The organism is Lutibacter sp., assembly GCF_030692605.1.
In the GTDB taxonomy this organism is placed as follows: Bacteria; Bacteroidota; Bacteroidia; order Flavobacteriales; family Flavobacteriaceae; genus Lutibacter.
In genome coordinates, this window is record NZ_JAUYUD010000095.1 from 1 (window position 1) to 84460 (window position 84460).

The 84460-nt window shown below is 30.7% G+C and carries 85 protein-coding genes and 3 tRNA genes; 47 read left to right on the forward strand and 41 right to left on the reverse strand.

What is annotated here, in order from left to right; all coding sequences use genetic code 11:
• The first annotated feature begins 386 nt into the window (after window positions 1-386).
• The 4 genes from rplM to tsf all read left to right on the forward strand — a co-directional run bounded on the left by rplM (window position 387) and on the right by tsf (window position 3151).
• Window positions 387-842, forward strand: a complete 456-nt coding sequence (rplM, locus tag Q8S45_RS09570) for a 50S ribosomal protein L13 (RefSeq protein ID WP_305604138.1) — start codon at window positions 387-389, stop codon at window positions 840-842.
• Complete coding sequence (gene rpsI / locus Q8S45_RS09575) at window positions 842-1228, forward strand: 30S ribosomal protein S9 (RefSeq protein WP_305604140.1); 387 nt, start codon at window positions 842-844, stop codon at window positions 1226-1228. The genes rplM and rpsI overlap by 1 nt, the downstream gene beginning before the upstream one ends.
• A 171-nt stretch (window positions 1229-1399) precedes the next feature.
• The gene (gene rpsB, locus Q8S45_RS09580; protein WP_305604141.1) at window positions 1400-2131 is read left to right on the forward strand and encodes a 30S ribosomal protein S2; all 732 of its coding nucleotides are present in this window, start codon (window positions 1400-1402) and stop codon (window positions 2129-2131) included.
• Between the two features lie 54 nt (window positions 2132-2185).
• The gene (gene tsf / locus Q8S45_RS09585) at window positions 2186-3151 is read left to right on the forward strand and encodes a translation elongation factor Ts (protein ID WP_305604143.1); all 966 of its coding nucleotides are present in this window, start codon (window positions 2186-2188) and stop codon (window positions 3149-3151) included.
• 58 nt (window positions 3152-3209) lie between these two features.
• On the opposite strand, the gene Q8S45_RS09590 is transcribed toward tsf, so the two are convergent.
• A complete protein-coding gene (locus Q8S45_RS09590; RefSeq protein WP_305604145.1) occupies window positions 3210-4313 on the reverse strand; it encodes an acyltransferase family protein in 1104 nt (367 codons plus the stop codon).
• Window positions 4314-4569: 256 nt separating this feature from the next.
• On the opposite strand from Q8S45_RS09590, the gene nagB reads away from it, so the two are divergent.
• From nagB to Q8S45_RS09635, 9 genes are all read left to right on the forward strand, one after another.
• Window positions 4570-6483, forward strand: coding sequence for a glucosamine-6-phosphate deaminase (gene nagB / locus Q8S45_RS09595; protein WP_305604147.1), 1914 nt, complete (start codon window positions 4570-4572; stop codon window positions 6481-6483).
• An 84-nt stretch (window positions 6484-6567) separates the two neighbouring features.
• Window positions 6568-8568, forward strand: a complete 2001-nt coding sequence (locus Q8S45_RS09600) for a beta-N-acetylhexosaminidase (RefSeq protein WP_305604148.1) — start codon at window positions 6568-6570, stop codon at window positions 8566-8568.
• A gap of 56 nt (window positions 8569-8624) precedes the next feature.
• A complete protein-coding gene (gene pyrH / locus Q8S45_RS09605) occupies window positions 8625-9332 on the forward strand; it encodes a UMP kinase (protein ID WP_305604150.1) in 708 nt (235 codons plus the stop codon).
• A gap of 20 nt (window positions 9333-9352) precedes the next feature.
• Window positions 9353-9907 (forward strand): ribosome recycling factor, encoded by a 555-nt coding sequence (gene frr / locus Q8S45_RS09610; protein WP_305604151.1) that lies wholly within the window; start codon window positions 9353-9355, stop codon window positions 9905-9907.
• A gap of 96 nt (window positions 9908-10003) precedes the next feature.
• Entirely contained in the window at window positions 10004-12520 is a 2517-nt protein-coding gene (locus Q8S45_RS09615) for a DUF5686 and carboxypeptidase-like regulatory domain-containing protein (protein WP_305604153.1), read from the forward strand.
• A gap of 54 nt (window positions 12521-12574) precedes the next feature.
• Window positions 12575-14950: an RND family transporter gene (locus Q8S45_RS09620; RefSeq protein ID WP_305604154.1), complete on the forward strand. Its 2376-nt coding sequence runs from the start codon at window positions 12575-12577 to the stop codon at window positions 14948-14950.
• A gap of 152 nt (window positions 14951-15102) precedes the next feature.
• Window positions 15103-16536: an asparagine--tRNA ligase gene (asnS, locus tag Q8S45_RS09625; protein ID WP_305604155.1), complete on the forward strand. Its 1434-nt coding sequence runs from the start codon at window positions 15103-15105 to the stop codon at window positions 16534-16536.
• 76 nt (window positions 16537-16612) lie between these two features.
• Window positions 16613-18076: an RNA polymerase factor sigma-54 gene (rpoN, locus tag Q8S45_RS09630; protein WP_305604157.1), complete on the forward strand. Its 1464-nt coding sequence runs from the start codon at window positions 16613-16615 to the stop codon at window positions 18074-18076.
• Window positions 18077-18275: 199 nt separating this feature from the next.
• Window positions 18276-18692 carry a hypothetical protein gene (locus Q8S45_RS09635; RefSeq protein WP_305604159.1) on the forward strand — a complete coding sequence of 139 codons (417 nt, stop codon included), beginning with the start codon at window positions 18276-18278 and terminating at the stop codon, window positions 18690-18692.
• Here the strand turns inward: Q8S45_RS09635 and Q8S45_RS09640 are convergent.
• The 6 genes from Q8S45_RS09640 to Q8S45_RS09665 all read right to left on the reverse strand — a co-directional run bounded on the left by Q8S45_RS09640 (window position 18680) and on the right by Q8S45_RS09665 (window position 23085).
• A complete protein-coding gene (locus tag Q8S45_RS09640) occupies window positions 18680-19354 on the reverse strand; it encodes a porin family protein (RefSeq protein ID WP_305604161.1) in 675 nt (224 codons plus the stop codon). The two genes, Q8S45_RS09635 and Q8S45_RS09640, sit on opposite strands and share 13 nt — an antisense overlap.
• A gap of 73 nt (window positions 19355-19427) precedes the next feature.
• The gene (locus tag Q8S45_RS09645; RefSeq protein ID WP_305604162.1) at window positions 19428-19898 is read right to left on the reverse strand and encodes a biopolymer transporter ExbD; all 471 of its coding nucleotides are present in this window, start codon (window positions 19896-19898) and stop codon (window positions 19428-19430) included.
• 9 nt (window positions 19899-19907) lie between these two features.
• Window positions 19908-20522, reverse strand: a complete 615-nt coding sequence (locus Q8S45_RS09650; protein WP_305604163.1) for a biopolymer transporter ExbD — start codon at window positions 20520-20522, stop codon at window positions 19908-19910.
• 7 nt (window positions 20523-20529) lie between these two features.
• Complete coding sequence (locus tag Q8S45_RS09655; protein ID WP_305604165.1) at window positions 20530-20997, reverse strand: hypothetical protein; 468 nt, start codon at window positions 20995-20997, stop codon at window positions 20530-20532.
• An 8-nt stretch (window positions 20998-21005) separates the two neighbouring features.
• The gene (locus Q8S45_RS09660; RefSeq protein WP_305604282.1) at window positions 21006-21758 is read right to left on the reverse strand and encodes a MotA/TolQ/ExbB proton channel family protein; all 753 of its coding nucleotides are present in this window, start codon (window positions 21756-21758) and stop codon (window positions 21006-21008) included.
• Between the two features lie 295 nt (window positions 21759-22053).
• Window positions 22054-23085, reverse strand: a complete 1032-nt coding sequence (locus Q8S45_RS09665) for an asparaginase (protein ID WP_305604167.1) — start codon at window positions 23083-23085, stop codon at window positions 22054-22056.
• A 75-nt stretch (window positions 23086-23160) separates the two neighbouring features.
• Between Q8S45_RS09665 and Q8S45_RS09670 the strand changes: the two genes are divergently transcribed.
• On the forward strand, window positions 23161-23862 hold the full coding sequence (locus Q8S45_RS09670; protein WP_305604284.1) for a zinc metallopeptidase: 702 nt from the start codon (window positions 23161-23163) through the stop codon (window positions 23860-23862).
• Window positions 23863-23929: 67 nt separating this feature from the next.
• Here Q8S45_RS09670 and Q8S45_RS09675 read toward each other — a convergent pair whose 3' ends face one another.
• The 7 genes from Q8S45_RS09675 to pdxA form a co-directional block, all read right to left on the reverse strand.
• On the reverse strand, window positions 23930-24394 hold the full coding sequence (locus tag Q8S45_RS09675) for an Lrp/AsnC ligand binding domain-containing protein (protein WP_305604169.1): 465 nt from the start codon (window positions 24392-24394) through the stop codon (window positions 23930-23932).
• 88 nt (window positions 24395-24482) lie between these two features.
• Window positions 24483-25826 (reverse strand): acetyl-CoA carboxylase biotin carboxylase subunit, encoded by a 1344-nt coding sequence (gene accC, locus Q8S45_RS09680; RefSeq protein WP_305604171.1) that lies wholly within the window; start codon window positions 25824-25826, stop codon window positions 24483-24485.
• 81 nt (window positions 25827-25907) lie between these two features.
• Window positions 25908-26390: an acetyl-CoA carboxylase biotin carboxyl carrier protein gene (accB, locus tag Q8S45_RS09685; RefSeq protein ID WP_305604173.1), complete on the reverse strand. Its 483-nt coding sequence runs from the start codon at window positions 26388-26390 to the stop codon at window positions 25908-25910.
• Window positions 26391-26418: 28 nt separating this feature from the next.
• Entirely contained in the window at window positions 26419-27414 is a 996-nt protein-coding gene (locus Q8S45_RS09690; RefSeq protein ID WP_305604174.1) for a beta-ketoacyl-ACP synthase III, read from the reverse strand.
• A 152-nt stretch (window positions 27415-27566) separates the two neighbouring features.
• Entirely contained in the window at window positions 27567-27764 is a 198-nt protein-coding gene (gene rpmF, locus Q8S45_RS09695; RefSeq protein ID WP_305604175.1) for a 50S ribosomal protein L32, read from the reverse strand.
• Complete coding sequence (locus Q8S45_RS09700; RefSeq protein WP_305604176.1) at window positions 27751-28335, reverse strand: DUF177 domain-containing protein; 585 nt, start codon at window positions 28333-28335, stop codon at window positions 27751-27753. Before Q8S45_RS09700 ends, rpmF begins: the two co-directional genes overlap by 14 nt.
• A gap of 69 nt (window positions 28336-28404) precedes the next feature.
• Window positions 28405-29457 carry a 4-hydroxythreonine-4-phosphate dehydrogenase PdxA gene (gene pdxA / locus Q8S45_RS09705; RefSeq protein ID WP_305604178.1) on the reverse strand — a complete coding sequence of 351 codons (1053 nt, stop codon included), beginning with the start codon at window positions 29455-29457 and terminating at the stop codon, window positions 28405-28407.
• 64 nt (window positions 29458-29521) lie between these two features.
• On the opposite strand from pdxA, the gene Q8S45_RS09710 reads away from it, so the two are divergent.
• Window positions 29522-30106 (forward strand): riboflavin synthase, encoded by a 585-nt coding sequence (locus Q8S45_RS09710; protein WP_305604180.1) that lies wholly within the window; start codon window positions 29522-29524, stop codon window positions 30104-30106.
• 2 nt (window positions 30107-30108) lie between these two features.
• Here Q8S45_RS09710 and Q8S45_RS09715 read toward each other — a convergent pair whose 3' ends face one another.
• The gene (locus tag Q8S45_RS09715) at window positions 30109-30282 is read right to left on the reverse strand and encodes a PID-CTERM protein-sorting domain-containing protein (protein ID WP_305604182.1); all 174 of its coding nucleotides are present in this window, start codon (window positions 30280-30282) and stop codon (window positions 30109-30111) included.
• Window positions 30283-30640: 358 nt separating this feature from the next.
• On the opposite strand from Q8S45_RS09715, the gene Q8S45_RS09720 reads away from it, so the two are divergent.
• Window positions 30641-31900 (forward strand): dicarboxylate/amino acid:cation symporter, encoded by a 1260-nt coding sequence (locus Q8S45_RS09720; RefSeq protein ID WP_305604184.1) that lies wholly within the window; start codon window positions 30641-30643, stop codon window positions 31898-31900.
• Window positions 31901-32034: 134 nt separating this feature from the next.
• Here Q8S45_RS09720 and Q8S45_RS09725 read toward each other — a convergent pair.
• Window positions 32035-32108 (reverse strand) — tRNA-Ile (locus Q8S45_RS09725).
• 101 nt (window positions 32109-32209) lie between these two features.
• On the opposite strand from Q8S45_RS09725, the gene Q8S45_RS09730 reads away from it, so the two are divergent.
• Window positions 32210-32728 (forward strand): alpha-ketoglutarate decarboxylase, encoded by a 519-nt coding sequence (locus tag Q8S45_RS09730; RefSeq protein ID WP_305604186.1) that lies wholly within the window; start codon window positions 32210-32212, stop codon window positions 32726-32728.
• On the opposite strand, the gene Q8S45_RS09735 is transcribed toward Q8S45_RS09730, so the two are convergent.
• Together Q8S45_RS09735 and Q8S45_RS09740 are read right to left on the reverse strand one after the other, a co-directional pair.
• Entirely contained in the window at window positions 32712-33056 is a 345-nt protein-coding gene (locus Q8S45_RS09735; RefSeq protein WP_305604187.1) for a hypothetical protein, read from the reverse strand. The two genes, Q8S45_RS09730 and Q8S45_RS09735, sit on opposite strands and share 17 nt — an antisense overlap.
• Complete coding sequence (locus Q8S45_RS09740; RefSeq protein WP_371133011.1) at window positions 33056-34057, reverse strand: polyprenyl synthetase family protein; 1002 nt, start codon at window positions 34055-34057, stop codon at window positions 33056-33058. Before Q8S45_RS09740 ends, Q8S45_RS09735 begins: the two co-directional genes overlap by 1 nt.
• A 129-nt stretch (window positions 34058-34186) precedes the next feature.
• Here Q8S45_RS09740 and Q8S45_RS09745 point away from each other — a divergent pair, with 129 nt between their 5' ends.
• Genes Q8S45_RS09745 through Q8S45_RS09765 form a run of 5 tightly spaced genes read left to right on the forward strand, consistent with a single transcriptional unit; the run spans window position 34187 to window position 41226 of the window.
• Window positions 34187-34792, forward strand: coding sequence for a TetR/AcrR family transcriptional regulator (locus tag Q8S45_RS09745; protein WP_305604188.1), 606 nt, complete (start codon window positions 34187-34189; stop codon window positions 34790-34792).
• Window positions 34793-34794: 2 nt separating this feature from the next.
• Window positions 34795-36138: a TolC family protein gene (locus Q8S45_RS09750; protein ID WP_305604190.1), complete on the forward strand. Its 1344-nt coding sequence runs from the start codon at window positions 34795-34797 to the stop codon at window positions 36136-36138.
• Window positions 36139-36151: 13 nt separating this feature from the next.
• Window positions 36152-37285 (forward strand): efflux RND transporter periplasmic adaptor subunit, encoded by a 1134-nt coding sequence (locus Q8S45_RS09755; RefSeq protein WP_305604192.1) that lies wholly within the window; start codon window positions 36152-36154, stop codon window positions 37283-37285.
• A gap of 30 nt (window positions 37286-37315) precedes the next feature.
• Entirely contained in the window at window positions 37316-40741 is a 3426-nt protein-coding gene (locus tag Q8S45_RS09760; protein ID WP_305604194.1) for an efflux RND transporter permease subunit, read from the forward strand.
• 5 nt (window positions 40742-40746) lie between these two features.
• A complete protein-coding gene (locus tag Q8S45_RS09765) occupies window positions 40747-41226 on the forward strand; it encodes a regulatory protein RecX (protein ID WP_305604195.1) in 480 nt (159 codons plus the stop codon).
• 2 nt (window positions 41227-41228) lie between these two features.
• Here the strand turns inward: Q8S45_RS09765 and Q8S45_RS09770 are convergent, their stop codons facing one another.
• Together Q8S45_RS09770 and Q8S45_RS09775 are read right to left on the reverse strand one after the other, a co-directional pair.
• The gene (locus tag Q8S45_RS09770; protein ID WP_305604196.1) at window positions 41229-41747 is read right to left on the reverse strand and encodes a nuclear transport factor 2 family protein; all 519 of its coding nucleotides are present in this window, start codon (window positions 41745-41747) and stop codon (window positions 41229-41231) included.
• A 2-nt stretch (window positions 41748-41749) separates the two neighbouring features.
• The gene (locus Q8S45_RS09775) at window positions 41750-42355 is read right to left on the reverse strand and encodes a hypothetical protein (protein ID WP_305604197.1); all 606 of its coding nucleotides are present in this window, start codon (window positions 42353-42355) and stop codon (window positions 41750-41752) included.
• 141 nt (window positions 42356-42496) lie between these two features.
• On the opposite strand from Q8S45_RS09775, the gene Q8S45_RS09780 reads away from it, so the two are divergent.
• The 9 genes from Q8S45_RS09780 to Q8S45_RS09820 all read left to right on the forward strand — a co-directional run bounded on the left by Q8S45_RS09780 (window position 42497) and on the right by Q8S45_RS09820 (window position 53171).
• Window positions 42497-43459 (forward strand): NAD-dependent epimerase/dehydratase family protein, encoded by a 963-nt coding sequence (locus tag Q8S45_RS09780; RefSeq protein WP_305604198.1) that lies wholly within the window; start codon window positions 42497-42499, stop codon window positions 43457-43459.
• 309 nt (window positions 43460-43768) lie between these two features.
• Complete coding sequence (gene mce, locus Q8S45_RS09785; RefSeq protein ID WP_305604201.1) at window positions 43769-44170, forward strand: methylmalonyl-CoA epimerase; 402 nt, start codon at window positions 43769-43771, stop codon at window positions 44168-44170.
• A gap of 27 nt (window positions 44171-44197) precedes the next feature.
• On the forward strand, window positions 44198-45757 hold the full coding sequence (locus tag Q8S45_RS09790) for an acyl-CoA carboxylase subunit beta (protein WP_305604205.1): 1560 nt from the start codon (window positions 44198-44200) through the stop codon (window positions 45755-45757).
• Window position 45758: 1 nt separating this feature from the next.
• Entirely contained in the window at window positions 45759-46121 is a 363-nt protein-coding gene (locus Q8S45_RS09795; protein WP_305604207.1) for an OadG family transporter subunit, read from the forward strand.
• A 64-nt stretch (window positions 46122-46185) separates the two neighbouring features.
• Complete coding sequence (locus tag Q8S45_RS09800; protein ID WP_305604209.1) at window positions 46186-46602, forward strand: acetyl-CoA carboxylase biotin carboxyl carrier protein subunit; 417 nt, start codon at window positions 46186-46188, stop codon at window positions 46600-46602.
• A gap of 55 nt (window positions 46603-46657) precedes the next feature.
• Complete coding sequence (locus Q8S45_RS09805) at window positions 46658-47980, forward strand: sodium ion-translocating decarboxylase subunit beta (RefSeq protein WP_305604211.1); 1323 nt, start codon at window positions 46658-46660, stop codon at window positions 47978-47980.
• A 188-nt stretch (window positions 47981-48168) separates the two neighbouring features.
• Window positions 48169-49974: a methylmalonyl-CoA mutase family protein gene (locus Q8S45_RS09810; protein ID WP_305604213.1), complete on the forward strand. Its 1806-nt coding sequence runs from the start codon at window positions 48169-48171 to the stop codon at window positions 49972-49974.
• A 95-nt stretch (window positions 49975-50069) separates the two neighbouring features.
• Complete coding sequence (scpA, locus tag Q8S45_RS09815) at window positions 50070-52202, forward strand: methylmalonyl-CoA mutase (RefSeq protein WP_305604215.1); 2133 nt, start codon at window positions 50070-50072, stop codon at window positions 52200-52202.
• Between the two features lie 156 nt (window positions 52203-52358).
• Window positions 52359-53171 carry a Cof-type HAD-IIB family hydrolase gene (locus tag Q8S45_RS09820; protein ID WP_305604217.1) on the forward strand — a complete coding sequence of 271 codons (813 nt, stop codon included), beginning with the start codon at window positions 52359-52361 and terminating at the stop codon, window positions 53169-53171.
• Here the strand turns inward: Q8S45_RS09820 and meaB are convergent.
• The 9 genes from meaB to Q8S45_RS09865 form a co-directional block, all read right to left on the reverse strand.
• Window positions 53163-54170: a methylmalonyl Co-A mutase-associated GTPase MeaB gene (meaB, locus tag Q8S45_RS09825; protein WP_305604219.1), complete on the reverse strand. Its 1008-nt coding sequence runs from the start codon at window positions 54168-54170 to the stop codon at window positions 53163-53165. The two genes, Q8S45_RS09820 and meaB, sit on opposite strands and share 9 nt — an antisense overlap.
• Window positions 54171-54306: 136 nt before the next feature.
• Complete coding sequence (locus Q8S45_RS09830; protein ID WP_305604221.1) at window positions 54307-55089, reverse strand: ABC transporter permease; 783 nt, start codon at window positions 55087-55089, stop codon at window positions 54307-54309.
• Entirely contained in the window at window positions 55082-55789 is a 708-nt protein-coding gene (locus tag Q8S45_RS09835) for an ABC transporter ATP-binding protein (protein WP_305604222.1), read from the reverse strand. The genes Q8S45_RS09830 and Q8S45_RS09835 overlap by 8 nt, the downstream gene beginning before the upstream one ends.
• Window positions 55782-57017, reverse strand: coding sequence for a nitrous oxide reductase family maturation protein NosD (gene nosD, locus Q8S45_RS09840; protein ID WP_305604223.1), 1236 nt, complete (start codon window positions 57015-57017; stop codon window positions 55782-55784). Before nosD ends, Q8S45_RS09835 begins: the two co-directional genes overlap by 8 nt.
• Window positions 57017-57463 carry a nitrous oxide reductase accessory protein NosL gene (locus tag Q8S45_RS09845; RefSeq protein ID WP_305604225.1) on the reverse strand — a complete coding sequence of 149 codons (447 nt, stop codon included), beginning with the start codon at window positions 57461-57463 and terminating at the stop codon, window positions 57017-57019. The genes nosD and Q8S45_RS09845 overlap by 1 nt, the downstream gene beginning before the upstream one ends.
• Before the next feature lie 97 nt (window positions 57464-57560).
• Window positions 57561-58148, reverse strand: coding sequence for a hypothetical protein (locus Q8S45_RS09850; RefSeq protein ID WP_305604227.1), 588 nt, complete (start codon window positions 58146-58148; stop codon window positions 57561-57563).
• 194 nt (window positions 58149-58342) lie between these two features.
• Window positions 58343-60316 (reverse strand): Sec-dependent nitrous-oxide reductase, encoded by a 1974-nt coding sequence (gene nosZ / locus Q8S45_RS09855; RefSeq protein ID WP_305604229.1) that lies wholly within the window; start codon window positions 60314-60316, stop codon window positions 58343-58345.
• Between the two features lie 39 nt (window positions 60317-60355).
• Window positions 60356-60814, reverse strand: a complete 459-nt coding sequence (locus tag Q8S45_RS09860; RefSeq protein WP_305604231.1) for a cytochrome c family protein — start codon at window positions 60812-60814, stop codon at window positions 60356-60358.
• Window positions 60815-60842: 28 nt separating this feature from the next.
• Window positions 60843-61418, reverse strand: coding sequence for a fasciclin domain-containing protein (locus Q8S45_RS09865; RefSeq protein WP_305604233.1), 576 nt, complete (start codon window positions 61416-61418; stop codon window positions 60843-60845).
• 230 nt (window positions 61419-61648) lie between these two features.
• On the opposite strand from Q8S45_RS09865, the gene Q8S45_RS09870 reads away from it, so the two are divergent.
• Both Q8S45_RS09870 and Q8S45_RS09875 read left to right on the forward strand, forming a co-directional pair.
• On the forward strand, window positions 61649-62248 hold the full coding sequence (locus tag Q8S45_RS09870) for a thioredoxin family protein (protein ID WP_305604235.1): 600 nt from the start codon (window positions 61649-61651) through the stop codon (window positions 62246-62248).
• 38 nt (window positions 62249-62286) lie between these two features.
• Window positions 62287-62769 (forward strand): ABC transporter ATPase, encoded by a 483-nt coding sequence (locus Q8S45_RS09875; protein ID WP_305604236.1) that lies wholly within the window; start codon window positions 62287-62289, stop codon window positions 62767-62769.
• Here the strand turns inward: Q8S45_RS09875 and Q8S45_RS09880 are convergent.
• From Q8S45_RS09880 to mce (Q8S45_RS09905), 6 genes are all read right to left on the reverse strand, one after another.
• Window positions 62764-63300 (reverse strand): hypothetical protein, encoded by a 537-nt coding sequence (locus tag Q8S45_RS09880; protein WP_305604237.1) that lies wholly within the window; start codon window positions 63298-63300, stop codon window positions 62764-62766. The genes Q8S45_RS09875 and Q8S45_RS09880 overlap by 6 nt on opposite strands.
• 9 nt (window positions 63301-63309) lie before the next feature.
• Complete coding sequence (gene truB, locus Q8S45_RS09885; protein WP_305604239.1) at window positions 63310-63996, reverse strand: tRNA pseudouridine(55) synthase TruB; 687 nt, start codon at window positions 63994-63996, stop codon at window positions 63310-63312.
• Window positions 63996-64796 carry an undecaprenyl-diphosphate phosphatase gene (locus Q8S45_RS09890; RefSeq protein ID WP_305604241.1) on the reverse strand — a complete coding sequence of 267 codons (801 nt, stop codon included), beginning with the start codon at window positions 64794-64796 and terminating at the stop codon, window positions 63996-63998. The genes truB and Q8S45_RS09890 overlap by 1 nt, the downstream gene beginning before the upstream one ends.
• 2 nt (window positions 64797-64798) lie before the next feature.
• The gene (locus Q8S45_RS09895) at window positions 64799-65047 is read right to left on the reverse strand and encodes a DUF3098 domain-containing protein (RefSeq protein WP_305604243.1); all 249 of its coding nucleotides are present in this window, start codon (window positions 65045-65047) and stop codon (window positions 64799-64801) included.
• Window positions 65048-65050: 3 nt separating this feature from the next.
• Entirely contained in the window at window positions 65051-65929 is an 879-nt protein-coding gene (locus tag Q8S45_RS09900) for an ABC transporter permease (protein WP_305604245.1), read from the reverse strand.
• 132 nt (window positions 65930-66061) lie between these two features.
• Window positions 66062-66463: a methylmalonyl-CoA epimerase gene (gene mce / locus Q8S45_RS09905; protein ID WP_305604247.1), complete on the reverse strand. Its 402-nt coding sequence runs from the start codon at window positions 66461-66463 to the stop codon at window positions 66062-66064.
• 154 nt (window positions 66464-66617) lie between these two features.
• Here mce (Q8S45_RS09905) and rbfA point away from each other — a divergent pair, with 154 nt between their 5' ends.
• From rbfA to Q8S45_RS09925, 4 genes are all read left to right on the forward strand, one after another.
• Window positions 66618-67010 (forward strand): 30S ribosome-binding factor RbfA, encoded by a 393-nt coding sequence (rbfA, locus tag Q8S45_RS09910; protein ID WP_305604250.1) that lies wholly within the window; start codon window positions 66618-66620, stop codon window positions 67008-67010.
• 13 nt (window positions 67011-67023) lie between these two features.
• Window positions 67024-68214, forward strand: a complete 1191-nt coding sequence (locus Q8S45_RS09915; protein WP_305604252.1) for an ABC transporter permease — start codon at window positions 67024-67026, stop codon at window positions 68212-68214.
• A gap of 178 nt (window positions 68215-68392) precedes the next feature.
• Window positions 68393-69910, forward strand: a complete 1518-nt coding sequence (gene gpmI / locus Q8S45_RS09920) for a 2,3-bisphosphoglycerate-independent phosphoglycerate mutase (protein WP_305604253.1) — start codon at window positions 68393-68395, stop codon at window positions 69908-69910.
• A gap of 33 nt (window positions 69911-69943) precedes the next feature.
• On the forward strand, window positions 69944-70471 hold the full coding sequence (locus tag Q8S45_RS09925; RefSeq protein WP_305604254.1) for a thioredoxin family protein: 528 nt from the start codon (window positions 69944-69946) through the stop codon (window positions 70469-70471).
• A gap of 80 nt (window positions 70472-70551) precedes the next feature.
• Here the strand turns inward: Q8S45_RS09925 and Q8S45_RS09930 are convergent, their stop codons facing one another.
• Genes Q8S45_RS09930 through Q8S45_RS09940 form a run of 3 tightly spaced genes read right to left on the reverse strand, consistent with a single transcriptional unit; the run spans window position 70552 to window position 72062 of the window.
• Window positions 70552-70812, reverse strand: a complete 261-nt coding sequence (locus tag Q8S45_RS09930) for a HypC/HybG/HupF family hydrogenase formation chaperone (RefSeq protein WP_305604256.1) — start codon at window positions 70810-70812, stop codon at window positions 70552-70554.
• A gap of 43 nt (window positions 70813-70855) precedes the next feature.
• On the reverse strand, window positions 70856-71710 hold the full coding sequence (gene hypB, locus Q8S45_RS09935; protein ID WP_305604258.1) for a hydrogenase nickel incorporation protein HypB: 855 nt from the start codon (window positions 71708-71710) through the stop codon (window positions 70856-70858).
• Between the two features lie 10 nt (window positions 71711-71720).
• Complete coding sequence (locus Q8S45_RS09940; protein ID WP_305604259.1) at window positions 71721-72062, reverse strand: hydrogenase maturation nickel metallochaperone HypA; 342 nt, start codon at window positions 72060-72062, stop codon at window positions 71721-71723.
• 247 nt (window positions 72063-72309) lie between these two features.
• Between Q8S45_RS09940 and Q8S45_RS09945 the strand changes: the two genes are divergently transcribed.
• The 7 genes from Q8S45_RS09945 (at window position 72310) to hypE (ending at window position 80983) form a co-directional block, all read left to right on the forward strand.
• The gene (locus Q8S45_RS09945) at window positions 72310-73434 is read left to right on the forward strand and encodes a hydrogenase small subunit (protein ID WP_305604261.1); all 1125 of its coding nucleotides are present in this window, start codon (window positions 72310-72312) and stop codon (window positions 73432-73434) included.
• 11 nt (window positions 73435-73445) lie between these two features.
• Window positions 73446-75182: a nickel-dependent hydrogenase large subunit gene (locus Q8S45_RS09950; protein ID WP_305604263.1), complete on the forward strand. Its 1737-nt coding sequence runs from the start codon at window positions 73446-73448 to the stop codon at window positions 75180-75182.
• Window positions 75183-75192: 10 nt separating this feature from the next.
• Window positions 75193-75921 (forward strand): Ni/Fe-hydrogenase, b-type cytochrome subunit, encoded by a 729-nt coding sequence (cybH, locus tag Q8S45_RS09955; RefSeq protein ID WP_305604265.1) that lies wholly within the window; start codon window positions 75193-75195, stop codon window positions 75919-75921.
• A 79-nt stretch (window positions 75922-76000) separates the two neighbouring features.
• Complete coding sequence (locus Q8S45_RS09960; protein WP_305604267.1) at window positions 76001-76534, forward strand: hydrogenase maturation protease; 534 nt, start codon at window positions 76001-76003, stop codon at window positions 76532-76534.
• 31 nt (window positions 76535-76565) lie between these two features.
• Window positions 76566-78857 (forward strand): carbamoyltransferase HypF, encoded by a 2292-nt coding sequence (gene hypF / locus Q8S45_RS09965; RefSeq protein ID WP_305604269.1) that lies wholly within the window; start codon window positions 76566-76568, stop codon window positions 78855-78857.
• 5 nt (window positions 78858-78862) lie between these two features.
• Window positions 78863-79954, forward strand: coding sequence for a hydrogenase formation protein HypD (hypD, locus tag Q8S45_RS09970; protein ID WP_305604270.1), 1092 nt, complete (start codon window positions 78863-78865; stop codon window positions 79952-79954).
• 3 nt (window positions 79955-79957) lie between these two features.
• Window positions 79958-80983: a hydrogenase expression/formation protein HypE gene (hypE, locus tag Q8S45_RS09975; protein WP_305604272.1), complete on the forward strand. Its 1026-nt coding sequence runs from the start codon at window positions 79958-79960 to the stop codon at window positions 80981-80983.
• Here hypE and Q8S45_RS09980 read toward each other — a convergent pair.
• Entirely contained in the window at window positions 80980-81681 is a 702-nt protein-coding gene (locus Q8S45_RS09980; RefSeq protein ID WP_305604274.1) for a sulfite exporter TauE/SafE family protein, read from the reverse strand. The genes hypE and Q8S45_RS09980 overlap by 4 nt on opposite strands.
• A 177-nt stretch (window positions 81682-81858) precedes the next feature.
• On the opposite strand from Q8S45_RS09980, the gene Q8S45_RS09985 reads away from it, so the two are divergent.
• The gene (locus Q8S45_RS09985) at window positions 81859-82236 is read left to right on the forward strand and encodes a DUF2784 domain-containing protein (RefSeq protein WP_305604276.1); all 378 of its coding nucleotides are present in this window, start codon (window positions 81859-81861) and stop codon (window positions 82234-82236) included.
• 233 nt (window positions 82237-82469) lie between these two features.
• Here Q8S45_RS09985 and Q8S45_RS09990 read toward each other — a convergent pair.
• Both Q8S45_RS09990 and Q8S45_RS09995 read right to left on the reverse strand, forming a co-directional pair.
• Window positions 82470-82555: transfer RNA gene (locus Q8S45_RS09990), tRNA-Leu, on the reverse strand.
• Window positions 82556-82576: 21 nt separating this feature from the next.
• Window positions 82577-82648: transfer RNA gene (locus Q8S45_RS09995), tRNA-Gly, on the reverse strand.
• Window positions 82649-82828: 180 nt separating this feature from the next.
• On the opposite strand from Q8S45_RS09995, the gene cyoE reads away from it, so the two are divergent.
• Complete coding sequence (gene cyoE / locus Q8S45_RS10000; RefSeq protein WP_305604278.1) at window positions 82829-83734, forward strand: heme o synthase; 906 nt, start codon at window positions 82829-82831, stop codon at window positions 83732-83734.
• Between the two features lie 4 nt (window positions 83735-83738).
• Window positions 83739-84320 carry a cytochrome c oxidase subunit 3 gene (locus Q8S45_RS10005; RefSeq protein ID WP_305604280.1) on the forward strand — a complete coding sequence of 194 codons (582 nt, stop codon included), beginning with the start codon at window positions 83739-83741 and terminating at the stop codon, window positions 84318-84320.
• Window positions 84321-84460: the final 140 nt, after the last annotated feature.

Below are 84460 nucleotides of genomic sequence, written 5' to 3' on the forward strand. Positions count from 1 at the left end.
CATGAAAAACTTAAAGAAAATTTAGAAAACCATATGCAAATGTTAGTTCAAAATCCAGATAGAGTTCAAAAATATTTCAATCATAAAGATATTCAATATGCAGCTTGATAATTATAGATATAATGCCGTCGGGTTAATATATAAAATTTAACCATTGCTTCAAAATTTAATAGTACATATAAAAAGACTGAAAAATGGCTGATTTGTTACATTTTTTTGTCATTTATTTAAAGTTTGTTATAATTGAACGAACGCTTTCAATTTTAAATCAAAAATCTTAAAGTTATTCAGTAACTGTCTGTTTGTTATATAAATATTATTTTGTACATTTGCACTCCCTTTTTAGGGACAAAAATAAATGTTTAACTATAACAAAGAATTTAATTGTGAATACATTAAGTTACAAAACAGTGTCAACTAACAAAGAAACCGCATTAAAAGAGTGGGTTTTAGTTGATGCAGACGGCCAAACGTTGGGTCGTCTAGCTTCTAAAATAGCGATGCTAATTAGAGGCAAATACAAACCAAGTTACACTCCTCACGTAGATTGTGGAGACAATGTAGTGGTTATCAACGCCGAGAAAATTAATTTAACTGGTAAAAAGTGGGATGCAAAAACATACATTCGTCACACAGGATATCCAGGAGGACAAAGATCGCTTACTGCAACTGAAATGTTTGAAAAAGACCCTACGCGTCTAATCGAAAAAGCAGTAAAAGGAATGTTACCTAAAAACAAATTAGGTAGCGCTTTATTTAGAAATTTATATGTTTATGCAGGTACTGAACATAATCAAGCTGCTCAAACACCTAAAGCTATTAACCTAAACGATCTTAAATAATGGAAACAATACACAAAATAGGTAGAAGAAAAACAGCAGTTGCTCGTGTTTACGTTTCTGAAGGAAAAGGTAACATTACTGTAAATAAAAAAGATTTTAAAGATTATTTTACTACATCTCACTTGCAATATAAAGTAATGCAAGCTTTAAATTTAACAGATCATGCAACATCGTTTGACATTAAAGTTAATGTTTTTGGAGGTGGAGTAACTGGACAAGCTGAGGCTATCCGCTTAGCTATTTCAAGAGTATTAGTTGAACTTAATGCTGAAAATAGATTAATTCTTAAGCCAGAAGGTTTACTTACTAGAGATCCAAGAATGGTTGAACGTAAAAAATTCGGTCAAAAGAAAGCACGTAAAAAATTCCAATTCTCAAAACGTTAATCGTTTATTGGGATTATTGCACCAATTTATTTGGTGGTTCATTGAAAACAAATTAAAAACAAGTTGTCGTTGATGAGTCAATGACTTATAAAGTTTAGCATCCAAATAGGTAAGATCGAAAATCCGCTACTTACCTATTGCTAACTCAACGGAACGTAAACTATTATACAGATGACAAATATTGATGTTAAAGAATTATTAGATTCAGGTGTTCATTTTGGACACTTAACTAGAAAATGGGATCCAAACATGGCTCCATACATTTATGGAGACCGTAATGGAGTTCACATAATTGACCTTTACAAAACTGCTGCAAAAATCGATGAGGCTGGTGAAGCTCTTAAAAAAATTGCGGGTTCTGGTAGAAAAATTCTTTTTGTAGCTACCAAAAAACAAGCCAAAGAAATAATTGCAGAAAAAGCAAAAAGCGTAAACATGCCTTACATCACAGAAAGATGGCCAGGTGGTATGTTAACCAACTTTGTTACCATTAGAAAAGCTGTTAAAAAAATGTCATCTATTGACAGAATGAAACAAGACGGATCTTTTGATGCACTTTCTAAAAGAGAAAAATTACAAATTAATCGTTTAAGAGAAAAACTGGAGAAAAACTTAGGTTCTATTAATGATATGACTCGTTTACCAGCAGCAATTTTTATTGTTGATGTTAGAAAAGAACATATTGCTGTAGCTGAAGCGAAAAACTTAAATATTCCAATTTTCGCAATGGTTGATACAAATTCTGATCCAAGAGGTATAGATTATGTAATTCCTTCAAATGATGATGCTTCAAAATCTATTTCAAAAGTAATGGGATATTTAATAGACCAAATTACAGAAGGATTAACTGAAAGAAAATCTACTAGTAAGGATAAATCTGATGATTCTCAATCTGAAGATTAAGTAAATAAAATGTTTAATAGTTGATTATTTTAATCAACAAAAAAATAAAATAAAATGGCAAATATTACAGCCGCAGAAGTAAATAAATTAAGACAATCTACCGGTGCTGGTATGATGGACTGCAAAAATGCATTGGTTGAAGCAGAAGGAGATTTTGATAAAGCTATAAGTATTTTACGTAAAAAAGGACAAAAAGTTGCTGCAAACAGAGCCGACAGAGATTCATCTGAAGGAGCAGCAATTGCTTATGTTACTGAAGATCAAAAATCTGGAGCAATTATATCTTTAAATTGTGAAACAGACTTTGTTGCTAAAAACGACAGTTTTGTTGCCTTAGCAACTGAATTCGCCAAAGTTGCAGTGAACTTTAATTCAAAAGAAGATTTTTTAAATGCTGATTTTGGAGGAATGACTGTTGCAGAAAAATTAATTGAGCAAACTGGTGTTATTGGTGAAAAATTAGAAATTGGTGGTTTTGAGAAAGTTACTGGTGAATTTGTTGGATCTTACATTCATGTAGGAAACAAAATCGCAACTTTAACTGTTTTATCAGCTAATGTAAAAGGAGCTGATGTTGTTGCTAAAGATGTTGCTATGCAAGTTGCAGCAATGGGCGCTTCAATTTTATCTTATAAAGATTTTACTCCAGAATTTGTTGCTTCTGAAATTGAAGCTAGAATTGCAGTAATCGAAAAAGAAAATGAAGAAGCAAAAAGATTAGGAAAAACACTTAAAAACATTCCTACTTTTATCTCAAGATCTCAGTTAACTCCTGAAATTATTGCTCAAGCTGAAGAACAAGTAAAAGAAGAACTAAGAGCTGAAGGGAAACCAGAAGCAATTTGGGACAGAATTTTACCAGGAAAATTAGAGCGTTTTATTTCTGATAATACAACATTAGATCAAGAGCAATGTCTACTAGATCAAAACTTTATTAAAGATGAAAAAATTACTGTTGCTCAATATGTTAAATCTATTGGAGTAGCTGTAACAAGTTTTAAAAGAGTTTCATTAGTATAAAATTCTTTCACTTAAAGTGACAAAAAAAACCTCGCAAATAGCGAAGTTTTTTTTGTGTTTATATTTTAATGAATATTTTCTTTCTATATAAAAAATACGTAATCGCCCAAAAAATTATGATGTGAAAAACTGCAAATAACAAAGAGCCATTCATATTCCCCGCAATTGGAACAAAAACATCTGTAAATAAATAATCATAACCCGATACTAAAACTCCTTTAGAATTTAAAATATTTATAAAATAAATAATGAACGAAACATAAATTCCTGAAAACATATAAATAGCTAAAGGATTTGTCCCAAAATGAATAAAAGGAGTTGCCCATTTTTTAAAACCCTTCAAATCAATAATCCATAATAAAAATCCCAAAAACACCATTGCTAATCCGCCGGAATATAAAACATACGAACTTGTCCATAATGCTTTATTAATTGGAAATAAAAAGCCCCAAGTAAAACCAATAAATACAATAATAGCACCAATTTGAACTAGACTTTTAATTGTCACCTTGGTGTCTCCAGATAGTTCTATCAATCTTCCTGAAAAATATCCTAATAACAATGTTGCAACTGACGGAATTGAAGAAAGTAAACCTTCTGGGTCAAATGGAATTCCAAACCCGTTGTATAAATGCTTTTCACCAAAAAATAATACATCTACTTTCAATACTAAATTTGAAGTCAATTCATAAGGACTGTCAGTTGATCCAAAAAATAATAAGCCCCAATAACCTATTAAAATTCCTGCAAAAATAAAAAGTAGTTGTTTGTAATTGAATTGTAAACATAAAAGTGCACCTAATAAATAGGCAATTGCAATACGTTGTAAAACGCCCAGATAACGTAAATTTTCAAAATCAAAATTTGGAAAAGCATTTAGAAAAACACCTAACAAAAACATGATAAAAAACCGTTTTAATACTTTGTAAAGCGAGTTTTTGGTAATTCCCTGTTCGAATTTTTTAAATGAAAACCACATAGAAACACCAACAATAAAAAGAAAAAATGGAAAAACTAAATCAGTTGGAGTGCATCCATGCCACTTAGCATGTAAAAGTGGTGGATATACATAAGTCCAACTTCCGGGAGTGTTAACCATAATCATTAATGCTATAGTTAGCCCACGCATTACATCAAGTGCGATTAATCTTTTAACTTTCATATAAAAACATTATAAAATATTTATATAAAATTTCGTTCAGTAATGGCAAAAGAAGTTAACATAACCGATTTTATATTAAGCTTTAAAATTAATTCTAAAATAACATTAAAAAAAATATTAAGACCATTTTTCTTAAAGGAAATGCATTTTTAGAAGAATTTAATATCGAAGAAAAGAATAATAATTCTTCAATATAACTTTCAATAGCGTTAAATATCAAATTCTTTATTTAATTTTGAATAACATAACATTGAACATGATTATAACATCTATAAAATATCAACCAGTCGGTCAATTTGAAGACACTAGATTTGAAAAAATTCATAATATTGTTTTTGCAAATTCAATAGAAGCCTCCATTTGCGTTGCAGAAGAAATTGCAGCATTAATAAAAACAAAACAAACCAAAAATAAATATTGCATTCTTGGACTGGCAACCGGTTCGTCACCAATAAAGGTGTATGAAGAATTGGTTAGAATGCATAAAGAAGAGGAGTTAAGTTTTTCAAATGTGGTAACGTTTAATTTGGACGAGTACTATCCTATGGACAAAAATAGTGTACATAGTTATTACTATTTTATGCATCAACATTTATTCAATCATATAGATATTAAACCCGAAAACATTAATATTCCAAATGGTAACGTATCATTATCAGATCTTCATCAATATTGCATAGATTATGATTTGAAAATTGAAACATATGGTGGTCTCGATTTTCAGCTTTTGGGGATTGGTAGAACTGGACATATTGGTTTTAATGAGCCAGGCTCTCATTATAACTCAGGAACAAGAAATATTACTTTAGATCATATTACAAGAGTTGATGCTGCTCCTTCTTTTTTAGGGATTGAAAATGTCCCAAAAAAAGCTATCACAATGGGTATTGGCAGTGTTAAAAAAGCTAAGAGAATTGTATTATTGGCTTGGGGACACAATAAAGCATCAGTAATTAAAGATACCATTGAAGGAGAAATTACTTCGGAAGTTCCTGCAACTTACCTCCAAGAACATGATAACACAACGTTCATATTAAATGGTGAGGCTGCTCAAGACCTAACTAGATTAAATACACCATGGCTTGTTGGCCCTTGTATTTGGACAGAAGAACTAACAAGCAAAGCTATTATTTGGCTATGTAGTTTAACAAAAAAATCAATATTAAAATTAACAGATAAGGATTATAATAATTATGGTATGTCTAGCCTTTTAGCTCAAGAAGGTTCGGCCTATGATATTAATATTAAAATGTTCAACAAAATACAACATACTATTACAGGTTGGCCTGGTGGAAAACCAAACGCCGATGATTCCTCTAGACCAGAAAGAGCCAATCCTAATAAAAAAAGAATTATCATTTTTAGTCCACACCCCGATGATGATGTAATTTCTATGGGTGGTACTTTTGACCGATTAGTTGAACAAGGTCACGAAGTTCACATAGCATATCAAACTTCAGGTAACATTGCAGTTTCTGATTATGAAGCCTTAAAATATGCTGAAGTTATTAAAGATGTTACTCCAGAAGATTTGAACATTGATAATTTAATAAAAAAAATAAATTCTAAAAAAGAAGATACAGAAGATGATGTTGAAGTTCGAAATTTGAAAGGCATTATTAGAAAAAGGGAATCATTAGCAGCAACCCGTTTTATTGGTGTACCTGATGAAAATATTCATTTTTTAAACCTTCCTTTTTATGAAACTGGCACAATTCGAAAAAAACCAATTGGGAAAATTGACATCAATATTATTGCTAATTTAATAGCAGAAATTAAACCACACCAGATATATGCTGCTGGCGATTTAGCCGATCCACACGGTACACATAAAGTTTGTTTAGACGCTATTTTTGCTGCATTACAAATTTTAAAACCTCAAAAATATATGAATGATTGTTGGGTTTGGTTATATAGAGGAGCTTGGCATGAATGGGATGTACACCAAATTGATATGGCAGTTCCAATGAGTCCAGATCAAGTACTGAGAAAAAGAAAAGCAATTTTCTTTCATCAATCTCAAAAAGATGGTGTGATGTTTCAAGGAAATGACATAAGAGAATTTTGGGTGCGTGCAGAAGAAAGAAATAACGAAACAGCTCAAAAATATCATCAATTAGGTCTTGCCGATTATGCGGCTTTAGAAGCTTTCAAAAGATATTATTATTAAATTTTTATTATGAAAAATTTTCTCACATTTTTATTTACATTTTATTCGATTTTTTGCGTAAGTCAAACAAATAAATTGAATTTGATGCCATGGCCACAAGAAATTATTGTTGGAATTGATAGAAATCCAATAGATATCGATTTTACAATTGTTGTTAACAGTGAAAGATCCAAAAGAATTGATATTGCAACTACTAAATTTTTACAAAGACTTAGCGGTAGAACTGGTGTTTTTTTAAAAAACGGCTTTTCATTTAATAAAAATGAAATTGAAAACGCTTCATTAGAAATAAATTATAAGCGTTTAGGAAAATTAGAAATTAACGAAAATGAGTCTTATAAATTAAACGTTTCTGCCACTAAAATTATTATTGATGCCACCACAGATATTGGAGTTGTTTATGCTTTAGAAACACTATTGCAATTAATTTCAAATTCTGATTCTTATTATTATTTTCCAGAAGTGCAAATTAATGATTATCCACGATTTACATGGAGAGGATTAATGATTGATGTTGCACGTCATTTTGAACCTGTGGACGTTTTAAAACGAAACTTAGATGCAATGACCTCTGTTAAAATGAATGTTTTTCATTGGCATTTAACTGACGATCAAGGGTTTAGAATTGAATCTAAAACTCACCCAAAACTGCATCAACTTGGATCAGATGGATTGTATTATACACACGAACAAATTAAAGAAGTTGTTCAGTATGCATCTGATAGAGGAATTCGTGTTGTACCTGAGGTAGACGTTCCCGGACATGCAACTGCTATTTTAACCGCTTATCCCGAAATTGGAAGTAAAAATATACCTTATTCTATTGAAAGAAATTCAGGAATTTTTAATCCAACTTTAGATCCTACCAATGAAAAAACATACGAAATATTAGGAGATTTATTTGGTGAAATGGCAACCATATTTCCAGATAAATATTTTCATATTGGCGGGGATGAAAATGAAGGAAAACATTGGGATGAAAATGAACATATTCAAGAATTTAAGAAGAAACATAATCTTCCTACAAATCATGATTTGCAAACCTATTTCAATATAAGATTAGAAAAGATTTTAGCAAAATATGGAAAATCTTTGATGGGGTGGGAAGAAATTATGACCGATCATATGCCAACTTCTGCCTTAATCCATTCTTGGAAAGGCGTCAATGAAAGTGTATTAACAGATCACTCTTTAATAATTGCTGCTAAAAAAGGATATAATACTATCCTTTCAAATGGCTATTATATTGATTTGTTGCAATCTGTAACTGAGCATTATTTGGTAGATCCTTTACCAAAAAATAATACATTAAGCGATGTGGAAAAAGCACGAATTCTAGGCGGTGAAGCAACTATGTGGAGTGAATTAGTAACCCCTTTAACTATTGATTCTAGAATTTGGCCAAGAACGGCTGCAATTGCGGAAAGATTATGGTCATCAGAAGATATTAAAAATATTTCAAACATACTTGAACGCTTAGAACAAATAAGTTTTAGATTGGAAGAAGTTGGTATTACACATTTAAGAAATCGAGATGTGATTTTACGAAATATTACCAATAACCAACCTATTGAAGCATTATTACAACTTACTAAAGTGTATGAGCCTGTAAAAATATATACTCGTAATGAAAATGGTACTGAATATAAAACCTACTCCCCTTTCACACTTTTCGCCGATGCTTGTACTGCCGATGCTTCAGAGGCCATCATTTTTAATAATTTAACAAAGGAATTTCTAAACCAACAAAATCCTAATTCAAAAAAAGAATTAATTCAAATGCTAACAAAATGGGTAAAAAATCATGATGAATTTGCTCAAATTACATATAATCCCATTATTAAAAATATAGCCCCTTTGTCTGAAAATTTAGCTGAAATTTCTAAAACAATCCTCAAAATTTTACAAGCGGAAAAAGTAAATACATCCGATTATAAAAATATTACAAATCAATTTTTAAAAATCAAAAAACCTGTTGTTGATGTTGAATTTGCCTCTCTAAATTCTTTCAAATTAATTATTGAGTTTTTTTCTCAAAAAAACAAAACTAGAATTCAATTAAATAATACTTCAACACAACATTAACATTCCGTTTATCCTTTTAAAGTATTTCTTATATTTGCATAACTTTTAAATAAATTATGGCTTATAAAAGAATTTTATTAAAATTAAGCGGCGAAGCGCTTATGGGAACTAGACAACACGGTATAGACCCAGTTCGTTTAGCTGAATACGCCAATGAAATTAAAATCATTGTTGAAAAAGGTGTTGAAGTAGCTATTGTTATTGGTGGTGGCAATATTTTTAGAGGTGTTGCTGGCGCAAGTAATGGAATAGACAGAGTTCAAGGTGATTATATGGGAATGCTTGCCACTATAATTAATGGTTTAGCATTACAAAGCGCATTGGAAGATGCTGGAATGAAAACTAGGCTACTAACCGCCATTAAAATGGAGCAAGTTGCCGAACCATTTATTAAGAGACGAGCTGTACGACACCTAGAAAAAGGACGTGTAGTAATTTTTGGAGGGGGAACCGGAAACCCTTACTTTACAACAGATACAGCTGCTGTGTTAAGAGCAATTGAAGTTGGTGCTGAAGTAATTTTAAAAGGAACTCGTGTGGATGGAATTTATTCAGAAGATCCTGAAAAAAATGAAAATGCTATTAAATTTGACTCTATAACATATAAAGATGTAATTAATAAGGGTCTAAAAATAATGGATATGACTGCTTTTGCATTAAGTCAAGAAAATAATTTACCTATAATTGTTTTTGATATGAATACCAAAGGCAATTTAGAAAAAATAGCAGCCGGAGAAAATATTGGAACAAAAGTTGATAAATAGATAATTTAATTTTTTTAATTATGGATGAAGATCTTAAATTTATAATAGACAGTACTAGTGAGCTAATGGAAAATACCATTAAACATTTGGAAAAAGAATTTAGAAATATTCGTGCAAGCAAGGCTAGTCCAGCAATGTTGGGAGGTATAACTGTTGATTATTATGGCTCTCAAACGCCTTTAACTCAAATTGCAAATGTGAGTACTATGGATGCCCATACCATAACCATACAACCTTGGGAAAAAAATATGTTACAAGGAATTGAAAAAGCAATTATGATTGCTAATTTAGGATTTAACCCTATGAATAATGGTGAAATAATCATTATCAACGTTCCTGTTTTAACAGAAGAAAGACGTAAAGAATTATCAAAACAAGCAAAATCTGCCGCCGAAGATTCAAAAGTTGGTATTAGAAACGACCGAAGAGAAGCAATGAGTGAAATTAAAAAGTCAGATGCCTCAGAAGATGTGAAAGCGAATGCCGAAATAGATATTCAGGACTTAACAGACAGTTTTATTGTAAAAATTGACGAATTATACAAAATTAAAGATCAGGAAATTATGAAAGTTTAAGAAGCACTTTCGTTAAACTTATCAAAAAAAATAGAGCACTCATAAGAGTGCTTTTTTATTAACCTATATTTGTACTTCTAAAATAATTCATTTCAAATGAAGTACTTTTTATTTAGTTTTTTTACTCTTTTTATCATCTTTAGTGCTATTTCTCAAAACTATATTCAAGGAATAATTTTAGATGAAAAAACGTTAAAACCATTGCCATTTGCTTCTATTATTACCAATACTAATTTCGGAACTTTAACAGATATTGATGGAAAATTTAATATAAAAACTATAAATCCGTTTCATACTATTACAATTTCATACGTTGGGTATACAAAAGTAAAAAAGGAATTAAACCCAAAAATAAGATATCTCAAAATTTATTTAAGTCCGTCCATTGAAACTTTAAATGAGGTAGTTATTTCATCCAAAAAAAATCCAGCTATCGATATTATACAAAAGGTGATTTTAAATAAATCAAAAAATAATATTGAAGAAGCACTAAACTCATTTAAATTTAATACTTACAATAAAATTTTAGTTACCGCTAATCCCGATTCAATTAGTGGAATAATAGATACCTTGTTTTCTATCAAAAATGGAGAAAAGAAGTTTGATAAATTAGATTCTACCAACTTTAAATTTAAGAAGGAAATAGAGCATTACCATTTATACATTTCAGAAAAAATATCTGAATTTCAATTTCAAAAAGGAAAAAAAACAAAAGAGCTTATTTTAGCTTCTAGAATGGCTGGTTTAAAACAACCTATTTATGAATTTTTGGCTATTACTTTTCAAGATTTCTCATTTTATAATGAACTTTATACCATTGCAGGAACCCAATATACAAACCCTATTGCAACCAACGCTTTAAAAAATTACAACTATAAAATACTTGATACAGTTGATATTAACAATCGCCCAACCTATTTAATTTATTATAAACCTAAAGAAAAAAAAGAATTTATTGGTATTGAAGGGGTGCTATACATAGACACATCAACTTTTGGAATTGCTCATGCTATTGCAGAACTTAAAGGAATTGTAAATGTAAAAGCAACTCAAAATTATAAATTTTTGCCTGAACAACCTATCTGGTTCCCAGCGGAAATGGACATTGTTTTAAAAAAAGGTAACACTAAAGAAAATATCAAATTATTTGGAGGTACCATAAAATTTTCTCAAAGTGAAAAAAAAGATAGCCTTATGGTCTTGAGTAAAAATAAACCTGAGGATATTACTTATTTTATTTCGAAATCGGTAAATAGTAATGTCGTTATAAATCCAATTATAGAAATTAAAAAGTCTGCAACAACCATTTTATTTACTGATGACGCAGCAACTAAGTCTGAAGAATTTTGGGATAAATACCGAACCGAACCAATAACAGAGCGAGGATTAAACACTTATATTAAAATTGATAGCATTGCCTATTCCGAAGGGATTGAGAGAAAAATTAATATTGGACGAAATTTACTAAAAGGTTATTTTCCAACAAAGTATATTAATTTAAATTTAGGAAAAATTATTAACCTAAATAATTACGAAGGATTACGTGTCGGTATTGGAGGAATAACAAATCATAATTTTTCTCCAATTGTTAAAGTCGAATCTTACATTGCTTTTGGAACAAAAGATAAAGATTTTAAATACAGCTTTGGGACTTCATTTAGGATTGAAAAAAAGAATAACATGTGGATTGGTGCCAATGCAACTAACGATATTAAAGAAGCTGCTTCCATAGATTTTATAGCTTCAAATTCTACTTTTTCGCCAATTAATCCTCGAAATTTAAATATTAGTAAATTTTATAATTACAAAACCATCAGCAGTTTTATTGAAATCGATATTCAGCCAAATTTGGAGGCAAAGTTACAAGTAAGTACTGGCGAATACACTCCTGTTTTTGAATACCAATTTGTATCAAATACTAGAAATTTAACCTCTTTCAATTTAACAACTGCCACCGTGGGTGTACAATACAACCCAAAAAATGAATATATGAATTCTCCCGAAGGAAAATTAACGATAAAAAATAATTTTCCTCAAATTACATTTCAAACTACAAAAAGTATTGAAAATATTTTTAGCGGTGATTTTGATTTTACTCAGTTTAGTGTTCAAATTTTGCATAAGATAAAACCTTTACGAAAAGCAATTACACATGTGTTATTAGAGGGAGGAATTGTTTTTGGAGATGCTCCAATTACACATCTTTTCAATGCTACTCCAAACTACACCTTTAAGAATCCTTGGGCAAAAAGAATAACTTTTGCCGGGAAAAACAGCTTTGAAACAATGGGATATAACGAGTTTATTTCAGATCGATTTATCGCTATCCATTTTAAACACGAATTCAAAGCATTTATAATTTCTCCTAAATTTAAACCTCAACTCACCATTGCTAATAGAGCTGCAATAGGCGCGATTAATAATGCAAACTATCACCAAGGGCTCGAATTTAAAAGTTTAAATAAAGGATATCTTGAAAGTGGCTTTGAAATAAACCGTTTACTAAAAGGATTTGGTTTAAGTGCGTATTATCGATTTGGAAGTTATCAAAATCCCGAATGGTCTGATAATTTAGCTGTTAAATTAACCTATAAACTAAACCTAGGTTTTTAAAATTCAAATGGTTAAATCCAAAACTTATTCGTTACATTTGCAAAAATTTTTTTTATGAAGTTTTGGAATAATGTTTCGAGAATAATACTTACAAAAAGGTATATAATTTTAGGGCTGATTTTAGCCATTACCGGTTTTTTAAGTTATCAAACTCAGTATATGCGTTTTTCATATACCGAAGCAAATCTTTTACCAGAAAATCATCAAGTAAATGTTGACTATAAGCATTTTTTAAAACTCTTTGGTGAAGAAGGAAATGTCATTATTCTTGCTGTACAAGATTCCAGTATTTATGCACCAGAAAAATTTAATTCTTGGAGAGAATTAACAAATAAATTAAACGATTATTCTGAAGTTGAATTAACAATTTCTGTTGGTAATATTCAGAAACTTGTTAAAAATGATTCGTTACAAAAATTTGATTTAGAGCCTTTGGTGAAAAATTCACCTGCCTCTTCGTCTGATATTCAACAAATTAGAACCGAACTTTTTGAAAATCTTCCCTTTTACGATAATTTTTTATATAATAAAAAAACTGGGACTATACGTTCTGTAATATATTTAGATAAGACAATTGTAAATACGGCCGCCAGAAAAGATTTTATTTTTAATGTGCTAAATCCGGCCATTGAAAAATTTGAAAAAGAAAATAAATTGGATGTTCGAATTTCTGGGATGCCATATATTCGAACTATGAATGCCCAAAATATTATTGATGAAATTGGGTTATTTGTAGGTTTGGCATTAGTGGTAACAGCATTAATATTCTTCTTTTTCTTTAGATCATTTAGAGCTACTTTTATTACCATGTTGGTAGTAAGTATTGGTGTTATTTGGGCATTTGGGTTTATAGGCTTATTTAGATATGAAATTACAGTTTTAATGGCATTAATTCCTCCTTTAATTATTGTAATTGGAGTGCCAAACGCCATTTTTTTAATAAATAAATACCAACAAGAAGTAAAAAAACACGGCAATCAAGCAAAATCATTACAGCGTGTAATATCAAAAGTTGGTACTGCCACTTTATTAACCAATACAACAACTGCTATAGGTTTTGCCACCTTTATTTTTACTAAAAGCCAATTGTTAAGAGAATTTGGTACCATCGCTTCTATTAACATTATTGCAATTTTCTTTTTGGCAATTTTAATTATACCTATTATGTATAGTTTTATGCCCATTCCAAATGAAAAACATCTTAAACATTTGGAGCGTAAGTGGATTGAAACTATTGTTAAAACCATGGAATCTATTGTTAAAAATCATCGAATTGCAGTTTATACTACAACCATCATTTTAATAATTGTAAGCATAATTGGAATTTATAAAATAAAAGTATCTGGTAGCCTTATTGAGGATATGCCAAAAGGTAAAGATTTTTTTAAAGATATTGTCTTTTTTGAAGATGAATTTGGTGGTATTATGCCCTTAGAAATTATTATTGACACAAAAAAAGAAAAAGGGGTCATGAAACTTTCTACCCTACAAAGAATGAATAAGTTAGAGGAAACTATTGAAGATATTCCTGAACTTTCTAAACCGATTTCTGTTTTAAATATTGTAAAATACTCAAAACAAGCATTTTATGGAGGACATCCTGATTATTATGACATCCCAAATAGTCAAGAACAAAATTGGATTTTTTCTTTTGTAAAAAACAGCACTTCAGATGCAAATATGCTCAATAGCTTTGTAGATTCAACGGGGCAATATGCACGCATTACAACTTTTATGAAGGATATTGGAACAGATAAAATGGCTATCATCGAAAGTCGTTTAAAAGAAAAAATTACAAAAGAATTTCCTGTAGAAAAATACAATGTTTCTATGACAGGTGGTGCTTTGGTTTTTTTAAAAGGCACTACTTATTTAATTAACAACTTAGTTGTTTCCTTATCTCTTGCAATTTTATTAATATCAATATTTATGGCTGTTTTATTCCGGTCATTTAGAATGATTTTAATTTCATTAATTCCAAATATATTACCGCTATTAATTACTGCAGGCCTCATGGGTTATTTAGGAATTCCTATTAAACCTTCGACCATATTAGTATTTAGTATTGCTTTTGGAATTTCTGTAGATGATACTATTCACTTTTTAGCTAAATATCGTCAAGAGTTAATAACACATAATTGGAAAATTAAACACTCCGTTTATGCAGCTTTACGAGAAACAGGCGTAAGTATGTTCTATACTTCTATTGTGCTTTTCTTTGGATTTTTAGTGTTTACAGTATCGAGTTTTGGAGGAACTATTGCGTTGGGTGGATTAGTATCAGTTACTCTTTTATTTGCAATGTGTTCAAATTTATTATTACTACCTTCTTTATTATTGTCCTTAGAAAAAAATATTGCAAATAAAGAAGTTTTAAAAGAACCTCTATTGGATGTTCTCGATAATGAAGATGAAAACAACGACAATTAGCTTTTTTCTCATTGATATTTTTATGTTTGTAACAACTTATGTAATACTTCAACCAAACTATTATTTTTTTTAAAGGAAGAATCATCAAACTTGTTTATCAATTGTCATTTAACAATTGTTAATGTATCTTTGCATTTCATAAATTTTTTACAATGAAAAGAATTACAGTTGCTGAACTTTTGAGTTCTCAAAATTTTTTACAAGATGTTACCGTAAAAGGATGGGTTAGAACATTTAGAGCGAATAGATTTATTGCTTTAAATGATGGTTCAACTATTAATAACATACAATGTGTAGTTGATTTTGAAAATACAGATGAGGCACTTTTAAAAAGAGTAACAACTGGTGCTGCAATTGCCATTAAAGGTATTTTAATTGAAAGTCAAGGAAAAGGTCAAACCGTAGAAATACAAGTTAAGAGTCTTGAAATTTTGGGAGATTCAAATCCAGAAGAATATCCAATCCAACCTAAAAAACATAGTTTAGAATTTTTAAGAGAAAATGCTCATTTACGCATTCGAACAAATACTTTTAGTGCTGTAATGCGAGTTAGATCTACACTGTCATTTGCAATTCATAAGTATTTTATTGAAAATGGATTTTATAATTTTCATGCTCCAATAATTACAGGTTCAGATGCTGAAGGAGCTGGGGAAATGTTTAATGTAACAACCTTAAATCTAACTAATATTCCAAAAACAGAAGAGGGTAACGTTAATTATTCCAAAGATTTTTTTGGAAAAATTACCAATCTTACTGTTTCGGGTCAATTAGAAGCTGAAACCTATGCTATGGCCTTAGGAAAAGTTTACACCTTTGGACCAACATTTAGAGCCGAAAATTCAAATACAACAAGACATTTAGCTGAATTTTGGATGATTGAGCCAGAAGTAGCATTCAACAATTTGGATGATAATATGGATTTAGCAGAAGATTTTATTAAAAATGTTATTTCTTATGCTCTTCAACATTGTAAAGACGATTTAGCTTATTTGAATGATCGTTTACTTGATGAAGAAAAATCGAAACCGGTGACGGAAAGAAGTGAAATGAATTTACTTGAAAGGTTAAAATTTGTAATAGAAAACAACTTTAAACGAGTAAGTTATACCGAAGCTATTGAAATATTACAAAATTCTACGCCTAATAAAAAGAAAAAATTTCAATATCTTATTAAGGAATGGGGAGCGGATTTGCAAAGTGAACACGAACGATATTTAGTTGAAAAACATTTTAAATGTCCTATCATATTATTTGATTATCCAGCGAAAATTAAAGCATTTTATATGCGTTTAAATGAAGACGGAAAAACGGTAAGGGCAATGGATGTTTTATTCCCTGGTATTGGTGAAATTGTTGGTGGAAGTCAACGAGAAGAACGTTTAGATGTATTAAAACAAAAAATTAAAGATCTTAATATAGATGAACACGAATTATGGTGGTATTTAGATACACGTAAATTTGGTACTGCAGAACATAGTGGATTTGGATTAGGATTTGAACGTCTAGTTCAGTTTACAACAGGTATGGGTAACATTAGAGATGTTATACCGTATCCAAGAACACCTCAAAATGCTGAATTTTAATTAAAAATACAATTCTATAGGTTCGTTTTAAGCATATTTTTATGTATTTTTAACTAAATCTATTTTATAATAGTTTATGCTTAGACAAAGTTTACATCAAAAATTACAACAAAAGCTATCTCCACAGCAAATTCAACTCATGAAAATGATTCAACTTCCTACGCAGGAATTTGAACAACGTTTAAAACAAGAATTAGAAGAAAATCCTGCCCTAGAGAATGCTGATGAGAATGAAGATTTTGATGAATTTTCTAGTACCTCAACTGAAGATGAATATGACGATTCGGGTACTGAAAGTATTGATGCTCAAGACATAAATATTGATGAGTATTTAAGTGATGATGAAATTCCTAATTATAAAACACAATCTAATAATTACGCAGAAGATGATGAGGATAAGCATGTTCCTTACGCCTCTGGAACGTCTTTTACTCAACACTTAAAAAGTCAAATAAATACATTTACTTTAACGGAAGAAGAAGAATTAATCACAGATTTTTTAATTGGCAGCATCGATGATAGCGGTTATATAAGAAGAGATTTAGCTGATGTTTTAGACGATTTAGCATTTACTCAAAATATTTATACCACTGAAAAAGAATTAGAAAGATTACTAAAAGTTGTTCAGCAACTAGAACCATCTGGAGTTGGTGCAAGAGATTTAAAAGAATGCCTTATTATTCAACTAAAGAATAAAAAAGAAAAAGAAAGCAGAAATTTAGCTATTGCCATATTAGAAAATTCTTTTGACCATTTTGTTAAAAAACATTATACAAAACTTACTCAAAAGTACAATATTACTGAAGTAAAATTGAAGGAAGCAATTCAGCAAATTGAAAAATTGAATCCAAAACCTGGAGGATCTTTTGTTGGAAGTAACAAGTTTGCAGAACAAATTGTTCCCGATTTCTCAATTAAAATTATTGAAGGAGAATTAGAACTTACCTTGAATTCTAGAAATGCCCCTGAATTACATATTTCTAAGGAATACAACAATCTTTTATCAGGTTATAAGGAGTCTAATACTAAATCTAAATCTCAGCAAGATGCTGTTCAATTTATCAAACAAAAATTGGATGCTGCAAAATGGTTTATTGATGCTATAAAACAACGTCAACAAACATTATTATTAAATATGAATGCCATTATGAGACACCAAAAAGAGTATTTTTTATCTGGTGATGAGCGTAAGTTAAAACCAATGATTTTAAAAGATATCGCAGATGCGATTTCAATGGATGTTTCCACCGTTTCTAGGGTAGCAAATAGCAAATACGTATCAACCCCTTATGGAACAAAACTAATAAAAGAATTCTTCTCAGAATCAATGAAAAATGATCAAGGTGAAGATGTTTCAACTATTGAAATAAAAAATATACTTTCAACCGTTATTAATGAGGAATCTAAAAGAAAACCTTTAACAGATGATAAATTAGCAACTATTTTATTAGATAAAGGCTATCCAATTGCAAGACGAACTGTTGCCAAATATAGAGAGCAATTGGACATTCCAGTTGCTCGTTTAAGAAAAGAAATATAGTATAATTGCTATGAAAATATCCAAGTTTATATCATATTTACTGCACCCTATTAACATTCCAATTATTGGAGTGTTTTTTTATTTTTTCCTAATTCCTACATTCGTTTCAAAAGATTTAAGACAACTAGTGTTATTAGTGATAATTATAGGAGGTTATTTATTTCCTCTTTTTCTTTTGTTTTTATTAAAAAAATTTCAAATGATAGAAAGTTATCATATTCCAAGCATTGAAAAAAGAAAATTTCCAACGCTTTTATTCATTACATTATCATATATTATTGGAAATTGGTTGTTTAAATCTAGTTTAGTAGATCTTTTGGGATTATTTTATTTTGGATATGGAGTTTCTTTAATTATTTCTTATTTACTGTTACATTTACAAATTAAAATGAGTTTACATGCCTCGGCAATAGCAGGATTAACAGGTTTTTTAATTTATTTTAGCTTTTTCTTCAAAATAAATATGTTGATTTTTATTGCAGTATCATTTGCATTAGCTGGTATAGTTGCGTCTTCAAGGCTTAATTTACAAGCGCACACTTTTAAAGAAGTAGTATTTGGTCTATTGGTCGGCTTAAGCTCACAGTTAATTGTTTTCTTAATTTACATTATATAAAATTTTAAACCAATATTCATTTCTCGTAAATGAAAACCTTCATTTGTATTCAGTACATTTTTTAAAATAGGTTTCAAACCATAATACAAATACAAATTCCAATGGCCATGTCCTGCGGAAAGAGTTAATCCATAACTCCATTTTTCAATTTCCGAAATGTTCTTACTTTTAATTTTAATATTTTCATCTACAAATTTATAATTACTTTGTAGGACATAATAACCTTTAAAACCTCCATAAATTCTCCAAAATTTATACTTCTTAATATCAGAAGTTCGCCATCGCATTTCAACAGGAATTTCTAAGGCACTATAAGATAACTTATTAGTACTAAAATCCTCAACTATAGAAAAAATACTATTCCCATCTTCATTTTGAATTTTTAAATTCTGAATAAAAACACTATATACATATCCTAAACCTATACCAAATCCAAAATTTCTGTCTTCATTTAAGGGAATATCTCGTACAAATCCAGTTGAAAACCCACCAGAAAACCCATTTGATTTTAATGTTTTTGGAGCGCTTTCTATTAAATTATAATGAAATGAAACATAGAGTTGATCTTCTAAATAGTAAATTCCAATAGAGTCACTCACTTCTTGAGAAAAGCTATTTTGAATCAAAAAAAATGATATAATAACAAATACACAATTTTTCATAATCAAATATACTTTATTAAACTAAAAAAGGCAATCAAATTAATGATTGCCTTTTTAATAATTTTTGCATTAATTAGAAATTACTCTTTATATCAGTACCACGTGTTGTGGAAAAACTAATTTTTAAAGCATCAATATCTCTAAGTTTTTCTTTAATATCAATTATAGTTCCAACATTAGCTTCCTTGTCTGCTTTTATAGAAGTTGTCATAAACTTAACTTCTTCTTCCTTTCTTGACGCACGTTCAGAAAATATAAAACTTATAACATCCTTAACATCAATTATTTTATCATTTGCTTGAATTTTATCTCCAGAAACTCTTGAATCCTTTGATTTTCCAACATAAATGGTACTTACTAAACTTTTTTGCTCTAACTTTTTAACTTCACTAGCTTGAGGTAAAACTGGTTTTTTAATTACTAAATCAGTTTCTCTCATAGTTGTAGATACCATAAAAAAGAACAATAACATAAATACAATATCAGGTAACGATGCCGTAGATATAGCAGGTAATCCTTTTTTCTTCTTTTTAAACTTGCTCATGTCTGATATTTATTTTATTGGTTCAGGTTCTGAAATAATTTGAGGAAATTTATCCTTCAAATTACTTATTTTAACATTTATACTCTCAGAAGGATTATCTGAATACTCCTTTAATAACTCATCATAAGATCTATTGTATAATCTTTTACCTAAATCATTTCTTAATTGATTATAAGCCGCTTCAATTTCATTTTGAATTGAAATATACATTCCATACGAAGTTCCTCTATCACTTTGAAGTGAAATAATAGCTTTTGTAGGATGATCTGAAGATGAAGGATCTTTATCCCCTGTGCAATAATCGCAAGGTTCTGCAGGTTTCCCATCTGTTGGAGTACTTAATCCGCCACCATTATTCAAAAATTTCATTGCTAAGCGTTTAACATCTGTAACTTGCACATATTCATTTTCAACTAAAAGCTGATTATTTCTATTTACAACAATATCTAAAACGTTTTTTTCCTTAACAATAACATCTGACTTTATATCTGTTTTTTCAGGCAATTTTCTTGCGATACCCGAATCCACATCCATAGTGGTAGTTACTAAGAAAAATATTAAAAGCAAGAACGCAATGTCTGCCATTGAACCAGCATTAATTTCTCCAATTTCTCTTCTTGCCATAACTATTTTATTTTAATAGTGATTTTACAAAGTCACTTGCAAAGGCTCCAAAGCCAATTACTCCTAAAATTGCACTATAATTTATACCTGTACTTACCCATTTCGAAACGCTTCCCGCTTCTCCATCAGGTAATACATTTCCCATCGCATCTGTTACAGCTGCATCTGAAGCTAAAACATATGAAATTACTAATATTACAACCAAAACACCAACTCCCATCATGGTTCTTTTTAAAACATCAGGGTGCTTGGCAAGGTTAAGCATAGAGTAACCTACTGCAATAATAATAGTAATTGCTAACAAAATAATCGAGAAAGTAATAAATGGCGCTACAATTGAATCTGAACCGCCACTTGCAAGTGAAGCTGTAATAGCTTCATCACCTTCAGCCATAATTCTAAAGAAGAAAAATATGCCAATAAAACCAATTATTCCAACGATTATTGTTAATATTTTTGAATTTTTATCACTCATAATTCGTTTTATTTTTTATATCTAACCAAAAGGTCAACAAGTGAAATTGATGCATCTTCCATACCGTTAACAATACTATCTACTTTAGAAATAATATAGTTATAAAATACTTGAAGAATAATTGCAACAACTAAACCAAATACTGTTGTTAATAATGCCACTTTAATACCTCCTGCAACAACTGTTGGTGAAATATCTCCTGCAGCTTGAATTGAATCAAATGCACTAATCATACCAATTACAGTCCCCATGAAACCAAGCATTGGAGCTAAAGCAATAAATAAAGATAGCCAAGAAATATTTTTCTCAAGTAATCCCATTTGAACACCACCATAACCAACAACTGCTTTTTCAGCTGCATCAACACCTTCATCCATTCTATCTAAACCTTGATAAAAAATAGAAGCAACTGGTCCTTTTGTATTTCTACAAACTTCCTTTGCAGCTTCAACACCTCCTGAAGATAATGCATCGTCAACGGCACTTACTAATTTTTTAGTATTAGTAGTTGCCATATTTAAATAGATAATTCTTTCAATTGCAATAGCTAATCCTAAAATTAAGGTTACTAATACAATACCCATAAAGAAAGGTCCACCTTCAATAAAACGTTGTTTTAATTCTTGGTGAAAGGTTTTAGTTTCTGCTGCATCTATTGCAACTTCTTCTGTGTTTGCTGCATCTTCTTGTGCGTATGCTTGAGGTGCTGCTCCGAATAACAATAATCCTGTAATCGCAAGGATAGTAAATACTCTTTTCATCATGTAATAGTTATTTATTAATTTTCTGGTTAAATATATGATTTTTATTTCAAACAAACGAGTCTTTTTAAAGAGTATGAAGAATATTTATCTTCTTAATCACCTTTATTTGTGACTTCTTTTGCGTTTGGCAAGTAACAAAAAAATGTTGAATTTTAAAAATATAATATGCACTTTAAAATATTTTTACAGAATGTTCCATTTTTTTTATTTTTCACAATAAAATACCCATATTGTAACTATTTATTAAATTTTTTTCCATTAAAAACATTTTTAGTTGAAAAACAAATTATTCTCAATTGCTAATTTCACCTCTTAAAGAAGTAGTGAAAATTGATTTAAAGTCCTTTTTCGGAATTTTTTCACCTAACATATACATGAGTTTAGCCAAAGCAGATTCTGTAGTAATATCATTACCGCTAATAATTCCAATTTTATTCAATTCAATACTGGTTTCATATTGCCCCATAATAACATTACCACCAATACATTGAGTTACATTTATAATTTGAATTCCTTTTGAAACAGCCCCTTTTAAAAGATTAATAAACCACGCTTCATTGGGTGCATTTCCTGAGCCATAAGTTTCTAATACAACTCCTTTCAACCCTTTAATTTCTAGCATACTCTTAACTATTTCTTTTGTAATACCCGGAAATATTTTAAGAATTACGATATTATTATCCAATTTTTTTCTAACCTGTAATTGTTTTGTTGTGCTATTTTTAAAAAACAACGATTTATTGAATTTTAAATGAACCCCACTTTCACATAACGGCAAAAAATTTGGCGATGTAAATGCGTTAAAATGCTCTGCATTTACCTTTGTAGTTCTATTTCCTCTATATAATTTATATTCAAAATAGAGGCAAACTTCTTGCACAATAGGTTTTCCGTTTTCTTGTGCAGAAGCAATTTCAATAGAAGTTATAAGGTTTTCTTTGGCATCTGTTCTCAAATCTCCAATTGGAAGTTGAGAACCCGTAAAAATAATTGGTTTTGATAAGTTTTCGAACATAAAACTAATGGCAGAAGCGGTAAAAGACATAGTGTCGGAACCGTGCAATACAACAAAACCATCAAACAAATTATAATTTTCTTCAATAATTGTTGCAATTGAAATCCATTTTGAAACATTCATGTTAGAAGAATCTATTGGTTCTTCAAACGAAATACTGTCGGTTGTACAATTAAGGTGGTTAATCTCCGGAATGTGTTTTATCAATTTATTAAAATTGAAGGTTTTTAATACTCCCGTTTTAAAGTCTTTTACCATTCCAATGGTACCACCGGTGTAAATTAATAAAATATGAGGGATTTTTGCCATTTTGTCGTGTCTATAGTTTTGGAATAATTTATGTTGTAAATTTACCAAATTTAAAACACAATACTAAAAAAAGAAATTATGGGATTTTATATATTAATTGGAATTATTGCCCTAGCAAGTTGGTTAGTTAGCAATAAATTAAAGAGAAAATTTGCATTCTACTCCAATGTTCAACTTCGAAATGGGTTAAGTGGGAGAGAAATTGCTGAAAAAATGCTTCACGACCATGGAATATTTGACGTAAAAGTTATTTCAGCCGCTGGAAAATTGACGGATCATTACAATCCTGCAGACAAAACCGTAAATTTAAGCGAATCTGTTTATAATGAACGAAATGCTGCTTCAGCTGCTGTAGCAGCGCACGAAGTTGGTCATGCTGTTCAACATGCTCAGGCATATCAATATTTGGAAATGAGATCAAAATTAGTTCCTGTGGTGTCAGTTACTTCTAATTTTTCACAGTGGCTGGTAATTGGTGGTCTAATTTTAGGTGCAGTATCTAGTAGCGCAAGTGGTATTGGACAAACTATAGCTATAATTGGACTGTTAATGATGGCTATGGCAACAATATTTAGTTTTATTACCTTACCTGTTGAATATGACGCAAGCAATAGAGCGTTGGGTTGGCTAAAATCGAACAATATGCTCACGGATGCTGAACAAGATGGTGCAAAAGATTCGTTAAAATGGGCGGCAAGAACTTATTTAGTTGCTGCAATTGGCTCTTTAGCAATGCTACTTTACTGGGGTTTACAGGTTCTAGGTTCTAGAGATTAACTAACCTGTATAAAAATATTAAAGGGGGTTGAGCACCTGTTCAATCCTCTTTTCCTTTTTAAAGAAATTATAATTTAATCTGTCTATTTATTTGCTGATCTAGTGAAATAAAAGTTTCAGTTCGTGCTACTCCTTTTATAGATTGTATGTCTTTATTTAATAAACTCATTAAATGTTCATTATCTCTACATAAAATTTTAATGAAAATTGCATAATTACCAGTTGTATAATGACTTTCAATAACTTCTGGAATTTCTTTTAAACGGTTTAATGCTGCCGAATATTTACTTGCAGTATCTAAAAATATTCCAACAAATGCAAGGGTTTTATAACCTAAAACCTTTGTATTTATCTCAAATTTTGAACCTGTAATTAAACCTGATGCTTCTAATTTTCTTAACCGTTGATGAATGGCCGCTCCAGAAATTCCAATTTTTTTGCTAATACGTAGAATGGGCGTTCTTGCATCTTCCATTAAATAAGATAAAATTATTTTATCTATACCATCAATATGTAACTCTTTTGACTTCATTAAGTTTAAATTTGAAATTAAAAGTAAAAAAATAAAGGATATGAAACATCATATCCTTTATTTTAATTTATATTTAAAACTATATTTATTATTCTTTTTCAATAATAAAGTCATCCATAAATTTAGTCGTATAATTTCCTGATATATAATCTGGATGGTCCATTAATTGCCTGTGAAATGGTATGGTTGTTTTTATTCCCTCAATCACAAATTCATCCAAAGCTCTTTTCATTTTACTTATTGCCTCTTCCCTAGTTTGAGCAGTTGTAATAAGTTTAGCAATCATAGAATCGTAATTTGGAGGTATTGTATACCCTGCATACACATGAGTATCAATTCTAATACCATGACCTCCTGGTAAATGAAGTGTTGTAATTTTTCCTGGTGAGGGTCTAAAATCTTTATAAGGATCTTCAGCATTAATTCTACATTCTATAGAATGCAATTTTGGCAGGTAATTTTTACCTGAAATTGGTATTCCAGCTGCAACTTTTATTTGCTCATAAACCAAATCGTAATCTATTACTTGTTCCGTAATTGGGTGTTCTACCTGAATACGAGTATTCATTTCCATAAAATAGAAATTTCGGTGTTTATCTACCAGAAACTCAACAGTACCAACACCTTCATACGCAATATATTCAGCTGCCTTAATAGCTGCCTCTCCCATTTTTTTTCTCAATTGAGGGGTCATAAATGGTGATGGTGCCTCCTCAGTTAATTTTTGATGACGACGTTGAACAGAACAATCTCTTTCAGATAAGTGACAGGCTCTACCGTATGCATCACCAACAATTTGAATTTCAATATGACGTGGTTCTTCTATTAATTTTTCCATATACATGGCATCATTTCCAAAACTAGCAGCAGCTTCTTGTTTGGCTGAATCCCAAGCTCCTTGTAATTTGCTTTTCTCCCAAACAGCGCGCATTCCTTTACCACCGCCACCAGCAGTTGCCTTTATCATTACAGGGTAACCCATTTCATCGGCTAAACTTTCAGCTTCTTCAAATGTATCTAATAAACCTTCTGAACCTGGAATTGTAGGAACACCAGCAGCCTTCATGGTGGCTCTAGCCGAAGCTTTATCTCCCATTTTATTAATCATATCAGCTGAAGCACCAATAAACTTAATGTTATAATCTTCACACATCTTAGAAAATTTGGCGTTTTCAGACAAAAATCCATAACCTGGATGAATAGCATCTGCATTGGTTATTTCTGCAGCCGCCAAAATAGCTGACATTTTTAAATAGGATTCACTACTTGGAGGAGGACCTATGCAAACCGCTTCATCAGCAAATCGAACATGTAAACTTTCCTCATCTGCAGTGGAATAAACGGCTACGGTTTTAACACCAATTTCTTTACAAGTTCTAATAACTCGCAAAGCTATTTCGCCTCTATTGGCAATTAATATTTTTTTAAACATAAATTCTTTAAATTTTCAATAATCAAAAACATACTCCATTACATTTAAAATGGAATTTAGCATTGAAAATTGGGATTTATATTAAGATGGATCCACTAAAAATAATGGCTGACCAAATTCGACTGGTGTACCATTTTCTACTAATATTTTAACTATTTTACCCGAAATTTCAGATTCTATTTCATTAAATAATTTCATTGCTTCAATAATACAAACAACGGTATTATTAGAAACAATATCTCCAACTTCAACAAACACAGGTTTATCTGGTGAAGATCTTCGATAAAACGTTCCAATAATTGGAGATTTTATCTCAATATATTTACTTGATATTTCAGCTGCTTTAATTTCAGCAGAAACGGTTGGCTGAGAAACTTGTTCTCCAGATGAAGCAACCATTGGCATTTGTTGCATGCCCATTGGAGCTTGTTGAATATAGGTCGTTTCAGAACGTTCACCTCCTGTTTTAATGGTTATTTTAATATCTTCCATCTCCAACTTTACTTCGCTTGCGCCAGATTTAGCAACAAATTTAATTAAGTTTTGAATATCTCTTAAATCCATATTCGAATAGTTTTAGGTTGTTAATTTATTAAGAATTATATGCCCATTTAAAGTAAATAGATCCCCAAGTGAATCCACCTCCAAATGCAGCAAAAATTATAGTATCTCCTTTTTTTAATTGTGTTTCGTAATCGGCAAGTAATAATGGTAAAGTTGCAGAGGTCGTATTCCCATAATGCTCAATATTCATCATTACTTTAGAACTTTCTAATTTTATTCTATTTGCAGTCGCTTCAATAATACGTCTATTTGCCTGATGTGCCGCTAACCAATTTACATCTTTTTTGGTTAAATTATTTCTTTTTAATATTTTGACAGCTACATCGGCCATATTAAAAACGGCATTTTTAAATACTGTTTTCCCATCTTGATAAACAAAATTCTCTCTTTTATCAATAGCCTCCTTTGTAACAGGATACATTGAACCACTTGCTTTCACTTGTAAAAAATCTCTTCCTGCTCCGTCACTTCTTAAATATTCATCTTGTAAACCAAGACCTTCAAAATTAGGTTCAAATAAAACTGCACCTGCGCCATCTCCAAAAATAATGCAGGTAGCTCTATCGGTATAATCTATCATAGACGAGCATTTGTCTGCACCAATTAGTAGTATTTTTTTATATCTGCCAGACTCAATATATTTTGCAGCAACAGACATTCCGTATAAAAAACTAGAGCAAGCCGCTTCTAAATCAAACCCAAAAGCATTAACGGCTCCAATTTCACTTGCAACAAATGCAGCAGTTACAGCAGCTTGCATATCAGGTGTAGCAGTGGAAACTATTACTATTTCAATTTCGGCTGGGTCTAATTTACTCTTTTCAATTAAGTTTTGAGTAGCTTTAATGGCCATAAAAGAAGTTCCTTTACCTTCTCCTTTTAAGATACGGCGTTCTCTTATTCCAGTTCTTGAAAAAATCCACTCATCATTAGTATCTACCATTTTTTCCAACATTTCATTCGATAAAATATCGTCTGGTACGTATTTTCCAATGGCGGTTATGGCTGCAGTAATTTTTGTCATAAATTAATTTCTTTTAGTTAAAAAAGAGGCTCAAATGTAGTGAATTTTATTCTTAAACTTTGGTTAAAAAATTCACTTTTTTGATAAAAAAGAGGTCAAAAAACAAAAAAAACTCTCAAAATTGAGAGTTTTTTGCCTAAAACCGAGTTTTATTAAGCTTGAATAATTTCTTCTGAATCTATTACGATTTGACCTCTATAATAAAGTTTTCCTTCGTGCCAATGTGCTCTATGGTATAAATGAGCTTCACCCGTTGTAGGATCTATTGCAACTTGAGGAGCCACAGCTTTGTAATGAGTTCTTCTTTTATCTCTTCTCGTTTTCGATATTTTTCTTTTAGGATGTGCCATTGGTTGTATTTTTATCTATTTGTATATTTTTTAATTTACTCCAAACAGGATTTATTTCCTTGTCTGTTTCGGCTTCTGCCTCTTGTTCTTGCTCTAATTCTTCATGTGATTGAAGTTCAAACTCTTTCAATTTATCAAGTATTTCCGAACTTAACGAGCCGTCTAAAACTCCTGGATGAATTCTTTTAAATGGTATTGCTAAAGCAATTGCTTCATATATATATTGTGCAACATTTACTTTAAAATCCATATGAGGTAAAATCAATAATTCCTCATTCTCATCATTGTATTCTTCACCAAATTTAATAATTAAATTCAATTCATCTTTAATAGAATAATGGTATAACTCATTTGTTAGATCACAGGCAAGCTCGACCCATCCATTAAAATTGAACGTTAATTCAAAAATAGTTGCCTTTTTTAAAAAAGACAAATTCACGGTTACTTCAGAATTATTAAACTCTTCGTACTTAAAAAAATCAAAGAACTTTTGTTCAATTATGTATTCAAACTGATGGATTCCTTCTTTTAATCCTACAAAAGAAATATCAAACTCCTTTAAATCTTTCATATTAGAACTTCAATTTGAGCGTGCAAAGATATAATTATATCTATAAATATTAAAATTTTTTTTGAAAATTTAATGATCTTCCTTTTGAACGCTAATTTTTAAAGTGTTTTCAATCAAACTTTTATATTCAGTTCTTGTTTTATAAACTTTTAAAGCAGTAAAAACCGCTTCTTTAAAAGAATTTATATTGGCTTTATTTTTACCTGCTATTTCATAAGCAGTACCGTGATCGGGTGATGTTCTAATCTTATCCAATCCTGCAGTATAATTTACACCTTCTCCAAATGACAGTGTTTTAAAGGGCGCAAGCCCTTGATCGTGGTACATTGCCAAAATAGCATCGAAATTTTTATAATTGCCTGAACCGAAGAAACTATCTGCTGCATAAGGTCCATAAATTAATTTACCTTCCTGCTGGATTTCAGCAAGAGTTGGTCTTATAATTTCATCATCTTCAGAACCTATTACACCATTATCTCCACAATGCGGATTTAAACCTAAAACTGCAATTTTTGGTTTTGTAATGGCAAAATCGCGAATAAGTGTTTTGTGCAGAATTTCAACTTTCTTTTTTATTAATGCTGAAGTTACCTCAGATGCAATTTTTGAAACTGGAATGTGACCAGTTATAAGTCCTATTTTTAAATTTTCAGACATTAAAATCATTAAACTTTCTCCGTCTATTTTAGACTCTAAATATTCAGTATGACCAGGAAATTTAAAATTTTCTGATTGAATGTTATCCTTATTAATAGGTGCCGTAATCAACACTCCAATTTCATTAACTAATAATGCATTGGTTGCTGCTTCTAGTGATTTAAAAGCATATGCTCCTGCTTCTTTCGATATTTCCCCAGGATTAATTTCAAATTCTTCGTTCCACAAATTAAGCACGTTTAATTTTCCATCAATAGCATTCTCAACTCTTTTAATACCATTAATTTGTATGTCGAAATCAATAAACTTTTTATAGGCCGAAATCAGTTTGGCAGAAGCAAAAATAACAGGCGTACAAAAATCAAACATTCGTTTGTCTGAAAAGGTTTTTAAGATAATTTCTATACCTATTCCATTATAATCTCCAATAGAAATACCAAGTATTATTTTTTCAGAATTGTCCATAAATAAGGTTAATTATATGTATTTTTGAATGGGTCAAAAGTAATCAAATAAAATTGAAAAAAATATGTTTACAGGAATTATAGAAACTTTAGGTGTTATTAAAAATTTAGTGCAAGAAGGTGATAATTTACACATTACTATAGAAAGCACTATCGCATCCGAATTAAAAATAGATCAAAGTGTAGCGCATAACGGCGTTTGTTTAACTACCGTTGCAACTAATAATAATAAATATACGGTAACCGCTATAAAAGAAACCATCGATAAATCCAATTTTAAGAATTTAACCATTGGAGATAAAATTAACCTTGAAAGAGCTATGATTTTAGGTGATCGGTTAGACGGGCATATTGTTCAAGGACACGTAGATCAAACAGCTATTTGCACTACTATTGAAGAGCAAAATGGAAGTTGGTTTTATACTTTTGAATATGACAAAGCATTGAGCAATATTACTATTGAAAAAGGTTCCATAACTGTAAATGGAGTAAGTTTAACTGTGGTTAATTCTGGCGAAAGCACTTTTTCTGTGGCTATAATACCATATACGCAAGAACATACTAATTTTCACACTTTTAAAAAAGGTACGATTGTAAATTTAGAGTTTGATGTAATTGGAAAATATGTAGCCAAATTATTGGTAAAATAAAGTTAGTTTTTCTTTTTTAAATTAAAAACACCATAAACCAAACCGGCAGCAAGCAAATAAAGCAACCCTCCATCAATAGGCAAACCAACAGGTATTGGTGGTTGAGCAATAATGACTGTTTTTAAAAATAAAAAAAAGCAAATACTTAGAAAGTATTTATTTATTTTAAGTTTCATTTTGGGGTTGGGGTTACAATTTTTATTACATAATTTCAAATCATAGAATTTAACAAATGTACTAATTTTATAATATGGAACGAAAAACTTTATGAATTGTTATGCTGTTTAGGTTTTATAATGTTAGATAATTTGATAAAAAAGAGTCAAAAACAAGGTCAATTTATTGTTTAATAATTATCCAACTTGGTGTTATTTAACTTTTTCAAGACCAAAATAACGCAAATATAATTTTTTAGAATCTGTGCAAAAATTAAATTGTTTTTATTAAGAAATAAAACTGTCTTCCTTTTTTTGATGACAAATTATAATCATAATTGAATTACATTTATATATTTACTGCAAAATAATTTAAAAAATGGAATCAAAAAATAAAAATATAGTTTCAGGTAGTTTTTTAAAAAATTACAGTAGTATTTTATTGCTTTTAGGCGGTATTGTAGTTGGAAGTATTTTAGGTTTAATTTATGGAAAAGACGTGTTAATCATAAAACCATTGGGTGATATTTTTCTAAACTTATTATTTACGGCTATTATTCCACTTATATTTTTTACAATCGCTTCTTCCATTGCTACGTTAGATAAAACAGGGAAACTTGGAAAATTATTTGGTGTTGTTATAGTTGTTTTCTTAGGTACTATACTTATTTCATCTGTTTTAATGATAATTGGCGTTTTGATTTTTCCAATACATCAAGACATTATTTTATCTGAACTTCCAATAGAAAGCATTGAATTAGGAAGCCCAGGCTCGCAAATTACACAGTTGCTTACTACCAATGATTTTTTTGAATTATTATCACGAAAAAACATGTTAGCTTTAATATTATTCTCCTTTTTAGTGGGTTTTGCTACATTACAATCTGGAGAAAAAGGGCACTATTTTAAGAATTTTTTGAAGTCAGGTGATGAAGTAATGAAACAATTGCTTCATATAATAATGAAAACTGCACCAATAGGATTAGGTGCCTATTTTGCCTACCAAGTAGGAATTTTTGGTCCCCAATTATTTGGCGCGTATGCAAAACCTTTAGGACTTTATTATGGCGTAAGTATTTTTTATTTTATCGTATTTTTTAGTTTCTATGCCTTTTTGGCTGGTGGGAGACATAGCTTAGGTGTTTTTTGGAAAAATAATATTACTCCATCATTAACTGCTTTAGGAACATGCAGCAGTATTGCAACCATACCAGCGAATTTAGAAGCTGCTGAGGATATGAAAATTCCATCTTACATTAGCAACGTTACAATTCCGTTGGGAGCACCTTTACATAAAGATGGTTCTGCCATGTCGTCCATTATTAAAATTGCTGTTCTTTTTGCAATGTTTGGTAAAGATTTTACAGATCCAAGCACACTTCTTTTAGCATTAGGGATTACGGTAATAGTATCTGTGGTTGAAGGTGGGATTCCAAATGGTGGTTATATTGGCGAAGTACTGGCAATTACAGTTTATGGTTTCCCAATGGAGCAAGCTTTACCAGCTGCTATGATTATTGGAACCTTAGTTGATCCAGTTGCCACTTTATTGAATGCTAATGGCGACTTAGTTTCTGCAATGGTTGTTGCTCGAATTTCAGAAGGTAAAAAATGGTTATCAAAAACTGCTAATCTTTAAATTGATAAAACAAGTTAAAAATATCTAGCCTTTTCAAATTAAATATAGCTAACTCACAGTCTCTTTTTTTAAAACAATTAAGTCATTTCAAAAAAAAAGTTACGCTATTGAAACGTAACTTTTTAACTTCTATGTGGTCCCACTTGGGCTCGAACCAAGGACCACCTGATTATGAGTCAGGTGCTCTAACCAACTGAGCTATGGGACCTAAATTTAGGATGCAAAAATAATACATATTTATGGTATGAACAATTTATTTTTCAGAAAAAATAATTAATTATTTTTTTATCTTAGCAACAAACTTCTAATATGAACAAAATTATAATTTTACTCACTTTTATAAGTTTCACATCACTGATTGTAGTTGGTCAAAATTCTGAGTTGGCACCTCATCGATTTATGGATGATGTTCGGTTTGGTGGTGGTATAAATATGTCTTTTGGAACTAATTACACCACTTTTTCAATTTCTCCAAGTGCCCTTTACGATTTTTCTAATTCTTTTGCAGCTGGGTTTGGTTTAAAATATGTGTATGTTAAAACAAAATCCGGGTATGAATCTACTACCAACATATTTGGAGGAAGCATTATTGCCTTATACAAACCTGCTTCTAATTTTCAAATTTCAAGTGAATTTGAACAATTAAAGATGGATAAGAAATTTTATTTCCCTGAAAATGTTTCTGCTTGGCAACCTGCATGGTACTTTGGAATAGAATATGTAACAGGAAATATTGCTATGGGATTGAGATATGATGTTTTATTTGATAAACAAGAAAATTTATTATATTCTTCTGCTTTAAGTCCAGTATTTAGAGTTTACTTTTAAACCATACTTTTTGAAATTCTCGTTTTAAAATAACGAATGAAATTTGATCGACAGCCTCATTCATATTTTCAAATTGAATTTGGCTGAGTTCTTTTTCCGAAACATCAATTCTATATAACAGATTTAAGTAGCCGTCGTAATTAGTTGCAATCAATTTAACTAATACTGTTTTTAACTTTTCCTTTAATTCTTCAGGAGAAATAGTTTCATGAAATTGTTCTTCAAGGTTTGCTAAAAGAAAATCCTTGTTCAATTGCCCTACCAACTTTGTAAATAAACTTTCCGCAACACTTTTTTCTAATAATAAATCTGAGTTTAAGGCTAACATTACACACTTCTTTTCATTAGTGTTTTTCCGAAATTTTTTAAAACCTCCTTCTTATCTTCAGTTATAGAAAGCTGATCTAAAAAACTAAATGCCTTTTGGGTATACTGTTTTATTTCTTGAATAGTTTGTTCGGAAACTTGGTTTCTTTTAAAAATATTGGTTACCGCTTCAACTTTTTCATCAACTCTTGAATTTGAACCATACCAGTGCAACAAATCATTCTTATCTACATCATTTGCAATTTCTAAACATTTTAAAAATAAAAAAGTTTTTTTATTTTCTAAAATATCACCTCCTATTTGCTTACCAAAAATTTTGGAATCTCCAAAAGTGTCTAAATAATCGTCTTGCAATTGAAAAGCAATTCCTAAGTTTAACCCAAAATTATAAATAGCCTCAGCCTCTTTTGTTTTTGCATTTGCAATTATAGCACCCATTTGCATAGCAACAGCAACTAAAATAGATGTTTTATAAGTAATCATTTTAATATACTCAACAATTGTAACATCATTTCTAGTTTCAAAATCTACATCAAATTGTTGTCCTTCACAAACCTCCAAAGCGGCTTTATTAAAAACATAAAGCAACTCACTTTGCAATTGTGGTTCATAACTTTCAAAACATTTATAAGCCATAATCATCATAGCATCACCCGATAAAATTCCTGTATTTACATCCCACTTTTTATGCACAGTTTCCTCTCCTCTTCTTAATGGAGCATTATCCATAATATCATCATGTATTAAGGTGAAATTATGAAAAACCTCAACCGCAAGAGCAGCATCAAAAGATTTATTGTAGTCTCCATTAAATAAATCACAGGTCAGTATGGTTAAAATTGGGCGCAATTTTTTACCACCTAACTGCAACATATAATAAACAGGGTTGTATAAATTAACTGGCTCTTTAACAATTACTTGTGAGTTTAAATAGGTTAAAAAATCTTCTTTATAGGTATCAACGGTTTGCATACAATTTAATTTTGAGTAAAAATACATCATTCATTTCAACTTTAAAATAAAGATATTCTCATTCATTTAAAAAAATATTTAAAAACTATGGAAACTTATTTGGTGTTTAAAGTTTCCTTTTTTATATTTGCACACTATTTTAAATAAAATTCAATAATTATGAAGTGTGAAATTCTTCAAAAAGCTGGAGAAATTTTTCTAAAACTCGGTTTTAAAAGTGTAACCATGGACGATATTGCCAATGAATTAGCTATATCAAAAAAAACTATCTATAAACACTTCAAAAATAAAGAAGAATTAGTAGATGAAACCACCGTGCATTTACATGATATAATGCATAAATCTGTACTATGCATTTGTGAGAAAGGATTCAATGCCATTCAAGAAAATTTTGAAATTAAAAAAATGTTTAAAGATTTAATGAAAAATTCTGATGATTCACCAATATATCAACTTAAAAAATTCTATCCAAAAACATATACTAGAATGATGGAAAAAGAATTTTCTATGTTTAAAGATTGCATTTTAAATAATATTGAAAAAGGTATTGAAGAAGGTTTGTACAGAAAAGAAATAGACAAAGATCTTACTACAAAATTTTATTTTTCATTAGCTATGAGCGTTCACGATTCCTCTTTGTATACCTACAATAAAAACACATTAAACAAATTAGAAACCAATGTTCTTGAATATCATACAAGAGCTATTGCAACATTAAAAGGATTACAAATTTTAGAAGAACAATTAAAACAAAACGAATTTTAAGAATGAAACAACACCTACTAATAACTCTAGCAGTATTTTTAAGCTTGTCAGCTGTTTCTCAGGAAAAAATGAATTTATCTCTTGAGCAAGCAATAGACTATGCACTTATAAACAGTTATGCCACCATTAATGCAACGCGAGATATTGACGCTGCCAAAAAGAAAAAATGGGAAACAACCACTATGGGTTTACCTCAAATAAGTGCCAAAATAGATTATCAAAATTGGATAAAGCAACAAGTTTCATTAATTCCAGCCGAGTTTTTTGGAGGAAATCCTGGCGAATTTGCTGAAATTGCCTTTGGAACAAAACACAGTATGAATGCAACTGCCACATTAAATCAACTGATTTTTGATGGCTCTTATTTAGTTGGGTTACAATCTGCCAAAACTTATTTGAAAATTTCTGAAAACGCAAAAGAAAAAACCGAACTAGCAATTAGAGAAGCTGTTATAAATGCTTATGGTAACGTGCTTTTAAGTGAAGAAAGCATTTTAATTATTCAGAAAAATATTTCATCGTTAGAAAAAAATTTAAACGAAACCAATGAGATTTATAAAAACGGATTTATTGAAGAAGAAAGTGTAGAGCAATTACAAATAACCTTGTCTTCTCTTAAAAGTTTATTATCAAAAACGCAAAAATTAAACAGTATCGCTTATAAAATGCTCAATATTACACTGGGAATTGAAATTAATTCATCTGTAATATTAATTGACTCTCTGAGCAAATTGGCTGCTGCAAACAGCAATATAGAATTGCTTTCAAACAAACTAACTATCGAAAATCATATCGATTTTAAAATTGCTAAAAATAACCAAAGAGCTAATGAACTTTTAGTTCAGTTAGAGCAAAGTAAAGCATTGCCAAGCCTGAGTAGTTTTGTGAATTTTGGATACGCTGGTTTTGGGCAAGCCTTCGATTTTACAAAAAAAGAACAAAAATGGTTCGATTCCTCTTTATTAGGTGTGAGTTTGGAAATTCCAATTTTCAGCAGTTTAGCTCGAAGCTCCAGAACTCAACAAGCAAAAATTGGGTTGGATAAAGCAACCACTGAACTAACAGAAACCGAACAAAAATTATTACTTCAACTCGAAGCCGCTAAAACAGAATACAACTATAGTCTAGAGGAGTTAGCTACCTCAAAACAAAATTTAGCATTGGCAGAGCGTATTGAGAATAAACAACAAATAAAATTCTTTGAAGGAATCTCAACAAGTTTTGAGCTATCGGAATCCCAACGACAATTATACGCAATGCAACAAAATTATTTACAAGCAATGTTAAACATAATTGCAACTAAAGCTGCATTAGACAATGCCCTAAACACACCAATTAACAACTAGAAAATTTTTAAAAATGAAAAAAATAATAGCACTCCTAATTACAGCAACCTTCATAATTTCTTGTGGAGACGAGGTTAAAAAAACCTCTCTTGATACGCTGAATATTCAAAAAACAAACTTAATAACCCAAATAGATAGTTTAAATAAAGAATTAAAAAATATTGAGGATCAAATTTCAAAATTAGATACCACCAAAAGGCTTCATATTGTCACTGTTTTACCAGTAAAAAACGATGTTTTTAAACACTTTATAGAAATTCAAGGTGTAGTTAAGGCAGATAAAAATATTGAAATTAGTCCTGAACTAGGAGGAACTGTGAAAACTATTTTCGTAAAAGAAGGTCAGCATGTTTCGGCTGGTCAAACACTGATTCAGTTAGATGACACTTCTATAAAAAGTAGTATCGCAGAATTAAATACGCAATTAACGTTGGCTAAAACTACTTTTGATAGACAAGAGCGTTTATGGAATCAAAAAATAGGTTCAGAAATGCAATATTTACAGGCTAAAGCTCAAAAAGAAGGATTAGAAAACAACCTTGCTTCTTTAAAAACTCAAGCTAAAAAAATGAAAATCATTGCTCCTTTCAGCGGAATTGTTGATGAAATTTTCCCAAGAATTGGCGAATTAACAAGTCCTCAAATGCCAACCGTTCGCCTTCTAAATTTAGACAATGTGTATGTTGAAGCCGATGTTACCGAAACCTATTTACCCGTTGTAAAAGTTGGTACCGAAACAGTTTTAAAATTTAACTCTATAAATAAAGAAATTAATTCAAAAATTTCTCAAGTTGGTAATTATATAAATCCAGATAATAGAAGTTTTAAAACCCGAATAAATATCTCTAATAAAGATCAAACTATTAAGCCAAATCTATTAACCAATTTAAAAATAGTAGATTTTAAGGAAGAAGGTTTAATAATTCCGTCCGAATTAGTACAAAAGGATCAAAATGGAAATGACTATGTATTTACGATTAAGTCTAATAAAGGCGGAAACGTGATTGCAAAAAATATAATTACTGTTAAAAAAGAATACAATAAAGAAACGTTGGTTAGCGAAGGATTAACTAAAAACGACACATTGGTAAACTTAGGATCGAGAATTGTAAAAGAAGGTGATATTGTTAAAATCAACCAAAAATAAATTGTCAATCATCACTAGAACACTATTAAAATGAATAATGTATTAAAAGAATTTAAACTATCAACTTGGTCTATTCATAACAAAATGACCGTGTTTGTGATTATTGGAATGATATTCTTGGCGGGTATAATTTCATACCAAAGTATGCCACGAGAGGCATTTCCAGAAATTGTAGTTCCTGAGGTTTTTGTTTCAACTCCATATCCCGGAAACTCGGCATTGGATATAGAAAAATTAATTACACGCCCTTTAGAGAAAGAAATAAATGCCATTTCTGGTGTTGACGAAATAGTTTCAACTTCTATTGAAGGGTTCTCATCAATTCAAATTAAATTTGATTTCAGCGTAACCCCTACTGAAGCTTTACGAAAAGTAAAAGACAAAGTAGATGCAGCAAAGTCAGGTAAAGATTTTCCTACTGATTTACCAGCAGACCCTACTGTGCAAGAATTAAACTTTGCCGAATTAATGCCCATCATGAACATTAATTTATCAGGCGATTTTTCTATGGATCAACTTAAAGAATATGGAGAGTATTTAGAAGATGAAATTGAAAAAGTTCCTGAAATTACTAAAGTTGATATCCGCGGAATTCAAGACAAAGAAATGGAAATTAGTGTTGATTTGTACAAAATGGAAATTTCTCAAATCAGCTTCAATGATATTTCCCAAGCCATTCAAAATGAAAATATGACTGTTTCTGGGGGCGATTTATTAGAAAGTGGAATTCGTAGAAATGTTCGGGTTATTGGAGAATTTAAATCAACCAAAGAGATAGAAGATATTATTGTAAAACAAGAAAACAACAACATTGTTTATCTTAGAGATATAGCCCTAGTTTCATTTAAGGAACAAGAAAAACAGAGTTATGCCCGCGAATTTTCACAGCCTGTTTTAATGTTGGACGTTACCAAACGTGGTGGTGAAAATTTAATTAATGCTTCTACTCAAATTGATCTAATTATTGCAAAAGCAAAAGAAGAATATTTCCCTTCTAATTTAAACGTTTCTAAGACCAACGACCAAACAAACGATACCAAAACAATGGTATCTGATCTGGAAAATAGTATTATTTTAGGAATCATTTTAGTTGTTTTAGTATTGCTGTTTTTCCTTGGAATTAGAAATGCCCTTTTTGTGGGTATTGCAATTCCACTTTCTATGTTTATGTCGTTTATTATTTTAAGTGCTTTAGGGGTAACTTTAAATACTATGGTGCTATTCTCGTTAGTAATTGCATTGGGAATGTTGGTTGATAATGGAATTGTTGTAGTTGAAAATATTTATAGATTATTGGATGAAGGATATTCTAAAATTGATGCTGCAAAATATGGAGTTGGTGAAGTTGCTATACCAATTATTGCATCAACGGCAACCACATTAGCTGCATTTTTACCTTTGGCTTTTTGGCCAGGAATTATGGGTGAATTTATGCGTTATTTACCAATAACTCTCATTATAGTGTTGAGTTCGTCTTTATTTGTAGCCTTGGTTATAAATCCTGTTCTTACTTCAGTTTTTATGAAAATTAAGGAAGATGAAGTAAATTTTAAAAATATTTTATTTTATAGTAGCTTACTTTTTACTATTGGAGTTCTTTTTATAATTGGAGGATTAATTTCAGAAATAAAAGCCTTAAATGCAATTGGATTATTACTTGTTTTAGCAGGATTATTAAGGGTTGTAAATACCAAATTTTTAACTCCTGCAACTGCGTGGTTTCAAAATATATTTTTACCTCGTTTAGAGAAATTTTATGAAAAAACATTGCAATTTTCATTGTATGATAATAGACCAAGACGGTTCTTTTTTGGAACTTTTGGCCTACTAATATTTGCCATTATATTATTTGGGATTTTTCCACCCAAAGTTCTTTTCTTTCCAGAAACACCTCCAAAACAAGTATATGTTTATTTGGAATACCCTATTGGTACAGACATAGAAGCAACCAACAAGCTTTCAAAAGAAATTGAAGCTAAAATTCAAAATCATCTTAAAAAATACGAAGTAAATGGAGAAAATACCCTAATAACTTCTGTTATAGGTCAAGTAGGTGAAGGTACAAGCGATCCAAATCAAGGTCAACAAGGTGGAACCACACCAAATAAAGCTAGAATTACAGTCGACTTTGTAAAATTTATGGATAGAGAAGGAATTAGTACCGATGATGTATTAATTGAAATTAGAGAATTAGTTCAAGAATTTCCAGGAGTAAATATTACAGTAGATAGGCCCGCTGACGGGCCTCCAACTGGCGCTCCAATTAATATAGAAGTTTCGGGTGATGATTATGAAGAATTATTAGCTTCGGCTGAAGATATTAAACAGTTTATTAATAACTCAAATATTTTAGGAATTGAAGAATTAAAATTAGATGTTGAACAAGGTAAACCAGAATTACCAATCATAATAGATCGTCTAAAAGCACGAAGTTTAAATGTTTCTACAGGACAGGTTGGCGATGTTTTAAGAACTTCATTATTTGGTAAAGAAATTTCTACTTTTAAAGATGGTGAAGATGATTACCCGATTAATATTAGATTGTCAAATAAATATCGTTATAATATTGACGCATTAATAAATCAAAAAATAACGTTTAGAAATCAAAGCGATGGTAAAATCGTACAAGTACCCATTTCAGCCATTGCTCATGCAGAGAAGTCCTCAACCTTTAGTGCTGTAAAGCGTAAAGATCTAAATAGAGTAATTACAATTTTCTCTAATGTAGTAGAAAATTATAACGCTACTGATATCAATGCTCAAATTCAGAAAGCCTTAGAAAATTACCATTTACCAAAAAACATTTCACTTTCATTTACTGGCGAACAAGAAACACAAGCTAAAGAAATGGCCTTTTTAAGTAAAGCACTTTTAATTGCAGTTTTTCTAATATTTTTAATTCTTGTTGGGCAGTTTAATTCAACATCAACTCCAATTATAATTTCATTAACTGTAGTTTTAAGTTTAATTGGTGTATTATTTGGCTTAATTATTTTTAGAATGGAATTTGTTATAATGATGACTATGATTGGTATTATTTCATTAGCAGGAATTGTGGTTAATAACGCCATTGTACTTATAGATTATACCAATTTAATTATGGAACGTAAAAGAGTTGAATTTGGTTTAGAAGCTGGCACCTTTACAAAAGAATTAATTTATGAAAGTATTGTTGAAGGTGGAAAAACACGTTTAAGACCTGTTTTATTAACAGCAATAACAACCATATTAGGTTTGTTACCTCTAGCAATAGGAATAAACCTAAACTTTATGACCTTGTTTACTGAGTTTGACCCCCAATTTTATATTGGAGGAGAAAATGTTGCCTTTTGGGGACCAATGTCTTGGACCATTATATTTGGATTAACATTTGCAACCTTCTTAACTTTAATTATTGTTCCTGTAATGTATTCTATGCTCAATAATTTGAAAATTAAGTTCCGTTATAAACAATAAATTATATGAAAAATCAAAAATCGTACACTGTTGAAGAAGCCACAAAAGTTTTAGAAGGTTATTGTGCTTATCAGGAACGTTGCCATAAGGAAGTGGAACAAAAATTGTACGATTTAAATATGATTGCTGAAGCTAAAGAAATAATAATACTTCATTTATTAAAACATAATTTCTTAAATGAGGAGCGTTTTGCAAAAGCTTTTGCACGAGGAAAATTTTCTATTAAAAATTGGGGAAAAATTAAAATTACTAATGAACTGCAATTCAAAAATATATCTTCATACAATATAAAATCAGCCCTAAATGAAATAGATGAAGTTGCTTACATTAACACTCTTGAAAAAATTGCACTAAAAAAATTTAATCAATTAAAAGAACCTGACTCTTATAAAAAAAAGGCAAAACTCACCAATTTTTTAATTTCAAAAGGATACGAACAACAACATATTTATGAGGTTACAAAAACCTTAAGTACTAAAAAATGATTTTATTTTTTAAGTGAACTTTTAAATTCATCATCCATCTTTTTATTAATGGCTGTTACCTTATCAACATTATCATTTGGAATGGTAAGGGACAATACATAATGTTCAATTTTCCAAGTACCGTTATCAAGTACAACTACTCCAGAACCTCTACAAATTCCCATATGAGTATCTAATAATTCATCAAACCAACCCATATCTCCATTGAAATTTAAATACACATTTCGCTCTAAACTTGTAAAACTCCAAGCTTTCCCTTTATCAAAATAAGGCTTACTGAATGATTTAAATTCATCTATTTTCCAGTTTTCATAGGCATCGGTTCCAATAAAAACACTTTGACTTGTCATTCCATTAAAATATAAATCATAATTAGCATCCGAAGCACTTTTATGCCAAGAATCTATGAACGCATTGATCTCATTTTTTTTATTTTCAAAAGACACATCCACTTTGTTTTTTTTAAGATTATTACAACTCAAAAAAGTGAAACAAATTATGGTAAAAATTATTTTTTTCATATTTACTGTTTTTTTAAAACATTTCTTTTATCGGGACTAATAAAAGGTTTAGGTAAAACTTTTTCACCCGTTTCCTCCATAATTGGAGCTTCAGCATCAAATTCTAAGTTATTTTGAATTTCTTCAGTTTTATAAATAGTGTTAATCTTTGCATTTAAAGAACCATACAATAACACTATTTTTTCAACTTCATCTTTTACCTCTTCATTGGTAATTGTCGAAATAGTTGCCATATCTGCTAATCTCAGTGTTTGATTATGAAGCACATTTAGTCTAGAAACAACACTTAATTCTTTAAATTTTTCAACGCGAATAGAATCCTTCATTTGACCCACAAGAGTTGATAATTCTTTCGCATTAGAAAGTGCTTCCGTTGGGGTTATTGAATAAAACTGTAACATAAATTTATCAACTTCTACATATTCTTTCCAATTTTTAACTTCTTCTAATGCGCTAGGTATTAGGGTTTCACCAATACTGTTTGAAATTCTATTTGAAATCACAGCCAATGAATCAGTCTTTTTAGAAGAATCCTCATCCTTCGTGTTATACTTACAAGAGATTCCAACAAATAATATAAGCAGTAAAATTGAATGAATAAATTTCATAATTAATTTAATGATCTCCAAAAATAGCAATTAATAAGCTATTTGTTAAATAAATTATCATTTTGATAAAAAAGACAATGTTTAAATTCAACATTTTAATTTCTGTATATTTGAACTTTGTTAAATGATGGTAATGAAATTATGAAAAACACTATTTTAGTTATTGGCGCCTGCGGTCAAATTGGAACTGAATTAACCTTAAAGTTACGCGATATTAATGGTCAAAATTCTATTGTAGCTTCGGATATACATGAAGGAAGTGATGAATTAATGCACTCTGGACCTTTTGAATTTATAAACGCTATGGATTATGAGAGTATTCTAAACGTGATTCAAAAATACCAAATTACAGAAGTTTACTTAATGGCTGCAATGCTTTCAGCAACAGGAGAAAAATATCCAGAAAAAGCATGGGAATTAAATATGAATTCGTTATTTCATGTTCTAAATTTAGCTAAAGCTAAAAAAATAAAAAAAGTTTTTTGGCCTAGTTCTATCGCTGTTTTTGGTCCAACAACTCCAAAAATAAATGCACCCCAAGAAACCGTGATGGAACCCTCAACGGTTTATGGAATAAGCAAACAAGCCGGAGAACGTTGGTGCGAATATTATTTTAACAAGTTCGGAGTAGATGTACGAAGTATCCGCTACCCAGGAATTATAAGTTGGAAAGCAATTCCAGGAGGTGGAACAACTGATTATGCTGTAGATATTTATCATCGGGCTATTTTAGAAAATAAATACACTTCTTTTTTAAGTGAAAACACTATGTTGCCTATGATGTATATTGATGACGCCATAAATGCTACAATTAACATTATGGATGCACCGTCGGAAACTATTAAAATACGATCGTCTTATAATTTGGCAGCAATGAGTTTTACACCAGAAGAACTTTTTAATGAAATAAAAAAACATCTTCCTAGTTTTGAAATTTCTTATAAAACAGATTTCAGACAAAAAATAGCAGACAGTTGGCCAAAAAGCATTGATGACTCTCGTGCAAGAGAAGATTGGGGCTGGAATCATTCTGTAGGGGTTAAAAAAATGACTTCAATAATGTTGGATAATTTGAAAATTAAGTACCGTACAAAAATTAAATAAAATTTAATTTTTTAATAAACCCAAGTTCTATTATTTCAATCCTTTTTTAAGGAAAAATATCAAAACACATTTTAGATTTTTCTTATATATCAACCTGTTTCCAAATGAACTAACCCTTTACGTTTTATTAAAAATTAATAAAAAAACTACATCGATTTCGCAAATTAATTATACTAGTGATAATTATCATAAGTTTAACCTTTGGTTCCTCTTAATTTTGTTCAATAAAAATTTTTTTTGAATAAAATTCAATTTTTACACTCATATTTAATGATAAATATAAATTTGAATTAATAAAATATATAATTTATGAATATTTCACATATTGAGCACATTGGTATTGCCGTAAATAATTTAGAAGAATCAATAAAATATTATGAAGAAGTGTTGGGCTTAAAATGCTATTCTATAGAAGAGGTTGTTGATCAGAAAGTGAAAACAGCCTTTTTTTTGGTAGGCGCCACAAAAATTGAACTATTAGAAAGCACTTCAGCTGAAGGTCCTATCGGAAAATTTATTGAGAAAAAAGGCCAAGGAATTCATCATATAGCTTTTGCTGTTGAAAATGCTTCAGAAGCATTAAAATTAGCTGAAGATAAAGGCGTAACACTTGTAGATAAAGTTTCTCGCAAAGGAGCTGAAGGTTTAAATATTGGTTTTCTTCACCCAAAATCTACACAAGGAGTACTTACTGAACTTTGTTCAAAATAAAAATAGTTAGGTAAAAAATAAAATATAATGGCAAATCAAGATAAAATTAATGAACTTATAGAAAAACGAGTTAAAGCAAAGTTAGGCGGTGGCGAAAAACGTATTGAATCTCAACATGCAAAAGGAAAATTAACAGCTCGTGAACGAATTGACATCCTTTTAGATGAAAATAGTTTTGAAGAGTTTGATATGTTTGTAACACACAGAACAAAATCTTTTGGACTAGATAAACAAATTTACCTTTCTGATGGTGTTATTACTGGTCATGGAACAATTGACGGAAGAATTGTATATGTGTTTTCCCAAGATTTCACAGTGTTTGGAGGTTCATTATCTGAAACATACGCATTAAAAATATGTAAGATAATGGATATGGCAATGAAAATAGGAGTTCCTGTAATTGGCTTAAATGATAGCGGTGGTGCTCGTATTCAAGAAGGTGTTAGATCTTTAGCAGGTTACGCCGAAATTTTCCAAAGAAATATTATGGCCTCAGGTGTAATTCCTCAAATTTCAGCCATTTTAGGACCTTGTGCTGGTGGTGCGGTTTATTCTCCAGCTTTAACAGATTTTACAATTATGACCGACCAAACAAGTTACATGTTTGTAACAGGGCCAAAAGTTGTGCAATCCGTTACCGGTGAAATTGTTACGGCCGAACAATTAGGTGGTGCACAAATTCACGCAACAAAATCAGGTGTGGCTCACTTTTTAGCTGATAACGACGAAGAAAACTTATTATTAATTAGAAAGCTTATGAGTTATCTTCCTTCAAATAACTTGGAAGAACCACCATCCTTAGTTTGTGACGACCCAATTGATAGATTGGATGACAAATTAAATGAAATTATTCCTGAAAATGCCAATAAACCATATGACATTTTAGATGTTATTTCTACCATTATTGATTATGGTGATTTTACTGAAGTACATAGAAATTATGCAAGAAATATTGTTGTTGGTTTTGGCCGTTTTAATGGTCGTTCAGTAGGTATTGTTGCAAATCAACCAAAATTCTTTGCTGGGGTTTTAGATTGTGAAGCTTCAAGAAAAGCAGCCCGTTTTGTACGTTTTTGTGATGCATTCAACATTCCCATCGTAACGTTAGTTGACGTACCAGGTTTTCTGCCTGGAACAGGTCAGGAATATGGCGGAATTATTCTGCACGGAGCAAAATTATTATTTGCTTATGGAGAAGCTACTGTTCCAAAAGTTACCATAACGCTTCGCAAATCTTATGGTGGTGCACATGATGTAATGAGTTGCAAACAATTAAGGGGCGATTTAAATTATGCTTGGCCAACTGCAGAAATTGCAGTAATGGGAGCTAAAGGAGCTGTTGAAGTATTGGAAAGTTCAAATATAGATAAAATTGAAGATGCCGATGAGAAACTTCTTTATATAGAACTAAAAGAAGATGAATACAATACCAAGTTTGCGAATCCTTATGTAGCTGCAAAATATGGGTTTATTGATGATGTAATTGAACCTAGAAATACCCGTTTCCGAATTATAAGAGGATTAGAAATGTTAGCAAATAAAAAAGTAGTAAATCCACCTAAAAAACATTCAAACATTCCATTATAATATGATCCCAACAACATTATATATAGATCAAATGAGTGAGGGCTACGTTATTTTAATCACTGGATTAATAATTGTATTTCTTTCATTATTCTTACTCACTATGTTTTTCAAATATGGTTTACCAATTTTACTATATACCTATAAAATTTTAACCAAAGGAAGAGACAAAAAAATAAAAGATATTGCTATTGAGGCAGATGAGAAGTTTACCGGTGAAATAGCGGCAGCAATTGCAACAGCAATTCACTTATATTTAAGGGAACAACACGATACAGAAAATACCGTGCTTACCATTAAACAAGCGCGTAAATTATATTCTCCATGGAGTTCTAAAATATATGGTATACATAATATACTCAAATAAATAACTAAAATTAGTATGCCGTATTTCAATTAGTCAATTCGCATACATTAAAAAATATATAAAAATGAAAAATTTTAAATTTAGGATATATGAGAATAATTATAATGTTAGAATTCTATCCCATGAAGATAATATTATAGATTTAGAGGTAAACGGAACTTCCTATTCTGTTAAATTAAAGGAAGAAATTAAAGTAACCAAAACGCCCACTTTTGTTCGTTCTGCTTCAAAAAGTCCTGAGCCATTAAAAATGAGTGCAAACACATCAAGTGCTAAAATTAGTGCCCCTATACCTGGTACCGTATTGACTATAGATGTAAAAGTTGGTGATATTATTAAAGTAGGTGACAGATTGTTAGTGTTAGAGGCAATGAAAATGGAAAACAATATTGCTTCTGAAAAAGCAGGTACTGTTACTGCCATACATGTTGTAGCAGGACAACAAGTATTGCAAAACGAATTAATGGTTGAACTTACATAAAAAACTAGCACGCAATGGTTTTTAACTTAAAACCATTTCTAAAAAATAATAAAAAATGAAGAAAATATTATTAATATTTGGAGTTATTTCTTTGCTAGTTTGTATTAGGCCTGCGCTCGGATTAGGCACTAATTCAACCAGCACAATTGCATCTAATACAATTGAACAGAATGAAGAAACATCAACTGAAGCTTTTATTGATGAGGCTTTTGACGGAATTAAACAATTTTATCATTATACTGGTTTTGCTAATGCTACAGCTGGCCATTTATTTATGATTTTAATTGGAATTATATTTATATACTTAGGTATAAAATTTGACTATGAACCACTGCTCTTAATACCAATTGGTGCGGGTGTTATGATTGGAAACATCCCTTTTGTTTCTGGTTATCAAACAGGAATTTATGAAACAGGTTCTGTTTTAAATTACCTCTATTTTGGGGTTGCAAAAGGGATTTATCCTCCGCTCATTTTTTTGGGAATTGGCGCAATGACGGATTTTTCTTCATTAATTGCTAACCCAAAATTAATGCTATTAGGGGCTGCTGCTCAAATAGGTGTTTTCGCAACTTTTATAGGTGCTTTGTATTTAGGATTCAGTCTTCCTGAAGCTGGAGCAATTGGAATTATTGGTGGTGCAGATGGCCCAACCGCAATTTTCCTTTCATCAAAATTAGCAAATGGAATTAATTTATTGCCCGATGGAACAACTGTAAAAAACTTAATTGGACCAATAGCAATTGCCGCATATTCATATATGGCTTTAGTACCAGTCATTCAGCCTCCAATTATGAAACTACTTACAACTAAAAAAGAACGCTTAATTAGAATGAAACCCCCAAGAGCGGTTTCTCAAAAAGAAAAAATGATTTTTCCAATTGCTGGATTGTTATTAACAACATTTATATCTCCAAGTGCTTTACCATTATTGGGTATGCTGTTCTTTGGAAATTTATTAAAAGAATCTGGAAGAACAGAACGTTTGGCAGATACTGCTCGTACTAAAATGATTGATATTGTAACCATTCTTTTAGGAGTTACTGTTGGAGCTTCAACACAGGCCGATATTTTTATTACAAAAGATTCTATGTTAATCTTCGGATTGGGAGCAGTCTCATTTATTATTGCAACTGCAGGTGGTTTGCTCTTTGCTAAATTTATGAACCTATTCTTAAAAGAGGATGAAAAACTAAATCCGTTAATTGGTGCCGCAGGAGTTTCTGCAGTGCCCGATAGTGCGAGGGTTGTTCATGCCGTGGGGCAAAAAGCAGATCCACACAACTATTTACTAATGCATGCTATGGCACCTAACGTTGCTGGCGTTATCGGTTCTGCAGTTGCTGCAGGTATCATATTGAGTTTTTTAGGGAATTAAGTATTCTATTGATTATAAAATCAAAATCTAATAAGGTAAAATAAATAAAAATTTATAATTTAATGAAAACGAAAAAGCTGCAAAACCATTTTTTTCGATAGATTTGGAAGTAGCAATAGGGTTAAATAATTTTAAGTAAAAGTTATTTTTAACAACAAATAATGATATCACAATTAATAAAACAAAATATGAATAATAAAAATAAATCTCTTTTTTCCGAATTCAGCCCTGTTACCAAACAAGAATGGATGGAAAAAGTGACCATTGATTTAAAAGGTGACGATTTCAACCGAAAATTAGTGTGGAAAAATTTAAGTAAAATTGACATTCAACCTTTTTATAATGTAGAAGACTGTATTGCTTATTTAAAAAATACTGGTGAAAACTCTCAATCTTTAATTAACTACCGAAACATAAATGTAACCGATGCTGAGAATGGAAATAAATTGGGGTTAAAGGCAATTGAAGAAGGAATAAACGGATTAATTTTTGAAATAAAAGAAAACGTGTCCGTTGCTAAATTATTAGATGGAATCGATTTAAACCAAATAGCTATTTCATTTAATTTAACATCAAATGAAGTTGCTTTTGCAACAGATTTTTTTGCATTTGTAAATGAGAAACTTATAGCTTTAGAAAATTTAAAAGGTTATTTTAATACACATTTATTTTCTAATTATGTAACAATAGGAAATTTTAATTCAAGTGATTTTGACACCATTTCTTCTTTAGTTAATTTAGCTAAAAAGTATCCTAATTATAAAGCCATTACAGTTTCTGGAACAGAATATTTAGATTCAGGGGCAAACCAAGTTCAAGAAGTTGCTTATACTTTAAATTCATTGGTTTTCTTAATAGAAAAACTAACTGAAAGAAAAATTGAAGTCCAAACAATATTTAACAACCTAAACTTTCAATTAGCCATTGGTTCAGAATATTTTGTTGAAATTGGAAAATTTAGAGCTTTCAATAATTTACTTGCCGAGATAGCCTCAAAATACAATGTTTTCGAATTTTCAAATACCATAACTGCAAAAACTTCAGTTTGGAGTAAGTCAATTACCGATGCCCATACCAACTTATTACGCGCAACCACTGAGGCAATGTCAGCTATTTTAGGAAATGTAAACGGAGTTTTAATTGATGCTTATGATAAAGAATTTAATGAATTTTCAAATTTTTCAAGTAGAATAGCGGGTAATATTTCAACCATATTAAAAGAAGAATCGTACTTTGGAAAAGTTTCAAATCCGGTAGATGGAAGTTATTATATTGAAGAAGTAACCATTAAAATTGCTGAAAAAGCATTAGAATTATTCAAAGAAATTGAAATAAAAGGCGGTTTTTACACCGCTTTCGAAAGCGAAATCATTCAACAGCAAATTGCTGAAATTCGTCAGGAAAAAATAAAGTTAATTAGCCAAAGAAGATTACCAATGGTTGGAGTTAACAAGTATCCAAATTTAATGGAAACGGTTGATTCAGCCTTACTTTCATCTGGCTCTATTGCAAACTCCAAAGTTTTAAAACCTAGAAGAGCTTCATTAGAAATTGAAGCGGTTAGAAAAACCACCGAAGAATTTGTTGCAAAAACAAGCATTCGACCAACAGTTGAATTAACAAGTTTTGGAAATTTAACAATGCGTAAAGCCAGAGCTGCTTTTGCGTATGATTTTATTGGAGTAAGTGGTTATAATGTTTTGCAAGAAAAAAGTTTTTTATCGGCCATAGAAGCTGCCCAAGAAAGCGCAAAATCGAATTCTAATGTAGTTGTAATTTGCAGTTCGGACCAAGATTATGATGAAAATGCAGTATCTTTTGTAAAAGCATTTAGAGCATTAAACACTGATAAAGTATTGCTATTGGCTGGAGCTCCGGCAAATTTAAGTGAATTAACTGAAGTTGGATTAGATGGTTGTGTTAACATGAAATCAGATGTTATAACTACACTTTCAAACATTCAGAAAAAAATTCAAAAAACTATTAAATCCTAAGAAGTATGAAATAAGCCAGTACTCTACGATTTTTATAAATCTAAATGATTATTAGCTAATTCCATCTGACAATTAAATCAAATAAAAAATAACAGATGAAACCAGATTTTTCAGATATAAAACTAAATTCATCAACTAAACAAACAGTTGCCGCTTCAGAGAATAAAGACGTTTGGAATACTCCAGAAGGAATCCCAGTAAAAAAACATTTTACAAAAGATGATATAAAAGATGCGGAACATTTAAAATTTGCCGCAGGCTTACCTCCTTTTACTAGAGGACCTTACAGTACAATGTATGTTTCTCAACCTTGGACAGTGCGTCAATATGCAGGTTTTTCTACTGCCGAAGAATCAAATGCATTCTATAGAAGAAACTTGGCTGCAGGTCAGAAAGGACTTTCAGTCGCCTTCGATTTAGCTACACACCGAGGGTACGATTCAGATCACCCTCGTGTAACTGGTGATGTTGGTAAAGCAGGTGTTGCCATTGATTCTATTTTAGATATGGAAATTTTATTCGATCAAATTCCATTAGATAAAATGTCAGTTTCAATGACTATGAATGGTGCTGTATTGCCCATTATGGCATTTTACATCGCCGCTGCAAGAAAACAAGGCGTTGCCTTAGATCAATTAAGTGGAACCATTCAAAATGATATTTTAAAAGAATTTATGGTTAGAAATACTTATATCTATCCACCATTACCTTCAATGAAAATTATTGGTGATATTTTTGATTATACCACTAAAAATATGCCTAAGTTTAACTCTATTTCTATTAGTGGTTACCATATGCAAGAAGCTGGTGCCACAGCTGATATTGAGTTAGCATATACCTTAGCTGATGGAATGGAATACATTAGAACTGGATTGGCTTCAGGTTTAAAAATTGATGAATTTGCACCTCGATTATCATTTTTCTGGGCAGTTGGAATGAATCACTTTATGGAAATTGCAAAAATGCGTGCTGCACGTATGCTTTGGGCAAAAATCATAAAATCTTTCAACCCACAAAATCCAAAATCAATGGCATTACGCACCCATAGCCAAACTTCTGGATGGAGTTTAAGTGAGCAAGATCCGTTTAACAATGTAGCCAGAACTTGTATTGAGGCAATGGCTGCTGGATTAGGTGGAACACAAAGTTTACACACAAACGCATTGGATGAGGCAATTGCTTTACCTACAGATTTCTCAGCGAGAATTGCACGTAACACGCAAATTTTTATTCAAGATGAAACACAAATTACAAAAGCAGTTGATCCTTGGGCTGGAAGTTATTATGTTGAATATTTAACACAGGAAATTGCTAAAAAAGCTTGGAAATTAATTGAAGAAGTTGAAGAACTTGGCGGAATGGCAAAAGCTATTGAAACTGGTGTTCCAAAAATGCGAATTGAAGAAGCGTCAGCCCGTAAACAAGCACGATTAGATTCTGGACAAGACATTTTGGTGGGAGTAAACAAATTCAAAACAACTGAAAAATCTAATATAGAAATTTTAGAGGTTGACAATACAGTTGTAAGAGATTCTCAAATTGAACGTTTGAAAAAACTTAGAGAAAATAGAGATCAGGCAGTAGTTGATGCAAATATTGCTGCATTGTCTTATTGTGCTGAAACTGGCAAAGGCAATTTATTAGCCTTAGCTGTTAAAGCTGCTGAAAATTTTGCTACTTTAGGTGAAATTTCAGATGCTTTAGAAGTTCATTTTGGTCGTCATAAAGCAGATAATAAATTAATAAGTGGAGTGTACGGTAAAGAAGTAAATAACGATGTTACGTTTGCAAAAGCTCAAAAATTAGCAGATAAATTTGCTGAAATTGAAGGACGCAGACCACGAGTAATGATTGCCAAAATGGGTCAGGATGGTCATGACAGAGGTGCTAAAGTTGTAGCTTCTAGTTTTGCAGATTTAGGTTTTGATGTTGATATGGGATCTTTATTCCAAACGCCCGAAGAGGTTGCTAAACAAGCCATTGAAAATGATGTTCACTTTGTTGGGGCATCAAGTTTAGCAGCTGGACATAAAACATTAATTCCTCAATTAATAGGTGAATTAGAAAAATTGGGCAGACCTGATATTATGGTTTTTGCAGGTGGAGTTATTCCAGCACAAGATTATGATTATTTACTAAAACGTAAAGTAGCAGCCATTTTTGGTCCTGGAACTGTAATTTCTGAATCTGCTATTACTATCATGGAAAAATATTTGGAGAAAGAATAAAATTCTAGCTTATTATATTTTAAGGCTGCTTAAAAAGTAAACCTTCGTCAACCTGAACTTGTTTCAGAATGACGGGTTTCAAATACTTCTTAAGCAGACTTTTATTTTTACAATTATTAAAATTTAGAATACTATTTTTGCACTTCAATATAACCTATGGATTTTTCAAAAGTAAAACTTGTTGTAACGGATATGGATGGTACGTTACTAAACTCAAAAAGTGAAGTTAGTGATCGATTTTTTACAATTTTTAATCAGTTAAAGTGCCAAAATATTCAATTTATAGCCGCAAGTGGTCGTCAATACCATAGTATTGTAGATAGATTATATCCTATAAAAAATGATATCACAATTATAGCAGAAAATGGTGGCATGGTAAAACAAGGGGAAATTGAATTATTTTCGACCACCTTATTACAGGAAAACTGTATTAAATCAATAAAATTATTACGCACAATTAGTAATACTTATATTGTTTTATGTGGCAAGGAAATGGCCTATATAGAAACTGAAGATGAACACTTTATTTCAATGTTTCAAAATTATTATTCAAAATTTACCATTGTAAAAGATCTTACCAAAGTTGCAGATGATAATTTTTTAAAAATAGCTGCTTATCATTTTGAATGTTCAGAAACATATATTTTTCCTGTTGTAAAGCATTTAGAAAATGAAATGCAAGTAATAGTTTCTGGGGAACATTGGTTAGATATTTCGCATGATAATGCCAATAAAGGATATGCTTTAAATATTCTTCAAAATAAATGGGGCATAACCAAAGAAGAAACCATGGTTTTTGGAGATTATAACAACGATTTAAATATGCTAGAACTTGGATATTTTAGTTATGCCATGGAAAATGCACATCCTAATGTGAAAAACATTGCCAAATTTAAAACCAAAAGCAATAATGAACATGGGGTTGAATTGGTACTTGAACAAATGATAAATTCCAGAAATTTAATTTAAAGAATTTTTAAATTCTTGAATCATAATCTCTGCGGCTTTTACAGGCGATATTTTATTTGATATTATCTTTTTTTCTAAATCATTTAGTTGATTTTTAATATTTTTTGAACCGTAAAATAATTGTTTTAACTCTTCATTTATATTGTTATACATCCATTGTATTTGTTGGTAATTTCTGTTTTTATTGAAATAACCATTTTCATCAACCATTCTTTTAAAATTTTTAATTTCATCCCAGACATTTGAAATTCCAATATTTTTAATTGCTGATGCAGTACTAACCACTGGACTCCACCCCGACTCTGATAGAGGAAAAATATGAAGTGCATTCTGGTATTGTATGCGTGCCATTTCACTCATACTAATATTATTCCCGTCCGCTTTATTAATAACCACCATATCAGCCATTTCCATAATTCCCTTCTTTATTCCTTGAAGTTCATCACCAGCCCCAGAAAGCATCAGTAATAAAAAGAAATCTGTCATTCCATGCACAGCAGTTTCAGATTGTCCAACACCCACAGTTTCAATTAATACAACATTATAACCTGCAGCTTCACAAAGCAACATAGTTTCCCCTGTTTTATTGGCTACACCACCCAATGTATCTCCTGATGCAGAAGGTCTAATATATGCTTCTTCTAAGTTCGCTAATTCCTCCATTCGCGTTTTATCTCCTAAAATACTTCCCTTTGAACGCTGACTACTTGGATCAATCGACAATATGGCAACTCTGTGCCCTTCCTTAATTAAATGTTTACCAAAAGATTCAATAAAAGTACTTTTCCCAACACCAGGCACCCCTGTAATCCCAATTCTAATTGAATTCCCCGAGTGTGGTAATATAGTTTGTATAATGTTTTTTGCTAATAGTTTATCACTTTCTAAACTGCTTTCAATAATTGTAATGGCTCGCGAAAGTAGTACTCTATCACCTTTTAAAACACCATCTATATATGCTGATGAAGTTAATCTTCCTTTTGGTTTGTAGTTCTTCATTAAATACAATCTTATTATTTACAATAGTATTTCAAAGGTATGAATATTGCTAAAATGAAGTATTACAAAAAAGGATTTAACTCATAAATTATTAGAAAAGCTAGTTATAATTTCTATTGGGAAAAAAATATTTAATTTAAAAATCCTTTTTTCTTAGTTTAAAATTCATTCTAATAACTGGTAAAACAACCCACATTACAAGAATGGATATTGATAAAAACATTCCTAAATTAGTTCCAAAGAACTTTCTGAAAACGGCACCTGTATAACCTAATAAAGCCGAAATATCTAACTTTAATAAAATTAAAATGCGAGATAAATCAATTGGATTGGACATGGTGGCAATTAATGAAAATTTATCCAATGGATATTGATCAAACATTACTAAAGAAATTAAGAAAATACCATCATAAATTACTGCAAAAAACAACCACATTAAAATAGCATATCCAAAACCCTTAATTTTATTTTCAGTTGAAAGTGCAATATTATAAGATAGTGCAACAAAAATGAAATTCAAGAAAGAACCTATAACAAGTAATAAACTGAAATCAAATATTGCAGATGACTTAAACAAACCGTAGGCAATAAATGGAATTCCTAAACCTAATACTAAACTTAAGGTTAATGACAGCGAAATACCTAAGTATTGCCCCATAAAAATTTTATTCCTATTTATCGGTTGTGCCAATAATAATTCGGTAAATTCTTTGGAATTATAGTAATACATTACGCCAAAAATTGTTCCAATCATTGGTGTTAATACTATGATAATGTTCATTAATGTTATCACTGCTTTTGACACATCGTTATTTAAGAATAACAACACAAAACCAAGTGCTAAATAAAAAGCAAAATACACATAACTCCAACGGCTTCGCATTAAATCGTAAAAACTATATTTTAATATTTTAAGCATATTGTTTGGATATTAAGTTGGCAATTGCATGCTCTAAATTATCGATATTTGTGTGTTTTTTAAGCTCGTCAATACTTCCCTTAAAATAAATTTTACCATCTAATAAAAACACAATATCATCAGCAACTTCATCAACAAAACTCATAATATGAGTAGTAATTAAAATGGTTTTTCCTTTTTCCTTTTCTTTTTGAATGAGTTCTTTTAAATAAATTAATGCAATTGGGTCTAATCCATTTGTAGGCTCATCTAAAATTAGTAGTTCACTATCAAACATAAACGCAAGTACAATATTTACTTTCTGTTTGGTGCCTCCTGAAAGGTTTCCTAATTTTTTTTGAAGCGAATCGTTCAACCCAAATAAATCTATTAATTCTTTTTCATTAGATTCTTTTGGACGAAGATTTTTAACCATTTGAATCAATTCAAAAACGGTTAAATTTGGAGGGAAATTTGCAATTTGAGGCAAATAATTTAAATCGTTTCTATAATCCCACTTTTTTAAAACACTTTCATCCTTAAAAGTGATTTCTCCTTCATTTGGAATTACCATGCCTAATAAGCATTTTATTAACGTTGTTTTTCCCGATCCATTCGGACCGAGAATAGCGGAAATTCCACCCTTTTTAATTGCTAAATCTAAGCCGTCTAAAACGGTTAATTTTCCAAATCGTTTGTGTAAATTTTTAAAATCAATCATTTATTCTTTTCATTACAGGGTTGATATCCATTAAATCATCGGGGGTAAAAACAGGTGAAACTTTTTCAGAAAAATTGATAATATCAACAAATAAACTTCTTAATAAAACCAACGCTTCTGGTGTTCTATTTACTATATACGAAAATAGTTTTACTGGTCTATAAGGTATATCTCCAATCCCATCTTTATCTAGATCGTAACCTGTATATTCACTCCAATAATTATTTTCAAATTTATTATCATTAACCTTCGTATCATATGACAAATCTAATGAATTATGTAAAAAATCGTTATATTCAAAAATATTTGCATAGCAAGCTCCGGCAATTTTAATAGCCCAACCATTTCGTAAAAAGGTATTATTCTTATAATTTATTCTGTTACAACCTTCTCCTTTAATTCCAATGGTGTTTTCCTGAAAAATATTATTATAAATCTCAGCGTCGTAAATTTCTTTGAGCAAAAGTCCATACGATGCAGATCCCCAATTATGAATAAATTTATTTTGATACATTTTTATAAATTTTGAAAACATAACTGCAACTCCTGCACCATTGTTTTTAAATTCGTTATTGTAATAAGTGTCATTATTTGAAAACATAAAATGAAGACCGTACCTAATATTATTATGACTGAAATTATTGTGAATTTTACTTTGTGTTACAAATTCGAAATAAATACCATCACGCATTCCAAAAACCTCATTTCCTTCCACTTCCACATTAGAACTATGCCAAATATGAATTCCATTTCCAGAATTGGCTTCATTTTTAGCAAGACTGGATACAGTATTATTTATAATTTTTCCGAAATGGGATTTTTCTATTAAAAATCCAAAATAGACATTTGCAAGAACTATGTTTTTAATGGTAAAATTATTGCTCTTAAAAACTTTAATGGCAGACTGTTCTTTGATATAACTTATACCAACATTAATGATTTTTAAATTTCTAATGGTAAAATTATTAGCAGATATTATAAAAATTCCTTCTTTATTACTACCATCTACAATAGTTCCAACTTCGCCATAAATTGTAATAGATTTATATATTTCAATACTGTTTTCTTTATAAATACCTTTTTTGACAAATATAACATCGCCATCTTTAGCAACTTCAACAGCTTTTTTAATGGAACTAATTTCACAAGTACTACAAACTTCAATTTTTTTAGCTTGACCCAAAAAACCTAAACTTAGAAATACTAAAATTAAACCGCCTCTTAACATTATTTATTTATAAAATATTGGTTTAAACTTTCCCAAGTGTAAATTTCGCCTACATTCATTTTAAGATATTCTTCAGCTGTTATTTGAGAATTAAACGCAGAAAGATTTTCACCCATAGGACTTTTAATTGCTGGACTAATTAAATAAAAGGCTGATTTTGCATCGATCATTTCTCCAGGATTACTGTAATTAGCAACCAATATAATTGCTATACCCTCCTTATCCTTTTTAATTAAATCATTTACCAAACATTCAACCGCATCAAATTTAAATTGCTTTCCTTTCGATGTAACGTATTGCGCTGCATAAGTATTATCAACAATATTCATTACACAAAAATTACATTGATCCTTTCCATACTCAATAGCCTGTGGTTCAATTTTACACGAAAATGTGAACAATAGTATGATAATGCCAATAACTGGCTTATAAAGTTTAACCTTCATTGTTTTTGAAATTAATAGTTTTATAAATATACATTAAAATGAATAGTTAATTTGAAAACATTCATTTTTAACTATTTTCTAACGAGTTATTTTTTTTTTATATTTTAGATTCCTTTTTTCCTATAAAAAAAGCAACTATTGTTAAAAAAACACCTGCGAACATTAAATAGGCACCAAGCCTTGGGTAAGAATGCGCTTTAAAATTTAAAATATCTTTAGAGCCAAATAATGGAGGTTGAAATCCCATAGGTGTACCGTCAGGATTTTTGAAATTCATTATTGCTTTTGGATCTAAATTATGACCATAGTCGTATTCCCACAAATAAAAATCATACATCCCAGCAATTCCAAGCAAACATATTAAAACAATCCAAACTAAATAAAGTTTATGCTTTCCTAAAATACCTATAAATACACCTAATACAACCATAATAGCAATAACTATTGGGAAAATTTTAAACTCTGGAATTGTTTCAGGAATGTACTGCATACCTACATAATGATTCATAAGGTTGATATTTTTAATATCAAATTCGTGAGTATCACTAAATTTATTTATGTGTATATCCATACCTAATGGAATTGGATATTGAGGTGCTTCTAGAGTTATGTTCCAAAGTGGAAATACAAATAATGCAAGCAATAGTAAAGAACCAACAATCATTAATATTTTTGATTTCTTCATAATATTTATTAGTTTAAATTTAAATTAATTATTTAATATAATTTGTCTAACAAATTTACAAAATAACTAGGTAAAGGTTTGTAATATAACTCACATAAAGGATAGTATAGTCTTATATATTTTTAATGAAAAACGGGCAAGAGATTTAAACTCTTGCCCGTTTAAAAATTCTTCTAAATCAATCAAAAAGAATTTTATTTAGCTCCTACAGGGTCTCCATCAAGGGTAAAAGTTAAAGGTACTTTGGAACCTTTAGGTGATACCCTAACATATCCCTGCATTTCTTGATGTAACGCAGAACAGAAATCGGTACAATAAAATGGCCAAACTCCAACTTGTTTTGGTTCCCATATAAATGTCTCAGTTTGCCCTGGCATAATCAGCAATTCAGAAGTGTTTGCTCCAATAATTGCAATTCCATGAGGTACGTCATAATCTTGTTCCAAGTTAGTAACGTGAAAATAAACTTTATCTCCAACTTGAACACCCTCAATATTATCTGGTGAAAAATGAGAACGAATCATGGTCATATAAATATGAACTTCATTTCCATTTCTTACAACTTTAGAATCTGCCTCAGATTTAGCAACATATTTATGTTTATTATCTTCTAACTTATATATTTTTTTAGAACGCTCTTTGATGATACTTGCTGGAATACCTGCAGCATAATGTGGCTCACCAATGGTAGGAAAATCTAATAATAATTCCATTTTTTCGCCTGTAATATCATACAATTGAGCAGATTGAGTTACTTCAGGACCTGTTGGTAAATAACGGTCTTTTGTAATTTTGTTCATTGCCAATACATATTTTCCAAAAGGTTTACGAGAGTTTCCTCCAGGAATCATTAAGTGACCAACCGAATAATATGTAGGTTTTCTGTCAATTACTTCCCAGGTTCCTAATTTCCATTTTACAACTTCTGAAGAAATAAAGAATGTAGTATACGCATTCCCTTTGCCGTCAAATTCAGTATGTAATGGCCCTAATCCTGGTTGTTTTACAACACCACCTAAAATATCTTCGTATTTTAAAATTGGAATACCATACGCTTCACCATCAAATTTTTTCCCTTCAATAGCAGCCAACATTTTAGTGAATGAATGTGCTGTTAACTCTGCAGCAAGTTTTCCGCTTCCAATAATATATTCACCAGAAGGATCAACATCACAACCATGAGGTGATTTTGGAGTAGGTAAAAAGTAAATAGCTCCTGGAACATCCATCGGATTCACAATCAATACCTCTTTTTTCATGGTAGAAGTCGCAGTATGGGTATGCTCATCGTACACATTGTGTGCATAATTAGTTGGTGCTTTTTTACCACCTCCCTTATTTACATATTCTTCAATTTTTTTCCAATTGATTGCAGCAATAAAATCTTTATCGTTTTGTGATGCATTAACTTCTAATAAAGAATTTGCCTCCTCTGTATTATAGGTTGTAAAGAAAAACCAACCATGCGATTTTCCTCTTCCTGGATGCGATAAATCATAATTAAAACCAGGCATCATTAATTGGAATTTAATATCCATTGCTCCATCTTTTGGATCAACACTTATAAAAGTTAATGCACCTTTGAAATTTCCTTTGTATTCATTAATAGGCATATCTCTTTGTGGATAAGGAACTGAAAAACGTGTTCCAGCCACAACGTATTCTGTATTTTCAGTAACAAAAGAAGAACTATGGTTACCTGCAGAATTTGGAATTTCAATGATCTCAGTAGTTTCAAAAGTTGTTAAATCAATTTTTGCAATACGAGGTGTATTATTACCATTAATAAATACCCAACGCCCATCTAATTCTCCAGCTGTTTGAGAAATATCTGGATGATGCGAATCGTCCCAAGGCACAAAACCATGAGAAGTATTTAACATTGGTTTAGTTTCTTCGTTAAAACCGTACGCCTTTTCAGCATCTACTGAAAAAACAGGAATAACTTTAAATAAACGTCCTGATGGAAGTCCATATACGGCCAATTGTCCGCTAAATCCACCTGAAATAAAAGCATAAAACTCATCGTGCTCACCAGGAGCAACATATACTTTTTCGGCAGCATTAGAAGATAAAGCTCCATTTTGTTTTGAATCGTTATTACCACAACCAATAAAAAATAGTGACGTTATAGTAATAGCAATTAAAGATTTAAAAATTGTTTTCATATATAATTATATTTAATTGTTGTTTGTTAATCTCTTTGTTTATTCAACTTTTAATGTTCTAAAATATTCCAAGATTGCACGTGCTTCTGGTTCAGTTAAACTCTGATTTGCCATTGGCGATAAATACTCTGCTAATAATTTTTTTGCAGCTTCATTTTTTTGAACCATTTCGTCTGGATTTAAAATCATATTCATAATCCATTCAGAAGTACGTCTTCCTGTTATTCCTGTTAAATCTGGACCAACAAAACGTTTCCCAATTTTATGACAGGCCGTACATTTAACTTCAAATAATTTCTGTCCTTCAACCACCAATGCATCGTCAATTTCACCTAAGGTAATGCTTGTAACTGGACCAATTCCTTTATCTTGCATTGGGTCAACAACTGCAGCTTCTTTATTTTCTTCTGTTTGTTGAGTTCCATCCTTTTTACCATCGTTTCCACAACTCATTACTAAAGCTACTACTGCTGATAATACTACTAATTTTAATTTCATTTTATTTTAATTAACTGTTGTTTATTATTTATTCTGTTGGCACTAACACATCACCTATAACGTGTATCCAACCATTACTTACTTTAACCGTTTTTAATACTTTTGTCCCACCAACATAAATTCCATCTTCTTTTTCTTCAACTACTAAATATTTGCCTGAAGCCATATACAATTTTCTTCCTTTTTGAGCTTCTTTAACTAATTGTGTATCAGGGTAATTTGCGGGTGCTACATGGTTGGTTAAAATAAATGCAAGTTGACTTTTGTTTTCTGGTTTGAGCAATCCTTCTACCGTACCTGCTGGAAGTTTTTCAAAAGCACTATTTAGCGGAGCAAATATTGTAAGAGGCCCAACATTTACAACTGCATCTTCTACACCTGCTGCCTCAATAGCTACAACTAATGTTTTAAAATCGTCCAACGATTTTGCAACTTGTAACGCATTTGCTGCAGAAACATCATCAGTAACGGCGGATTGTCCTTTTCCTTCACTCACCGCATCTGAAGTTGAGTCGTCATTTGTTGATTTAGTTTCTCCTTTGCAAGAAATAATAATCATGGCGGCTACTGCTAAAAGCCAGATTGATACATTGATTTTTTTCATAATTATAGAATTAACGTTAATGAATTTTGACAAATATATTGAGCCTACTTGAAATATAAAATGACAAATATCATACAAAACGAATAAAAGATGTTTTTATCCCTTATTTAGTAACATCCTTTACATTCCGTTTTAAAATATTGCCTTAAATTTGCATTTTTCTGATAAATTACTCACTTTGTAAGCAACTTAAAAAATCTGTCAAAAACTGAAATAAATATACAAAAAAAATGAATAACCCCCTAATAAATAAAAGTTTAGCAAAAAGTTCAAACTATAGTAATTACAGAACTTCAGTACAAAATTTATTGAAACAAGAAAAATCTACAGGAAAAGAGCAATCATCTGTGTTATTAGATTATAGCATTTTAAATAATAAAAGAATGGATCGGTTAGATAAAACCATTTCTTTAACAGAAGAGACAAAAAAAACAACAGATCTTTTAACTGAAAAAATTACAATGTTAGTTATTGCCGAAGGTTGGTGTGGTGATGCAGCGCAAATAATACCAGTTTTAAATAAAATAGCAAGTTTTTCTCCCAAAATTGACCTTAAAATTGTTTTAAGAGATGAGAATGAAGATCTAATGAACCTTTTTTTAACCAACGGAAGTAAATCAATTCCAAAAGTAATTATTTTAAATAATGAAAATTCCATCGTAGAAACTTGGGGGCCAAGACCCTCGATAGCTTCTAAAATGGTAGAAAATTTCAAATTACAACATGGAAGTTTAAATGCTGAATTCAAAAAAGACCTTCAGCTTTGGTATAATAAAGATAAAGGCTTATCAATTCAAGAAGATTTTATTGAAATATTTAAGTCGGTTTAGTTGTATTTATTAAATATATTTGACTCAAAATATTTTAAATGATACTTCCTTTTGATGAAATTCCAGACGACGCAAAACTATTTATTTTTCCTTCGAGCAGAAAATTCTATGAAATAGAACTTCTTGAAATAAACAGTTTGGTAACAGCATTTTTAAACAAATGGGAATCAGACGAAATACCTTTTAATTGTTCGTATGAAATTCGTTATGATCGATTTATTATTATTGTTGTTGACGTAAGTATTACACCTTTAAGTCTTGAAAATCACGATGCATTAATTAGTCTTATTTTACAAATAGAGCAAAAATATGAAGTGTTGCTTTTAGATAAAATTAATGTTTGTTACAAACAAGGAGAGTATGTTCAATACAAAGAGTTAAAAGAATTTAAACTGTTAATAAAAAACAATAGTGTTTCTAAAAATACGATAGTTTTTAATACGATGCTTAACACCAAAGAAGAATTAGAGTTCGATTGGGAGATAAATATTATGGATAGTTGGTTAGGACGATTACTATAAAAATATTATTCCCAACCCGATAGAAAAACTATTTAACCTTCCGTTTACCATATTTTTTATTTTTTTTTGATGAAATGCTGTGCTTAGTACAATTCCAAAATTTTGTCCAGTTGCAATATTATACCCTAAACCAATTTTATAATAATCACCATTTTCGAAATTGCTACCAAGTTTTAAAAGTTTTCCAATACCCACTTCTACATAAAATTTATCGTCATCAACATGTGAAATTGCAACCTTTGTATCTAGATAATAAGGAATTGCCAACAAATTGATATTTGGATGCCAATCTAACCCAATATTTGCCCCAATAGTCATAAAATTATTTATTTCAACATCTACTCCATTTCTAAAAAAAAAGGCTCCTGCTACAAAAAAAGTGTTATCTTCTTCATTATTTAGAGCACTAGCTATATTAAAATTATCATTATAGGCCAGCGTCCAATTTACATTAAAATTATACATGGCTCTTTTCTGAGAAAAACCATAAAAAGAAAGTAATAGTACAACAATAGATAGGCTATTTTTCATAGTACTTTTTTATAGGTTAGCAATAAAGTCATCAATAGTTATACCATTATTTATATGGAAGTTTCCAATTTTAGTTCTTCTTAACTGAGATAAGTGAGCGCCACAATTTAAAGCCTTCCCAAAATCATAGGCTAATGATCTAATATAAGTTCCTTTGCTACAAACTACTCTAAATTCAATTCTTGGAAAATCTATTTTTGTAATTTCAAATTCATTAATAGTAATTTTTCTTGCTTCAATTTCAACTGTATTCCCTTCTCTAGCAATCTCATACAAACGTCTCCCTTCTTTTTTTATGGCTGAAAAAATTGGTGGTTTTTGATCTATTTCGCCAATAAAAAGTTTTGTAATATCATAAATTAATTCTTTGGTAATATGTTCTGTTGAGTAGATTTGATTAATTTCGGTTTCTAAATCGTAACTTGGAGTGGTTGCTCCAAGAGTTAATTCGCCTGTATATTCCTTTATTTGAGCCTGATATTCATCAATTTTTTTAGTGAAATTTCCAGTGCAAATTATTAACAAACCCGTTGCCAATGGATCTAAAGTACCAGCATGACCAACTTTTAATTTTTTAATATTGAACTTGTGAGTAATATTCCAACGTAATTTATTTACCACCTGAAATGAAGTCCAATTTAGAGGTTTGTCAATCAATAAAACTTGTCCCGATTTAAAATCTTCAAGTGTTAACATTATATAATTGTTAAAGGATATAAGAAAAAATGAATTATAATTATTGAAATACCCAACAAGATACGGTAATAGCCAAATAGTTTAAATCCACTTTTACTCAAATAATCTATAAAAGATTTAATTGCAACCATTGCAACTAAAAAAGCAATAAAATTTCCTAAAATAAGAAGGTTAATTTCCTCAGAACTTAAGGTAAATCCATTGTTAAAATAGTCAAATAGTTTTTTTGCAGTAGCTCCACACATGGTAGGCACAGCTAGAAAAAAAGAAAATTCGGCAGCCGTTTTTCTATTTAACTTTTGTGTTAAACCACCAACAATTGTTGCACCGCTTCTTGAAACACCGGGAATCATTGCTAAAACCTGAAAAAAACCAATTTTTAGAGCCATTCCATAGGATATAGTCAAACTTTTATTTGTTTCCTTTTCATTGGAAATAAACCAATCATCTACTTTTAACAATAGAAACCCTCCTATTATTAAGGACATTGCTACAATTAAAGGGCTTTCCAATAAAACATCAATTGCTTTATTAAAAATTAACCCGAAAATTATGGCTGGTATAATGGCAACTCCCAATTTTAAATAAAAATCAACACTTTGAAAAAATCGTTTCCAGTACAAAGCAACAACTGCTAAGATGGCTCCAAGTTGAATAACTATAGTAAATAATTTGGTAAAATCGTCATTTGCAATTTGTAAAAAAGATGAAGCAATAATCATATGACCAGTTGAAGAAACAGGCAAATACTCCGTTATCCCTTCAATAATGGCTAATAAAATAGCTTCATAAAAATTCATGCTTACTTTTTATGTCCTGTTAATATGGCATAAATTTGAATACCCAACCCAATTAGCACCAATGTTGGAGCTAATCTAATACGCTGAAAATTATACATTTCCTCATTAAAAACATCAGGATTATCGCTGCCTCCACCAGCCATTAATATGAATCCAACAGCAATAAATGCAATTCCAATTGCCATAATTATGTAATTTCTTTTACCAAAAAGAAATTCAGGCTTGTTTTCATTTTCGTTCTTATTTGCCATAATCTAATAATAGAGTTCATCTGATCTTAAATTTAAAAATCGTTGTGTTGCAAAAAACGTACTTAAAAACGTAATTAATATTCCTAATAAAATAATAATTAAAAATATAATTCCAAAAATACTGTAATCGGCAAGTATTTCTAATTCTGGAATAGCATTGTTTACATAAAAGGCAAATGCAACTAAACCAACAAATGCAACAAATGCACCTAAAATACCTAATTTAACGCTTTTCCAAATAAATGGAATTCTAATAAAACTTTTTGTAGCACCAACCATTTGCATTGTTTTAATAGTAAATCTTTTAGAATAAACCGATAATCTAATTGAACTATTAATTAAAACAACTGCAATTAAGGTAAATAAACCACTGAACGCCAACATCCAAAAACTTAACCTATTAATATTTTGAGTTAATAATTCAATCAAAGGTTTATCGTAAGAAACTTCAGAAATAATGCTTCTTTTCATCAATTCCTTTTCAATTTCTAACATTAATTCAGGAGTAACAAATTCAGAATTTAAAGAAATATCAATGGCGTTTTTTAAAGGATTATCTCCTAAAAAAGCAACAAAATCTTCTCCAATTTCTTCAGAATATTTTTTTGCTGCTTCTTCTTTAGAAATATAAATAATGCTTTTTGTATATGGTTCCTTTTTAAGTTCAGCCTGTAAGGTTTTTAAATCTTTGTCGGAAACATTGTCTTTTAAAAATAATGTAATGGCTACTTTTTCTTTAAAATGGGTTGTAATACTTTTAGTTTTGAGAACAATTAAGCCCAATAAACCAACCAAAAATAATACTAAAGCAATGCTTACTACAACAGATATATAGGAAGATCTTAATCTTCTTTTTTGGTATTTTTCAAATGTTTTATCCAACAGAAATGTCTTTATTTAGTGCTGCAATATACAAATTTGTTCTTAGTTGCCATGTGGTTTTTTATGAGTTATTTTATTGATTTTTTTTCGAACTCATTTACAATGGTAACCTACTTTTTAATGACTCGTTTTTTAACTTGCATCCTGACATAACTCAATCAGCACTCCATTTGTAGATTTTGGATGTATAAAAACTACCAATTTATTATCGGCTCCTTTTTTTGGGATTTCATTTAAAACAATAAAACCTTCATTTTTCAATCGTTCAACCTCTGCTAAAATATTATCAACCGCAAAAGCAATGTGATGAATACCTTCTCCCTTTTTTTCGATAAATTTTGAAATAGGACTATTTTCATTTGTTCCTTCTAATAATTCAATTTTATTTGGACCTACTTCAAAAAAAGATGTTTTTACACCTTCACTTATAACTTCTTCTACTTTATAATGCGGTTTTCCAAATATTAAGGCAAACAATTCGTTCGCTTTTGCCAAATCTTTAACCGCTATTCCTATATGTTCAATTTTATTCATTTATTTTATTTCAAAATTATGGTACAAATTTACTGAAATAAATGCTCCTTTATTCTGTGAAAATTCAACTTTCTATAAAAATTTCTGGAACTTTATCCGTTGAATGAAAAACAAAAATAATAATTATGTACTTTTAAATGTTATTTTTGCAACTATGGAAACAAATAGACAAAAAAAGATTGCAGGTGTTTTACAAAAAGACCTTGCAGATGTGTTACAAAGTGCAGCACGTGATGGAATGAGAGGTGTTATTATTTCTGTTAGCAAAGTAAATGTTACTAGCGATTTATCTCAAGCGAAAATTTATTTAAGTATTTTCCCGCAGGTTAATAGAGATACTATTTTAAAAGGTGTAAAAGAGAATACCGCAACTATTAGGTATGAAATGGCTCAACGCACTAAAAATCAATTGCGCAGAATGCCTGAACTCTTATTTTATGTTGATGATAGTTTAGATTATATTGAAGGAATTGACAATGCCTTAAAAGGCGAAGAAGAAAACCCTATAAAAAATCCTACTATTTTAGAGCAAAGACAAAAACGATAAATTGAAATTCTCTTTGTACATAGCTAAACGGTACTTATTTTCTAAAAGTAGCAATAACACTATTAACATAATTACTTTAATTGCGGGTATTGGGGTAGTTATTGGCACACTTGCACTTTTCATAGTTTTATCTGGTTTTTCGGGACTGAGAGAGTTTAGTATTGGTTTTTTAAACACTTCTGATCCAGATATAAAAATTTCTGCGTCAAAAGGAAAGTCGTTTTTTTATGACTCCTCTTTTGAAGAAAAATTAAACTTGGAAAAAGACATTGAATCCTTCACAAAAGTAATTGAAGAAAGAGCTTTTTTCGAATTTCATAATAAAACCCACATTGCTTTTATTAAAGGCGTTGACACTAATTATACGAAAGTAACTAAAATTGATACAACCGTTTATGTTGGAACTTGGCTGACTTCTGAATATTCGGCAGGAGCTGTTGTAGGAAATGGTATTTCAAATTTATTGTCTATTGGGGTGTTCGATTTTTTAGAACCTTTAAAAATATATGTACCAAAACCTGGAAACGATTATATTATCAATCCTAAAAATGCTTTTAATACCATCCATACTCAACCCATTGGAGTTTTTGCTTTAACTGATGAAATTGATACAAAATTCACTTTTGTTTCTTTAGAAAATGCTCAGGAATTATTAAGTTATGAATCAAATCAAATCTCGGCAATTGAAATTAAAGTCTCAAATATTGGCAACAAAGAGTCCTTAATCAACAACTTACAAAGCAAGTTTGGATCCAGTTTTAAAATTGAAACTCGTGAGCAGTTAAATGCTGTTTTTTACAAAATGCTAAATACCGAAAATTTAGTTTCCTATTTAATATTTACGCTAATATTAATAATAGCGCTATTTAATGTTATTGGGGCTATTATTATGATGATTTTAGATAAACGTGAAAACCTAAGAACCCTTTACAATTTAGGTGCAACACTAAAGGAAATTAAACATATTTTTGTTTTACAAGGGTTTTTGTTAACTCTTATCGGTCTATTTATAGGGCTCACAATTGGAATCATTTTAGTGTATTTACAAAATCAATTTCACTTTTTTATGATCACTCCTCACCTTCCGTATCCTGTGAAACTAACCCAAATGAATATAATTACGGTTATAATTACCATTCTATTTCTTGGGTATTTTGCTTCTAAAATTGCAAGTAGCAGTATTTCGAAAAAAATGGTTGAATAAAAACCTTCGTATTAATTATAAATTTGACTTTCAACATTTTAAATTCATCTTAATTCTAATCTTTTCAATTCTTTCTCGCAATCGTTTTAGTAAAATTTAACTTAATTAAAGGCTTAATATAAATTACAAACTCTTTATACTTTGTATATTTGCGTGTCAAGATTTTAACTATAATTAGATGAACAAGAAAGTAATTTTAATGATTTTAGATGGTTGGGGAATTACCCAAGAACCAGCGGTATCAGCAGTTTATAATGCAAACACTTCTTATATTGATAGTTTATACTCGAAATATGCAAATGCAAGTTTGCGTACCGATGGTGAACATGTTGGTCTACCTGAAGGTCAAATGGGAAATAGTGAAGTTGGACATATGAATTTAGGGGCAGGACGAATTGTTTATCAAAATTTGGTAAGAATTAATATGGCCGTTAAAAAGAAAACCTTGGGATTAGAAAAAGTGTTGTTAAATGCTTTAACATATGCTCAAATTCAAAATAAAAAAGTTCATTTATTAGGGCTGGTTTCAGATGGTGGAATTCATTCTCATATTGAGCATTTAAAAGGCTTGTTAGATGTTGCTGCTGAAAATAAAATTGAAAATGTTTATGTTCATGCATTTACAGATGGAAGAGATTGCGACCCGAAATCAGGGAAAATCTTTATCCATGAACTTCAAAATCATATGGCAAAATCAACCGGAGAATTAGCTTCAGTAACTGGTCGCTATTTTGCTATGGATAGAGATAAACGTTGGGAACGTGTAAAAATATCATATGACGCTTTGGTAAATGGAATTGGCTCAACATCTACAAATGCTATTGAAAGCATTGAAAAAAGCTATGCAAATAATATTACTGATGAGTTTATTAAGCCAATTATTTTAATAGATGAATTTGGTGCCCCAAAAGCCCAAATAATGGCAGATGATGTTGTTATTTTCTTCAATTATAGAACTGATAGAGGACGTGAATTAACCGAAGTGTTATCTCAAAATAATTTTTCAGAATTTGGAATGAAAAAAATACCACTTCATTTTGTTACAATGACCAATTACGATGAGACTTTTAATAATATCAACGTAATATATAACACAGATAATTTAGAAAATACCTTAGGTGAAGTATTAGAAAAGGCAGGGAAAAAACAAATTAGAATTGCCGAAACTGAGAAATATCCACATGTAACTTTTTTCTTTTCAGGAGGACGAGAGCAAGAATTTATTGGCGAAAAAAGATTATTATGTCCGTCTCCAAAAGTTGCAACCTACGACTTACAACCAGAAATGAGCGCTTTTGATATTAGAGATGCCATTATTCCTGAGTTAAATAAAAAAGAAGTTGATTTTGTATGTTTGAATTTTGCAAATGGAGATATGGTTGGACATACTGGTATTATGGAAGCAGCAATTAAGGCGTGTGAAACTGTTGATAAATGTGTTGAAGATGTTGTAAAGTCAGCCATTGAAAATAACTATACAACAATAATTATTGCAGACCATGGTAATTGTGAAACCATGATAAACCCTGATGGTACGCCTCATACAGCTCATACAACCAATCCGGTTCCAATAATTTTGATTGATAAAGATTTAACACAAATAAAAGATGGTGTTTTGGGTGATATAGCACCTACTATATTAAAATTAATGGGTATAGAAAAACCCGAAGAAATGTCTCAATTTTCATTAATATAATTCGTAACTTTATGCTATTAAATATGAATAAAAATGAAAAAATTAATTCTATGTGTTTTTATTGTGGGTACATTAAACTGTAAAGCACAAAAACAAGAAGTTTATCCAAAAATTGATCAAAGTGGAAATTTGATAGGGATTACTCAAAAAGAGTTTTTTTCTAATGAGCCATTTAATATTTGGTTCGATTTTAATTATGAAGATCACATTGTTAATAAAAAAGTGTTAGCTAAAATAACTCCATTATTAAAGGATGTAACTATTAAAGGTTTTATGGGAACTTGGTGTGGTGATAGCCAAGAGCATATTCCTGTATTTTACAAAATTATGGATGAAGCTGGATTGGATTATAAAAACTTAGAAATGATAGCTGTTGATCGAGCTAAGGTAACTCCAGATAATTTACAAGCAGGCTATGATATTCAAAGAGTTCCAACTTTTATTTTTTTTAGAAACGGCAAAGAAATTGGTAGATTTGTGGAATATCCAAGAGAATCTATTGAGGCAGATTTATGTAAAATACTTAGCGGAGAGCCATATAAACACGCCTATCAACAATAAAAATTAACTGTCTAAAAATTAATAATTAGTAATTTCTCCTCCTATTGAAAGGTTAATTATACTTATTTTTAGACAGTTTTTTATTCATCTGAAGGTTCATCTAAATCATGTAGTTCGCCCAACTGTTTTAATAAGTCAAACGTTTTTAGAGCCTCGTCTTCATCAATAATAGAAATAGCTGCACCCACGTGGACCAAAACGTAATCACCTATATTTGCTTCAGGAACTAAGGTTAAACTTACCTCTCTCAAAACACCATCAAAGGATACTTTTCCTACTCTAAAAGTTTCATCTAATTGAGATGTTATTTCTATTAATTTTCCTGGAATTGATAAACACATATTTATTTACGATTTACGATTTTTGATTTTCAGCCTTTAACCTTTACCCTTTAACCTTTTTACTTTGAGCTTTTAGCCAACCATACCAAGCTTCCATTCCTTCACCAGTTGTTGCCGAAACTTCAAAAAATTGCAAATTTGGGTTCACTTGTAACGCATAATTTTTTAATTTTTGGACATCAATCTTTACATATGGTAACAAATCTATTTTATTGATTATACAAATATCAGAGGTATGAAACATATCAGGATATTTAATTGGCTTGTCTTCTCCTTCAGTAGTACTAATAATTACCACGCGTTTACTTTCACCTAAATCGAACATAGACGGACAAACTAAATTGCCCACATTTTCAATCATTAAAATAGAATTGTCTTTTATTTCTAACTTTCTAACAGCTTCAAAAACCATATCACTTTCTAAATGACACCCTTTTCCAGTATTTATTTGAACAACTGGAATATTTAATGCATCAATTCTATTTGCATCATTCATTGTTTGTTGATCACCTTCAATTACATAAAATGAAATTTCGTGCTTTAGATCAATTAAGGTGCGTTCTAAAATAGAAGTCTTCCCCGAACCAGGAGAGCTCACCATATTCAGTGCAAATATATTTTTCGCTTCAAAATATCCTCTATTTCTAGCTGCTAATAATTGATTATTTTGTAGAATATCTCTTTCAATAGTTAATACTTTATGTTTATGCTCATGTGAATGATCGTGAGAATGAGAATGATCATTGTGATGATGATGTTCATTTTCATGTGTATGAGTATGTCCTTCATGAGAATGTTCATGAGTATGTTCGTCATGAGAATGTTCAAGCTTTTCTTCACCAGGTTTTAAAATAATAGGACCGTTTTTACCGGTTCCACATCCACAAGTTCCACACATATTTTTTAATTTAAATGACTTCTAATGTTTTTACTCTTAATTCCTTACCTTTCAATATACCCTTAAAATTACTTCCACATTTAGGGCAACAATCATAAATGTTATCCATATCAAATTCTGTATCGCAATCTATACATTTTCCAATTCCTTTAATAATGTCAATCTCCTTTTTGGCAAATTCTAATACTGTATCTTTTATGGCAGAATTCCATACAAAATTTAAAGATTCAAACTCAACACCTGCTAATGTACCAATTTCAAGTTCAATTTTAATAACTTGTTTTGCATTTGCTTTTTTTGTTTCATCTTCGGCTATTTTAACGATGCCTAATGCTATTGATAATTCGTGCATTTTATCTTCAAATTATTGATAATCGAAATTACAAATTATATAATTAGAATCCTACATCTATAAATTATTTTGAATTAATGGGTTGTTTTAGTATTAATTATAAGGTTATTTGGTCTTATTTTAAAACATTCTAAATTAGCTGGTTAATGCGCAACTAAAGAAAATAAATTGTAATTTAGTTCCGTTCAATTTTATTAAAAATTGAAAAATAAGGTTAATTTGTCTCTTAATATTAAAAACTTCGCATATGTCTAATACTAATGAAAAACGGGATACCTATTACGATACCATTATAAAACAAGGTTATACCCGTAGAGATTTTATGAAATTTTCTACCTATATGGCTGCATTTATGGGTTTAGAAAATTCTATGGTTGGTCAAATTGCCCAATCATTGGAAAATACTCCTAGATTACCAGTTATTTGGGAACATTATCAAGAATGCACATGTTGCAGTGAATCTTTTATCAGGTCGAATCACCCAATTGTAGCTGATATTATTTTAGACCGTATATCATTAGATTATTCATTAACCTTAATGGCAGCATCTGGGCATCAAGCTGAAGCAGCGAAACATGACACCATGAAAAAGTATTATGGTGAATACATTTTATGTGTTGAAGGTTCTATACCACTAGGTGATGATGGCAATTACTGCTGTATTGCAGGAAAATCGGCCAAAGAAACATTTTTAGAAGCTGCTGCTGGAGCCAAAGCAATTATTGCTTGGGGAAGTTGTGCATCAAACGGATGTGTACAAGCAGCTAAACCAAATCCAACAGAAGCGACTCCAATTCATAAAATCGTAAAAAATAAACCAATTATTAGAGTTCCTGGCTGTCCACCTATTGGAGAAGTTATGGCAGGTGTTATTATGCACGTTGTCGCGTTTGGACGTTTACCAGAATTAGATCGTTTAGGTAGACCAAAAGCATTCTATGGAAAACGAGTACATGACACATGTTACCGCCGTCCATATTATGATGCAGGTTTATTCGCTGAAACATTTGATGATGATAATTCAAAAAAAGGATATTGTCTATATAAAGTAGGATGTAAAGGTCCTATGACCTACAATGCCTGTGCAAGCATGAGATGGAATAACGGAGTTAGTTTTCCAATACAATCTGGCCACGGATGTATTGGTTGTAGTGAAGAAGATTTCTGGGATAACGGACCTTTCTATGAGAGAACCACAAAAGTACCTGGCTTTGCGGTAGAAAGCAACGCAGATACGGTTGGTAAAGTTGCCGCTGGTGTATTAGCTGGAGGCATTGCTTTACACGCAATTGGAGCAAATATTTCTAAAAGAAAAGAGCTCATGAAAAGAATAAAAAGTGACAAAAAAAATGAAAAAAATATTGATTCTTAAAACGTATAACAATGGCAAATAGAATAGTAGTTGACCCAATTACACGAATTGAGGGTCATTTAAGAATAGAAGCAGAAATTAAAGATGGTGTCATCGTCGACGCCTTTAGTTCAAGTACCATGGTTAGAGGTATTGAAAGCATTGTTAAAGGGCGTGATCCTAGAGACGTTTGGGCTTTTGTACAACGTACTTGCGGTGTTTGTACAACGGTACATGCGTTAACATCCGTAAGAGCTGTTGAAGATGCTTTAGGAATAGCTGTACCTCCAAATGCAGAAATGGTGCGTAATATCATGGAAGGTGCTTTGTATATGCATGACCACGCAGTTCATTTTTATCATTTACACGCATTAGACTGGGTAGATATTGTAAATGCTTTAAAAGCCGACCCAAAGAAAACTTCTGAAATAGCACAAAGTATATCGAGTTGGCCAAAAAGTTCACCTGGTTATTTTTCAGATGTACAAAAAAGAGTTCAAAAATTTGTTGAAAGCGGACAATTAGGAATTTTTGCCAACGGCTATTGGGGGCATTCTCAAATGAAATTACCCGCTGAAGTTAATTTATTAGCTGTTGCACATTATTTAGAAGCATTAGAATGGCAAAAAGAAATTGTAAAAGTTCATACCATATTTGGAGGTAAAAATCCACATCCAAACTACTTAGTTGGTGGAATGGCCTGTGCCATAAATTCTGATGGCGCTGGTGGTTTAAATGCTGAACGCCTCATGCATGTTGAAAAATTATTGAAAGAAGGAAAAGAATTTATCGATAAAGTTTATATCCCTGATTTATTAGCTATTGCATCTTTCTACAAAGACTGGGGAGGAATTGGAAAAGGAATTGGAAACTATATGTCTTATGGTGATTTCCCTACGAATGGTTATGCCGATTTATCAAGTTTTAAATTCCAACAAGGAATTATTTTGAATAATGATTTATCGAAAGTACACGATGTAGATCATAGAAGTACTGAAGAAATAGAGGAATTTGTAAACAATTCTTGGTACGATAATTATGCTGAAGGAAAAGACAAAGGAAGACATCCTTGGGAAGGCGAAACTAATATAAAATATACAGGACCAAAACCACCTTACGAACAGTTAAATGTTGAAGAAGCCTATAGCTTTATTAAAACACCACGTTGGAAAGGATTACCAATGGAAGTTGGACCACTTGCTCGTTTATTAGTGGGCTACGGTCGAGGTAACAAAGAAATTCAAGAGGCTGTTAATGGTGCATTGTCTCATCTAAATGTTCCTGTAGGCGCTTTATTCTCAACATTAGGAAGAACAGCAGCTCGCGGAATTGAAACACAGTTAGTTGCTAATTGGACCTTAGAATTCTTCAGCACTTTAATGAATAACATTAAAAATGGTGACGAGCGTATGGCAAACACGGAAAGCTGGGAACCATCATCTTGGCCAAAAGAAGCTAAAGGTGTAGGGTTTTGTGAAGCTCCAAGAGGTGCTTTAGCTCATTGGATAAAAATTAAAGATGAGAAAACAGAAAATTATCAATTAGTTGTTCCTTCAACTTGGAATGCATCACCACGTGATCCAAAAGGGCAACGTTCTGCTTATGAAGAAGCCTTAATTGGCACACCAGTGGCTGATCCTAATTTACCGTTAGAAATTATAAGAACCATTCATTCATTTGACCCTTGTTTAGCTTGTGCAGTTCATTTATATGATGAACATGGAAATCATATTTCACAAGTTCAAAACATAGCAAGTTGTGACAGTTAAAACTTAAGTTATGAGAGATCGAAATTTTAAACGAGTAATGGTTTGGGAACTTCCTGTTAGATTGTTTCACTGGGTAAATGTGCTTGCCATTGTAGCACTTACCCTAACTGGTTTTTTAATAGCCAATCCACCAGCACTTCAATCAAGTGCCGAAGCAACAAATTTACATTCTTTTGGAATTGTGCGTTTCATACATTTTGGTGCGGCCTATATTTTCTTTTTTAATATGATTTTAAGAATCTATTGGTCTTTTGTTGGAAACCAATTTGCACATTGGAGAGCATTTTGGCCTTTCAGCAAAAAAATGTGGAATAATTTTTGGCATGTGCTTAAAATTGACATCATGTTATTAAATGAAGAACACCCCAATGTAAAAGATATAAGCATTGGGCATAACAGTGTTGCATCATTGTCATATGTAGTCCTATTTTTAATGGCATTAATTCAAGTTTTTACTGGATTCGCGCTATACGCAGATACTTCTGGTTGGTGGTTACCACAACTATTTACATGGGTAACTCCACTATTTGGTGGCGATTTTATGGTGAGAACCATACATCATATAACTATGTGGATTTTTATTTTCTTTAGTTTGGTACATATTTATTTGGTTTTTTATCATGATTGGTTGGAAGGTCGTGGTGAAGTTTCATCTATGTTTGGTGGCTATAAATTTGTGCGTTCAGACCGTTTTATAAAACATGAAAAACAAGCCAAAAAAGATAAAGTAAAAGAATAAATAATAAAATTTAAAGTAAATTCATTCAATTAATATAGTTTATATATTTGAATGAATTTACTTTTTTAAAATAGTAACTATGAGCATCTTAGAAAGAACACCTGTCGCAGTTTGTAGCGATTCTTACTTTTTTGAAAAAGATAAATCTAATAGCATTTTAGTTATGGGTGTGGGGAATTATTTAATGGGCGACGAAGGAATTGGTGTTCAGGTTATTCAAGAAATGGCAACCCATAAATTACCTGAATATGTTGATATTTTAGACGGTGGAACTGGCGGATTTTTATTATTAAATTGTTTTGAAGCTTATTCTACAGTAATTTTTATTGACGCTACTATGGATGGAAAACAAGCTGGAACTATTTCACTCATTCGACCAAAATTCGCGTCCGATTTTCCTTCTGCTTTAAGTGTTCATGATGTTGGATTAAAAGATATGATTGAAGCTGTTTATTTAATGGAGAAAGTGCCTGATATTCATTTATTTACTGTCTCAATTGAAGAAATAGTACCTATGACTCTTGAATTAAATCCAAAAGTTAAGGCGTCAATTCCAAAAATAATAAAAGAAATTTTAGCTCATTCTGAAGAACTTTATTTGAAAAAAGCGTAAGTTTATAGTGTATTATTAAGCAATAAGTTGAATGTTAGAAACCTATAAAATTGCTATTTCCGGACAAGTTCAAGGTGTAGGTTTCCGCCCGTTTGTTTATAGTTTAGCAACCGCATTTTCTTTAAAAGGAACTGTTTCAAATAATGAAGAAGGGGTTGTCATTTATGTCTCTGGATTAAATGATTCTATACGGCAATTTTATCATAAATTAGTTCAATTTCCACCACCAGTCGCTCGTATAAAAGATAGCTCAATTTCACCAATTGACTTTCAAACATTTGATAATTTTAAAATTATTCCTTCGCCTAAAACAGGACAATTAAATTTACCATTAACCCCCGATTTTGCTATTTGTGAAGATTGTAAAAAGGATATTGAAAATTCAGAAAACCCTAAATTTAATTACGCGTTTACAACTTGTGTTAATTGTGGTCCACGATGGGCAATAACACAAACATTTCCTTTTGAAAGAAATCATACAAGTATAAATGAATTTCCAATGTGTGAGGAATGTGAAAAAGAATATACTTCACCAATTGACAGAAGATTTCATTCACAAACGAATACTTGTTCGAACTGTGGAATTGAATTATTTTTAATTACTTCCGAAGGAAAAATTATTGAAACTTCAGAAGAAAATTTATTTAAAATAGTCGCAGATTTACTTTATGAAGGAAGCATCATTGCAATTAAAAATACTAGTGGTTATTTATTGTGTTGTAATGCCGAAAATAGGGATGTAATTCAAAAATTACGAGCAAAAAAAAACAGACCAAAAAAGCCTTTTGCAGTTTTGTTTCCTTCAATGGAATTGCTGAAAAATGAATTAAAACTGACTAGCAATCAAATAAAATCACTTACCTCATCTGAGAGTCCAATCAACATTATTTCTTCTAAAAATTATAAAGGAAATATTGTATTAAATGAAGTTGCTCCAAATTTAAACCAACTGGGTGTAATGCTTCCTTATACAGGAATTTTACAGTTGTTGGCGAATGAATTGAATTTCCCAATAATTGCAACTAGCGGAAATATTCACGGTTCGCCAATTATTAGTGAAAATATAAATGCTTTGGAGAAATTAAATAATGTTGCCGATTATTTTTTGCAACATAATTTACAAATAATGCATCCACAAGACGATTCGGTCGTAAAGTTTAGTATTAAATTTTACCAAGCGGTATTTTTCCGACGCTCACGAGGTTACGCTCCCAATTATTTGAATATCAATATCAATCTTGATGAAAAAATTATGGCAATGGGAGCTGATTTAAAAAGTACTATTGCATTTTATCCAAACAGCCATTTATATGTCAGTCAGTATATAGGGAATTTGGAGAATTTTGATGTTTATAATAGGTTTACTTCAGAAGTAAATTCATTTATAAATATTTTTGAACAACAACCTGAAGTTATTTTAATTGACAAACATCCACTTTATCACAGTTCTCAATTTGGGAAAGAATTAGCTAAAAAAACAAATTCAAAATTAATAGAAATTCAACATCATAAAGCACATTTTGCTGCAATATTAGGTGAACATAATCTCTTCAACGAAAAAGTTCTAGGAGTGGTTTTTGATGGAACTGGTTTTGGTGATGACGCACAAATTTGGGGTGGAGAATTTTTTAATTATGAAGATTCTAAAATTGAACGAATCAATCATTTCGCCTATTTTGATTGGCTTTTGGGCGATAAAATGGCAAAAGAACCTCGTTTGTCTTTATTTTCTTTGGCTTCAGAAGAAATGATTGAAATTTTAGAACAAAAATTTACTTCAAACGAGTTAAAAAATTATCAATATTTAAAGAAAAATAATCAGTTAAAAACATCTTCTGTGGGCAGGTTGTTTGATGCGGTTGCTTCAATACTGAATATCACAGATTTTAATTCTTATGAAGGTGAAGCTGCTATTTTATTAGAGAATTTGGTAACGGAATATGACTTAAAAGAGTGTAAAAGTTATTTAAATAGTATTGAAACCGAAATCTCCTCCAAAGAAATAATTAAAAATATTGCTATAGATTTTAAAAACGGTGTATTAACAGAAACTATTGTTGTAAATTTCTTATTTACGCTGGCAAACTTTATTTTAAAATATGCTAAAAATAATTATTACCAACACATTGCCTTAAGCGGAGGTGTTTTTCAAAATACAACTTTGGTTGATATGCTCATTGAATTAGCGCCTAAAGAAATAAAGTTGTATTTTCATAAAGATTTATCTCCAAATGATGAGAATTGTTCTTTTGGACAATTGATGTATTACATGAAAATTAAGAATTACGAACTGCAAAACTTACAAACAAGAACAAACAGCTAAATAAAATGAAGTATTTAAGTGAATATAGAAACCTAGAAGCGACTAAAAAGGTGTTAGATGAGATTCATAAAATTACAACTCAAGTTTGGAATATTATGGAAATTTGCGGTGGACAAACACATGGTTTAGTAAAAAACGGTATTTTAGAATTATTGCCTGAAAAAGTTAGAATGATTCATGGTCCAGGTTGTCCAGTTTGCGTAACTCCTCTTAATTTAATTGATAAAGCCATTGAGTTGTTAGAACAAGGTGTAATTATATGTTCTTTTGGCGATATGATTCGAGTTCCTGGAAGTAAAAAAAGTTTGTTAGAAGCAAAGGCGCTTGGAGGCGATTTACGTGTTTTATATTCCCCTATTGAAGCCGTTTCAATAGCCAAACAAAATCCAGATAAAGAAGTTGTTTTTTTTGCTGTTGGTTTTGAAACTACTGCACCCGCCAATGCTTTATCGGTTTTACATGCTGAAAAAGAAGGAATTAGTAATTATTCCATTTTAGCATCACACGTGCTGGTTCCACCAGCCATGGAAGCAATTTTAGATGATGAATTATGCAGTATTAATGGATTTTTGGCAGCAGGTCATGTATGTGCCATAATGGGAATCCAAGAATATTATCCGTTAGTTTCAACATATAAAATTCCAATAATTGTAACGGGTTTTGAACCCTTAGATTTGGTTCAAGGTATTTATATGGCGGTAAAACAACTGGAAGGCGGAAAATATGAGCTCGAAAATCAGTATTCAAGAGTTGTAAAAGAACATGGAAATAAAGCAGCGATAGACGTTATTCAAAAAGTATTTGAAGTTGGCAATAGAGAATGGCGAGGCATTGGCGAAATTCCAAATAGCGGTTATGTTATTAAAGATGCCTACAGAAAATACGATGCCGAAGCAAAATTTAACATCAGTTATATAAAAGTTCCTGAAAATTCAGATTGTATTGCGGGGCAAATCTTGCGAGGTATTAAAAAACCAAATCAGTGCGATCAGTTTGGTAAAAAATGTAAACCTTCAAATCCATTGGGTGCGCCAATGGTTTCTTCAGAAGGTGCTTGTGCGGCATATTATCATTTTTCCAATAATTTAATAGACTAACAGATGAACATAGAAGATATAGGATTTGAAACCATTAATTTAGGACATGGTAGTGGCGGAGAACTTACACGTAATTTATTAGATAAAATTATTTTTACAACATTTAGCAATCCATATTTAGATCAAAAACATGATGGTTCCATTGTTGAATTCAATTCAAAAATAGCAATTTCAACCGATAGTTTTGTGATTACTCCAATCTTCTTCAAAGGTGGAAATATAGGTGAATTGGCAGTTTATGGTACTGTAAATGATGTTGCTATGTGCGGTGCCATTCCAAAATATTTATCATTAGCATTTATTATTGAAGAAGGATTAAAAGTTTCAGAATTTATACAAATTGTACAATCTATTAAAAAAGCGGCTGATGAAAGTGATGTTTTAATAATAACAGGCGACACTAAAGTGGTGGAACGCGGAAAAGGTGACAAAATTTTTATCAATACCACAGGTTTTGGAGAAATGCATCCAAAAGCCAACATATCGGTTCATAACATAAAAGAAGGCGATAAAATTTTAGTGAACGGTTATATTGCTCAACACGGAATGGCCATTATGAGCGAGCGAGAAGGGCTGCAATTTGAATCATCTATTGAAAGTGATTCAACGAATTTAAATTTTTTAGTAAAAGATTTGTTAGATGCATTTGGTGAAAAAATAAAATTATTTAGAGATCCAACTCGTGGAGGTTTAGGAACTGTTTTACATGAAATTGCTAATGATATTTCAAAAGGTATATTTTTAAAAGAAAAATTTATTCCTTTAGAAAAACAAGTAGCTGCTGCTTGCGAAATGTTAGGTTTAGATCCTATGTACGTTGCAAATGAAGGTGTGTTTTTGGTAATTATAGACCCAAGTATTGAAACCGAAGTTTTGGCATTAATGAGAAGTCATGAAAAAGGAAAAAACACTGCTTTAATTGGAGAAATAACAAACGAACATCCAAATAAAGTGGTTATGGAAAGTTTAGTTGGAGGCAAACGAATTGTGAGCCCGTTGGTTGGAGAACAACTACCTCGAATCTGTTAATTTGAAATAATCCAATAAATACCAATTACTAACGCAAATAACCCTCCAGACAAACGGATTCCTTTAAAAAATGTATCATTATGTTCTTGTTTAGAAAAAGAAGCAATATTGCCAATTACTAGGGCAAAGGAAATCATTGCAATTAAAGTTCCAATGGCAAAACCAATAATGTATTTTATTGATTCTAAACTTGAAGCAAAACCAATTACAGGCAAAAACAATAAAAAATGAGCTACACCAGCCAACCCATGTATAAATCCAACCGACATTGAAGCAATAATTCCTTGTTTTAATTTTGGATGTTTGTGCTTATGTGTTTCATCTGACTGGTGCTGATGAACATGTTCATGAATAATTGGATTTTCAGTGCTATGTATATGAATATGCGTATGTTTTTTTCCTTCTTTTACTATTTTGAATAAAATCCAAATACCCAAAGCAATTAAAATAATACCAACAAATTGTTCGCTATATTTCGAAATTTTTTCAATGGGAATTACTTCTTTAAAAAGTAAAAATAAAACTCCTATTGAAAGCATTCCAACTAAATGTCCAATTCCCCAAAACAAACCAACTTTCCACGCTTTCTTTTTACTTTCAATTGCAAATGGAGTTACTGCAGCTAAATGATCTGGACCAGAAATAACGTGTAACATTGCGGCAATTATACCTGCAAATAAAGGAAAAGACAATTCCATTCGTTGTAAAATTAAGTGCCATTAAAAATACAAAATTATGGAATACTACAAATATTATATTTTGTGTAATTTGTCGGACATTAAATTTTAGGGAATACACCTTAATTCAAATGCGAGCATTGGGTTATCAAAAAAAATACGTACCTTTTTTCTGTTGTTAAAAACAATTACGCTTCTATGGAAACATTTTTTTTTCAGCTTTTGAATTATTTTTTCTTTGTGTTTCATACTGCGTTGATACTTTTTAATTTGTTTGGTTGGTTGTTTCCAAAAACTAAAAAACTACATTTAATAAGTTTGTTAATCACTTTATTTTCTTGGGGAGTCATGGGTATTTGGAAAGGCTTCGGATACTGTTTTCTGACCGATTGGCATTATCGGGTATTGCGAAAACTAGGTGAAAGAGATATGCCAAGCAGTTATATTTCCTTTTTAACGGAAAAGTTTACGGGTTGGCTTCCGGATGCGGCATTGGCGGAAATTTTAACTTTAACACTTACTCTTTTGGTATTGCTATGCGCTATCTGGGTGAATTTTTTCGTAAAAAAAACTTGAAGAATAATTAATGCCGAATGTACAAATACAAAAAATCTGATGGCGCATATTACAAATTAAGGGTGTTCTGAAGAAATTAAAGAACGTGTGCATATTAATTGACTCTTTTTCTTTTATCGGAAAAGAAAATTTAGATTACTTCCACATTGTATTTCACCACAAGTTGATAAATATGAGGAACATTAAATAATCATTAACAAAAAAGCCGAAACAAATTGTTTCGGCTTTCTTAGTACAGAAGGCGGGACTTGAACCCGCACGAGCATTACTGCCCACTGGATTTTAAGTCCAGCGTGTCTACCAATTCCACCACTTCTGCATTGGTACTTTTATAATGTAGAGCGAAAGACGGGATTTGAACCCGCGACCCCCACCTTGGCAAGGTGGTGCTCTACCCCTGAGCTACTTTCGCAGTCATGTTTTTAAAAGAACATCCATTTAATTGCTTAAATGCGAGGGCAAATTTAAAACAAATCTGTTAATAGTAAAGAATTTTTCATACTTTATTTTAAAATATTTTTTAATCGGCTGTTAATTAGGTTGCATTTCCCTAATAAAAAAATATATTTGCACATATTTTCATCTAATATCAATGTCGGTAACTTCAAATTCAACTTTTATAACTTCAAAATTCAATGCTATTTTTAGTGATTTTAAACAATTAACTAAAGTTGGATTATCATTAAGCGTGGTTTTTTCATCCTTAGCTGGTTATTTATTAGCTGTTGAAAAAATTGATTTTTCGATATTAGTTTTGCTTGCTATTGGAGGGTTTTTAATGGTTGGAGCATCAAATGCATTCAATCAAATTATTGAAAAAGATACTGATGCTCTAATGAAACGAACAATGAACAGGCCATTACCAACTGGTAGAATGCATGTTTCAATGGCGTTAGTTATTGCAGTTTCTTTTACCGTAATGGGACTGGCAATTTTATACAGTATAAACCCAAAGAGTGCTCTTTTTGGGGCTATTTCCATATTTTTATATACCAGTGTTTACACCCCTTTAAAATCAATTACTCCTTTGTCCGTTTTTGTAGGAGCTATTCCTGGCGCTATTCCATTTATGCTAGGTTGGGTTGCCGCTACAGATGATTTTTCAATAGAACCTGGAATGTTATTTTTAATTCAATTTTTTTGGCAGTTTCCACATTTTTGGGCAATTGCTTGGTTGCAATATGAAGAATATAAAAAGGCTGGATTTAATTTAATGCCAATGGGACAAAAAAACAAAAAGGCTGTTGTCCAAATTATCATCTATACAGTATGTCTTATTTTAGTTTCTATACTACCTGTTTTAAAATTAACAGGAAGTTTTTATATTTACCCTTTAACTGCCTTAATTTTAGTTTTTTTAGGCGGAATAATGTTATATTATGCCATCCAATTATACAAACATCAAACCGATAAAGAAGCAAGACAATTAATGCTCTCTAGTGTATTTTACATTACACTAATTCAAGTTATATACGTAGTGGATAAATTTTTACATTAATACAATGAAACAAACTTTAGAACAAGAATACAACCAAGCCAAAAGAAAATCGGCAAAACCAATGTTATGGGTATCTATGATTAGTATGACCATGATGTTTGCTGGTTTAACCAGTGCATATGTTGTTAGTAGAAAACGTGCAGATTGGGTTTCATTCGATCTCCCAGATGCTTTTTACATAAGTACATCCTTAATTATTTTAAGCAGCATTACCTTTATGTTGTCTAAATATTTTATCAAAAAAGATAACAGAAAACTTACAACATTAAATTTAATTTTAACCCTTTTATTGGGTGTTGGTTTTGTGTTTTATCAATTTGAAGGGTTTAGCGAATTAATAAATGCTGGACTTGTTTTTGCAGGTGAACAAAGCACTGTAAAATCTTCCTTTATTTATGGTATAACACTCGCGCATATTGCCCATGTTGCTGCTGGATTAATTGTACTTTTGATTGTAATTTACAATCATTTCTCTAAAAAATACGTTTCGTCAGATTATTTAGGACTCGAATTAGGTGCCATTTTTTGGCATTTTGTAGATATTTTATGGATTTACCTGTTTTTATTCTTCTATTTTATTAGATAATAACGCGTTGGGTGCAATTAATTTTTAACGATGATTTTTCGTCACTTCGAGTGATTTTCGATAGAAAATTGTATCGAGAACAGAAAAATGATAGTTAAAAACGGTTCTCGATACATTTTTTGTTTCGTTTTACTGCACAA

Coding starts and splice junctions, on each gene's coding strand:
- rpsI (WP_305604140.1), top strand. CDS start 842: ATGGAAACAATACACAAAATAGGTAGAAGAAAAACAGCAGTTGCTCGT.
- rpsB (WP_305604141.1), top strand. CDS start 1,400: ATGACAAATATTGATGTTAAAGAATTATTAGATTCAGGTGTTCATTTT.
- tsf (WP_305604143.1), top strand. CDS start 2,186: ATGGCAAATATTACAGCCGCAGAAGTAAATAAATTAAGACAATCTACC.
- Q8S45_RS09590 (WP_305604145.1), bottom strand. CDS start 4,313: ATGAAAGTTAAAAGATTAATCGCACTTGATGTAATGCGTGGGCTAACT.
- nagB (WP_305604147.1), top strand. CDS start 4,570: ATGATTATAACATCTATAAAATATCAACCAGTCGGTCAATTTGAAGAC.
- Q8S45_RS09600 (WP_305604148.1), top strand. CDS start 6,568: ATGCCATGGCCACAAGAAATTATTGTTGGAATTGATAGAAATCCAATA.
- pyrH (WP_305604150.1), top strand. CDS start 8,625: ATGGCTTATAAAAGAATTTTATTAAAATTAAGCGGCGAAGCGCTTATG.
- frr (WP_305604151.1), top strand. CDS start 9,353: ATGGATGAAGATCTTAAATTTATAATAGACAGTACTAGTGAGCTAATG.
- Q8S45_RS09615 (WP_305604153.1), top strand. CDS start 10,004: ATGAAGTACTTTTTATTTAGTTTTTTTACTCTTTTTATCATCTTTAGT.
- Q8S45_RS09620 (WP_305604154.1), top strand. CDS start 12,575: ATGAAGTTTTGGAATAATGTTTCGAGAATAATACTTACAAAAAGGTAT.
- asnS (WP_305604155.1), top strand. CDS start 15,103: ATGAAAAGAATTACAGTTGCTGAACTTTTGAGTTCTCAAAATTTTTTA.
- rpoN (WP_305604157.1), top strand. CDS start 16,613: ATGCTTAGACAAAGTTTACATCAAAAATTACAACAAAAGCTATCTCCA.
- Q8S45_RS09635 (WP_305604159.1), top strand. CDS start 18,276: ATGATAGAAAGTTATCATATTCCAAGCATTGAAAAAAGAAAATTTCCA.
- Q8S45_RS09640 (WP_305604161.1), bottom strand. CDS start 19,354: ATGAAAAATTGTGTATTTGTTATTATATCATTTTTTTTGATTCAAAAT.
- Q8S45_RS09645 (WP_305604162.1), bottom strand. CDS start 19,898: ATGAGCAAGTTTAAAAAGAAGAAAAAAGGATTACCTGCTATATCTACG.
- Q8S45_RS09650 (WP_305604163.1), bottom strand. CDS start 20,522: ATGGCAAGAAGAGAAATTGGAGAAATTAATGCTGGTTCAATGGCAGAC.
- Q8S45_RS09655 (WP_305604165.1), bottom strand. CDS start 20,997: ATGAGTGATAAAAATTCAAAAATATTAACAATAATCGTTGGAATAATT.
- Q8S45_RS09660 (WP_305604282.1), bottom strand. CDS start 21,758: ATGAAAAGAGTATTTACTATCCTTGCGATTACAGGATTATTGTTATTC.
- Q8S45_RS09665 (WP_305604167.1), bottom strand. CDS start 23,085: ATGGCAAAAATCCCTCATATTTTATTAATTTACACCGGTGGTACCATT.
- Q8S45_RS09675 (WP_305604169.1), bottom strand. CDS start 24,394: ATGAAGTCAAAAGAGTTACATATTGATGGTATAGATAAAATAATTTTA.
- accC (WP_305604171.1), bottom strand. CDS start 25,826: ATGTTTAAAAAAATATTAATTGCCAATAGAGGCGAAATAGCTTTGCGA.
- accB (WP_305604173.1), bottom strand. CDS start 26,390: ATGGATTTAAGAGATATTCAAAACTTAATTAAATTTGTTGCTAAATCT.
- Q8S45_RS09690 (WP_305604174.1), bottom strand. CDS start 27,414: ATGACAAAAATTACTGCAGCCATAACCGCCATTGGAAAATACGTACCA.
- rpmF (WP_305604175.1), bottom strand. CDS start 27,764: ATGGCACATCCTAAAAGAAAAATATCGAAAACGAGAAGAGATAAAAGA.
- Q8S45_RS09700 (WP_305604176.1), bottom strand. CDS start 28,335: ATGAAAGATTTAAAGGAGTTTGATATTTCTTTTGTAGGATTAAAAGAA.
- pdxA (WP_305604178.1), bottom strand. CDS start 29,457: ATGGACAATTCTGAAAAAATAATACTTGGTATTTCTATTGGAGATTAT.
- Q8S45_RS09710 (WP_305604180.1), top strand. CDS start 29,522: ATGTTTACAGGAATTATAGAAACTTTAGGTGTTATTAAAAATTTAGTG.
- Q8S45_RS09715 (WP_305604182.1), bottom strand. CDS start 30,282: ATGAAACTTAAAATAAATAAATACTTTCTAAGTATTTGCTTTTTTTTA.
- Q8S45_RS09720 (WP_305604184.1), top strand. CDS start 30,641: ATGGAATCAAAAAATAAAAATATAGTTTCAGGTAGTTTTTTAAAAAAT.
- Q8S45_RS09730 (WP_305604186.1), top strand. CDS start 32,210: ATGAACAAAATTATAATTTTACTCACTTTTATAAGTTTCACATCACTG.
- Q8S45_RS09735 (WP_305604187.1), bottom strand. CDS start 33,056: ATGTTAGCCTTAAACTCAGATTTATTATTAGAAAAAAGTGTTGCGGAA.
- Q8S45_RS09740 (WP_371133011.1), bottom strand. CDS start 34,057: ATGATGTATTTTTACTCAAAATTAAATTGTATGCAAACCGTTGATACC.
- Q8S45_RS09745 (WP_305604188.1), top strand. CDS start 34,187: ATGAAGTGTGAAATTCTTCAAAAAGCTGGAGAAATTTTTCTAAAACTC.
- Q8S45_RS09750 (WP_305604190.1), top strand. CDS start 34,795: ATGAAACAACACCTACTAATAACTCTAGCAGTATTTTTAAGCTTGTCA.
- Q8S45_RS09755 (WP_305604192.1), top strand. CDS start 36,152: ATGAAAAAAATAATAGCACTCCTAATTACAGCAACCTTCATAATTTCT.
- Q8S45_RS09760 (WP_305604194.1), top strand. CDS start 37,316: ATGAATAATGTATTAAAAGAATTTAAACTATCAACTTGGTCTATTCAT.
- Q8S45_RS09765 (WP_305604195.1), top strand. CDS start 40,747: ATGAAAAATCAAAAATCGTACACTGTTGAAGAAGCCACAAAAGTTTTA.
- Q8S45_RS09770 (WP_305604196.1), bottom strand. CDS start 41,747: ATGAAAAAAATAATTTTTACCATAATTTGTTTCACTTTTTTGAGTTGT.
- Q8S45_RS09775 (WP_305604197.1), bottom strand. CDS start 42,355: ATGAAATTTATTCATTCAATTTTACTGCTTATATTATTTGTTGGAATC.
- Q8S45_RS09780 (WP_305604198.1), top strand. CDS start 42,497: ATGAAAAACACTATTTTAGTTATTGGCGCCTGCGGTCAAATTGGAACT.
- mce (WP_305604201.1), top strand. CDS start 43,769: ATGAATATTTCACATATTGAGCACATTGGTATTGCCGTAAATAATTTA.
- Q8S45_RS09790 (WP_305604205.1), top strand. CDS start 44,198: ATGGCAAATCAAGATAAAATTAATGAACTTATAGAAAAACGAGTTAAA.
- Q8S45_RS09795 (WP_305604207.1), top strand. CDS start 45,759: ATGATCCCAACAACATTATATATAGATCAAATGAGTGAGGGCTACGTT.
- Q8S45_RS09800 (WP_305604209.1), top strand. CDS start 46,186: ATGAAAAATTTTAAATTTAGGATATATGAGAATAATTATAATGTTAGA.
- Q8S45_RS09805 (WP_305604211.1), top strand. CDS start 46,658: ATGAAGAAAATATTATTAATATTTGGAGTTATTTCTTTGCTAGTTTGT.
- Q8S45_RS09810 (WP_305604213.1), top strand. CDS start 48,169: ATGAATAATAAAAATAAATCTCTTTTTTCCGAATTCAGCCCTGTTACC.
- scpA (WP_305604215.1), top strand. CDS start 50,070: ATGAAACCAGATTTTTCAGATATAAAACTAAATTCATCAACTAAACAA.
- Q8S45_RS09820 (WP_305604217.1), top strand. CDS start 52,359: ATGGATTTTTCAAAAGTAAAACTTGTTGTAACGGATATGGATGGTACG.
- meaB (WP_305604219.1), bottom strand. CDS start 54,170: ATGAAGAACTACAAACCAAAAGGAAGATTAACTTCATCAGCATATATA.
- Q8S45_RS09830 (WP_305604221.1), bottom strand. CDS start 55,089: ATGCTTAAAATATTAAAATATAGTTTTTACGATTTAATGCGAAGCCGT.
- Q8S45_RS09835 (WP_305604222.1), bottom strand. CDS start 55,789: ATGATTGATTTTAAAAATTTACACAAACGATTTGGAAAATTAACCGTT.
- nosD (WP_305604223.1), bottom strand. CDS start 57,017: ATGTTAAGAGGCGGTTTAATTTTAGTATTTCTAAGTTTAGGTTTTTTG.
- Q8S45_RS09845 (WP_305604225.1), bottom strand. CDS start 57,463: ATGAAGGTTAAACTTTATAAGCCAGTTATTGGCATTATCATACTATTG.
- Q8S45_RS09850 (WP_305604227.1), bottom strand. CDS start 58,148: ATGAAGAAATCAAAAATATTAATGATTGTTGGTTCTTTACTATTGCTT.
- nosZ (WP_305604229.1), bottom strand. CDS start 60,316: ATGAAAACAATTTTTAAATCTTTAATTGCTATTACTATAACGTCACTA.
- Q8S45_RS09860 (WP_305604231.1), bottom strand. CDS start 60,814: ATGAAATTAAAATTAGTAGTATTATCAGCAGTAGTAGCTTTAGTAATG.
- Q8S45_RS09865 (WP_305604233.1), bottom strand. CDS start 61,418: ATGAAAAAAATCAATGTATCAATCTGGCTTTTAGCAGTAGCCGCCATG.
- Q8S45_RS09870 (WP_305604235.1), top strand. CDS start 61,649: ATGAATAACCCCCTAATAAATAAAAGTTTAGCAAAAAGTTCAAACTAT.
- Q8S45_RS09875 (WP_305604236.1), top strand. CDS start 62,287: ATGATACTTCCTTTTGATGAAATTCCAGACGACGCAAAACTATTTATT.
- Q8S45_RS09880 (WP_305604237.1), bottom strand. CDS start 63,300: ATGAAAAATAGCCTATCTATTGTTGTACTATTACTTTCTTTTTATGGT.
- truB (WP_305604239.1), bottom strand. CDS start 63,996: ATGTTAACACTTGAAGATTTTAAATCGGGACAAGTTTTATTGATTGAC.
- Q8S45_RS09890 (WP_305604241.1), bottom strand. CDS start 64,796: ATGAATTTTTATGAAGCTATTTTATTAGCCATTATTGAAGGGATAACG.
- Q8S45_RS09895 (WP_305604243.1), bottom strand. CDS start 65,047: ATGGCAAATAAGAACGAAAATGAAAACAAGCCTGAATTTCTTTTTGGT.
- mce (WP_305604247.1), bottom strand. CDS start 66,463: ATGAATAAAATTGAACATATAGGAATAGCGGTTAAAGATTTGGCAAAA.
- rbfA (WP_305604250.1), top strand. CDS start 66,618: ATGGAAACAAATAGACAAAAAAAGATTGCAGGTGTTTTACAAAAAGAC.
- gpmI (WP_305604253.1), top strand. CDS start 68,393: ATGAACAAGAAAGTAATTTTAATGATTTTAGATGGTTGGGGAATTACC.
- Q8S45_RS09925 (WP_305604254.1), top strand. CDS start 69,944: ATGAAAAAATTAATTCTATGTGTTTTTATTGTGGGTACATTAAACTGT.
- Q8S45_RS09930 (WP_305604256.1), bottom strand. CDS start 70,812: ATGTGTTTATCAATTCCAGGAAAATTAATAGAAATAACATCTCAATTA.
- hypB (WP_305604258.1), bottom strand. CDS start 71,710: ATGTGTGGAACTTGTGGATGTGGAACCGGTAAAAACGGTCCTATTATT.
- Q8S45_RS09940 (WP_305604259.1), bottom strand. CDS start 72,062: ATGCACGAATTATCAATAGCATTAGGCATCGTTAAAATAGCCGAAGAT.
- Q8S45_RS09945 (WP_305604261.1), top strand. CDS start 72,310: ATGTCTAATACTAATGAAAAACGGGATACCTATTACGATACCATTATA.
- Q8S45_RS09950 (WP_305604263.1), top strand. CDS start 73,446: ATGGCAAATAGAATAGTAGTTGACCCAATTACACGAATTGAGGGTCAT.
- cybH (WP_305604265.1), top strand. CDS start 75,193: ATGAGAGATCGAAATTTTAAACGAGTAATGGTTTGGGAACTTCCTGTT.
- Q8S45_RS09960 (WP_305604267.1), top strand. CDS start 76,001: ATGAGCATCTTAGAAAGAACACCTGTCGCAGTTTGTAGCGATTCTTAC.
- hypF (WP_305604269.1), top strand. CDS start 76,566: ATGTTAGAAACCTATAAAATTGCTATTTCCGGACAAGTTCAAGGTGTA.
- hypD (WP_305604270.1), top strand. CDS start 78,863: ATGAAGTATTTAAGTGAATATAGAAACCTAGAAGCGACTAAAAAGGTG.
- hypE (WP_305604272.1), top strand. CDS start 79,958: ATGAACATAGAAGATATAGGATTTGAAACCATTAATTTAGGACATGGT.
- Q8S45_RS09980 (WP_305604274.1), bottom strand. CDS start 81,681: ATGGAATTGTCTTTTCCTTTATTTGCAGGTATAATTGCCGCAATGTTA.
- Q8S45_RS09985 (WP_305604276.1), top strand. CDS start 81,859: ATGGAAACATTTTTTTTTCAGCTTTTGAATTATTTTTTCTTTGTGTTT.
- cyoE (WP_305604278.1), top strand. CDS start 82,829: ATGTCGGTAACTTCAAATTCAACTTTTATAACTTCAAAATTCAATGCT.
- Q8S45_RS10005 (WP_305604280.1), top strand. CDS start 83,739: ATGAAACAAACTTTAGAACAAGAATACAACCAAGCCAAAAGAAAATCG.